Origin of the sequence: Modestobacter roseus (assembly GCF_007994135.1) — a bacterium.
GTDB lineage: Bacteria > Actinomycetota > Actinomycetes > Mycobacteriales > Geodermatophilaceae > Modestobacter > Modestobacter roseus.
The window spans coordinates 3,544,054-3,659,396 of the sequence record NZ_VLKF01000001.1; the positions used below are offsets into that span (position 1 = coordinate 3,544,054).

Consider the following 115,343-nt stretch of genomic DNA (forward strand, 5'->3'; position numbering starts at 1 on the left):
CGCCGGGTCGCGGTGGGCGCGGCCGACGTCCCGCCGGACGCCGTCCTCGACGACGCTCACCAGACACCAGTCGGCCAACGGCGGGACGATCAGCTCCGCGAGCCGCTGCACCGCCTCGCCGGTGTCCAGCGTCGCGGTCATCGCCTGGCTGACGTCGCCGAGCAGCATGAGGTGCCGGCCGGCCAGCTCGGCGGCGTGCGCGGCCTCGGCGGCGCGCTCGGCCTCCTCCTCGCGGGCGGCGACGGCGTCGGCCCGGGCCTGCTCGGTCGCCCTCCGCTGGGTGACGTCGTCGTAGGTGACGACCAGCCCGGCCGCGGTGGCGAAGGCGTCGACGTGGAACCACGTCCGCAGCGGCGGGTACCAGGACTCGAACGCGACCGGCTCGCCGGTGCGCGCGACGTGCTCGTAGTGCCCCGCGAACTCGCTGCCGACCGCCTCCGGGAACTCCGCCCAGATCACCCGGCCCACCAGGTCCTCGACCCGCCGCTGCAGCAACTGCGCGCCGGCCGGGTTGACGTAGCTGAACCGCCAGTCCTCGTCCAGCACGAAGAGCGGCCGGGGCATGGCCCCGACCGCCTGGACCAACAGGTCCGCCGACGGCGCGGCGCCGTCCGGGGTCATGCCGGCCACTCTGCCCCATCCCGGCGCCCGCGCAGCCACGCCGTCCCGGGAAGACCGGAACCCCGTCCCCCCAGCGGGTGACACGACGACGGGACCGGGGGAGCGGGGCCGCCCGCGAGAGGACGGTCACGCTCCCCCGGTCCCGGGGTCGTGCAGGTGGTGCGCGGTCGTGCGGTGGGTCAGTGCGCCATCACGATGGACAGGTGGCCCGACCCGAAGCCGGCGACGTCGACCTTCAGGTCGATGCGGTTGAACGCCGCCGCCAGCCCGGCGATGTCGCCGGGGATCGACTCCCCGGGAGCGTGCAGGGTCTGCAGCTTCGAGTGGTTGACGCCCTCGCCGTTGAACATCGACGCGGCGATGTTCACCACCTCGTACAGCGCCTCGAGGTGCATCGGGTAGAGCTCGCCCTCGTCGATCGCGTCCTCGAGGCCGCCCTTGGGGAGCAGCGCCAGGGCGCCGGCGAGCCAGGCCCCGAGCCGCAGGTCGACCAGGCACAGCGCCGTGGTGGCCATGGTCGGGTCGACGTACACCGCGACGGCGGGCTTGTCGTTCAGCGAGACCGGGTCACCGGGGGAGACCACGACCGCCTTGCCGAAGAGGCCCTCGAGCATGTCGCGGACGTCCTTGGCGGTGGGCAGCGTGGCCGGCTGCAGGGCGGCGGTCACGCGATCACCCCGTCCAGCGCGTCCTTGAAGGTGTCCTCGTTGAACGGCTTGGCGATGAGGAAGAGGGCGCCGGCGTTCGCCGCCTTCTCCCGCATCTCCGGGGAGCCCTCGGAGGTCACGAAGCCGAAGGGCACCTGCGACCCGGAGGCGCGCAGCGCCTCGAGGCACTCGATGCCGGTCATGTTCGGCATGTTCCAGTCCGACAGCACCAGGTCGGGCTTGTCGGAGCCGACCTTGGCCAGGCACTGCTGCCCGTCCTCGGCCTCGATGATGTCGTGGTCGTCGTACCCCGCCTGGCGCAGGGTGCGGATCACGATCTGCCGCATGACACGGCTGTCGTCGGTCACCAGGATCTTCACTGCTGCGGCACCTCGTTCCGCTCGGTGTCCGGCGCCGTGGCGGCGCCCTGGACGGTGATGGTCAGGGACTGGCCGCGCCACTGGCCGTTGATGCGGCAGACGTCGTCGAGTCGCCCGGTGGGCGGTGCGGCGCCGGTCTGGGGGAGCCCGAGGGTGGAGACCCCGGGCAGGACGGACTTGATGTTGCCGCCGAGCACGTTGGCCAGTTCGCCCAGCGCGTCCTCGACGTCCTCCTCCTCCACGAGGGTGGGCGGCCGGAGCATCAGGACGCTCTCGGTCAGCGCCTCGGCCGTGTGGCTGTCGCAGGTGATCACGACGGCGCCGTTCCACGGGCCGGAGATGGTCACCCAGGCGCTGACCGGCTCGAGCGGCGGCGGGGCCGGGACCGGGACGAAGACCTCGCCGTCGCCGACCAGGGACGGCCAGACGTCGTCGGCGATGCTCTGCACGGTCTGCGCGTCGAGCAACGCGGAGATCGGTTGAGCCAGCTCGGGGGCGGTCATGCGGGGGCACCTTCCGGGAGGAGGCCGAGGAGCGCCAGCTTGTCGCGCATGGCGTCGGCGGTGAACGGCTTGATCAGGTACTCGTGGGCGCCCGCGGCCAGGGCCTTGACGATCTGCCCGTGCTCGCTCTCGGTGGTGACCATCATCAGCGTCACCTGGCGGTGGACCGGCTCGGCCCGCACGGCGAGGACGAACTGCAGCCCGTCCATCACCGGCATGTTCCAGTCGATGCAGCAGATGTCGGGGACGAAGCCGGACGCCAGGACGTCGAGGGCCTGCTGGCCGTCGCCGGCCTCCCGCACCTCCTCGTACCCGAGATCGGTCAGGATGCTGCCGACGATGCGCCGCATGGCGCGGGAGTCGTCGATCACGAGGGCACGCACGGTCAGGACACCTTCCTCGGGCGGTAGGCGGAGCCGCGGCCGACGACGACCCGCTCCCAGTTGTCATCGACGCCGAGGGTGGTCTCGGCAGCGCCCAGGAACAGCCACCCGTCGGGTCGCATGAGCTGGCGGACGCGGGTCAGGATCCCCTGCTTGGTGGGGAGGTCGAAGTAGATGAGCACGTTGCGCAGGTAGACGACGTCGAACGGGCCCAGCCGGGGGAGCGGGGCGGCGAGGTTGCACTCGCTCGCGGTCACCATCCGGCGCAGCTCCGGGGCGATCTCCCACTCGTTGCCGGCCCGGGTGAAGTGCCGGACCAGCATCGGCGCGGGGAGCCCGCGGTTGACCTCGAGCTGGCTGAAGCGGCCGGCCCGGGTGCGCTCGACCATCTCCCGGGAGAGGTCGGTCGCGGTGATCGACACCCGGCTGGTCGCATTCGGCAGCGCGTCGGACAGCAGCATCGCGATCGTGTAGGCCTCCTGCCCGCTGGAGCAGGCGGCCGACCAGATCTGCAGACGCTCGTTGGGTCCCCGGGCCGCGAGCAGCTGCGGCAGCACCGTGCCGGTGAGCGCGGTGAACGGGTCGCCGTCCCGGAACCAGGAGGTCTCGTTGGTGGTGAGCGCCTCGACGATCCGGCGGGTGGTCGCCGGGTCGGGCCGGTTGCGGACGGACTCGACGAGCTCGCTGACCCCGGAGAGGCCGCGCTGCTGCGCCATCGGCAGCAACCGGGCCTCGACCAGGTACTCCTTGCCCGGCTGCAGCACGATCGCGCTCTCCCGGTGCACCAGCTGGCGCACCCAGTCGAAGCTGGTGGCGGTGAGCGTCATCGCGCGCCTCCCATGGTCGTGAGGGGGCGGACGGTGCCGCCCGTCGGGCGGGGGTGGGGAGCAGCCGGGTGATCGCCTCGGCGACCCGACCCAGCGGCAGCACCTCGTCGGCGTAGCCGGCCTGGGTCACCGCGCCCGGCATGCCCCAGACCACCGAGGTGGCCTGGTCCTGGGCGACGACGGTGCCGCCGGCCTCGCGGATCTGGCCTGCGCCGATGCGGCCGTCGGAGCCCATCCCGGTGAGGACGACCCCGAGGACGGCGCCGTCGTAGGCGGCGACCGCGGAGCGGAAGAGCACGTCGACCGCGGGGCGGCAGAAGTTCTCCGGCGGCGCCTGGTTCAGCGCGGTGCGCTTGTTGCCGCCGCTGGAGCTGACGGTGAGGTGGAAGTCGCCGGGGGCGATGTGCACGGTGCCCGGGGCCAGCGGGGTGCCGTCGACGGCCTCGACGACCTGCAGCGGGCACAGCCGGTCCAGCCGCTGGGCGAACTGCCGGGTGAAGACCGGGGGCATGTGCTGCACCAGCAGGACCGGCACGGGCAGGGACGCCGGGAGCAGCGGCAGCACCTTGCTCAGCGCCTCGGGGCCACCGGTCGATGAGCCGATCACCAGGACGGCGGGCTGCTTGGCGGCGCGGGTCCGCGGGGCGGGCGGCCGGGGGCCACCGCCGCCGGGGCCGGCGCGGCGGCCGGGCCGGAGGTGATCGGGCGCCCGGTGAGCGCCTTGATCTTGGGGATGAGCTGCTGCCGGACGCTCTCCATCGACTGCGCGACGCTGCCGACGTTGGCCGGCTTGGTCACGTACTCGTTGGCGCCGGCGGAGAGCGCGTCCAGGGTGGCGGAGGCGCCGCGCTCGGTGAGCGTGCTGAACATGATGATCGGCACGCGGCTGTAGGCCTGGCCCCCGGCGCGGCTGCGGATGGCCCGCACCGCCTCGATGCCGTTCATGTCCGGCATCTCGATGTCCATCGTGACCAGGTCGGGCTTGAGCTGCTCGAGCTTGGCCACCGCGATCCGGCCGTTCGCTGCGGTGCCGACGACCTGGATCATGGGGTCCTCTGAGAGGACGTCTGTCACGATCTTGCGGACGACGACCGAGTCGTCGACCACCATGACCTTGATCTTTTCCACGCGCTCCCCCGCTGCCGATGTACCGGCCAGGTGGGCCGCACACAACCTTCATCGGCATCCGCCGGCATCTCTTGAGGCCAGCGGCAGGACGAGCTGAGGACTACCCCGCGAGGGGGAGCGACCTCCCGGTCACCATCGCCCAGGGCGCCCCGAGGACGGTCATCGACTCCTCGTCGAGCAGGTCGGACATCGCCAGGCCCTGCACGCAGCCGGCCAGCGCGTTCCAGACGCCCTCGGCCCCGTCGCGGGAGGTGAAGCCGCTCTCGGTGAAGGCGGTGACCGCCATCAGCTGCGCCGCGGCGAGGGTGCGGGTCCGGCCGGAGACGTGGGCGGCCCAGGATGCGCCGTGCATGGCAGCGGCCCACGGCCGCCGCTGGGCGCGGCCGACCTCGACCGCGAGCCGCCAGCGGCGGCGACCGTTCTCACCCAGCCCGCGGATCTCCGCGAGCAGCTCCGCCAGCCCGTCGGTCGCCGGACCGAGGTCCGGGCGCGGGGTGGGCTCCAGCGCGGTGACCGACGCGTAGGGGGCGGTGAGCTCCTGCCGCACCGGGCGGGCGAGGGCCTCGGCGGCCCACCAGCCGGTGGCGGCGTCGGCCAGCACGTCGGCGGCGACCGCGGCGACGGCCGGGTCGAGGTCGGCGACCGCGGGGTGCTCGGCGCCGAGGACGTCGTCGCGGACGAGCCGCTCCAGCGCGGGGGTGTTGCCGATCGTGCCCCGCTCCAGCAGCGCGACGAGCCGGGCGTTGCGCTCGCCGCCCGCAGCGCTCTCACCGGGGTCACCGGTGGGGACGTCGCGCAGCTGCGGCACGCCGCCGGCGGCCAGCTCGTGCGCCCGCCGGGCACGGACGGCGAGCTCGGCCCGCTCCTTGGCGGGCCGGCCGGCGCCGGGGTGGGCGGCGGCGATCCGGTGCAGGGTCGCGGCGTCGGCGCCCAGACCGGTCAGCAGCACGTCGGCGACCTGGCCGCCGGCGGGCAGGCGGACGAGGTCGAAGCCGAGCGTGGCCGCGCTGACCAGGGAGTAGGGCACGTCGCCTCCTGTGGAAGTGGTGCACCCATCGTGGGGGCGGCGGCGGGAGTGCGCCACGCGGCCGTCACCCGGTCGCGCGACGGCGGCCGGGCAGGGAGCGGGTGTCCGTGCCGGACGGTCAACGACCAGCGACAGAGCGTGAACCCCTCGTCACCCGGACGATGACGCCCCCGGACACGGCGGCGGCCGCCGCCCTCCGGGTGGAGGGCGGCGGCCGCCGTCGGGAGCGCCTGCCTCAGTAGGTGAAGCGGGCCGCCGTGGTGCGCAGGTCGCTGGCCATCCTCGACAGCTCGTCCACGGCCTGCCGGGTCTGCCCCAGCGCCTCGGTGGTGGCCGACGCCGCGGCCGACACCCCGGTGATGTTGGTGGCGATCTCCGTCGACCCACCCGCGGCCTCCTGCACCGACCGCGACATCTCGTTCGTCGTCGCCGTCTGCTCCTCCACCGCACTGGCGATGGTCAGCTGGAAGTCGTTGATCGACCCGATCACCTCGCTGATCCGCCCGATCGCCGCCACCGCACCCGAGGTGTCGCCCTGGATCGCCTCCACCCGACGCGCGATGTCCTCCGTCGCCCGCGCGGTCTCCTGCGCCAGCTCCTTCACCTCGTTCGCCACCACCGCGAACCCCTTGCCCGCCTCACCGGCCCGCGCCGCCTCGATCGTCGCGTTCAGCGCCAGCAGGTTCGTCTGCTCCGCGATCGAGGTGATCGTCTTCACCACCGCACCGATCTCCTGCGAGCTCACACCCAGCTTCTCGATGGTCCCGGTGGTCGTCTGCGCCTCGGCGACCGCCTGCGCCGCCACCCGGGTCGCCTCGTTCACGCTCTGGCTGATCTCCCGGATCGCCGAGCTCATCTCGTCGGCACCCGCCGCGACCGTCGCCACGTTGCGGGAGACCTCCTCCGCCGCCGCCGACACCACACCCGACTGCGCCGAGGTCTCCTCCGCCGACACCGAGATCTGCGCCGACGACGCCGACAGCTCCTCCGAGGCCGCCGCGACCGCGTCGGAGGAGGCCACCACCAACCCCATGACCCCACGCAGGCTCGCCATCGCGCCGTCCAGCGCCTGCCCCATCTGCCCCAGCTCGTCGTTGCCGGTCAGCCCGCTGCTGCGGGTGAGGTCGCCCTCGGCGAGCCCCTGGACGACCTCCCGCACCCTGCCGGCCGACCGGGCGATCCCCGAGGCGACGAACCAGCCCAGCCCCAGGGCGACCGCGATGCCCGCGATCATCAGCACGATCGCGGTGGTCCGCTGCGACTCGTACTCGCTGCGGATGGCGGCTACGGCCCGCTGGGCCTCGTCGGCCTCCAGGTCGCGCAGCTGGGCGACGTCGTCCATCACCGCCGTGGACAGCGGCGCCGCCTGTGCGGCGTTGGTGGCGATCCAGTTCGGGTAGTCCCTGGCCGTGGCCAGGGGCACCAGCACCGTCTGCTGGAGGTCGACCCACTCGCCCATCCTCATCCGCACGTCGTCCACCAGCTCCTGCTTGGCCGGCACCAGCCCGCCAGCGGCGTAGTCGTCCGTGGCCTCGCTGAACCGGTCGGCCAGGGTGTCGATGTTGCTGATGCTGCCCGGGACGTCCGTGCCGACGAGGGTGTCGCGCAGGTTGACCCGCATGTCGCGCACCGTGTCGCCCATGACGGCGACCGCGACCAGGCCGGAGACGTTCTCGCGGTAGAGCGCATCCCCGGAATCGGCCGAGCGGCTGAGCGCGCCCAGGCCGAGCACCCCGATGCTGGCGGCGACGACGCCGGCCACGCCCACGGTGGCGAGCACCTTCGTGCGGACGCTGCGATCACCCCACCACGAACCGGTGCCGGCCAACGAGTTGCGGGACATGCGTCGCTCCTGGGGTCGTGCGCGATGGGTGGGAGAACCGTGCAGGTCCGGTGAGCGCGCAGACTCGTCGGACGACCACCGGACGACCCGGCGCCTGGACCGATCGTGGAGGGTGCACCGACGCGGGACCCCCGTCCTGCCCGGCGTGTCCGGTTGTGCACGACCAAGAATGTGGACGACCGACTCGCCGGGTCTCCCTGTCGACCCATCCGGCACAGCAGGCCCGCCACGGCACGACGACGGCCGCCGCCCCCGGATGCGGGGACGACGGCCGTGGCCGTGCACTGCGTCAGAAGGTGAAGCGGGCGACGCTGCCGCGCAGGTCGCTGGCCATCCGGGACAGCTCGTCCACGGCCTGCCGGGTCTGCCCCAGCGCCTGCGTGGTCGAGGACGCCGCGCTGGAGACGCCGGTGATGTTCGCGGCGATCTCCGTCGAGCCGCCCGCGGCCTCCTGCACCGACCGGGACATCTCGTTCGTCGTCGCCGTCTGCTCCTCCACCGCGCTGGCGATGGTCAGCTGGAAGTCGTTGATGCTGCCGATGACCTCGCTGATCCGGCCGATCGCGGCCACCGCACCCGAGGTGTCGCCCTGGATGGCCTCCACCCGGCGCGCGATGTCCTCGGTCGCCTTCGCCGTCTCCTGGGCCAGCTCCTTCACCTCGTTCGCCACGACGGCGAAGCCCTTGCCCGCCTCACCGGCCCGCGCCGCCTCGATGGTCGCGTTCAGCGCCAGCAGGTTCGTCTGCTCGGCGATGCTGGTGATCACCTTCACCACGTTGCCGATCTCGGTCGAGGACACCCCGAGCTTCGTGATCGTCTCCGTCGTCGCCTGCGCCTCCCCGACCGCCTGCGCCGCCACCCGCGCCGCCTCGTTGGCGTTCTGGCTGATCTCCCGGATCGACGCACCCATCTGCTCCGCGCCCGCGGCCACGGTGGCCACGTTGCGCGACACCTCGTCGGCGGCGGCCGAGACCACCCCGGACTGGGCCGAGGTCTCCTCCGCCGACGCCGAGATCTGCCCGGCCGACGCCGACAGCTCCTCCGACGAGGCCGCCACCGCATCGGCCGACGCGACCACCGCGGCCATCACCGACCGCAGCTGGGTCATCGCGCCGTCCAGCGCCACCGCCGTCCGGCCCACCTCGTCCCGGGAGGCGACGTCGGCCGTGCGGGTCAGGTCGCCGGCGGCGAGCCCCTCGGCCGCGTGCTGCACCCGGCGCAGCCCGGCAGTGATCCGGCGGGCCACCAGCACCCCGATCGCCAGCGCCGCAGCGGCTCCGATCACGATCACGCCGACCAGCACCCAGCGCGTCTCCTGGAAGGACGCCCGCGCCTCGGCCGCCTCGGCTGCTGCGTTGTCCTGGCGCAGGGTCGCGAGCTCGTCCAGGTCGGTCAGGATGGACTCGGCGATCGGATCGGCCTCGGCGGCACGGGCCGCCGACCACGCGGCCAGGTCACCGGCGTCGGCCAGGTCGTCGAGGCCCGGCATCACGGCCTTGAACTCGTTCACCTCCGCCAGCGCGTGGTCGATGAGCTCGCGACTGCGCGCCGTCGGCCGGGTCGCCAGGTAGTGCGACGCCGCGCGCGCCAGCCCCTGGTAGGCGGCCTGCCGGTCGCCCATGTAGCCCTGCTTCTCCATGGGGTCATTCGCGACGGCGTAGTTCACGGCCGACAGCCGCAGCGCGTAGAGCTCACCCCGGACGGCCTCGACGTCGACGGTGCCGACGAGCTCGTCCTGGTACATGGCCTCCGTCGTGCCGGCCGACTCACCCAGGCTGCGCAGCCCCACCAGCCCCACGCCGACGGCCACGACGACGGCCAGCCCCACGGCGGCGACGATCTTGGCCAGGATCCCGCGCAACCGGAACCGGGCGAGGACGGATGGTGCACTCACGGGTGGCCTCCTGGGCTCGAGCTGGGTCGACCGGTCCGTCGGTCGGCGGTGCCGCGGCCGGTCATGGCTGGGTCCCCTGGGACGCATGTGACTCGGTCTCGTCCGGCAGATCGTCGGGCAGCGGAACGGCCCGATCGTTGATCATCTCGGCGTGTCGCGCCGCTGACCTGCGGAAAGACCGGTGACCGTCGACCGGGGACGACGAGTCGACACCCCGCTCGGGCGACGGGAGCCGGGAACGCAGCAGGGCCGCACGGACCCGAGGTCCGAGCGGCCCTGCTGTGCGGTGGAGCGGGGGATCAGAAGGTGAAGCGGGCGACACTGCCGCGCAGGTCGCTGGCCATCCGGGACAGCTCGTCCACGGCCTGCCGGGTCTGGGTGAGCGCCTGCGTGGTCGAGGACGCCGCGCTGGAGACGCCGGTGATGTTGGCGGCGATCTCCGTCGAGCCGCCCGCGGCTTCCTGCACCGACCGGGACATCTCGTTCGTCGTCGCCGTCTGCTCCTCCACCGCGCTGGCGATCGTGAGCTGGAAGTCGTTGATGCTGCCGATGACCTCGCTGATCCGACCGATCGCGGCCACCGCCCCGCTGGTGTCGCCCTGGATGGCCTCCACCCGGCGGGCGATGTCCTCGGTCGCCTTCGCCGTCTCCTGGGCCAGCTCCTTCACCTCGTTCGCCACCACCGCGAAGCCCTTGCCCGCCTCACCGGCCCGCGCCGCCTCGATGGTCGCGTTCAGCGCCAGCAGGTTCGTCTGCTCCGCGATGCTGGTGATCACCTTCACCACGTTGCCGATCTCGGTCGAGGAGATGCCCAGCTTCTCGATCGTCTCCGTCGTCGTCTGCGCCTCGCTGACCGCCTGTGCCGCCACCCGCGCCGCCTCGTTGGCGTTCTGGCTGATCTCCCGGATCGACGCACCCATCTGCTCCGCGCCCGCGGCCACCGTCCCGACGTTGCGGGAGACCTCCTCCGCCGCCGCCGACACGACGTTCGACTGCGCCGAGGTCTCCTCCGCCGACGCCGAGATCTGCGCCGAGGACGCGCTCAGCTCCTCCGACGACGCCGCCACCGCGTCCGCCGACCCGGCCACCGAGGCCAGCACCGACCGCAGGCTCTCCTGCGCCGCCGCCAGCGAGGCCGCCATCCGGCCGATCTCGTCCAGGTCACGGACCTGCGGGGTCCGGGTCAGGTCGCCCGACGCCATCGCCTCCACCGACTGCTGCACCGAGCGGACGGTCACGAGCACCCGGCGGACGACGAGGACCGCCAGGACGCCGGCCACCAGGATCGCCACCACCGCCGTGACGAGCAGCGAGGTGATGGACGCGCGCGCCGCAGCCGCGGCCTCCTGGTTCCGCTGGTCGGCCACCGCGGACTGCGCGAGCCCCTCTTCCTCCAGCCCGTCAGCGATGTCGTCGAAGAACGGCTGCATGGCCTCCCGGACCAGCTGGCCGTAGCCGGCCAGGTCACCGGAGGCGCCCAGCGGGAAAGCGGTCGTCGTCAGCAGGTCCAGCAGGCCCGCGCGGGCGTCCAGGTACTTGTCCATCGCCGCCTGGTCCACGATGTGCGGCTCGTACTCGGCCAGCGCAGCGTCGACGTCGGCCTGCTTCTCCTCCATCTGACCGATCAGCTCCTGCTGACGCGCCGGGTCGGAGAAGGCGTACTCGAGCACCCGGGCCCGGTGCGCCGCCGTCGCGCGCTGCACGGCGGACAGGTCGTTGAGCGGGCGCAGGTTCTCCTCGTAGAGGAGCTCCTGGCTCGCCGCACGCTCCTCGATGCGCCACGCGGCGAAGGCGCTGGTGGCGAGCACCACCACTGCGAGCAGGGCCACGACGGCCCCGATCTTGACACCGATCGACCGGTCGGTGAACCACGCGAGCCTCCGGGGAGGCGTGGCGACAGCGTTCATGGTGGCTCCAGAGGGGGGTTCGAGAGGAGAAGCGGCAGCCGGCGTCGTCGCCCTGCCGCGGTCGATCCCCCGCGGCGGGCGGATCGGCGTACGGACTGATGGTGGCGGCTCGCAACGGTCGCGACCGCGCCAGCCGAGCCGTGTCGGGGCGGCTCACCCCAGAAAGACGGGCCACCGGTCCCGACCGGCGCCTTGTCGACACGCCCCTCGACGATCCCGCCGGGAACGGCGACGGCCGCCCCGCCCGGAGCGGGCGGAGCGGCCGTCGGGGCGCGCCGGATCGGGGTCAGTAGGTGAAGCGGGCGACGCTCCCGCGCAGGTCGCTGGCCATCCGGGACAGCTCGTCGACGGCCTGCCGGGTCTGCCCCAGTGCCTGGTTGGTGGAACCGGCGGCGGTGGAGACCCCGGTGATGTTCCGGGCGATCTCGGTGCTCCCGCCGGCGGCCTCCTGGATCGACCGGGACATCTCGTTGGTGGTGGCCGTCTGCTCCTCCACCGCGCTGGCGATCGTCAGCTGGAAGTCGTTGATGCTGCCGATGACCTCGCTGATCCGACCGATCGCCGCCACCGCACCCGAGGTGTCGCCCTGGATCGCCTCCACCCGACGCGCGATGTCCTCCGTCGCCCGGGCCGTCTCCTGGGCCAGCTCCTTGACCTCGTTGGCGACGACGGCGAAGCCCTTGCCGGCGTCCCCGGCGCGCGCCGCCTCGATCGTGGCGTTGAGCGCCAGCAGGTTGGTCTGCTCCGCGATGCTCGTGATGGCCTTCACCACCGCACCGATCTCCTGCGAGCTCGCGCCCAGCTTCTCGATCGTCTCCGTCGTCGACCGCGCCTCGCTCACCGCCTGCGCCGCCACCCGGGTGGCGTCGTTGACGTTCTGGCTGATCTCCCGGATCGCCGAACCCATCTCATCCGCACCCGCAGCCACGGTCGCCACGTTCCGCGACACCTCCTCGGCGGCGGCGGAGACCACCCCGGACTGGGCCGAGGTCTCCTCCGCCGACGCCGAGATCTGCGCCGACGACGCGCTCAGCTCCTCCGACGACGCCGCCACCGCATCGGCCGAGGCCGCGACGCCGCTGAGCACGCCCCGCAGCTCGTCCAGGGCGCCGTCCAGCGTCCGCCCCATCGAGCTGAGCTCATCGGTGCCCTGCATCCCGCAGCGTTCGGTCAGATCGCCGCCACCGAGCTGCAGCAGGACGTAGGACACCCGGCGCAGGGCTCGGTTGATGCCCACGACCACCAGGACCATCACCGTGAAGACCGCCGCGGTGATCAGCATGCCCAGTGCGGCCAGCACGATCAGCTGCTGGGTGGCCTCGGCCTGCCGCTCGGCAGCGAGCTCGCCCAGGACACCGGTCAGCTCGGACTCCAGCCCGCCCAGCACCGCGATCCGGTCGGTCGCCTGGGCGAACCAGCTGGTCGGGTCGACACCGAAACCCCCGGCGCCCGCACCGGACAGGGCGAGCTCCTCGGTCGCGGCGACGGCCTGGAACTCGGGGCCCTGCCGGGCTTCCCGGAGACGGTCGACGACACGCTGCGGTGCCAGCTGCTCGACCCGGTCCAGTTCATCAGCGACGACAGCCCGCAGGCCACCGACCGTCGCCAGCTGCCCCGGGGCGAAGGCGTCGAGGGTGAAGACGTTGCTCAGCTGGGCCCGCTCCAGCCCGGCCTTCTCCTTCGCCGTGAGCAAGGCCAGGTGAGCGACCAGGTAACGGCTCTGCGCGGCGTCCGACGACCCTGACGCGATCGTGCCCAGCGAACCGAGCAGCGCGTCGTTCGCCGTCGTGTACCAGCCGATCCGCTCCGGGATCGGCGGGGTGAGGGCGTCGACCGCACTGCGTGCACCGGCCAGGTCATCGAGCTCCGCGACCGCACCCCGGACGGACTCCCGGAGCTCGTCGGAGAGGGCACTGTCGGACCCGAGAACGCCGTCCAACGCCCCCAGCCGGCTGTCCAGCTGCTCCCGGGCGGCCCCCATCTCCTCGGCGAACCGGGCGCCGCTGGAGGAGAGGTACACGCTGCTGGTCCCGCGTTCCACCTGGACCGCGTCGACGACGCCACCCACGGCAGCCACCAGGGACACCGCCGATTCCAGCTCGGCCGCCTCGCTACGAGCCTGCCAGTCGGTCGCCACCTGGGGGCCGAGCAGTCCCAGGAAGGCGAGCAGGGGAAGGCCGCCGATGAGGAGCAGGCGAGTCCGGACGCGCAGCGAGGACAGCCACCGCGCGGGGGACCAGGGACGACGATCTGACGTGGGAAGGGACATGACCGGCTCCAGGGCACTCGTGGCGAGGACGAGGACAGGGTGGAGCGCCCGAAACCGCAGGGTGCCGTAAACCAGGCTGTGTCGCTCGATCCAGGTATGGAAACCCGGACGACCATCTCGCCAGGTCTCCGGGTCGACACATCTCCCCCGCCCCGGAGACCACCGCCCTGGACCTCGCGGGCCCTGCGGACGATGCCGCCGGAACGGCGACGGCCGCCCCGCCCGGGATGGGCGGAGCGGCCGTCGGGGCGTGCCTGGTCGGGGGTCAGTAGGTGAAGCGGGCGACGCTGCCGCGCAGGTCGCTGGCCATCCGGGACAGCTCGTCCACGGCCTGCCGGGTCTGCCCCAGCGCCTGCGTGGTCGAGGACGCCGCGCTGGAGACGCCGGTGATGTTCGCGGCGATCTCCGTCGAGCCGCCCGCGGCCTCCTGCACCGACCGGGACATCTCGTTCGTCGTCGCCGTCTGCTCCTCCACCGCGCTGGCGATGGTCAGCTGGAAGTCGTTGATGCTGCCGATGACCTCGCTGATCCGCCCGATCGCGGCCACCGCACCCGAGGTGTCGCCCTGGATCGCCTCCACCCGGCGCGCGATGTCCTCCGTCGCCCGCGCCGTCTCCTGGGCCAGCTCCTTCACCTCGTTCGCCACGACCGCGAACCCCTTGCCGGCGTCCCCGGCCCGGGCCGCCTCGATCGTCGCGTTCAGCGCCAGCAGGTTCGTCTGCTCCGCGATCGAGGTGATGGCCTTGACCACCTCACCGATCTCCCGGGAGCTGTCGCCCAGCTTGGTCACCGTGACCGTGGTGGCCTCGGCCTCGGCCACCGCCTGCGCCGCCACCCGCGCCGCTTCGTTCGCGTTCTGGCTGATCTCCCGGATCGACGCACCCATCTCCTCCGCACCCGCGGCCACCGTGCCCACGTTGCGCGACACCTCCTCCGCCGCCGCCGACACCACGTTCGACTGCGCCGAGGTCTCCTCCGCCGACGCCGAGATCTGCGCCGAGGACGCGCTCAGCTCCTCCGACGCCGCCGCCACGGCATCCGAGGACGCCACCACCGACGCCATCACCGACCGCAGCTCGGCGAGCGCACCGTCCACGGCCGCGCCGACCTGCCCGAGCTCGTCCCTGGTCGTCAGCCCGACGGTCGTGGTCAGGTCGCCCGCCGCGAGCGCCCGGGCGGCGTCCTGCACCCGGCGCAGCCCGCGCGCGATGCCGCGGGCCACCATCAACCCGACGGTCACGGCCGCGACGACCCCGGCGATCAGCGTGGCCAGCACGACGAGACGCGCTGCCTCGGCCTCCTCCCGGGCAGCAGCAGCCGCGGTCGAGGCGCTGGCCCGCTCCTCCTCCGCCAGCTCACCGAGACCGGTCGTCGCCTCGGTGAGGAGGAGGTTCTGGCTGTTGGCCGCGATCCAGCCGGCGTAGTCGTTGGCCACGGCCCGCGGCGCGAGCACGTCGGTCGAGAAGACCGACCACTGGTCCACGAGGGCATCAGCCTCGTCCAGCACCGCACGCTTCGCGCTGTTGCTGGTGGCCGCCGCGTAGGCCGACCGGTGCTCCTCGTACCGGGTGAGCACTTCGGGGATGGCGGCGAGCGCCTGCTGGGTGGCGGCGCCATCGACGGCCAGCGCGGCATTGCGCGACTGGACCCGGAGTTCTTGCACGTCGTCCTGCATCGCCGCGATCGCGCTGAGGCTGGTGAGGTTGTTGCTGTAGATCTGCTCGGTGCGATCGGCGGCTGAGTTCAGTGCCTGGATCCCGACGACGCCGATCACTGTGCCAGCCAGGGCCGCAGTGCCGATGCCCGTGAGGATCTTGGTGCTGACGTGGCGGTCGCCCCACCAGGAGCGCTTCGGGGACGGGGGGATCGATGCGGACATGGCGTGCTCCAGAACGGCAGGGGAAGGGCGTCGGGACAGAGCGTGGTGGAAACGGAAACGTGCGGTGTCGACCGCGCCCGCGTGTCGGACCGATCGGTACAGGAATTGCCGCTGACCATTTCCCCCGGTGTCCATGTCGACAACCCCGCGACGGTCCCGGAAACGCCACCGCGGCCACCACCTCGCCCGGGGAAGGGGGCAGGGCAGTGGCCGCGGAGGTGGTGCGTGTCCCGGTCGAGTGACCGTCGACCGGGGGGGTGTTCGGCTCTACCGGAGTGTGCATTCGGGCCCGACCGGCACGAGACCATTCTCTCGGTTCACGCGGCCTTTGTCGCGCACTTCGGGAAAATGGTCGGACGACCATTCCCGGAAGGCGACGTGTCGACCGGGCGGGCCGGTCGCGGGAACGGCGACGGCCGCCGGCCTCCCGGAGGAGGCACGACGGCCGTCGTGGTCGTGCGGTGCTGGGCCCTTCCTCAGGTGCCGACCGCGCGGTTGACGTCGAGGGCGAGCAGCAGCTGCCCGTCGAGCTTGTAGGCGCCCCGGATCAGGTCGCGGCCGACGCCGTCGAGGGTGTCCGGCGGGGCCTCGAAGTCCCGGACGTTGACGTCGACGACGTCGGCGATGCTGTCGACCAGCACGCTGACCGCCTCGCCGTGCAGCCGGATCACGATCACCACCGGCTCCTGGCCCTCGGGCCGGGGCTTGCGGCCCAGCCGCTCGCGCAGCTCGATGGCGGTGACCACCTGGCCGCGCAGGTTGATCAGCCCGGCGACGGCCGGCGGCGCGAGCGGGACCCGGGTGATGCCCTGGCTGCGGAGCACCTCCTGCACGTGCTCCACCTCCACGCCGAACAGGTCGCCGTCGAGCCAGAAGGTGGCCAGCTGCGCACTGGCCGGCATCGTGGCGGTCGCACTGCTCATGTCAGACCTCCGTCAGGTGGTTCGGGGAGACGCCGTCGAAGCCGAAGGCGGGGGAGTCGAAGCCGGTCGTCGGCAGTTCGGCGAGCGGCGCGCTGCTGGTGTAGAAGGCCGGGTCGGCGGCGAGGATCGCGGCCCGGACGTCGAGCAGCTCGGTGACCCGGTCGCCGATCACCGCGGAGCCCAGCAGGCCGAGGTCGTCGATGTCGCTCTGCACGGCGGCCTCGCCGTCGACGATGTCGAGGATCTCCTCCACGACGATCGCGACGCTGCGGCCGTGGTCGGCGTAGACGATGACCTCGAGCACCTCACGGTCGGTCTCGCCGTAGGCACCCAGGTGCCGGTCGAGCCGGACGATCGGCAGGATCGCGCCGCGGTACTGCACGACCTCGCGGGAGCCGACCCGCTCCACGGTCTCGCTGCGCACCTGCTCGAGACGGGTGACGGTGTCCAGCGGGATGGCCACCCGGCGGCCCCCGCCGATCGCGGCCAGCAGCATCCGGGTCCGCTCGGTGGCCGAGACGGCCGCGGCGGCCAGGGCGTTGCGGTGCTCCTGCCGGTCGGTGGTCTCGGTGCGCAGGGCACGGCGGGCCAGCGCCTGCACGTCCAGGATCAGCGCGACGGCGCCGTCACCCAGGACGGTGGCCCCGGAGTACAGCCCGATCTGCTTGAGCTGGCCGCTGACGGCCTTGACCACGATCTCCTCGGTGTTGATGACCCGGTCGACCACCAGGCCGAACCGACGCCCTTCGGAGCTGAGCACGGCGATCACGACGTGCCCGTCGTGCCGGTCCGAGGGCAGGCCGAGCACGTCGGCCAGGTGGACCAGGGGGAGCAGCTCGCCGCGGAGGCGGTAGACCGAGGCACCACCGACGTCCTCGACGGCGGCGGCAGCCTTCTCGGCGTCCAGCGCCACCAGCTCCTGCAGGCTGATCTGCGGGATGGCGTAGCGGTCGCCGGCGCACTCGATGGTCAGCGCGGGGACGATCGCCAGGGTCAGCGGGATGCGCAGGCGCATGACGGTGCCACGGCCCGGCGCCGACTCGACCTCGATGGTGCCGCCGATGCCCTCGATGTTGGTCTTCACCACGTCCATGCCGACGCCGCGGCCGGAGACGTTGGTGACCGCCGCGGCGGTGGAGAAGCCGGGCAGGAAGATGAGCTGCAGCAGGTCCGGCGGACCCATCCGGGTCAGCGCGTCGGCGGTGATCAGCCCCCGCTCCACGGCCTTGGCGCCGATCTTGGCCGGGTCGATGCCCGCGCCGTCGTCGGCGACCTCGACCACGACCTGGCCGCTCTCGTGCCGCGAGCGCAGGGTCAGCACGCCCTCGGCGGGCTTCCCGGCGGCGGCCCGGCCGGCCTTGTCCTCGATGCCGTGGTCGACGGAGTTGCGCACCAGGTGGGTCAGCGGGTCCTTGACCGCCTCGAGCAGGGTCTTGTCCAGCTCGGTGTCGCGCCCCTCCATCTCCAGGCGGACCGACTTGCCGCACTGCAGGCCCAGGTCGCGGACGACCCGGGGGAGCTTGCTCCAGATGTGGTCGATCGGCTGCATGCGCGTCTTCATCGCGCTCTCCTGCAGCTCGCTGGCGATCAGGTTGAGCCGCTGCGAGGCGCGCACCAGGTCCTGGTCGTTCTGCCGGCCGACGTACTGGACGATCTGGTTGCGGGTGAGCACCAGCTCACCGACCAGCAGCATCAGGTTGTCCAGCAGGTCGACGTCGACCCGGATGGTGCTGTCGGCGACGGCGCGCCGGCCGGACTGGGCCTCGGGCGTGCCCGGCTCCGGAGCCAGGTCACCGGCGGCCTCCGCCGGGACAGCCGGCGCCACCGGGGTGGGGGGAACGTCCACGGGGACCTCCTGGTGGACCTCGGCCACGGCCGGGAGGTCGATGACCCCCGGTGCCGGGGCGTGGATGGACTCGACCTCCGGCGCCGCCGCGGGCGCCGGGACGACGGGGGGTGCAGCGGCCTTTGCCGGGGCCTTGCGCACGGGCGCCTTCTTCGCCGGGGCCTTGGCGGCCGCCTTGGCCGGGGCCTTGCGCACGGGCGCCTTCTTCGCCGGGGCGGCCGCGACGGGAGCCGGCTCGACCGGCGCAGGAGCGGGCTCCACCGGGGCGGGCTCCTCGGCGGGAGCTGCCGCGGCGGCCGGGGACTCCTCCAGCGCGGCGCTGAGCAGGGCCACGGTGTCGGCGACGTCGACCGTGCCCTCACCGCCGGAGGCCTCGATGGCGGCCAGCAGCGCACGGATGGTGTCGGTCATCGACAGCAGGGCGCTGGTCCGCGAGGGGGTCAGGTCCAGGGCGCCGTCGCGCAGCCGGGACAGCAGGTTCTCCCCGACGTGCGCGACCTCCTCCAGCCGGTTGAAGGCGAGGAAGCCGCTGGTGCCCTTGATGGTGTGGATCGTGCGGAAGATGCTCGACAGGCGCTCACGGGAGCGGGGGTCCTGCTCCAGGGCCACGAGGTCCTGGTCCAGTTGGTCGAGGTTCTCGTGGCTCTCCACGAGGAACTCCTCGACGATGTCGTCCAGACCGTCCACGCGCGCCTCTTCCCTCTGGGTGCCGCGGCGGGCCTTCCCCGCGCAGCGTCGGTTTCATCGGCACACCGCCGATCTCCTTGAGGGGAACCCAGGCGTTGTGCACGATTTTCTGCTCCGGACGTCACCGATCGGGTGAGGCCGCACGCCGGCGTTGCCCGGCGTGCTCTCAGCCATCGGCAGGGACGGCGCGCACCCTGACCACCGGCGGGGGGGTGGCAGGGAGGGGAGGGAGGGTTCAGCCGCCGAGCGCGTCGGCGAGCCGGGCGAGCACGGCACGCGCCCCGGCCAGGTCGGGCACCCGGTGGGCGGCCGCGGTCTCGCCGTCGCCGACCTTGACGGTCACCCCGTCGGCGCCGAGAGCGCGGAAGCCGTCCTCGTCGGTGACGTCGTCCCCGAGGTAGAGCGCACCCGCCGCTCCGAGCTCGTCGCGCAGCCGCAGCAGCGCCGAGCCCTTGTCGGCGTCGGTGACGGCGATCTCCAGCACGTCCTTGCCCGGCTTGGGCGTGTGGTGCGGACCCGCCGCCGCGGCGGCGCGCTCCAGCAGCGCCGGGCGGGCGGCCGGCTCGGGCACGGTGCGCACGTGCACCGCCACGGCGGCCGGCTTGACCTCCAGCCGGGCGCCGGGGACGGCGTCCACCAGCGGCGACAGCGTCGCGACCAGCTCGTCCCGGGCGGCGCGCAGCTCGCCGGCGAGGGGGCCGTCGAACTCCGCGCCGTGGCTGCCGATCCAGCGGAACGGCCCGGTGAGCCCGCTGGTGCGCTGCAGGTCCTCGACCCCGCGCCCGCTGACCAGCGCAACGGTCACGCCGTCGACGGCGCCCAGCCGGGTCAGCAGCTCGGCCACCCCCGGCTCGGGGACGGCGGCGGCGGGGTCGTCACGCAGCCCGGCCAGCACGCCGTCGTAGTCGCTGGCCAGCAGCAGCGGACGCCGCGCGGCCAGCCCGTCGAGCGCGTCGGTCAGCGCCGGGTCGAGCCCGGTCACGCCTGGGCCTCCAGCGAGTCGAAGAACGAGTTCGCCCAGTGGTCGAGGTCGTGCTTGGTCACGTGCCGGCGCATCGCCCGCATCCGCTTGGTGGCCTCGGCCGGCTCCATCCGGAGCGCCCGCACCAGCTGGTTCTTCACCCCGGCGATGTCGTGCGGGTTCACCAGCAGCGCCTGCTTGAGCTCTGCGGCAGCGCCGGCGAACTCGCTGAGCACGAGCACCCCGCCCAGGTCGCCCCGGGCGGCCACGTACTCCTTGGCCACCAGGTTCATCCCGTCGCGGTAGGGGGTGACCAGCATGACGTCGGCCGCGCGGTACATCGCGGCGAGCTCCTCGCGGGGCATCGACTGGTTGAAGTACTGCACCGCCGGCCCGGCGATCGATCCGTACAGGCCGTTGATGTGGCCGACCTGCTGCTCGATCGTCTCCCGCATCGTCACGTAGTGCTCGACCCGCTCGCGGCTGGGCGTGGCCACCTGCACGAACACCGTGGAGGGCGCCTCGATGACGCCGTCCTCCAGCAGCTCCTCGAACGCCTCCAGGCGCACGCCGATGCCCTTGGTGTAGTCGAGCCGGTCGACCCCGAGCACGATCTTCTCCGGCTGGCCCAGCTCCTCGCGGATCTCCGCGGCCCGGGCGAGCACCTCCGGGCTGCGGGCGAGCTCGTCGAAGACGGAGACGTCGATGGAGATCGGGAACGACTTGGCCACCACGGTGCGGCCCTCGTAGCTGACCGTGTTGCCCTTCGTCGGCAGGTCGTGCAGCCGCTTGGCCAGGTTGACGAAGTTGGTCGCCGCGGCCGGCTGCTGGAAGCCGATGAGGTCGGCGCCGAGCAGGCCCTCGATGATCGCCGACCGCCAGGGGAGCTGGGTGAACAGCTCGTACGGCGGGAAGGGGATGTGCAGGAAGAAGCCGATGGTCAGGTCAGGACGTCGCTGGCGGAGCATCGCCGGCACCAGCTGCAGCTGGTAGTCGTGCACCCAGACGATCGCGCCCTCGCCGGCCACCTCGGCGGCGCGGTCGGCGAAGCGCTTGTTGACCTGGACGTAGGTGTCCCACCAGTGCCGGTGGTACTCCGGCTTCTCCACCACGTCGTGGTAGAGCGGCCAGAGGGAGGCGTTGGAGAAGCCCTCGTAGTACCGGTCGACCTCCTCCTCCGACAGCGACACCGGCACCAGGTGCATGCCGCCGGACTCGAAGGGCTCGGGGGCGTCGCCGGCCGCGCCGGACCAGCCGACCCAGGCGCCGCCGCGGCCGGCGACGAAGGGCTCCAGGGCGGTGACCAGACCGCCCGGACTGCGCTGGTAGCGGGTCGAGCCGTCGGGGTCGGTGACCTGGTCGACCGGGAGCCGGTTGGCGACCACCACCACCGGGCTGTCGGCGCTCACTGACGTCCTCCGCGCTGCGTTGTTCCACTCATCCTGTGCCGACCCTAGGCGACGGACACCCCCGGGCGCGCGCCCGGCGACCTAGCGGACCAGCAGGAACCCGGCCGCGGCGGCGCCCAGCCCGAGCACCAGCGAGCCGGTGAGGTACGCCAGCGCGCGGGCCACCGCCCCCTCCTCGACCAGCCGGACGACGTCGTTGGCGTAGGTCGAGAAGGTGGTGAGCGTGCCGCAGAAGCCGGTGCCGACCAGCGCCAGGACGGCGGGGGAGACCCCGCGCAGGCCGAGCAGCACGCCGAGCAGCGCGCTGCCGACGACGTTCACCGTCAGCGTGCCCGCGACGCTGCCCCGGCCGCGGCGGGCGACGGCGACCCGCTCGACCAGCAGCCGCAGCGGCGCCCCGGCCAGCGCGCCGAGCACCACCCACAGCGCCGTCACGGGCGCGCGCCCCGGGCGAGCCGGACCCCGGCGACCGCCGCCAGCAGGCCACCGAGCACCGAGGCGGCGACGTACCCGGCCGCCGTCGCGGCGGCACCGGCGTCGACCAGCCGCACCGTCTCGACGGCGAAGGTCGAGAAGGTGGTGAACCCGCCGAGCACCCCGGTGCCCAGGAACGGGCGCAACCAGCGCGAGTCGGGGTGCCGGGGGAACAGCACCGCCAGCAGCAGACCGAGCAGCAGGCAGCCGGCCAGGTTGACCAGCAGCGTCGCCCACGGCCAGCCGGCGGCGGGGGTGGGGAGCGCCTCGGCCAGGGCCCAGCGGGCGAGCGCCCCCAGGGCGCCCCGAGCGCGGCGGAGACGTACCCGACCACCCCGCACCCCTCCCGACCGGCGACCCCGCCGGGAGCTTGCCACCCGGCGGGGCGCCGATCGGTCAGGGCGCGGTGTCACGCCGTGGGCTCGGGCTCCCGGCGCCTGCGCCAGACCGGCTCCAGGCTCGCGATCTCCTCGGGCGTGGCGACCCGGAACGGGGGAGTGGCCGGTGCCGGCGCGGCCCGGCGCCCCTGGCCGCGGGTGGCCCGCAGGCTCAGCCCGACGGAGACGGCGAGGATCGTGGCGATCACCGCCAGCGAGAGCGTGGTCGGCACGTAGAGCAGGTCGACCTTCAGCGTCATCTTGACCCCGACCCAGATCAGCACCAGCGCCAGGCCGGTCTTGAGGTACACGAAGCGGTGGATCAGGTCGGCCAGCAGGAAGTACATGGCGCGCAGCCCGAGCAGGGCGAAGGCGTTGGCGGTGAAGACCAGGAACGGCTCGTCGGTGACCGCGAAGATCGCCGGGATCGAGTCGACCGCGAACACGACGTCACTGGCCTCGACCAGCACGAGCACCGCGAGCAGCGGGGTGGCCAGCAGCACCCCGTTGCGGCGGACCAGCAGCCGCTGACCGTGGAAGGCGTCGGTCATCGGCACGTGCCGCCGGAAGGCCCGCAGCAGGCGGGACCGGGACGGGTCGACGTGCGCGTCCCGCTGGCGCAGCATCCGCCAGCCGGTCCACAGCAGCAGCGCCGCGAACAGGTAGAGCACCCAGCCGAAGGTGGCGATCAGGAACGCCCCGGCCGCGATGAACGCGCCGCGGAGCACGAGGGCCCCGACCACGCCGAGGAACAGCACCCGGTGCTGCAGCTCCCGGGGCACCGCGAAGAAGCTGAAGACCACCGCCCAGACGAAGACGTTGTCCACGGCGAGGGACTTCTCGATCAGGTAGCCGGCGAAGTACTGCTGGCCCAGGTCGGCGCCGTACGCCGACCAGATCCAGGCACCGAAGGCGACGCCGATCGCGACCCAGGCCGCCGACCAGCCCAGCGCCTCCCGGACGCCGATCACGTGCGCTCGCCGGTGCGCGACCAGGTCGAGTGCGAGCATCGCGCCGATCCCGGCCAGCACGGCGAACCACAGCCACAGGGGTACGTCCACGGGTCCTCCAGTCGGTTCTCCCAACTGGAGGTCTCGCCCGGCCCCGCGCTCGGGGCCGCCCCGCCGGGCCGCCGCAGCGGCGAGCCGCGGGGCCGGGATGACGACGGGGCGTCGGGGGGCTACTCCCCTCCACCTACGCCGACCAGTGAAGCAGACTTCGCCTTTCGTCGCCAGCTCCGTCCATCCCGCCGGCCCGCCGGGTCAGCGCCGCCGGGTCTCCGGGAACAGCAGGTCGACGAAGCGGGCGGCGGTGGGCTGCGGCTCGTGGTTGGCCAGCCCGGGACGCTCGTTGGCCTCGATGAACACCGCGTCCGGACCGGCGACGTCGGGCACCAGGAAGTCGATGCCGGTCACCGGGATGCCGATCGCCCGGCTGGCCCGCACGGCCGCGGCGCCGATCTCCGGGTGCAGCCGGTCGGTGACGTCCTCGATCGTGCCGCCGGTGTGCAGGTTCGCCGTGCGCCGCACCCGCAGCCGCTGCCCGGCGGGCAGCACGTCGCCCATCCGGTGCCCGGCGTCGGCGACCACCTCCGCGGTGGCGTCGTCCAGCGGGATGCTCGACTCCCCACCGGTGGCCCGCTCCCGTCGCCGGCTGGTCTCCTGCACCAGCGCGGCGACGTCCTGCCGGCCGTCGCCGACCACCTCCGCGGGGCGGCGCAGCGCCGCGGCCACCACCTCGTGGTCGATGACCACCACCCGCAGGTCGTCGCCGGCCACCAGCTCCTCGATCAGCACGTCGGGGCAGAACTGACCGGCCAGCTCGACGGCGCGCGCCAGCCCGTCGTCGTCCCGCACGCCGACGGTGATGCCCTTGCCCTGCTCGCCGCGGGCGGGCTTGACCACCAGCTGGCCGCAGGCGGCGAGCAGGTCGCGGGCGGCGGCCAGGTCACCGCCGTCGACCACGACGGCGCGCGGCACCCGGACCCCCGCCCGCTCGACGATCCGCCGGGTCACCCGCTTGTCGTCGCACCGGCTCATCGCGACCGCGCTGGTGAACTCCGACAGCGACTCCCGGGTGAGCACCGACCGGCCGCCGAGGGACAGCCGGATCTCGCCCCACTCCGGGTCGGTGACCTGCACGCGGATGCCGCGGCGCAGCGCCTCGTCGGCGATGATCCGGGCGTAGGGGTTGAGCTCGGCCAGCCCCGCCGGGGGAGGGGAGAACAGCGGCGTGTTGATCGGGTTCTTCCGCTTCACGCAGACCGCGGAGACCCGGGAGAAGCCGAGCTTGCGGTACAGCGCGATCGCCCCGGCGTTGTCGTGCATGACCGACAGGTCCAGGTAGGCGCGGCCCCGCCCGATGTAGCGCTCGGCCAGCACCCGCACCAGGGCCTCCCCGGTGCCGGGCGGTGCGTCCTGCGGGTCGACGGCCAGGCACCACAGGCTGGTGCCGCCGTCGGGGTCGTCGAAGCCGAGCCCGTGGTCGACACCGGTGACGGTGCCGATCACGGCGCCGGTGCGGCGGTCCTCGGCGACCAGGTAGGTGAACGTGCGGGTGCGGTGGTTGCGCCACATGGTGGCGGCGTCGCCGACCACCATGCCGGCCTTGGCGTACAGGTCGTTGATCCGGCCCATCTCCGCGGCGGAGGTCACCGTGCGCACGAAGACGCCCCGGATCACCTCCTCGCGCGGCCGGTACCGGTGCAGCGGGAGCCGGTAGACGTAGGACGGGTCGATGAACAGCTCGTCCGGGGCCAGCCCCACCAGCACCTGCGGGTCACGGGGGTAGATGCAGATGTCCCGGCGACCGGTCTCCTCCGCGCGCAGGGCGGCCAGGACGCCGGAGAGGTCGGCGAACGTCTGGCCGAAGACCAGCCGCCCCCAGCCCATGTCCAGGACGACGTCGGTCTCCATCCCGGCGAGGTCGTGGGCGTCGGGTTGCTGCCAGGAGCGGCTGGTGAGCGGCGCGCGGTAGCCGCGTCGCGTGCGGTGGCCGGCCAGTCGTCGCGGGGCACTGGTCACCGGTCCACCGTAGGGGACCCGCGTGTCGGGGGCGTTCCACGTGGAACCGGACGGGACGGAGTCAGGCGAGAGCAACCGGCCGACGAGCGGCGCCGACCAGCGGCCAGGGCGTTGCGCGCACCCAGGACCGGATTGGGCGCGGAACCGGGTGGGCACCCCCGGCGCATGCAGATCCGACAGCTCCGTGACCTGACCGTCTCCGCCCAGGGCCTGGGCTGCATGGGGATGAGCGAGTTCTACGGCACCGGTGACCAGGCCGAGGCCGAGCGGACGATCCAGCGGGCGCTCGACCTGGGCGTCACCTTCCTGGACACCGCGGACATGTACGGGCCGTTCACCAACGAGCAGCTGGTGGGCCGGGCCATCGCCGGCCGGCGGGCCGAGGTGGTGCTGGCCACCAAGTTCGGCAACGAGCGGCTGCCCGACGGCACCCGGCTGGGCATCAACGGCCGGCCCGAGTACGTGCACGCCGCCTGCGACGCCTCCCTCCAGCGGCTCGGGGTCGAGGAGATCGACCTCTACTACCAGCACCGGGTCGACCCCACGGTGCCGATCGAGGACACCTGGGGCGCGCTGAAGGAGCTGGTGGACGCCGGGAAGGTCCGGCACGCCGGCATCTCCGAGGCGGCCCCGGAGACGATCCGCCGGGCCAACGCCGTGCAGCCGGTCACCGCGCTGCAGACCGAGTACTCGCTGTGGACCCGCGACCCCGAGGACAACGACGTGCTGGCCACCTGCGCCGAGCTCGGCATCGGGTTCGTCGCCTACTCGCCGATCGGCCGCGGGTTCCTCTCCGGGCAGATCCGCAGCATCGAGGACCTGGCCGCCGACGACTTCCGCCGGCACCACCCGCGGTTCCAGGGCGAGGCGTTCGAGCAGAACCTGCGGCTGGTCGACCGGGTCCGCGAGGTCGCGGAGGAGAAGGGCGTGACGGCCTCCCAGCTGGCGCTCGCGTGGGTGATGGCGCAGTCCGGCCGCGACGGCAACCCCGCGATCGTGCCGATCCCCGGCACCAAGCGGGTGTCCTACCTGAAGGAGAACGCCGCGGCCGCGGAGCTCACCCTCGGCGAGGAGGACCTGCGCCGCCTCGACGAGGCGGCGCCCGCCGGCGCCACCGCGGGTGACCGATACCCGGACATGTCCAGCATCCACCGCTGACGGGGCAGGGCAGGATGGGCGGGTGCGTCCCCGCCCGTCCGGCCCCTCCCGGTGAACACCCCGCTGCTCGTCGCGGTGACCGCCGTCGCCGTCGCGCTGGCCCTGCTGGGCGTGCTGAGCACCGCGCTGCGCCGCCGGATCGGCACCGCCCACCTGGTCGGGGCCGGGCTGCTGCAGCTGCTGGTGCTCGCACTGGCCGCCGTCGCGGTCGCCGGGCTGGTGGGCGGGCACCGGCCCACCGAGCTGGCCACCTTCCTGGGCTACCTGGCCAGCGTGGTGCTGCTGCCGCTGGCCGGGGTGCTGTGGGCGCGCACCGACCCCACCCGCTGGGCGGGCACGATCATCGCGGTCGCGGCCGCCGCCGTCGCCGTCATGGTCTGGCGGCTCGAGCAGGTCTGGCAGGTCACCGGTGGCTGAGCCCTCCGACGCACCACCCGAACCGACGTCGGCCACCGCGGACACCACCCGCGGACCCGGCCGGGTGCTGGTCGCGCTCTACGGCGTCTTCGCGCTCGCCGCCGGCGCCCGCGCCACGGTGCAGCTGGCGACCCGCTTCGACGAGGCGCCGCTGGCCTACCTGCTCTCGGCGCTCGCCGCGGTCGTCTACCTGGTCGCCACCGTCGGGCTGGCCCGCGGCGGACGCGGTGGTCGGCGCACGGCGCTGGCCGCCGTCAGCGTGGAGCTGGCCGGCGTGCTCGTCGTCGGCACGCTCTCGCTGCTGGACCCGGTCGCCTTCCCCGACGCCACCGTCTGGTCGAACTACGGTCAGGGCTACGGGTTCATCCCGCTGGCGCTGCCGGTGCTCGGACTGCTCTGGCTGCGCCACCAGTCCCAGGTCGCCGCCGACCGGGGCGATCCGCGCTGACCCCCTGACCGGGTGGTCCTCACCCCTGTCGGTGGTGCCCAACCGAGTGCCTCGTTAAAGTCGCTCCCGTGGTGGACCAGGCCGGGGGACGGGTGAGCTCCGGTACCGAGGTCCCACCGGAGGCCGCGGCCGCCCTCGCCGGCACCGGCGCCCCGGTCGTCGACAGCGAGCGCAGCCACCAGGCGTCCGTGGTCGGCGCCGCCGAGGCCGCGGTCTCGGGCACGAGCAGCGACACCGGTGCGCGGGCCGCGCTGCCCGGGGTGCTGGCCGACGTGCCGGTCGCGGTGCTCGTCATCGACCAGAGCGACGGCGCCGTGGTCTACGCCAACAGCGCCGCGATCGAGCTGGCCGGCAACGTCCGCCTCCCGCTGCCCGTCGACACCTGGGGCGCCTCGGTCGGGCTGACCGACCTCGGCGGCGCCCCGCTCGCCAGCACCGGCAACCCGCTGTCCCTGCTGGCGCAGGGGCGCCCGGTGACCGGCGAGGCGGTGCGGCTGACCCCGCAGCGCAGCTCCGACGAGATGCGTGCCGCCAGCGCGACCGCCACCGACACCCCCGCGCAGCTGCTGTGGGTCACCGGCTTCCCGCTCTCCCGCGACGGCAGTGAGCAGCGCCTGTCCCTCGTGGTGTTCCTGCAGCTCGACGAGGGGCACCACCTCGCCGACCCCGACACCCACCTGCAGGCGCTGCGCGACCGGGCCGTCGTCGCCACGGACATCGCCTTCACCATCACCGACCCCCGCCAGCCCGACGACCCGCTGGTCTGGGTCAACCCGTCGTTCAGCCGCATCACCGGTTACAGCTACGAGGAGAGCGTCGGCCGCAACTGCCGGTTCCTGCAGGGTTCGGCCACCGACCTCGCGCGGGTCGCCGACCTGCGCACGGCGCTCCGGGCGCACGAGCCGGTGACGACGACGCTGCTCAACTACCGCAAGGACGGCACGGCCTTCTGGAACCAGCTGTCCATCACGCCGGTCTTCGACGGCGAGGGCGAGCTGGTCAGCTTCGTCGGGGTGCAGACCGACGTCACCGAACGCGTGCGGGTCGAGGACGACCGGACCGCCGCCTTCGCCGCCGAGCAGGCCGCCCGGCACGAGGCCGAGGTCGCCCGTGAGGCGGCCGAGCGGGCGCAGAGCCGGCTGGCGCTGATGGCCGAGGCGACGAGCACGCTGAGCGCCACCCTCGACCTCGACGACCTGCTCGACCGGCTCTCCTCGCTGTGCGTCCCCCTGCTGGCCGACTGGGTGTTCATCACCCTGGTCGACGAGCACGGCGCCGTCACCGGCACCTCGGCCGCCCACCGGCGGGGCCTCACCGATGCGCTGCGCCGCTTCGCGGCGCTGCGCATCGCCGACCTGCCCGAGGCCGCGCCGATCCGGCGGGTCCTCACCTCCGCCGAGCCGGTCCTGGTCCCGGAGGTCACCGCGGAGATCCTGGACCGGGCCGCCCCCGACCCGGCGCTGCGCGCGGTGATGGCCGAGCTGGGCACCTCCTCGCAGCTGACCGTGCCGCTGGTGGCCCGCCGCCGCACCCTGGGCGCGCTCACCCTGGTCGCGGAGACCCAGGAGCGCCGCTTCGGCCCGGACGACGTCGACCTGGCCCGTGACCTGTCGCGCCGGGCCGCGATGGCGATGGACAACGTGCGGCTGTACCAGCAGGAGCACTCGGTCGCCGAGACGCTGCAGCGCTCGCTGCTGCCCGAGCTGCCCGAGATCCCCCGGATCAGCGCCGCGGGGGAGTACGTCAGCGCCTCCACCGCCGCCGAGGTGGGCGGGGACTTCTACGACCTGCTGCAGCTGCCCGACGGCTCGGTGGGCATCGCCATCGGCGACGTCGTCGGGCACGACGTCGCCGCCGCCGCCGCGATGGGCCACCTGCGCGGGCTGCTGCGCGCCTGCGCCTGGGACGCGGGGGAGACCGACGCCGGGCAGGTGCTCGACCGGGTCGACACCCTGGTCCAGGGGCTGCACGTGGCCCGGATGGCGACGATGGTCTACGCCCGCGCGGTGCCCCCGGCCGAGCCGGGCCGTCCCTGGCACCTGACCCTGGCCAACGCCGGTCACCCGCCGCTCGCGCTGCGCCGGCCCGACGGGTCGGTGGAGCTGCTCGACGGGGTCACCGGCCTGCTCATCGGCGTCGACGACAGCGTGCGGCGCCGGTCGCAGACGTTCGAGGTGCCCGCCGGCTCGACCCTGGTGGCCTACACCGACGGGCTCATCGAGCGCCCAGGCGCGGACATGGACACCGGCATCGCCCTGCTGGTCGAGCGGCTCGCGGTGGCGCCGGTGGACGCGCCCCCGGCGGAGCTGTGCGTCGCCGCCGTCGGGCCGAGCCCCGACCGCCGCGACGACATCGCCGTCATCGCCGTCCGCTTCGACTGAGGCGCCGGCCTCCTCAGCCCTCCTCGACCAGCGCCTGCTGCAGGCCGTAGGCGCCGCGGTGGAACAGCAGCGGCGTGCGGCTGGCGTCGGCCCCCAGGTCGAGCACCCGGGCGACGACGATCGTGTGGTCGCCGCCGTCGTACTCGGCCCACAGCTCGCTGTCGATCCAGGCGACCACGCCCTCGAGCATCGGGGAGCCGTGCGGGCTGGGCGCCCAGCGCACCCCGGCGAACTTGTCGGTGCCGGAGCGGGCGAACTGCCGGGAGAGGTCGCTCTGCTGCTCGCCCAGCACGTTCACGCAGAACCGGCCCGCGTCGCGCAGCTGCGGCCAGGTGCGCGAGGTGCGGGCCGGGGCGAAGGCGACCAGCGGCGGGTCCAGCGACAGCGAGCTGAACGACTGGCAGGTGAACCCGACCGGGCCGTCCGGGCCCGCCGCGGTCACCACGGTCACGCCGGAGACGAAGTGGCCCAGCACGTCGCGCATCAGCTGGGGGTCGACCACGGGGGCGGGGACGTCGGCGCTCACGCGTCCCATCCCACCACGCTCCGGAGGTGCCGGCTCAGGACGGCCGGACCGGCCCCCGCGGCACCGGCGCACCACCGGCCCGGTACAGCGAGCTGGGCAGCGGGTGACCGACCGCCCGCTCGGTGACGGCGGCGGCGGCGAGCACCGCGGCCAGCTCGATGCCCGTGTCGACCTCGGCGTCGGCGAGCCACCAGACGAGCTCCTCGGTGGCGATGTTGCCGCTGGCGCCCGGCGCGAACGGGCACCCGCCCAGGCCACCGACCGAGGCGTCGAGCTGGGTGACCCCGGCCTGCACGGCGGCCAGCGCGTTGGCCTGGCCGGTGCCGCGGGTGTCGTGGAAGTGCACGCCCACCGGCGTGCCCGGGCAGGCCCGGCGGACGGCGTCCAGCAGCCGCACCACCCGGCCCGGCGTGGTGGTGCCGATCGTGTCGCCCAGGCACAGCGCGTCGGCGCCACCGGTGACCGCGGCGCGGGCGACGTCGACGGTGCGGGTGAGGGGGGTGCGCCCGTCGAACGGGCAGTCCCAGGCGGTGGCCACCACGACCTCCAGCGACCCGCCGGCCCCGTGCGCCAGGGCGGCGATCTCGCCGACCGCGGCCAGCGCCTCGGCGGTGCCGCGCCCGGCGTTGGCCCGGCTGTGCGAGTCGGCGGCGGAGACGACGTACTCCAGGTGCGGGACGCCGGCGTCGACCGCGCGGACGGCGCCGCGGGGGTTGGCGACCAGCGCGGAGAAGTGCACGCCGGGGAAGCGGTGCAGCTCGGCGGCCACCTGGTCGGCGTCGGCGAGCGCCGGCACGGCCTTCGGCGAGACGAAGGAGGTCACCTCCACCCGGCGGACGCCGGTGGCGACGATGGCCTCGAGCATGGCCAGCTTGTCGGCCAGCGGCAGCGGGTCCTCCAGTTGCAGGCCGTCGCGCATGCCGACCTCCCGGACGTCGACCGCCGCGGGCAGCACCAGGTCGAAGTCGTTCATGCGGCCATCCTGCACCCGGCGTTCCACCCCGCGTCCGTTCCACGTGGAACCGGGGGCGGAACCGTCAGGGGCCGTACTGGCAGGCCCGGCACAACCCGGCGTCGTCCGGCACGTCCTCGACCGGCACCACCCGGACCCAGGTGCCGCAGAGCGCCTGCACCTGTTCGTGGGACTCGCGGGCCGCGGCCCCGGGCTCCGCGGCGACGGCGTGCAGCGGCCCGGTCATCGTCTCGCCGCCGGGCCGGCCGGGGGCGGGTGGGGCAGGCGGGCGGACTTCCCGTCCGACGAGGTTCGGCATGCGCCCAGCTTGCCCCACCGCCCCGCCTGCCCCGCGGCTCAGCCGGCGACCGGCTCCGGCACCCGGTCGTCGTCCCGGGCGGAGAGCTTGGCGCCCTCGATGTCCAGGTCGGGCAGCGCCCGGTCCAGCCAGCGCGGCAGCCACCAGGCCGAGCGGCCCAGCAGCGCGAGCACCGCGGGCACCAGCGTCATCCGGACGACGAAGGCGTCCACCAGCACGCCCACCGCCAGCCCGAACGCGATCGCCTTCACGGTGACGTCCTCGATGGTCACGAAGCTCCCGAACACCGAGAACATGATCAGCGCCGCGGCGACGACCACCCGCGAGGCGTGCCGCATGCCGGCGACCACCGCCTCGCGCGGCTCCGCCCCGTGCACGTACTCCTCGCGCATCCGGGAGACCAGGAAGACCTCGTAGTCCATGGCCAGGCCGAACAGCACGGCCATCAGCAGGATCGGCATGAAGCTGATCACCGGGCCGGTGGCCGGGACGCCGAAGAGGTCCATCAGCCAGCCCCACTGGAAGACCGCGACCACGGCGCCGAAGGAGACGCCCACCGAGAGCAGGAAGCCCAGGGCGGCCTTGACCGGCACCAGGATCGACCGGAACACCAGCAGCAGCAGGACCAGCGCCAGGCCGACGACGACCACGGTGAACGGCAGCAGCGCGTCGGCCAGCCGGTCGGAGACGTCGATGGCGACGGCGGTCTGCCCGGTGACCGAGACCTCCGCACCGGTCTCGGTCTCCAGGTCGTCGCCCAGGTCGCGCAGGTCGCCCACCAGGGCGCTGGTCTCCTCGCTCTGCGGGCCGCTCTCCGGCACCACCGAGACGATCGCGGCGGTGCCGTCGCCGACCACCTGCGGCGCGGCGTAGGCGACGTCGTCCAGCCCGCCCTCGAACTCACCGGGCGTGCCCGTGGGGGTGCCACCGATGCTGACGGCGGCCTGGCCGGCGGTCTGCTCGGCGGTCGCCGGGTCCAGGCCGTCGAGGAAGACCAGCAGCGGGCCGTTCACGCCGGGGCCGAAGTACTCGGCGATCGCGTCGTAGGCCTGCCGCTGCGGGGTCTCCTCACCGGCGCTGCTGGCGTCCGGGAGGGCCAGCTGCAGCTGGGCGGCGGGGATGGCGCAGACCAGCAGCGCGGCGAGGACGCCGAGCACGGTCAGCGCGGGGCGGCGGGTGACCAGGCGGGCCCAGCGGGCGCCACCGGTGCGGGCGGGGGAGTCGGCGTGCGCGGCCAGCGCGAGCTCGCGGCGGTGCGCGCGGGAACCCGGCTTCGGCGCCATCCGTGCCCCGGCGAAGCCGAGCAGGGCCGGCACCAGGGTCAGCGCGACCAGCACGGCGACCAGCACGGTGCCGGCCGCACCCAGGCCCATCACGGTCAGGAACGGGATGTTGACCACGGCCAGCCCGGACAGCGCGATCACCACGGTCAGGCCGGCGAAGACGACCGCGGAGCCCGCCGTCCCGGTGGCCCGGCCGGCCGACTCCTCCGGCGCCATGCCCTGCGCGAGCTGCGAGCGGTGCCGGCTGACGATGAACAGCGTGTAGTCGATGCCGACCGCCAGGCCGATCATCAGCGCCAGGGTCGGCGCGGTGGAGGAGAGCGTGATGACGCCGGAGAGCGCGAGCAGACCGGTCAGCCCGATCCCCACCCCGACCAGGGCCACCAGCAGGTTCATCCCCGCTGCGAGCAGCGAGCCGAAGGTGATCACCAGCACCAGGACGGCGACGACGACGCCGATCAGCTCCAGCGGCCCGACGGTCACCGCCCCGGAGTTGAACGCACCCCCGCCGACCGCGACCTCCAGGCCGGCGTCCTCGGCCGGGGCGGTGGCCGACTGCAGCCGCTCGAGTGCGTCCTCCTCCAGCTCGAGCGGGCCGACGGAGTAGGTCACCGTGGCCAGCGCGGCCCGGCCGTCGGGGCTGATCTGCTGGGTGGTGAAGGGGTCCTGCACCGCGGCGACGTCGTCGACCTGCCCAGCTGCCGCCACTGCCGCGCCGATCGCCTGGGCGTACTGCGGGTCGGTCACGGTGCTGCCGTCCGGGGCGACGAACACCAGGTCCGCGCTCACCCCCGCGGCGGCCGGCGCGACCTCGTCCAGCCGGTCGAGCGCGGTCTGCGACTCCGAGCCGGGGATGGTGAACTCGTCGTCGAACTCCCCGCCGATCGTGAGGAAGAGCGCGATGACCGCGCCCAGCACCGCGACCCAGGCCGCGGTGAACAACGCACGTCGGCGGTAGGCGGCACGGCCCAGCCGGTAGAGCAGGGTGGACATCGGTTCTCCTGGTCGGCGGATCGGGTCGGCGGATCGGGGTCGGGTCAGGGGGACGGCGGCGCGGGGGCGACCGCCCCGCGGACGAGCGCGAGCAGGGCGGCGCGGCGCAGCGGTTCGAGATCGCCCTCGGCGGTGAGGGACATGGCCGTGAGGCCGCTGAGCAGCGCGGTCGCCGCCCCGATGAGCTCGGCGGCGGGGAGGGTGAAGGTCAGCCCGGCCTCGGCGGCCGTCCGGTCGACCAGCGCCGCCAGCCGGCCGCCGACCTGCTCGTCGTGCCGGCGGAGCACCGCGGCGGCCTCGGGGTGCCGGGCGGCGTGCAGGGTGTACTCGGTGACCACCAGCGCCCAGGTGCGGTCACAGCGGAAGGCGCTCAGCACCCGGTCGACCGCGGCGGCCAGCGGGTCGGGCTCGTCGGCGAGGCCGGTGAGGAGCTCGGCGACCCGGGCGAGGTCACGCTCGACCTCGCGGGTCATCAGCGCCTCGAACAGCTCGTCCTTGGTCTTGAAGCTGGAGTAGAAGGCGCCGCGGGTGAACCCACCGCGGCTGCAGACGTCCTCCACGCTGGCCGCGGCGAACCCCTGCTCGGCGAAGGTGTCGAGGGCGGCGTCCAGCAGCCGCTCGACGGTGGCCTCACGGCGGCGCTTGGGCCGCTCCAGATCGGTCGCCGTCACGATGCAGGACTGTATTGGATACATCGCTGTATCGAGAACTCGTGGCGGGTGTGACGTGCGTTGCCTCGAGGGGCGGTCACCGCCCCCCTGCGGAGACGACCGTCCCCCCGCACCGGTGCCGGTACGGGGGGACGGTCGTTGCTCGGGTCGGGCGGGTCAGCTGGGCGTGCGGCCGACCAGGACGGCGCGGGTGTCCGGCGCCGCGATCCGGGCGGCGTCGGCCTCCTGGTCGTCCGGGGCGGCCTGCGAGAGCCGCTCGGCCTCCACCCGGGCGGCGTAGCCCTGCACCTCCGCGGTGACCCGGTCGGCGTCCCAGCCCAGCGAGGGGGCGACCGCGCGGGCCACCGGCTCGGCGGACTCGACCCCGCGGTGCGCGGTCTCGATGGAGATCCGGGTGCGGCGGGCCAGCAGGTCGTCCAGGTGGAGCGCGCCCTCGTGCTCCACGCCCCACACCATCTCGACCATCAGGTACTCCTCGGCGCCGGGCACCGGCTCCAGCAGCTCGGGCCGGTCGGCGGCGAGCGCAAGCACCTCGGGGGTGAGCGAGCCGAACCGGTTCAGCAGGTGCTCGGCGCGGAAGCGCGGGATGCCCCACCGGTCGGAGAGCCCGTCGAGGGAGTTGACCATCGCCGCGTAGCCCTCGGCGCCGACCAGGGGGATGTTCTCGGTGACGCTCGGCGGCACCCGTCGGGTGACGTCGTCGGCCACGGCGTCCACGGCGTCGGCGGCCATCGGCCGGTAGGTCGTGTACTTGCCACCGGCGACGGCGATGACGCCGGGCATCGGCCGGGCGACGGCGTGCTCCCGGGACAGCTGGCTGGTCGACTCGCTCTCCCCGGACAGCAGCGGGCGCAGCCCGGCGTAGACCCCGGTGATGTCGTCGTGGGTCAGCGGCACCGACAGCACCTCGTTGACGTGCTCGAGGATGTAGTCGATGTCGGCCCGGCTGGCGGCGGGGTGGGCCTTGTCCAGCTCCCAGTCGGTGTCGGTGGTGCCGACGATCCAGTGGCTGCCCCACGGGATGACGAACAGCACCGACTTCTCGGTGCGCAGGATCAGGCCGGCCTCGCCGTTGATCCGGTCGCGCGGGACGACGATGTGCACGCCCTTGCTGGCCCGCACGTGGAACCGGCCCCGGCCGCCGATCAGGGTCTGGATGTCGTCGGTCCACACCCCGGTGGCGTTGACGACCACCTCGCTGCGGACGTCGACCTCGGCGCCGGTCTCGACGTCGCGCACGCGCACGCCGACCACGCGGCCGCCGGCGTGGAGGAAGGAGACGACCTCGGCGGAGTTGAGCACCGTGGCCCCGTACGCCGCGGCGGTGCGGGCCACGGTGAGGGTGTGCCGCGCGTCGTCGGCCTGGGCGTCGTAGTACCGGACGGCGCCGACGAACGCGTCGGGCTTGAGCGCGGGGAACATCCGCCGGGCGCCGGTGCGGGTCAGGTGCTTCTGCGCGGGCATCGGCTCGGACAGGGCGCCCAGGCGGGCCAGCCCGTCGTAGAGCGCCAGGCCGGCGGTGACGTAGGGCCGCTCCCAGCCGCGGCGGGTCAGCGGGTAGAGGAAGGGCACCGGCTTGACCAGGTGCGGGGCGATCCGGTTGACCGACAGGTCGCGCTCGTGCAGCGCCTCCCGGACCAGCCCGAAGTCGAACTGCTCCAGGTAGCGCAGGCCGCCGTGGAACAGCTTCGACGAGCGCGAGGAGGTGCCGCTGGCGAAGTCGCGGGCCTCGACCAGCGCCGTGCGCAACCCGCGGGTGGCGGCGTCCAGCGCGACACCGGCGCCGGTCACCCCGCCACCGACGACGAGAACCTCGAAGGACTGCTCGGCGAGCTCTGCCCAGGCTCGGGCACGCTGCTCGGGGCCGAGCGGGGGGACTGCGGTCATTCCGACACCTCCGGCGGATGGGCTCCCCGTCCACGGTAGGTGTGGGGTGGACCACCCGTCGACGCAGCGTGTTCGACATGGTCGGACGAGAAGGCGGTACGGTCCGCCCGTGCCGGGCAACGTGCAGGCGGTGGAGCGGGCGGCGGCGATCCTGCAGGCCATCGCGGGGTCGGGTGGACGGATGGGCGTGACCGAGCTGGCCGGCGCCGTCGGGCTGCCGAAGACCACGACGCACGGCCTGCTGCGCACCCTGCTGGGCGTGGGCTTCGTCGCCCAGGACCTCGATTCCGGCCGCTACACGCTGGGCCCCGGCCTGCTCGGGCTCGGTTCGCACCGCCCGGACGCCAACGAACTGCGCTCCCGGGCGTCCAACTGGACCGACGCGCTCGCCTCCCGCAGCGGCTGCGCGGTGCGGCTGGGCACCCTCACCGACGGGCCGGCGCAGGGGGCGACCCCGGGGGACGTGCTGGTGGTGCACCACGTGTTCCGGCCCGACGACTCCGCCCAGGAGCTGGAGGTGGGCCGGCGGCTGCCGGCGCACGCCACCGCCCTGGGCAAGGTGCTGCTGGCCTGCCTGCCCGGGGCGCCGCCGATCCCCGCACAGGCCGTGCTGGCCCGGCTGACCCGCGCCACCTGCACCGACCCCGCCGCGCTGACCACCGAGCTGCGCGCCGTCCGGCACCGCGGCTGGGCCGGGCAACGGGAGGAGCACACCGCGGGGGTGGCCGGGCTGGCCGCGCCGGTGCACGGCCCCGGCGGCCTGGTGGTCTGCTCCCTCGGGCTCACCGGCCCGGTCGAGTCGTTGTTCACCACCGCGGGGGAGCCCCGGCCCGCCCTGCTCGGCATGCTGACCGACTCGGCCGCCGCGGTCACCCGGGAGCTGAGCCACCGGTGAGCGAGCGCTACGTCCTGGCGATCGACCAGGGGACGACGTCGACCCGGTCCATCGTGTTCGACCGCAGCGGCCGGCTGGTCGCGGTACGGCAGAAGGAGCACCGCCAGCACTTCCCCCGCCCCGGCTGGGTGGAGCACGACCCCGAGGAGATCTGGGCGAACACCCAGCTGACGGCCGCACAGGCGCTGCGCGACGTGGCGTCCGCCCCCGGGGAGGTCGTCGCACTGGGGATCGCCAACCAGCGGGAGACCACCGTCGTCTGGGACCGGGCCACCGGGCGACCGGTGCTCCGCGCGCTGGTCTGGCAGGACACCCGGACCGGGCAGCTGGTCGAGCAGCTCTGCGCCCGGCCGGACGCGGGGATCGTGCGCGAGCGCACCGGCGTGGAGATCGCCGGCTACTTCGCCGGGCCCCGGCTGCGCTGGATCCTCGACGCCGTCCCCCGGGCGCGCGAGCGCGCCGAACGAGGCGAGCTGCTGTTCGGGACGATGGAGAGCTGGCTGGTCTGGAACCTCACCGGCGGACCGGACGGCGGCGTGCACGTCACCGACGTGACCAACGCCAGCCGCACGCTGCTGATGGACGTGCACACCTGCCGGTGGGACCCCGACCTGCTCGCCTTCTTCGACGTCCCGGCCGCGATGCTGCCGGAGATCCGCCCCTCGGTGGGGGTGCTGGGCCGGGCCACCGCGCTCCCGGTCGCCGTCCCGATCGGCGGCCTGCTGGGCGACCAGCAGGCGGCGCTGTTCGGGCAGACGTGCTTCGCCCCCGGTGAGGCCAAGTGCACCTACGGCACCGGCAGCTTCCTGCTGCAGAACACCGGCGGCGAGCTGGTCCGGTCCCGGCACGGGCTGATCAGCACGGTCGCCTACCAGCTGACCGGGGAGCCGGTGCACTACGCGCTGGAGGGGTCGATCGCGGTGACCGGCGCGCTGGTGCAGTGGCTGCGCGACGGGCTGGGGCTGATCGGCTCCGCCGCGGAGGTGGAGACGCTGGCCCGCACCGTGACCGACAACGGCGGCTGCTACGTCGTCCCCGCCTTCTCCGGGCTGCTCGCCCCGCACTGGCGCGGGGAGGCCAGGGGGCTGGTCGCCGGCCTCACCTCCTACGTCACCAAGGGGCACCTGGCGCGGGCGGCGCTGGAGGCCACCGGGTGGCAGACCCGCGACGTCGTCCGGGCGATGGACGCCGACTCCGGGCTGACCCGCACGGCACTGCGGGTCGACGGCGGGATGACCACCAACAACCTGCTCATGCAGTTCATCGCCGATGCGCTGGACGGGCCGGTGGTGCGCCCGATGGTGGGCGAGACCGTGTCGCTGGGCGCCGCCTACGCCGCCGGCCTCGCCGTCGGGGTGTGGTCGGACACCGAGGCGCTGCGGCGGAACTGGCACCGGGCGGCGCAGTGGGAACCCCGCCCGGAGCGGGTGACCGAGCTGGACGCCGAGTACCCGCGGTGGGAGCGGGCCGTGGCGCTGAGCATCGCCTGGGGCGCACCCGCCCGCTGAACCCCCGCGAGAGCTGTTCGACATCGTCGGACGACGATCGTTGTACCGCCTCCGCCGGTGTGAATACGGTCACGTGACCTGAGGCACCCGACGTTCCCGCGGTGCCTCCTACCCACATCACCGTCGATGAGGAGCACCCCGCGTGGAAGAGCTCAGCTTGTGGACCGTCTTCGGCAGCGAGGTGCTGGGCACCGGCATCCTGCTGCTCCTCGGCGTCGGCGTCGTCGCCAACGTCGTGCTGCCCAAGACCAACGGCAACGGCAGCGGCTGGATCGTCATCATCTTCGGCTGGGGGCTGGCGGTCTTCGCCGGCGTCTTCGCCGCCGCCTCGTCCGGAGCGCACATCAACCCGGCGATCACCGTCGGCCTGTGGGTGAGCGGCGCGGACGAGTACGCCCCCGGCGTGCCCATCACCATCGCCAGCACGCTGGTGTACTTCGCCGGCCAGCTGCTCGGCGCCTTCCTCGGCGCGGTCGTGGCCTACCTGGCCTACTACGGGCACTACAACGACCCGGAGGCCGCCGGCACCCAGCTGGGCACCTTCGCCACCGGGCCGGCCCTGGGCACGATCAAGGACAACGTGGTCACCGAGGTGGTCGGCACCTTCGTGCTGGTCTACATCGTGCTGCGGTTCGGTGACACCCCGACCGAGATCGGGCCGCTGGCCGTCGCCCTGCTCGTCGTCGGCATCGGCGCCTCCCTCGGTGGCCCGACCGGCTACGCCATCAACCCGGCCCGTGACCTCGGGCCCCGCCTGGCCCACGCCGTCCTGCCCATCCGCGGCAAGACCGGCAGCAACTGGGGCTACGCCTGGGTGCCGATCGTCGGCCCGCTCATCGGCGCCGTGCTCGCCGGCGCGCTCGCCCACGTGAACCTCTGACCCACCCGCCCGGGGCCGAGGTCGCGATCTCGGCCCCTCCCGCTGAAGGAGGAACCCCCATGGCCCAGTACGTGGCCGCCATCGACCAGGGCACGACCAGCACCCGGTGCATGCTCTTCGACCACGACGGCAAGGTCGTCTCGGTCGGGCAGAAGGAGCACCAGCAGATCTTCCCGCGCGCCGGGTGGGTCGAGCACGACGCGACCGAGATCTGGGGCAACACCCGCGAGGTGGTCGGGCAGGCCCTGGCCCGCGGCAACGCCAGCAACTCCGACATCGTCGCCGTCGGCATCACCAACCAGCGGGAGACCGCGGTGGTGTGGGACAAGAACACCGGCCAGCCGGTCTACAACGCCATCGTCTGGCAGGACACCCGCACCCAGAAGATCTGCGACGAGCTGGGCGCGCTCGGCGGCGGGGCCGACCGCTACAAGGACAAGGTCGGCCTCCCGCTGGCCACCTACTTCGCCGGGCCGAAGGTCCGCTGGATCCTGGACAACGTCGACGGCGCCCGGGAGAAGGCCGAGCGTGGCGACCTGCTCATGGGCACCATCGACTCCTGGCTGATCTGGAACATGACCGGCGGCACCGACGGCGGGCTCCACCTCACCGACGTCTCCAACGCCTCCCGCACGATGCTCATGGACTACCGCAAGCTCGCCTGGGACGCCGACATCGCCGAGGAGATGGGCATCCCGATGTCCATGCTCCCGGAGATCCGGTCCAACTCGGAGGAGTACGGCAAGGGCCGCAAAGCGGGCTTCCTGGCCGGGGTGCCGATCGCCGGGTCGCTGGGCGACCAGCAGGCGGCCACCTTCGGCCAGGTCTGCTTCACCAAGGGCATGGCCAAGAACACCTACGGCACCGGCAACTTCATGCTGCTCAACACCGGTGAGGAGGCGGTGCCGTCGGAGAACGGCCTGCTCACCACGCTGTGCTACCAGCTGGGCGACGCCAAGCCGGTGTACGCGCTGGAGGGGTCGATCGCGGTCACCGGCTCGCTGGTGCAGTGGGTCCGGGACAACCTGGGCATGATCAAGAGCGCGCCGGAGATCGAGGACCTGGCCCGCTCGGTCGACGACAACGGCGGCGCCTACTTCGTCCCGGCGTTCTCCGGCCTGTTCGCCCCGCACTGGCGCTCCGACGCCCGCGGCGCCGTGGTCGGGCTGACCCGGTTCGTCAACAAGGGCCACCTGGCCCGCTCGGTCGACGACAACGGCGGCGCCTACCAGACCCGCGAGGTGCTCGACGCGATGAACGCCGACTCCGGCGTCGACCTCACCGAGCTGCGGGTGGACGGCGGCATGGTCGGCAACGAGCTGCTCATGCAGTTCCAGGCCGACCTGCTCGGCGTGCCGGTGATCCGGCCGCAGATCCCCGAGACGACCGCACTGGGCGCGGCCTACGCGGCCGGGCTGGCGGTCGGGTTCTGGTCCGACCTGGACGAGCTGACCGCCAAGTGGGCCGAGGACAAGCGGTGGGACCCGGAGATGTCCGAGGACCAGCGGGAGAAGTACTACCGGCAGTGGCAGAAGGCGGTCACCAAGAGCCTGGACTGGGTCGACGAGGACGACGACTGAGGCAGGCCCGGCACGTGGAGGGCGGCACCCCGGACGGGGTGCCGCCCTCCGGCGTCCCCAGGACACGGTCGGCAAGTAGCTTGCGCGCCTGAGTAGTCAGTCGTACTGTCCACCGCGTGCACGAGGAGCGGTGGCCCGGCGAGTGGATGCGCGGCGTGCTGTCACTGTGCGTGCTGCGTGTCGTCGCCGACGGCCCCACCCACGGCTACGCCATCGCCGGCCGACTGGCCGAGGCCGGCCTGGGCGCGGTCAAGGGCGGCACCCTCTACCCGATCCTCACCCGGCTGGAGGCCGAGGGGCTGGCGACCGCCGCCTGGGAGGCCGGCGACGGCGGCCCCGGCCGCAAGGTCTTCACCGTCACCGAGGCCGGCGTCACCGCCCTGCGGCAACGCGCCGAGCAGTGGCACGTCTTCAGCGAGCGGGCCGCCGGCCTGCTGTCGTCCCCCGCCGTCCCCGCCTGAGGAGCCCGCCATGGCAAGGGTCTCGAACCGCACCGAGCAGGGCTGGCGCGACGACCTGCTGATGCGCCTGCGGATGCGCGACGTCCCGGGTGCCCGCATCGGCGAGGTGCTCGCCGAGGTGCAGAGCCACGTCGCCGAGACCGGCGAGCACCCGCAGGAGGCCTTCGGCCCGCCGAAGGAGTACGCCGACCGGGTCGCCGACGCCATCGGTGCCCCGCCGAGCCAGGGCTGGCGGGACGCGGTGCGCGGGGTGTCGTGGCGCGACTGGGCGACGACTGTGGTCATCGGGGTCAGCTCCTTCCTGCTCGCCGACTCGCTGTGGGCCCTCGGCGCCGGCGGGACCTCGGTGCTCGGGCTCCCCGCGTGGCTGGTGTTCCTGCTCGCCGCGACAGCACTGGGGGCGAGCGTCACCCGGATCGTGCGCAGCTTCCGCGCGGACGTCTCCGGGGCCCGGGTCACCGATCCCCGGACCGGTGCCGACATGGTGCCGCTGCCGCGGTGGGCCGTGGCCGTCCTGGTCGGCATCCCGCTGGTCCTCCTGCTGGGCACCCTGGCCGCCGGTCTGCTCACCCGCTGAGCCGCTGTGCGATCTTGTTGACCTGAACGTCACGCCCGCCGGCTGCACCCCCGGCTGCAGCGCGCCGATGACCGGACCGTGCCGGAGAGAGTCGTCGCGCTGGCCGAGCGCGTCCAGCAGCAGTCCTCGGCGCGACTGCGCGACCTGGACTCGATCGCCCGCACCACGCGCATGCTCGCGCTCAACGCGCTGGTCGAGGCCGCCCGGGCCGGGGACGCCGGCCGTGGCTTCGCCGTCGTGGCCGAGGAGGTCAAGCAGATCGCCGAGCAGGCCGCCGGCGTGAGCACCGGGCTGTCCGCCGAGCTCGGCCCCACCGTCGCCGAGCTGCAGGAGCTGGGCGCCCGGCTGGTCACCCAGGTGCGCGGCCAGCGGCTGGCCGACCTGGCGCTGACCGCGATCGAGCTGGTCGACCGCAACCTCTACGAGCGCACCTGCGACGTCCGCTGGTGGGCCACCGACGCCGCCGTCGTCGACGCCGCGGCCGCGGGTGATCCCCACGGGCCGGCCGCCGCGACCGCCACCCGGCGGCTGGGCGTCATCCTGCGCAACTACACCGTCTACCTCGACCTGTGGGTCGCCGACACCTCGGGGCGGGTGCTGGCCAACGCGGCGCCGCAGCGCTGGCCGGGCGTGGTCGGCAGCGACGTCAGCGGCCAGCGCTGGTTCCGCGACGCGCTCGCCACCGCCGACGGCGACGCCTACGCCGTCGAGGACGTCCGGGAGTCGGCCGAGCTGGGCTCGTCCGTGGCGACCTACGCCACCGCGGTGCGCCGGGACGGCGAGACCGACGGCGAGGTGATCGGCGCGCTCGGCGTCTTCTTCGACTGGGCACCGCAGACCCAGGCGATCCTCGACGGCCTCCGGCTCGCCGACGACGAGCGCGCCCGCACCCGCTGCCTGCTGCTGGACGGCGGCGGCCGGGTGCTCGCCGCCTCCGACGGGCGAGGAGTGCTCACCGAGCGGGTGGGGCTGCGCACCGAGGGCGCAACCAGCGGCTCGTACGCCGACAGCACCCGCACGGTCGGGTTCGCCCGCACCCCCGGCTACGAGACCTACCAGGGCCTCGGCTGGTACGGCTGCCTCGTCCAGGAGTGCTGACCGCGAGGGCGAGGAGCGCCATGTCCGCCCAGCGGCCAGCCGGGTCCTTCCTTCAGTCGGTGGGGGTCGGCCCGTCGTGCGACCGGCGGGCCTGTGCGGCGTCGACCGCCACGCCGATCGCCACCCCGAGCCCGAGACCGAGGGCGAGGTTGTCCAGCAGCGTCAGACCGAAGGTCACGCCCAGCGACAGCCCCAGCGCCATGCCGGTGCCCTGCTGCCAGCCGGACTTCTCCGACGGGGACGGCGGCGGGGCGGACGGCTCGGTCATCCCCGCACGCTAGATGAGCCGACTTCGTTTCGGAAGAACCACGATCCGCCGAGTGGCATGGGCCGCAGGGCGGCCGTCAGCCGGCCAGGGCGGCCGAGACGACGGCCTTGGCCTCCTCCTGGACCTGGGCGAGGTGGTCGGCGCCCTGGAAGGACTCGGCGTAGACCTTGTAGACGTCCTCGGTGCCGGACGGGCGGGCGGCGAACCAGGCGTTCTCGGTGGTGACCTTCAGCCCGCCGATCGCGGCACCGTTGCCGGGCGCCGTCGTCAGCTTCGCGGTGATCGGCTCCCCGGCGAGCTCGGTGGCGGTGACCGCATCGGGCGACAGCTTGCCGAGCTTCGCCTTCTCCTCGCGGGTGGCCGCGGCATCGACCCGGGCGTAGGCGGAGGAGCCGAACCGTTCCGTCAGTGACGCATGCAGCTGCGAGGGCGAGTTGCCGGTGACCGCCTGGATCTCCGACGCCAGCAGGGCGAGCAGGATGCCGTCCTTGTCCGTGGTCCACACGCCGCCGTCGCGACGGAGGAACGACGCACCGGCCGACTCCTCGCCACCGAACCCGACCGACCCGTCGAGCAGCCCGGGCACGAACCACTTGAAGCCGACCGGCACCTCGACCAGCTGCCGGCCGAGGTCGGCGACCACCCGGTCGATGAGGGAGGAGGACACCAGCGTCTTGCCGACGGCGGTGCCCGCGGCCCACTCCGGCCGGTGGCTGAACAGGTAGGAGATGGCGACCGCGAGGAAGTGGTTGGGGTTCATCAGCCCGCCGTCGGGGGTGACGATGCCGTGCCGGTCGGCGTCGGCGTCGTTCCCGGTGGCGATCTGGAACTGGTCCTTCGCACCGATGAGCGAGGCCATCGCGGAGGGGGAGGAGCAGTCCATCCGGATCTTGCCGTCCCAGTCCAGCGTCATGAACCGCCAGGTGGCGTCGACCAGCGGGTTGACGACGGTCAGGTCCAGGCCGTGCCGCTCGGCGATCTCGCCCCAGTAGTGCACGCTCGCCCCGCCGAGCGGGTCGGCGCCGATCCGGACCCCGGCGTCCTTCACCGCGGCCAGGTCGAGCACGTTCGGCAGGTCGTCGACGTAGGTGCCGAGGAAGTCGTAGGACTGCGCGGCCGCGCGGGCCCGGGCGAAAGGGATGCGACGCACGCCGTCCAGCCCGGCGGCCAGCAGCGCGTTGGCCCGCTTCGCGATCCAGCCGGTCGCATCGGTGTCGGCCGGGCCACCCGAGGGCGGGTTGTACTTGAAGCCGCCGTCCCGCGGCGGGTTGTGCGACGGGGTGACGACGATGCCGTCGGCCAGCCCGCTCGTCCTGCCCCGGTTGGCGGCGAGGATGGCGTGGCTGACCGCCGGGGTGGGGGTGTAGCCGTCGCGCGAGTCGACCAGCACGGTGACGTCGTTGGCGGCCAGCACCTCCAGGGCGGTCACCCAGGCCGGCTCGGACAGGCCGTGGGTGTCCCGGCCGATGAACAGCGGGCCGTCGAAGCCCTGCTGGGCGCGGTACTCGCAGATCGCCTGGGTGGTGGCCAGGATGTGCGGCTCGTTGAACGCGCCGTCCAGCGAGGAGCCCCGGTGGCCCGAGGTCCCGAAGGTGACCTGCTGTGCCACGTCGGAGGGGTCCGGCTGCACCGTGTAGTAGGCGGTGACCAGGTGCGGGACGTCGACCAGGTCGGAGGGCTGGGCGGGCTGGCCGGCGCGGTCGGAGCTCATGGCCTGATCTTCGCGCCGCGCCCCCAGTGCCCGCGACCCGGGCCGCTCTGTCGGGGGTCGGCCGTAGCCTGGTCGGGTGCTCGGGGACTGGCGGGAGATGGTCACCGACGCGGCGTTGGCCGAGGCCGTCGGGGAGCACGTGCTCGACCGGGCACGGTCCTACGCCGGCCGCAGCGTGCTCGACGTCCGGGTGGGTGACGGCGCGCGCCGGCTGACCGGTCTGGTGCAGGGCGGTGCACCCGAGCCCTACCGGACGACGGTGGTGCGCACCGAGGGCGGCCGGGTCGGCTGGGCCGCCGCCTGCACCTGCCCGGTCGGCGACGACTGCAAGCACGCGGTGGCGGTGCTGCTGCACCTGCGGCCGGAGATCGAACGCGCGCCGGGCGGGTCGCGGCCCGGGCGCCCCGCCGCCCGCACCTGGGAGCAGGAGCTCGCCGAGCTGGTGACCTCCGCGGGCCGGCCGGCGCCCGCGACCGTCCCGATCGCGCTGCAGTTCGAGCTGGTCGAGCCCGAGCCGGGCCGGGGGCGCTCGTCGGTCGCCGCACCAGGCACCCGGCAGCGGCTGATCCGGCTGCGGCCGGTGGTGCCCGGCAAGCGCGGGCAGTGGGTGCGCAGCGGCGTCTCGTGGCGGCAGCTGCAGTACGAGAACACCCAGGCCGGCTGGGACCCGGCGCACCTCGCCGCGATGCGCGCGCTGCACGCCACCCACCAGGCGGCCCGCAACCAGTACTGGTCCTACGCGCCGGCCGACGTGTACCTGCACGAGTTCGGCGCCGGGCTCTGGCGGCTGCTCGCCGAGGCGGTGGCCGACGGCGTCCCCCTGGTCACCGCCGACCGGTCGGCCCGGCCGGTGGTGCTCGCGCAGGTACCGGCGGACGTCGCCGTCGACCTGCGCCGGGACGGCGAGCACACCGAGCTGTCCGCCGTGCTGCAGCTCGACGGCCGCGCCGTCGACCCCGGGCGGCTGTCCTTCCTGGGCATGCCCCCGCACGGGGTGTCCGTGGAGGGGCCCGCCGGTGGAGACGGCGACGTCCCCGGGCTGGTGCTGGCCCGCCTGGACCGGCCGGTGCCCCCTGTGCTGGCCGGGCTGGTGGGCCGCGGTGGCCGGATCGAGATCCCGCCCGGCGACGTCGACCGCTTCCTGCGCGACTGGTACCCGGGCCTGCGGCAGGCGGTCCCGGTGATCTCCGGCGACGGCTCGGTCGCCCTGCCGGAGGTGCACCGGCCCCGGCTGGCCGTCGAGGTGCGCTACCCCGGCGACGCCACGCTCGGCCTCGCCTGGGCGGTGCGCTACGGCGACCGGTCCTTCGCCCCGGGTGCGCCGTCGACGCCGGGTGACGGCCGCGACCCGGCCGCCGAGCGGCTGCTGGTCGAGGGGTTGCCCGGCCCGGCCACCGCGCTGCCCGAGCTGTGGACGCCGGAGGGCTCCCTCGCCGAGCGCACCGAGCTCGCCGGGATGGAGGCGCTGGAGTTCACCACCGAGGTGCTTCCCGCGCTCCGCGCCGACCCGGCCCTCGACGTCACCGTGGTGGGCACCCCCACCGACTACCGGCACACCACCGCCGCGCCGCAGTTCAGCTTCACCGCCCGCGACACCGGGGAGTCCGACTGGTTCGACCTGGGCGTCAGCGTCACCGTCGACGGCCAGAGCGTGCCGTTCGAGACGCTCTACAAGGCCCTGGCCGCCGGGCGCACCCGGCTGCTGCTGATCAGCGGCACCTACTTCTCCCTGCAGCGCCCGGAGTTCGAGCAGCTGCGGCTGCTGATCGAGGAGGCCCGCGCCCTGCAGGACGTGCCGGGCGAGGGCACCCGGGTGAGCCGCTACCAGGCGTCGCTGTGGGAGCAGCTGCTCGGCCTGGGCGTGGTCGAGGAGCAGAGCGAGCGGTGGACCCGCGAGGTGCGCGGGCTGATCGAGGCCGAGCACGCCGAACCCCCACCGGCGCCGGCCGGGCTGGCCGCGGAGCTGCGGCCCTACCAGCTGGACGGGTACGGCTGGCTGTCCTTCCTCTGGGACCACCGGCTGGGCGGGGTGCTCGCCGACGACATGGGGCTGGGCAAGACGCTGCAGGCCTTGGCACTGCTGGTCCGCGCGCACCAGGCCGGCGACCTCGACGACGCACCCGTGCTCGTGGTGGCGCCCACCAGCGTGGTGCCCACCTGGGCCCGGGAGGCGGCGCGGTTCGCCCCGGGCCTGCGGGTGGCGGTGGTGGGGGAGACCGAGCGGAAGTCGGGCACGGCGCTGCGCGACCGGGTGGCCGGCGCGCACGTCGTCGTCACGTCGTACGCGCTGTTCCGGATCGACGAGGAGGCGTGGGCCGAGCTGCCGTGGCGCGGTCTGGTGCTCGACGAGGCGCAGTTCGTGAAGAACCACCAGGCCCGCACCTACCAGTGCGCGCGGCGACTGCAGGCCCCGGTGAAGCTGGCGCTGACCGGCACGCCGCTGGAGAACAGCGTGATGGACCTGTGGGCGCTGATGTCGATCGTCGCCCCCGGGCTGTTCCCCGACCCGGCGCGGTTCACCGAGGCCTACCGCATCCCGATCGAGCGGGACGGCGACGCGGAGAAGCTGGCGACGCTGCGCCGCCGGATCCGCCCGCTGGTGCTGCGCCGGACCAAGGAGATGGTCGCCGCCGAGCTGCCGCCCAAGCAGGAGCAGGTGCTCGAGGTGGTGCTCAACCCGCGGCACGAGAAGCTCTACCAGACCCACCTGCAGCGGGAGCGGAGCAAGGTCCTCGGCCTGGTCGAGGACATGTCCAAGAACCGGATGACGATCTTCCGGTCGCTGACGCTGTTGCGGCAGCTGAGCCTGGACCCGGCGCTGATCGACCCGGCCTACGCCGACGTCCCCTCCAGCAAGGCCGACGCCTTCCTCGAGCACCTGCGCGCGGTGGTCGCCGAGGGCCACCGGGTGCTGGTGTTCAGCCAGTTCACCCGCTTCCTGCGGAACATCCGCGACCGGCTGACCGCCGAGGGCATCGACTGGGAGTACCTGGACGGGCGCACCCGTGACCGCGACGGCGTCGTCCAGGGCTTCCGGGAGGGCACCGCGCCGGTGTTCCTGATCAGCCTCAAGGCCGGCGGGTTCGGGCTGACCCTCACCGAGGCCGACTACGTCTTCGTGCTCGACCCGTGGTGGAACCCGGCCAGCGAGGCCCAGGCCGTCGACCGGGCGCACCGGATCGGCCAGGACAAGACGGTGATCGTCTACCGGCTGGTGTCGGTCGGCACCATCGAGGAGAAGGTCATGGAGCTCAAGGCCCGGAAGTCGGCGCTGTTCTCCCGGGTCGTCGACGACGGTGCGCTGGCCTCCGGGGCGCTCACCGCCGACGACGTCCGCGGGCTCTTCGGGTAGGGCCTGTTCAGCTGAGCCGGGGCTCACCCCGGTAGGTGCCCACGCTCCAGAGGTTGCCCTCCGGGTCGCGGACGGCGAACTCGCGACCGCCGTAGTCGGTGTCGTGCAGCTGCTGCACGACGTCCGCGCCGGCGCCGACCGCGCGGGCGTGCACGGCGTCGGCGTCGTCGGTGACCAGGTAGGCGGCGGCCGAGCCTGGCTGCGCGGGCCACGGGTCGTCGGGGACGTCGCGCACCGAGCCGAGCATCACCCCGCCGCCGGGCGGCCAGGAGAGCTGGGCGTGCTGGACGACGGGGCCCTCGCCGTACACGGCGGTCTCCTCGAAGCCGAGGGCGTCGACCAGGAAGCGGATGAGTGCGCGGGCGTCGCGGGCCCGGAAGGCGGGCCAGACGGTGGGCGGGGGAGCGGCGGGATCGGTCATGGCCTCAGATTGTCGACACGGGGGAGCGGCCGTCTTGGACGTATCCGAACTCCTCGGCCAGCCATCGCGATGGCGGCAGCCCGGTCAGCGCCCGCCACTCGCGGGTCAGGTGCGCCTGGTCGGCGAAACCACCAGCCGCGGCGAGGCCGGCGAGGTCCAGCGCCTGCCCGGCCCCGGCCCGGGCCTGCAACGCCCTGCGGGCGCGCGAGAAGCGCGCGACCCGGGCCGCCTCCTTCGGGGCCAGCCCGGTCTCGGCACGGAAGCGGCTGAGCAGGTGGCGCTCGGACCAGCCGACCCGCCCCGCGATCTCAGCGACCCGCAGCCGCCCACCGGAGGCGACGGTCAACCGCCACGCCTCGGTGACCTCCGGTGCCGGTGCACTGTCCGGGCGCACCCGGCGGAGCAGGACCTCCTCCAGGACCGCGAACCGGGCCGGCCAGCCGGCCGCGGCCCGGAACCGCTCGATCAGCTCCACGCCGTCCGCGCCGAGGACGTCGCCGACCGGGCAGTCCAGGGAGGCCAGCGCACCGGCGGGCAGGCCGAGCAGCCGGCGGGCACCCAGCGGGGTGAGGGCGAGCTGGACGCCGGCTTGCCGGCCGGGATGACGGATCAGCGCTGGTGCGGTGTGCAGCCCACCGACCAGGCCCGCGTAGCTGCCGGGCGCCTGCCCCGGGTCGGGATGGGCGGCCATCTCCAGCGGGTCGTCGAGGGTGACGACGAACGTCAGCGTGGGGGAGGGGAGCCCGCGGTGCAGCCCGGGAGCCAACCCTTCCTGCCGGTAGCCGGTGGCCGCGGCGACCAGCCCGTGCAGCGCCGGGTGCGGTCGGTGCCCCACCCACTCGCTGCCCATGCCGCCAGCCTGGCCCGCCGGGCAGCACGGGTCCAGAGCGACCGTTCCCGGCCGGCGTCAGTCCCACCAGAAGTGCCACGCCGTGGCGCCCCGCAACCGGGCGGCGTCGTCGGCCCGGCTGATCGGTTGGTCGTCGAACCCGGTCTGGGGGGAGGAGTTGTCCGGGCAGAAGGCGAAGTCCTCCGCCGCCATCACATCGCACTGGCGCGCAGTGACCGGAGGACGCAGGACCACCAGGTCCAGCGCTCCGGCTGCTGCCAGGCTGCCCGGACGCTCGGTCCGCACTGGCACACGGAAAGGGTGTTCGCCAACCGACCAGGTCATCGTCCGCTCCTCTCGGGAGCAGCGATCCGAGCGCGATCCCCGACCGTCGGGCCGGCCGCTGTCCACAGTGGACGCGGTTGTCCACAGGTCCCGGTCAGCGGTCGACGCGGGCGGCCTCCCGGCGGAGGGTCAGCCCGTGACGCAGCAGCCCCGCGGCGAGCACCGCCCCGACGCCTTCACCGGCCCGCAGCCGGAGGTCCAGCAGCGGCTCGACGCCCAGCGCCTGCAGCACCAGCTCGTGCCCGCGCTCCCGGCTGCGCTGCCCGGCCACCAGCGACGACTGCGCGGCCGGCTCCAGCCCCACGGCGACCAGTGCGGCCACCGCGGTGGCGAACCCGTCGACGACCACCACCGCGCCGGCCTCCGCCGCCCCCAGCACCGCGCCGGCCAGGACGGCCAGCTCCGGTCCGCCGAGCTCGGCCAGCGCGCGCAGCGGGTCCAGGCCCCGCCCGGCGCGGGCGACGGCCGCGTCGACCACCGACCGCTTCCGGTCCACCATCGCCGTGTCCGCGCCGGCACCCAGCCCGACCACGTCGGCCGGTTCCACGTGCAACAGCCCGCAGGCCAGCGCCGCCGCCACGGTCGTGTTGCCCACCCCCACCTCGCCGAGCGCGACCAGGCCGGTCGCCGCCCCCGCTCGGCGCCCAGCCGGCGGCCGGCGGCGAGCAGCGTCGCGACGTCGTCGGGGGTCATCGCCGGCGCGGTCAGCAGGTCCCCGCGCACGCCGACCGGGCGGACGGCGAGCGCGCCGGGCACCGCGGTGCCGTGCACCCCGGCGTCCACGACGACGACGTCCAGCCCCGCGGTCCGCGCGGCGGTCGCGCCCAGCGCCTGACCGGCGACGGCGGCCGCGGCGATGTCCCGGGTCGTCGACACCGGGAACGCGGAGACGCCGTGGCCGGTGACCGGGTGGTCGGCGGCGGCGAGCAGCAGGGTGCCGCCGGTGAGCTCGGTGCGGCCCAGCGCGACCGCCCGGTCGACCGCCCGGTCGAGCACGCCCAGCGACCCGGGTGGGGTGAGCAGCCGGTCGGCCGCGTCGCGGGCGCCGACCACCGCGGCCGGCTCCGGGCTGCGGAGCCGGTTCGGCGGGGGAGCAGGGTCGGTGGCCGGCCACCGGTCGGTGAGGACGACGTCCTCCAGTGGCTGCCGCCGCGACCAGCCGGCCCGCTCCAGCCCTGGCGCGGGCGGTCGCTCGTCGGGCCAGCCCAGGCACAGCCAGCCCAGGGTGACCACACCGTCGGGCAGGGCCAGCAGCTCGCCGAGCTCCGCGGGACGGAACAGCGTCACCCAGCCCAGGCCGAGCCCCTCGGCACGGGCGGCCAGCCACAGGTTCTGGATCGCCGCGGCGCAGCTCCACAGGTCGGCGTCGGGGAAGGTGGCCCGGCCGAGCACGCCGGCGGCCGGCGTCCGCCGGTCGCAGCAGACGACGACGCCCAGCGGCGCCTCTCGCACGCCCTCCAGCTGCAGGTCCAGCAGCCGGGCGCCCGCCTCGGGCTCCAGCTGCGCAGCCTGGCGCAACCGCTCCCGGTCGGTGAGCACCGCGGCCCGGTCGCGGACGGCCGGGTCGCGGACGACGACGAACCGCCACGGCTGGCTGTGCCCGACGCTCGGGGCGGCGTGCGCGGCACCCAGCACCCGGGTGAGCACCTCGTCGGGCACCGGGTCCGGGCGGTAGCGGCGGACGTCGCGCCGCGCGCCGATCGTGCGGTACAGGCCCGCACGGTCCGGCTCGGGGAGCGCCCAGCCGGTGGGGTCGGCGGCCCGCTCCGAGGCGGCGGTGTCGTCGCCGATGAGCGGCACCGGGCGGGGCCAGGTGGTCACTCCTCCACCTGCCGCAGGCCATCCCGTCGCTCGACTCCGTCGAGAAAGTGCCGCACGGTCTCCAGGAAGACCTCGGGCTGCTCCGAGTGCACCCAGTGACCGGCGTTCTTCACCCGCACCAGCCGGGTCGAGGGGAACAGCGCGTCCATCCGCGGCCGGTCGTCGTCCAGCACGTAGTGCGAGTTCGCCCCGGCGATCCACAGCACCGGGCCGTCGTAGTGCGCGCCGGGCTCGGGCTCGGGGAACCGGCGCAGCTCGCCCACGTCGCGGGCGAGGGTCTCCAGGTTCAGCCGCCAGCGCCAGCCCTCCTGGCCGTCACGGACCAGGCTCTGCAGCAGGAAGCCGCGGACCATGGGGCTGCGCACCGCGTCGCGCAGCGCCCGATCGGCGTCCTCCCGGGTCTGCAGCGCCCCGACGTCGACCGCCTGCATCGCGGCGATGAACGCGGCGAACGGCGACTCCTCCTCGTCCGGGTCATCCGTCCGGCCGCCGGTCTCCGGGTAGTCGACCGGGGCGATGTCGACGACGACGAGGCCGCGCAGCAGCTCCGGCCAGCGCAGCGCCAGCAGCATCCCGACCTTGCCGCCCATGGAGTGCCCGACCAGGGTCACCGGCTCGCCGAGCAGGGCGAGTTCGGCGGCGACGAACTCGGCCATGTCGCCGTAGTCGACCCGGTCGGTCCACGGCGAGTGCCCGTGGTTGGGCAGGTCGAGCAGGGTGACCCGGTGCCCGTCCTCGGCCAGCGCCTTGGCGGCGGTCGTCCAGTTGCGCCCCTGGCCGAAGAGTCCGTGCACGAAGACCACCCGCGGCCCGGAGTCGCCGAGCGTGCGGGCCGCCAGCCGGTTCGGGTCCGTCATGCCCTCATCCCACCAGACCCGATGTCGCTGCCGGCGACCGTCGGTGCCCACGCCTACCGTCGACCCGCTCACCGCCGCCTCCCCGAGGAGATCCCCGTGCCCGGACGCCGCCGGCGTGCCACCCGCTCGTCCACGGCCAGCACCTCACGGACGGCCGCGTCCGGGCAGGCCGCCCCGAGGAAGGCCGCGCCCGCCCGGAAGGCGGCGCCGAAGAAGGCGGCACCGAAGAAGGCCGCAGCGAAGAAGGCCCCCGCGAAGAAGGCCCCCGCGAAGAAGGCCGCGCCGGCGCTGCCGGTCGCCGGGCCGGGGGAGCGGGTCTGGGTGCTCGCCGTCCCGTTCCGGGCGCCCGCGCCCGGCGCGAGCTGGCACGCCGGGCTGTCCGCGCACGTGTACGTCGGCGCACGGCTGCCCGCGGCGCTGCAGCCGTACGACCCGCCGCCGCACAGCCTGGAGCGCTGGCTGGAGGACGAGCTCAACGCCGAGCCCCGCCCGCTGCGGGCGGCCCGGCCGATGACCCCGCGGGAGCAGCAGGTCATCGGGGCGGCCGTGATCGCGGCGCACGCGGCCGCCGGCGGGCGGATGTTCCTGCTCGGCGACGACCCCGGCGTCGGCAAGACCGGCACCGCGGTCCTCGCCGTCCAGCAGATCGCCCGGCAGCGGCCGGTGCAGCGGGTGCTCGTGGTGGCCGACCGCCCGGCGGCGATCACCGTGCCGCACTGGACCCGGTCGATCGGGGCCTTCGGCGACGCCGGGCTCCGCTGGTGCGTGACCACCTGGGACCGGCTGGGCAAGATCGCCGCCGCGACCAGGGCGCTCGGGCACGGCTTCGACGTCGTCATCGCCGACGAGGCGCACATGGTGCGGCACACGACCACCCAGCGTTGGAAGCACTGGAAGGCGGTCTCCGGCAGCGGCCGGGTCAAGGACGCCCCGTTCGTGCTGCTGGCGACGGCGACGCCCGCGCACACCCCGCTGGAGCTGCCCTACCTGGCGCCGCACTTCGCCGCGCTGCACGGGGAGCCGCTGCGGGAGTGGGCCGACCTGCCCACCCGGCTCGCGGCGCACGGGTTCCACGTGGAACGTGGCCGGTACGGCTGGACGTGGACCGAGGACGCCGACGAGCGCCGGGCCGACCTCGCCCGGCTGCGCAGCTGGCTCGCCGACACCGAGCCGCCGGCCACGCTGCACCGGCCGGCGCCGTGGGGCCCGGTGAGCGTCACCGGCACCCCGGTGGAGCTCACCCCGGCCGAGCGCGCGCAGTACGAGGCCGAGTGGTCGGAGTTCCGGGCGGAGATGCAGCTGGCCCGCCGCAAGCGGGAGACCGCCCGCGGGCGCGCGGCGCTGCTGCGGTTCCGGCAGAAGGCCGGGCTGATCCGGGCCGCCGCCACCGTCGACTGGGTGACGGCCCAGGTGGAGGCCGACCGGCAGGTCGCCGTCTCGGTCGAGTTCGTCGAGACCGCCGCCGACCCGATCCGGGAGGCGCTGCTGGACGGCGGGATCGCCGTCGCCGGGATCTACGGGCGCGACCGGTTCGACGTCGAGGCCGAGCGGCTGCGGTTCCAGACCGGCGAGGCACCGGTGTGCGTGTTCACCGTGACCGCCTCGATCAGCCTGCACGCCGGCGAGCAGCTGCCCGGCGGCCTCGTCGCCTCGACCACGCCGCGGGTCGGGCTGTTCCACCAGCCACGGTTCTCCGGCATCGCCGCCCGCCAGGTCACCGGCCGCACGCACCGCGACCACCAGGTCTCGCCCTGGCGGGTGGCGTTCGCTGCGGACACCGTGGAGGAGGACGTCGCCCGGGTCATGGTCGAACGGCTCGCGGTCACCGGGTCGACGGCGGGCGGCGACACCGCCGGGCTGCAGCAGATCGCCGAACTGCTGGACGCCGACTGGCTGCCGGCGACGTCGCTGACGGGCGCTGACTGACCGTCAGCGGGTGATGTCCCAGGCGTCCCGCACCTGGCTCGCGCTCAGCACCGAGTTGTAGATGCTGACGTGCGCCAGCGACCCGGCGAAGTACCGGCTGGTGGGCGCCGACGGCCAGGTGTTGAGGTTGTCGTAGCCGATCCGCCAGAACCCGGTGATCGACTCCGCGGCCGGTGCCGAGCCGCTCGCGACCAGGCTGCCGTCGACGTAGAGCCGCAGGCCGGTGCCGGCGGAGAACGACGCGGTCACCAGGTGCCACCCGCCGTCGTTGTAGGTGCGCGGACTGGTCACCGTGTAGATCGACCCGTTGTAGACGCCGAACACCAACTGCCCGGCGTTGGTCAGGTAGACGTGCCGGTCGTAGCTGCTGGACAGGTCGCCGTTCGTGCCGTTCCCGAAGCCGATCAGCTTCCCGCCGCGGTTGGTCGTGGTCCGGAACCACAGCTGCACCGTGAAGGTCTGCGGGTTGGTGACCGCCTGCGTCGTCCAGATCGCTCCGCTCGAGCCGTCGAACTGCACCGCCCGCTCCTCGTTGGGGCCGCAGGCCGGACCGTCCGGGACGCTGGTCAGGCCGCGCGGGCTGTAGGTGCCGTTGGCCGCGCTGCCGGCGGTGCCCGTGGTCGCGGCCGTGGTCCCCGAGCGTTCCTGCATCCGGTAGTAGTGCGTCGCCCGGTTCGCACTGCCGACGTCCGAGCAGTTCCACACGGCCGCGACGGGCAGGGTCAGCCGGGGGGTGGCCGTGGTGTCGGAGAAGCGCGCCGCCGCACCGGGCAGCGCGAGGGTGAGCAGGGCGGCGGTGGTGAGCACGGCACCGCGACGGAGCCCGCGCCCGGTGGACGGCGGGCCGGCCGGGAGGTCGTCGTCCGGACGGCGGTGCAGCAGTGCCAGGGCAAGCAGCACGGCCAGCCCGGCGGCGGTGCCGACCAGCGGCCAGACCCGTCGCTCGGCGAGCCAGACGACCGGCTCCCCGACCAGCGGCAGCCGGAAGGAGACGGCGCCGTGGACCGCCGCGGGGGCGACGAGGCTGCTGTCGGCCGCGGGGTTGGCGTCGCCCTTGAGCTGCAGGCCGGCGGCGTCGACGGCGACCAGCCGGTGCAGGCGCAGGCGGCCGGGCAGGTCCGGGTCGTCGACGAGCAGCACCGCCCCGGGTTCGAGCGCCGCGCTGTCGACCGGCCGGACCACGGCGACGTCACCGGGGGCGAGGGCCGGCGCCATGGAGCCGGACATCACCACGGTGGACTGCCAGCCGACGAGGGCGGGGACCAGCGAGGCGGCGAGCAGGAGCGCGAGCGCGCCGAGCGCGATGCGGCTCAGCGTGCTGACGGCGAGGGCGGCCCAGCCGTGCCGCCACGAGGGGGTGGTCATCGCTGCTGCGCCTCCCACGCGAAGGTGACCGTCGCCGAGGCGCCCTTGACGCTGGCCGGCGCGTTGGCCGACAGCGAGAAGCTCACCCGGTACGTGCGCCGCTCCGCGGTGGCCCCTCCGGTCGTGTCCCAGGGCAGGACCCCCTGGGCGTAGGTGGTGCCGAACGACGCGAGGGTCGACGTCACCGTCGACGTGGTGGGCGTGAACGCGGCACAGTCGTCGTTCACCCCGCCGCCGGTACCGGCGGTCCAGGTGAAGGTGAGGCTGCTCGGCAACGCCGTGGCGGTGGCCGACCGGTCCTTGACGTAGAGCCGCACCTGGGCGGGCACCGAACCGGTGGAGGTGACGGCGACGCACTCGGTGTAGGTCTCGCCGGGGCGCAGTGCCGGCAGGGCGACCGTGCCGAGACCCTCGATCTCGTTGCCGACCGCGACCGTGCCGGTGGTGACGCCGGCGGCGATCGGGGTGGTCGAGGCGGCGAAGCCGGCGTAGGCGGCCTGCCAGACGAGCGCAGCCGCGAGGACGAGCGCCCCGGCCGTGGACACGACGACCGCGCGGCGCGTCGTGCGACGGCTGGGACGGCGGAGGGTCACCCTCGTCATGCCTGGCTCTCCGGGGCTCCGGGGGAGTCGACCGGAGCGGCCACCTCCTGCCCCCGCGACGCTAGGGCCGGGCGATCCAGGGTGGAAGACTCCGGGTGACTGTGCCACTCCGCAGGGTGACTACCTGGGAGGGGGTGCGCCCCTCAGCCGGGTGGCCCGGTGACGCAGCGTCGACCGACCTCAGGCCGCGGGGACCGCCAGGCGCATCGGCAGGTGCGGGATGCCGTCCTCGAGGTAGTCCGGGCCCGACCGGCGGAAGCCGAACCGCTCGTACCAGCCCTCCAGGTACGCCTGCGCGCCGATGTCGACGGTGCGGCCGGCGCACAGTTCGAGACCACGGCGGACGAGCTCCGCGGAGAGCCCCCGCCCCCGCGCGCCCACCGCGGTGGCCACCCGGCCGATGGCGCGGTCCTCGCCGTTGTGCAGCACGCGGATCGTGGCCAGCACCGCCCCGTCGCCGTCGTCGTCGGCGAACCAGAGGTGCTCGGTGGTCGGCTCGGTGTCCCGACCGTCGAGCTCCGGGTAGGGGCAGGCCTGCTCGACGACGAAGACGTCGACCCGCAGCCGGAGGATGCCGTACAGCTCGGCGGGGGTCAGCTCGGCGAACGGCGCCTGGCGCAGGCGGGGTGCATCGGTCACCGCCGCATGGTCGCAAGCCCTCGGGCCGCCGCCCGCCGCAGGTGGTCGCGGTGGGTCAGTCGCGGGCCGGCGCGGCCCCGTTGCCGTCCAGCGGCACGCGGGTCACCGGGGTGGCGTCGCCCACGCTGTCCGCGGCCCCGCTGCCGAGCCGCTTCAGCAGCGCGCCGACGTCCAGCCCGGTGAGGTCGCCGGACAGCTGCAGCCCCTGGGCCACGTTCGCCGCCACCGACCGGCCCAGCGAGCCGGCGCCGTCGGCGGAGATGACCGTCATCTTGTCCACCGCCGAGAGCGGTGCCGACGCCGCGGCCACCACGTCGGGCAGCACCTTGACCAGCAGGTCCAGGATCGCCGCCTCGCCGTAGCTGGCGAACGCCTCGGACCGCGCGTCCATCGCCTCGGCCTCCGCCTTGCCCCGGGCCAGGATCGCGGCGGCCTCGGCGGTGCCCTCCCGCTCGACGGCGTCGGCGATCGCCTGGCGGCGCTGCTTCTCCGCCTCACCGCGCTTGGCGCCCTCGATCGCCTCGGCCTCGGCCAGCGCCGACCGGCGGGCCCGCTCGCCCTCACCGGACAGCCGCGCCTGCTCGGCGGCGGCCTGGGCGGCGGCGATGGTGGCCTGCCGCTGCGCCTCGGCGGAGAGGATCGCGGAGTTCTTCCGGCCCTCGGCCTCCTGCTCCACCCGGTAGCGCTCGGCGTCGGCCGGACGGCGGACCTTGGTGTCCAGCTGGGCCTGGGTCAGCGCGGCGGTCCGCTCGGCGACCTTCTCCTGGGCGGTGAGGACCTCCTGGTCCTGCGCGGCCTGGGCGAGCGGGCCGGCCGCGGCCGCGCGGGCCTTGGCGGCGTCGATCTCCGCGTCGATCTCGGCCTGCTTGAGCTGCAGCTGGCGCTGGGAGACCGCGATCGCCTCGTCGGCGAGCAGCTGCTCCTGCTGGGCGGCCTGCCGAGCCCGGGCCTCGGCGATGCTCGCCTCCTTGAGCACCCGGGCGGCCTCCGGCCGGCCCAGGTCGGCGAGGTAGGTGCCCTCGGCCTGGATGTCCTGCAGCTGGAAGGTGTCCAGCACCAGCCCCTGACCGGTGAGGGAGGACTCGGCCTCCTCGGCGACGGCGGAGGCGAACGCGGCCCGGTCGCGGATGATCTCCTCGATCGTCAGCCGGCCGACGATCGACCGCAGCGCACCGGCCAGCACCTCCGAGGTGAAGGTGTCGATGCCCTCCTGCTGGGCCAGGAAGCGCTGGGCGGCGGCGCGGATGGCGCCCTCGTTGCCGCCCACCTTGACGATGGCGACGCCCTCGAGGTCGCACTTGACCCCCTGCAGGCTCACCGCGCCCCGGATGCCGACCGGGATGCGCCGGCTGGACAGGTCGATGGAGTGCAGCTTCTGCACCACCGGCAGCACGAAGACGCTCGCCCCCATGACCACCTTCTGCCCGGACATGTCCCGGCTGACCGCGCCGTCCGTACCGGTGACCGAGCGGCCCTGCCGGCCGGTGACCAGGAACGCCTGGTTCGGGCCGGCCACCTTGATCCGGGACAGCACGAGGAGCACCAGCAGGACGACCAGGACGGCGATGCCGCCGATCGCGTAGAGCAGGGTCATGACGCGGTGCCTCCGGGGCTGGCAGGGGGACCGTCGGGGGCGGTGGAGACCACCTCGACGGAGGTGTCGGACGGGGTGTCGACGACGTACACGGGGGTGCCCGCGGGCAGCGGGACGGCGCTGCGGGCGTGGTACTTGAGCTGCTGGCCGGCGACGCTGAGCCGCACCTCGCCGAACCCGCCGGCCGGCACGCCGGAGACGACGACGCCCTGGGCGCCGAGCAGCCGGTCGCTGGTCAGGGTGGGCTCGGTCGGCATGTCCCGCAGCGAGGCCGACAGCCGGATCGCCCCGGCCGCCAGCGGCAGCGCGACCACCAGGCCGCCGACGACGGCGAGCAGGACGGTCAGGGCACCGGCCAGTGGCGGCAGCAGGGCGGTCACCGCCGCGCCACCGAAGCCGACGCCGCCGACGAAGGCCGCGATCGCCGGGAGCGAGAAGGGGCCGTCGGCGTCCCCGCCGAACTCGCCGATCTCGCCGACCACGAGGGCGAGCACCAGCACGAGCAGGCCGAACCCGCCGACGGCGAGGAAGGCGACCGCGATCGGGTCCACGTGCCCTCCTCCTGGGTCCGGCGGACAGGTTCGCAGGTCAGCGCGTCGTGATCAAGCAGAGCCCGCGAACGGGTGAACGCCGGCCAGGGGGCGGTGTTAGCGTCGCGGACCGACACGGGGTGTCCCGCCCGGGACTGAGAGCACACCCGTCGAACCTGCTCCAGTTCGCACTGGCGAAGGGATGTCACGCGTGGACGTCAGCTCCCTGCGCACCGCCCGCGAGGCGCTGCGCGACACCGCACCCCTGGTGCACTGCCTCACCAACACCGTGGTGCAGACCATCACCGCCAACGCGCTGCTCGCCGTCGGCGCGGCCCCGGCGATGGTCGACGACCCGGCCGAGGCCGGCGAGTTCGCCGCCGTCGCCTCCGCCGTGCTGGTCAACGTCGGCACCGTCTCCTCCCGGACCGCCGACGCGATGCGCCTGGCCGCCCGCGCCGCCGGCGAAGCGGGCACCCCGTGGGTGCTCGACCCGGTCGCCGTCGGCGGGCTCGCGTTCCGCACCGCGCTGGCCGCCGAGCTGGTGGAGCTGCGGCCCACGGTGGTGCGCGGCAACGCCTCGGAGGTGCTCGCCCTGGCCGGCGCCGGGTCCGGCGGGCGCGGCGTGGACAGCACCGCCGACCCCGACGACGCGGTGGAGGTCGCCGCGTCGCTGGCCCGGCGCACCGGCGGTGTCGTCGCGGTCAGCGGGCCGGTCGACGTCGTCACCGACGGCGAGCGGACCGTGCGCGTCGGCGGCGGCTCGGTGCTGCTGACCCGCACCACCGGAGCCGGGTGCGCGCTGGGCGCACTGACCGCCGCCTACGTCGCCGCCACCGGCGACCCGCTGCTGGGCACCGTCGCCGCGCACGCCCACGTGGCGCTGGCCGCCGAGGTCGCCGCCGACCTCGCCGACGGGCCGGGCACCTTCGCCCCGCAGTGGCTGGACGCCCTCGACGCCCTGGACGGCGAGGCGCTCACCCGCGCCGACCTCCGCACCGCCTGATGCGCCGGGCGTTCGACCCGACCCTCTACCTGGTCACCGACACCCTGCTGTGCGCACCGCGATCGGTGCCGGAGGTGGTGGCGGCCGCGGTCGCCGGCGGGGTGACCGCGGTCCAGGTGCGGGACAAGACCGCCTCGCGCCGGGAGCTGCTGGCGCTCACCCGCGCGGTGCAGCGGGTGCTGCCGGACGGCGTCGCGCTGGTGGTCAACGACGCCGTCGACGTCGCGCTGATCGCCGGCGCCGACGGGGTGCACGTCGGGCAGGACGACCTGCCGGCCGCCGAGGTGCGGGCGCTGCTCGGCCCGGACGCCGTCCTGGGCGTCTCGGTGGGTGACGACGCCGACCTGGCGGAGGTGCTCGCGCTGCCGCCGGGCACCGTCGACCTGGTCGGGCTGAGCCCGGTCTGGGCCACCCCGACCAAGCCCGACGCCGGCTCCGGACTGGGCCTGGACGGGGTACGCGCCCTGGCCGCCCGCGCGCACGCCGGCGGGGTGGCCGCCGTCGCGATCGGCGGCGTCTCGGCCGCGAACGCCGGGCAGGTCGCCGCCACCGGGGTCGACGGCGTCTGCGTCGTCTCCGACATCTGCACCGCCCCCGACCCCGCCGCCGCGGCCCGCGCCCTGCGGGCCGTCCTGACCCAGGAGCTGATCGCTCGATGACCGCTGCCGTTGCGCTCACCGTTGCCGGCAGCGACCCCAGCGGGGGCGCGGGCATCCAGGCCGACCTGAAGACGTTCAGCGCGCTGGGCGCCTACGGCACCGCGGTGCTCACCGCGCTCACCGCGCAGAACACCCGCGGCGTCACCGGGGTGCACGGCGTCCCCGCGGACTTCGTCGGTGAGCAGCTGCGCGCCCTGTTCGCCGACGTGACGGTGCACGCCACCAAGCTCGGCATGCTGGGCACCGCCGAGGTGGTCCGCGAGGTCGCCGCCGCGCTGGCCGACCGGCCGGGTGGCCCGGTGGTCTGCGACCCGGTGATGGTGGCCACCAGCGGCGACCGGCTGATCTCGGCGGAGGCGGTCGATGCCGTGCGCAGCGACCTGCTGCCGGTCAGCGACCTGATCACCCCCAACGTGCCGGAGGCGGCCGCGTTGCTGGGCATCGACCCGGCCACCACGGTGGCCGAGCTGCCCGACCAGGCGCGGGCGCTGCTGGCCCTGGGCCCGGCGGCGGTGCTGCTCAAGGGCGGGCACCTCGGTGGGGCGGAGAGCGTCGACGTGCTCGTCACCGCCGACGCGGTCGTCGAGACCCGCCGGCCCCGGGTCGAGACGACGTCGACGCACGGCACCGGCTGCACGCTCTCCTCCGCGCTGGCCGCGCTCGCCGCCCGGGAACGGCAGGCGGGGCGGGCGGTGGAGTGGGCGCCGCTGGTCGAGCGGGCACGCGACTACCTGCAGCAGGCGCTGACCGCGGGGGAGACGCTGGGGATCGGCTCCGGGCACGGCCCGGTGCACCACTTCGCCGGCTGGTGGTGACGGGCCGGTTGGTGGTGACGGGTCAGCTCTCGGCGTCGAGGACCTGGCGCAGCACCCGGGCCGCCAGCTGGTCGCCGCCCTCCGCGCCGCGCAGCAGCTGCTCGATGGCGCCGTCGACGTCGCCCTGGTCCAGCAGCAGCACGCCCAGGTCGTGGTGGCAGTGCAGGTCGCCGGCGTCGATCCCGGCCCGGTAGGCCGCCGCGGCCGCGACAGGGTGGTCGAACTCCTCGGCGAGCAGGCTGCCCAGCGGCCGCCAGCTCTCCTCCTCGTTGCGCAGCGCCCCGGCCTCCAGCACGCCGCGGGCCTCCTCCAGCCGGCCGGCAGTGCGCAGCAGGTCGGCCAGGTCGACCCGGGTGGAGGGATGCCGGTCGGCGCCGGCCCGCAGCTCACCCTCCAGCACCGGGTCGCGCGTCTCGTCCCACCGCCAGCAGGCCAGCACGGCCCGCGCGTGCGCGTCACCGGCGTCGACCGCGCGCTGCAGCCAGGACTGGGCGTCGGAGAGGTCGCCGTCCTCACGCAGCGACCAGGCGAGCTGCACGGCGGCGTCCGGGTCACCGAGCTCGGCGCCCCGGCGGAACGCGGCCCGGGCCTCCTCCCGCTGCCCCTGCTCCAGCTGGGCGGTGCCGAGCGTGGCCCAGGCGGCCCGGTCGCCGGCGGCCAGCGCCTCCCGTGCGGCCTCCTCGGCGTCGGCCCACCGTTCCACGTGCAACAACGCGATGGCCAGGTTGAGCCAGGCGTCGTCCTCGCCGTCGGCGGCGGCCCGCTGGTAGGCCTGGACGGCCTCGTCCCAGCGACGCAGCTCGGCCAGGCTGTTGCCGAGGTTGAACCAGGCCAGCGCCGAGCCGCGGGCGGCCGCCCGACCGAACGCCACCACCGCAGCTGCGTGGTCCCCGGCCTCGGCCAGGTCGCAGCCACGGTTGATGAGGTCGTCGATCTCGGCCTCCGCCGCGCCGTCCCGGGTCATGCGGGAAGTCTGGGGTGGCTGCCGGGCCGCCGTCGACGCCTGCACACCCGGACTGACCAGTCCGGGGGAGGCCGGCTCAACCGGTCCAGTCCGGGGGGTCGCCGGGGGCGAGGTCCGGGTCGTCGGCGGCCAGGGTGCGCACCGGCCCGGGCGCCGTCCGCGGCCCCTCGAAACGGACCGTCACCCGGTTCAGCCCGCTGCCCCACACCCACCCGGCGCCGAGCTCCGCGTGGACGACGTCCTGCCCGGGGTACCAGGCCACCACCGCGGGCGGGGGCTCCACGGTTTCGGGCTCGGGTGCCTCGTCGACCACGAGCGCCACCGGCTCCGGGTCGCGCTCGGCGAAGAGGTCGCCCTGGGCGTACGGCGACAGCCCCGAGACGCCGACGCCGAGCAGCCGCACCCCGCCGCTGCGGTCCACCCCGGCGAGCAGCCGCTGCGCGACCTCGGCGATCTGCCGGGGCTCGTCGAGGGCGTGCGCCAGCGTCTGCGAACGGGTGAGGGTCGAGTAGTCGAACCGGCGCACCTTGAGGGTGACGGTGCGCCCGGACGTGCCCGACCGCTGCAGCCGGCTGCCCACCCGCACCGCGAGCGCCTCGATCTCCGCGGCCAGCCGCGCGGGGTCGGTCAGGTCGCGGGCGAACGTCTCCTCCGCGCTCACCGACTTCGCCTCCCGGTCGGCGACCACCGGCCGGTCGTCGTCGGCGCGGGCCAGCCGGTACAGCCCGGCGCCGTGCGCCTGGCCCACGAGGCTGGTCAGGTCGACCAGGGAGAGCCGGTGCAGGTCGCCGATCGTCTTCACCGAGATCTGCGCCAGCCGCTCCGCGGTCACCGGGCCGATCCCGCCGAGGCTGCGCACCGGCAGCGGGTGCAGCACGTCCAGCTCCGCTCCGGGCGGGACGACGGTCAGCCCGTCCGGCTTGTCCAGCTCGGAGCCGATCTTCGCCAGCGACTTGGAGGTGGCCACCCCGACCGAGCCGGTGACCCCGCCGGTGGCCTCGGCGATGCGGTCCTTGAGGTCGCGGGCGAGCGCGGTGACCGCGGCGAGGGACAGGTCGTGCCCGCCGGCGGCCAGGTCGACGTAGGCCTCGTCGATGGAGAGCGGCTCGACCAGCGGCGAGAGCTCGCGCAGCAGGCCCATCACCACCTCCGACGTCCGGCGGTAGGCGGCGAACCGGCCGCCGAGGAAGGCGGTGCCCGGCGGGCAGAGCCGGCGCGCCTCGGCCGTGGACATCGCGCTGCGGGCGCCGAACGCCCGCGCCTCGTAGGAGGCGGTGGCGACCACGCCGCGCCCGCCCGTGCCCCCGACCACCACCGGCCGCCCGCGCAGCGAGGGCTTGTCCCGCTGCTCGACGGCGGCGAAGAAGGCGTCGAGGTCCAGGTGCAGGATGCTCGGCTCGCGCCGCACGCCGCGGGTCCCCCTCTCGCCTCCCGGGAACACGCCGGGCCGCCGCGGGGCTGGTCACCCCGGGGACCCATCATCCCCGGGACGCGAGCGGACACGAGGAGCGAGCAGGTCATGACCGAGCAGAGCCAGTGGGTGGCGATCACGCAGGCCGACCCGGAGCACTCGGCACGCTACGCCGAGCGGTTCCGGGCGATGGCCGCCGCCGGGGCCGACCTCGCCGGTGAGGCGCGGCTGGTCGACGCCCTCCTGCCGCGCGCCGCCCGGGTGCTCGACGCCGGCTGCGGGCCCGGCCGGGTGGGCGCGTTCCTCGCCGAGGCGGGGCACGACGTGGTCGGGGTGGACGTCGACCGGGTGCTGATCGCCGCGGCCGAGGCCGACCACCCCGGTCCCCGGTGGCTGGTCGGTGACCTGGCCGAACTGGACCTGCGCGACCGCTTCGACGGCATCGTCTGCGCCGGCAACGTGATGGCCTTCCTCGCCCCCAGCACCCGCCGTGCCGTGCTGGGGAGGTTCGCCGCCCACCTGGCCGACGGCGGCCGGGTCGCGATCGGCTTCGGCGCCGGCCGCGGCTACGCCTTCGACGACTTCCTGGCCGATGCCCGGGCCGCCGGGCTGGTGCCCGACCTGCTGCTGTCGACCTGGGACCTGCGGCCGTTCACGCCGGAGGCGGACTTCCTGGTCGCGGTGCTGCGGGCGGAGTAGGACTCCCGGCATGAGCCACCTGCCCGACCCCGCGACGTTCTCCCACCGGGGCGACCAGCCCAGCGCGGGGCGCACCCGCTTCGTCGCCACGGGTGCGCAGACGCGTGGCGACTTCGGGCTGTTCGAGGTGGCGATGCCGCCCGGCGGCGACGGGCCGGTGCCGCACCTGCACCGGAGCTTCAGCGAGGCGTTCCACGTGCTCGAGGGGTCGCTGGCGGTGCTGGCCAACGGGGAGTGGACGACCGCGCACGCCGGTGACCTGCTCTACGTGCCGCGGTCGGGGGTGCACGCCTTCCGGTCGGCCGGTCCGGACGTCGGCGCCCGGTTCCTCATCCTGTTCACCCCCGGCATCCCGCGGGAGGACTACTTCACCGGGCTGCTGGAGTTGCACGCCGACGGCCGCACCCCGACGACGGAGGAGATCGACGAGTTCGCCCTCCGCCACGACCAGCTCAACCTGCGCGACTGACCGGCGTGCCCCTGCTTACCGTGGGCCACGGGCCCGACGACCGCACCCGGCTGGGCGAGCGGCTGCGGACTTCCAGGATCACCGAGCTGGTCGACGTCCGCCGCTTCCCCGGCAGCCGGGTGAACCCCGAGGTGCGGCGGGAGGCGCTGGAGGCCTGGCTGCCGGAGCGGGGCGTCGCCTACCGCTGGGAGGAGCAGCTGGGCGGCCGGCGGCGCGGTGCCCGGGGACGACGGCGCGGTGCACTGCCCGGCCCGGTCCTGCCCGGCCGGTCCTGACCGGACCGGCCAGCGGGAGGCTCAGCCCTGGCGACCGCGCCCGTCGCCGTTGTCGTTGCCGTTGCCGTTGCCGGCCTGCTCGACGACGGCCTGCTGCGGAGCGACCTCCGCGGTGTCCTCGGTCGGGGCCGGCGCAGGCGCCGGAGCCGGGGCCGGGGCCTTCGCCCCGCCGTTCTGCCGGGCTGCCTCGGACACCGCCCGGCCGTGCTCGCGGCCGGACTCGAAGCTCTGGTGGGCCACGTCGGAGACCGCCTGGCCGTGGTTCTGCGGAGCCGGGGCGGGCTCGGTGCTCGGCACCTCCGGCGCGTCCGGGTCCGTGGGCTCCTCGGACGGGTCGGTCACCGGCTCGGTGGTCGGGTCGGTCGGTTCTGGTGCGTCGGCGGGCTCCCCGGTGTCCGTCGGCTCCTGGGTGCCCGTCGGCTCCGTGACCTCGATCGTCTCGTCGGCGTCGACCTCGGCCACCGTCGGCTCAGCGGCTGCGGTGACCACCTGCGTGGTCACCGCAGCCCCGCCACCGGCCACGACGACGGCCGTGGCGCCAGCCGCCACCTTCGTCGCCAGCGACGCGGACAGGGACTTGGCCACCAGGCCGGACAGGAGCGAGAGCACAGGAGACCTCCGGGTCGTGGAACTGACGTCACCGGAGCATCGGCAGTGCACTCAGGGCAGTTGAGTCATACCGGTCTCGTATCCCCGATCGAGTGAACGACGGTCAGTCGGCCAACGTGATCCAGTACCGCCGGGCGCGGCCCAGCTCCGTCTCCCGAACGTCCTCCAACACCCCACCGGCGCGTTCGATCACCCGCGCGGACGCGACGTTGTCGTCGGCGCAGGTGACCAGCACCCGGTCCAGCCCCATCCGCCGGGCCACCGGCAGCACCTCGCCGAGTGCCCAGGTCACCAGGCCGCGCCGGCGGGCGGAGGGCCGGATCCCGTAGCCGATGTGCCCCCCCGGCCCGGAGCAGGAAGTCGTTGAGCTCGTGGCGCAGGGCGATGGCGCCGAGCACCTCCCCGCCCTCGACGACCCACCAGTACGAGCACCGCACCCCGCCCTCGGCCGGAGTGACCGCGGGATCGGACTCCGCGCGCAGCCGGTGCACCCAGGCCGCGAAGCCCGCCGGCGTCTCGACGTCGTCCTCCGGCCGCAGCCCCGCGCCGTCCTCGTGCACCTCGGCGCCCCACTCGCGGTGCGCGGCCAGCCACGCGGCGTGCAGCCGGGTGGCCGGCTGGACGAGTTCGGGCACGCGGATCAGTTGGCCATGTCGACGAAGCGGGAGTAGTGGCCCTGGAAGGCGACGGTGACGTTGGCGGTGGGGCCGTTGCGGTGCTTGACCAGCATGATGTCGGCCTCGCCGGCTCGCGGGGACTCCTTCTCGTACATGTCCTCGCGGTGGATCATCATCACCATGTCGGCGTCCTGCTCGATCGAGCCGGACTCACGCAGGTCGGACAGCATCGGCTTCTTGTCCTGACGCTGCTCCGACCCACGGTTCAGCTGCGACATGGCGATGACGGGCAGCTCGAGCTCCTTGGCCAGCAGCTTCAGCGCACGGGAGAACTCCGAGACCTCCTGCTGGCGGCTCTCGACCTTCTTGCCCGAGGTCATCAGCTGGAGGTAGTCGATGACGATGAGCTTGAGGTCGTTGCGCTGCTTGAGCCGCCGTGCCTTGGCCCGGATCTCCATCATCGTCATGTTCGGGGAGTCGTCGATGTAGAGCGGGGCGTCGGCGATCTCGCCCATCCGCCGGGCCAGCTTCGACCAGTCCTCGTCCGACAGCGTGCCGGCGCGCATGTGGTGCAGCGGCACCTTCGCCTCGGCCGACAGCAGACGCATGGTGATCTCGTGCTTGCTCATCTCGAGCGAGAAGATCGCCGCGGGCAGGTGGTGCTTCACCGTCGCCGACCGGGCGATGTCGAGCCCCAGGGTGGAGTTGTGCGTCGGGATGAAGCTGCGGCCGGCCAGGAACAGGTGGTCCTCGGCGTCGACCTGGATGCAGCGCACCGGGACGCTGGCGATCGGGCGGACGTCGGTGATGAACCGGACCCCGCGGGCAGTGAACGTGCGGGCCCCTCGCTCCTTGTGCAGCAGCTTCTTGCGCTCCAGGCGGAAGACCTCGTCGTCGGTGCTGAAGGTGAGCGTGAAGCACGTCGAGGAGTTCTCGCTGCGACCAGGCACCCGCTTACGACTCATCCGGACCCGGTGGCCGAGGCCGGCGATGAGCTCACGGACGTCCTCAGCGAGCCGCTGACTGGTGACGGCGAACTGGACGACACCGCTGACAGCCACCGTTCCGTCGGTGTCGAGCAGACCGGCCAGGAGCGCCTGACGCTGCGCCACCGAAGCCCGCAGGTAGGCCGCCGGGATGTGCTTGTTCCCCAGCACGCCGAGAGATCGCAGCAGGCCCGTGACCGTGCCGTGGTCGGCCAGGCATGCTGCGCACTGCACGAGGCCGGCGGATGGTCCCCCGCAGTCCGGGCAGGTGGCCGTGCGACCGGTACCACCGCTGGCGCGCAGCGCCCCACCGCAGGTCTTGCCGCAGGTCTGCACCTGCGACGTCTTCGGGACGAAGAGCTCACCGCACATCGGGCAGGCCCGGGCGGCCGGCCCCGACTGGGCGGGCAGCTGGAGCGCGTACCGGCGGTCGACGTTGGTCGGCACCACGACGAGACCGTCGGCCTCGATGTAGGCGGCGATCTCGGGGTCCGCGCTGGTGTAGTGGGCACTCGCCGAGGTGCCGTCGCCCAGCCACACCCCGAGCGCGTAAGGGGGCAGCGACAGCTCCGCGGCCGGCAGCTCCAGCGGCGCGGCGTTGCGCACCGAGTGGTTGAGCCGGGAGTCGGCCGTACTGCAGCGAACAGTGCGGGCGATCTCCTCCGTCGTCCGGACGGCGGCGAGTTCCCGGGGCACCCCAGCACGAGCGCGTGCCTCCTGGGCCGAACGGCGGCTGGCGCGGGTGTCGGTGAGCCACTGGTGCTGGGCGTCGGCCACGATCACCGAGCCGTCGGAGAAGTGGACCTCGTAGCAGGGCCGGTCGGTCATCGTCTCGGTGGCGGCGACGACCGTGGTAGGACGGCCATCCGAACCGATCACCTGGTCGCCGACGGCGACCTCGCCCATCGTCGTCCAGCCGCTGGGCGTGGCGACGGGGGTGTCGAGCGCCAACGCCTTGCCCACCCCAGGGCGGGCGGCGATGACGACCATCTGACCGGCCTGCAGGCCGTTGGTCAGCTCGTCGAGGTCGCGGATGCCGGTGGGCACGCCGCGGGCCGTTCCACCCCGTGACGCAATGGCGTCCAGCTCGTCCATCGTCGGCTGCAGGACGTCCTCGAGGCGGGAGTAGTCCTCGCTCATCCGCTTCTCGGTGACGTCGTAGATCTCCTGCTGGGCCCGGTCGACGATGTCGTCGACGTCGCCCTTGCCACCAGCCGCGCCGTAGCCCAGCTGCACCACGCGGGTGCCGGCCTCCACCAGCCGCCGCAGCACCGCCTGCTCGGCGACGATCGCGGCGTAGTAGCCGGCGTTGGCGGCGGTCGGGGTCGAGGCGATGAGCGTGTGCAGGTAGACCGCACCGCCCATCTTGGACAGCTGGTCGGTGCGGTTGAGCTCCGCGGCGACGGTGATCGCGTCAGCCGGCTCACCACGTCCGTAGAGGTCGAGGATGACGTCGAAGACGATCTGGTGCGCCGGGCGGTAGAAGTCCGGGCCGGCCAGGACCTCCACGACGTCGGCGATCGCGTCCTTGCTCATCAGCATGCCGCCGAGCACCGACTGCTCGGCCGCGACGTCCTGAGGGGGCTGGCGGTCGTACTCCGGAGCCGTCGGCCTCGGCCGGCTGATGTCGTCGACGACCGCCACGCTGGATCTCCCTGTCCGCCGGCCCACGTCGGGACCGGCTGTTGCTGTGCTGCTGGTGCGGACCGCATGACGGCCTGCCTCCGGGCGTGCGCCGACCGTCGGGTCGTTGCTACCGCCGGGCACCGACAGTTCGGCGCCCGGCGGCAGCTGGGGAGGACGTTAGGAAGCTGCGGCCCCCACGTCCAACACCGCTGTGCACGTCGATCTGCACAACTTGTGGACAAGTCGGTGGACGACGGTGGTCGCCGTGTGGACGGCCCCGGGGACGACGGCCGGTTGCGTCCCGGCAACCCCCTCGTCACCTGCGGCGCAGCCGCTCCAGGGTTGTGGACGGGAGAAAGTCCGACACTTCCCCGGCGCGGCGTGCCGTCGGCGTGTCGTCGGCGTTCCCGCTGGTCACATGCGCACCGCTGCGCATCACCGGACCGGTCGCGGACGGTCGTGACGGGGGCCACGGTCGGACGGCGGGCGACCGGCAGGTGAACGGCGACCCGAGGTCGGGTCCGGTGACGGCGGGCGCGGTCGGCGCCGGGCGGGAGCAGCAGCTCTGGCGTGAGAGGGCTCCCACGCCGCCGCGTCGTCCACCGTCGTCCCCACCGTCGGGCACCGTTGTGCACCGTGATGTCCACAGACTGTGGAGAAGTCGACACGTGGCTGCGGTCGCTGGCCCCGACCCGGCGGCCCGGGGCAGCGGACCTGTGGACGGAACGCCACGAGGGGCGCCGGACCGGAGTCCGACGCCCCTCGTGGGCGGTGCTGTGGTGCCGGCGGGAGGATCAGCCGGCGACGACGTCCTTACCCAGCGACGACGTCGAGGTTCACCGATGCGGTGACCTCGGGGTGCACCCGCACCGTGACGGTGTGGGCGCCGGTCGTCTTGATGCTGCTGGGGATCTCGATCCGGCGACGGTCGAGCTCCGGGCCACCGGCGGCGGTGACCGCGGCGGCGACGTCGGCGCTGGTGATCCGGCCGAAGAGCCGGCCACCCTCACCGGCGCGGGCCGGCAGCGTGACGGTCAGGCCGCCCAGCCGCGCGGCGATCGACTGCGCCTCTTCCAGCGAGGCGACGTCGCGGGCGGCACGCGCCCGGCGCAGGCTCTCGACCTGCTTCTCGGCACCCCGGGTGGCGACCATGGCCAGCCCGCGGGGCAGGAGGTAGTTGCGGCCGTAGCCGCCCTTGACCTCGACGGTGTCGCCGGAGGACCCGAGACCGGTGACCTCCTGCGTGAGGATCAGCTTCATGGTGCTCATGATCAGCGCGCCGTGGAGGTGTAGGGCAGCAGGGCCATCTCGCGGCTGTTCTTCACGGCCACGGCGACGTCACGCTGGTGCTGGCTGCAGTTGCCGCTGACGCGGCGGGCACGGATCTTGCCGCGGTCGGAGATGAACTTCCGCAGCAGGGTCGTGTCCTTGTAGTCGATGTAGGTCGCCTTGTCCTTGCAGAACTGGCAGACCTTCTTCTTGGGCTTGCGCACAGGGGGCTTGGGCACTTGGGGTTCTCCTGGGAGATCAGTACAGAGAGAGGATCAGAAGGGCGGTTCGTCGGAGGACGCCGGCGGGGTGGACCAGGGGTCGCTCGCCCCGCCGCCGGAGAAGCCACCGCCACCGCCGCCGCCTCCGCCGAACCCACCGCCGCCGCCACCCTCGCTGCGCGCAGCGCGGGTGACCTTGGCCGTGGCGTACCGGAGGCTGGGGCCGATCTCGTCGACCTCGAGCTCGACGACGGTGCGCTTCTCGCCTTCCTTCGTCTCGAACGAGCGCTGCTTCAGGCGCCCCGAGACGATGACCCGCGAACCGCGGGTGAGTGACTCAGCGACGTTCTCCGCCGCCTGACGCCAGACGTTGCACCGCAGGAACAGCGCCTCGCCGTCCTTCCACTCCTGCGACTGACGGTCGAAGGTGCGGGGGGTCGAGGCGACGGTGAAGTTGGCGACGGCGGCGCCGGACGGCGTGAACCGCAGCTCCGGGTCGGCCGTCAGGTTCCCGATGACGGTGATGACGGTCTCGCCGGCCATGCTCAGTGGACCTCGGGCCGCATCAGCTTGGTGCGCAGGATGGACTCGTTGAGGTTCAGCTGACGGTCCAGCTCGGCGACGGCGGCCGGCTCGGCCTGGATGTCGACGATCGCGTAGATGCCCTCGACGTTCTTGTTGATCTCGTAGGCCAGCCGGCGGCGGCCCCAGATCTCGGTCTTGACGGTGCCACCGGAGTTGGTGACGACGGTCAGGAACCGGTCCAGGCTGGGAGCGATGGTCCGCTCCTCGAGCTCGGGGTCGAGGATGATCATCAGTTCGTAGTTACGCACGGAGAACCCCACCTCCTCTGGTCTCAGCGGCCGCAGGGTGTCTGCAGCAGGAGGGTCGTACATGCGTCGCGCGCCGGACCTGCAGGCAGCAGGACAGACGCGCACCGATCACAGTACCAGCGACGTCGGTGGCCCAGGGCTGTCGGACCGGGGACCTAGGCTCTGCCCGTGGCTGGACAGCGGATCGGCGTGCACGTGGGCAGGGGCCTGACCGAGGCCGGCGAGCTGGAGGACGGCGGCCCGCTGGCCCGCGCCGCGGAGCTGGACGCCGACGCCGTCCAGGTGTTCCTCGCCGACCCGCAGGACTGGAAGGCGCCGAAGCCCCGGCCGGACGCCGACGCGCTGATCGCCGGTGACGTCGCGGTGTTCGTGCACGCCCCCTACGTGCTCAACGTCGCCTCCACGAACAACCGGATCCGCATCCCCAGCCGCAAGCTGCTCGGTCAGCACGCCGCGGCGTCGGCGGCGATCGGCGCAGCCGGCATGGTCGTGCACGGCGGGCACGTGCTCGCGAAGGACGACCCGGCCGCCGGCGTCGACAACTGGCGCAAGACCTTCGCCCGGCAGGCCGACGACGGCGGATTCGGGGTGCCGGTGCTGATCGAGAACACCGCGGGCGGCGAGCACGCGATGGCCCGCGAGCTCGACGCCCTGGCCCGGCTGTGGGAGGCGGTGGGCGGCTTCGGCGCCGGCTTCGTGCTCGACACCTGCCACGCCTGGGCGGCCGGCTGGGACCTGTCGAGCGTCGTCGACGACGTCCGGGCGGTGACCGGGCGCATCGACCTGGTGCACCTGAACAACAGCCGCGACCCGGCCGGGTCCGGGCGCGACCGGCACGCGGCCCTGGAGTCCGGGGAGATACCGGCCGAGCTGCTGCTGCAGGTCGCGCGGGAGGCGGGCTGCCCGGTGGTGCTGGAGACCCCCGGCGACCCCGCGTCCCACGCGGCGGAGATCAGCCTGCTGCGCGCGGCCCTCGCCGGCTGAACCGACGCGGTGCGACGCGGGAGGGTCGCAGTGTGACCACGTCCACCGCGCCGTCCAGCACGCCGCCGGCGGGGTCGTCGACCCCGGGCCAGCTGCGCCGCACCAGGTCCCGGTCGGGCTGCCAGACCTCGCGGACGACGAGCACCATCAGCGCGACGATCGCGACGTCCCGCAGCACGACGGCCGTGTAGAACCACTCGACGCCCACGCCGCGGGAGTCGGCACCCAGGTAGTAGAGCATCGTCATCGCCCACACCAGGGCCTCGGTGGCCTGCCAGGCCAGCAGTGAGCGCCACCGCGGCCGGGCCAGCACGGCCAGCGGCAGCAGCCAGAGCGCGTACTGCGGGCTGTACACCTTGTTCAGCAGCAGGAAGGCCGCCACCAGCAGGAACGCCAGCTGCGGCAGGCGGGGACGCAGCGGGGCCGCCAGCGCCAGCCAGCACACCCCGGCCGCGCAGCTCACCAGCACCACGGCCACCACGGTGTTCAGCTGCTCCGGCGCCTGCCCCTCGGCCAGCGGGCCGTCGAGGAACCGGTCGCCGGACCAGTCGATGAGCAGCGCCCAGATCGACTCGGGGTTGGCCGGGCGGGTGTCGCTGAGGGTGAAGAAGCGGGCCCAGTTCTCCGGCGCGGCCAGCGCCACCGGCACGTTCACCACCAGCCAGGCGACCCCGGCGGCGACCACGGTGGCGAGCCAGGTGCGCAGCCGGCCGGCCCGCAGGCAGAGCGCGAACAGCACCCCGGGCACGATCAGCGGGTAGAACTTCGCCGCGATCGCGAGGCCCAGCAGCACCCCGGCGAGCACCGGGCGGTGCCGCGCCCACGCCCACATGCCCAGGGTGGTCAGTGCGACGGCGAGCAGGTCCCAGTTGGTGAAGGCGTAGACCAGCAGCACGGGGGAGAGCGCCACCATCGCCGCGTCCCAGGGCCGGCGACCGCTGAGCGCCAGCGTGCCGCGGGTGACGAGCAGCGCCAGCACCGCCAGCAGCAGGGCGGTGACCACGGTGAAGGTGTAGATCGGGAGCGGGTCCGGCAGCAGCCCGGAGCCGCCGGCCAGCGCGTCCCAGCCCCGGCCGATGACGGCGGCCAGCTGCATCATCGCACCGGTGAGCACGGGGTACTCGACGGCGGAGTCCAGGTAGGGCACCTGCCCCTCGGCCAGCCCGCGGCTGCCGAACAGGGCGACCGCGTCGCTGTAGCAGAGGTGGGTGTACTGCTTGGAGCCGCTCCAGTCGCCCGTCGCGCACGGCGCCTGCTTGGCCCAGGCGAGCGCGAGGACGCCGACGGTGAAGAGCAGGCAGACCCGCAGCGGGGTCCAGAACCGGGCCCGGCCGGTGACCGCGTGCCTGCCCCAGGGGCCGCCGACCGCCTCGCTCGCCTGGGCGACCACCGGATCGCTCCACGACGGCACGACGCGGTCCGGCTGTGGGGACGCCACCGCCTGAGACCCCACCGCCTGAGACCCCACCGCCTGAGACCCCACCGCGGGAGACACCGCGGGCCCGCCCCCCGGCTGGTGTGCCGGGACGGACGGGCCCGTGGTGGAGGTGCTCACGCGGTCAGTCTGCCGGGGTGCTCACTGGTCGGTGCCCGGGACACCCGGCCGGCCCGCCTGACCCGGCGCGACCGGCTGGGTCGGCTGCGAGGGCTGCGACGGCTGACCGGTGGGCGCCGGTGAGCCGCAGGGCGGGAGCCCGGCCGCCCCGCACGTCGGCGTCACCTGCACCGGGGTGCTGGTGGGAGCCGGGGCGGTGGACGACGGTGCCGAGCTGGTGGTCGGCGCCGGCGCCTGGCTGGTCGGCACCGGGGCCTGGGAGGTCTCCACCGGGGTCGGGCGCGGCTCGGGGACGCTCTTGTCCGGGTCGCCCTTGATGACGGCCTTGGACGGGAGCGGCTCCTCCGGCGTGCCGTCGAGCACGGTGTCCATGAACTGCTGCCAGATCTCCCCGGGCAGCCCCGAGCCGTAGATGATCCGGCCCGAGGCGTTCGTGATCGCCTCGGTGCCCTTCGACCCGACCCAGACCGCGGTGGAGATCGACGGGGTGTAGCCGACCATCCAGGCGTCGGAGTTGTCGGTGCGGTCCTTCCCCTGGGTACCGGTCTTGGCCGCCACCGGCCGGTTGCCGTCCAGAGGCAGCTTCGACGACGAGGCGACGTCCTCCAGCGCGAAGGTCACGTCCCGGGCCACGTCGGCCGGGACGGCCGGTTCCGAGGTGGTGGACCCGATGCCCCGCAGCTCCCCCGCGCTGTCGGTGACCGTGCCGATGAAGTGCGTCTCGTGCCGCACCCCGTCGGCGGCCAGGGTGGCGAACCCGGCGGCCTGCTGGATCGGCCGCACCTCGTACTCGCCGATGCCGATCGAGCCACCGGTCACCCCGGTCTGCGGGCTGGACAGCGTCGGCTTCCCGGTCAGTTCCGCCGACACGGTGGAGTCGTTGTTCTCCGCGTCCCAGACGTCCGGGAGGCCGATGATCGTCCGGGCCGTCTCGGCGACCAGGTCCGGACCCACCTCGTAGGCGAGGCCGTAGAAGGTGGTGTTCAGCGACTTGGTCATCGCCTCCTTGATCGTGCAGTTGGCGCACTGGGCGTTGCCCGAGTTGACCACCGGCAGCCCGGGGCGGTCGTCGAACTCCTGGGGCGAGCTGCCGTCGCGGCGGGTGTCCACGCTGTAGCCGTTCATCAGCGCGGTGGCCAGCGTGTACGGCTTGAACGACGAGCCCGGCGGCTTGGGCGCCTGGGCGTAGTCGGTGGTGTCGACGTTCGGGTCGTCGCTGCTGGCCTGCGCGTTGCCGTAGTAGGCCAGCACCCCGCCGGTCTTCGGGTCGATGGCGACCAGCGCCTGCCGGAGGTTCCCCGGCTCGCCCGCCATCACGTCGTTCACAGCGGCGACCGCGGCGTCCTGCTTGGCCTTGTCCACCGTCGTGGTGATCCGCAGGCCACCGGTGTAGATCTGCTGGTCGTCGTAGCTGAACGGCGACCTCCGCAACTCGCCGAGGACCTGCCGGACGATGTGCCCCTCCGGCCCGGCCGGGATGCCGGCGGTGCTACCGGTGTTCGGCAGCACCGGCGGGTAGACCGCCGCGTCCCGGGCGGCGGGGTCCAGCCAGCCCTGCTCGACCATCGCGTCGAGCACGAGCCCCCAGCGCGACTGCGCCCCCTCCGGGTTGGTCTCCGGGTCGTTGGCGCCCGGGTTGCGCACCAGGACGGCGAGCACCGCGCCCTGCTCGGCGGTCAACTGCGCGGCCGGGACGCCGAAGTAGGTGTTCGCCGCCGCCTCGATGCCGTAGGCGCTGCGGCCGAAGTAGATGGTGTTGAGGTAGTTCTCCAGGATCTCTTCCTTGGAGTACTCGTTGTCGAGCTTGACGGCGAGGAAGAGCTCCTTGAACTTCCGGCTGAAGGTCTGCTCGGAGCTCAGGAAGGCGTTCTTCACGTACTGCTGGGTGATCGTCGAGCCGCCCTGGGTCGAACCGCCGGTCAGGTTGTTCCAGGCAGCGCGCGCGATGCCGGTGAAGGAGATGCCCGGATCGGTGTAGAAGTCCCGGTTCTCCGCGGCGAGGATCGCGTTCTGGGCCGGCTCGGAGACCTGGTCCAGGGGGACCTCGGTGCGGTTCTCACCGTCGTTGAGCCGGGCCATCTCCGTGACGCCGTCGGAGTAGTAGACGACCGTCGTCTGCGCGTTCTGCACCGACTCGGGCGAGGGCACCTCGGTGGTGGCGTAGACGACGCCGACGAAGACCCCGAGCAGCACGAGCATGCTGACGGCGAGGCCGGCGACGATCTTCAGCCAGCGACGGCGCCGCTGCTTGCCGGTGCGCTTCTTCTTCCCGCCACCGCCACCGGCGCCGCCCCGGGCCGTGGGAGGCCGGTTGCCCGGGGGACGGCCTCCGGCGCCACCGGCGGACGGTCGCCCGGACGCCGGTCGGCCGGACGCGCCGGACCGCGAGGCGCTGGTCCCGCCGCGGGCGGAGGTGCTGCGGCCGCGGCTGCTGCCGCTGCCACTGGTGGCACGGGCGGCCGGCGGACGGCGGACCGGACCCGATGAGACGCGGGCGGTCTCGTCGTGGGGAGGCACGCGCGGGCCCCTTCCTCGAGTGTGGTGGACGGCGGCAGGTGTGCCGGCCCGCCCCAGGATGACGCGTCCAGCTGTGCACGGGTGGTGGCTCGCACCACAGGTGGGGCCGGACGGGCAGGGCGGACGGGTGTGACTACTCGGTCGCGGCCCGGCGCCGGGTGCGCCGGGGCGCCCGGCCGGGGACCGGCTCGGCACCGAGCACGAACGAGGTGACCAGGTGGTTCCAGCCGCAGCCGCGGCAGACCTCGACGGTGTAGACGGAGAACTCCTCCTGGGCGGCGTCCATCCGGGCCAGCTCCCGCCCGGTCTTGGCCTGGCCGGAGACCGGGCCGAGCGCCTCGCCGTAGACCCAGCTCACCTGGCTCAGGTGCGCCCGGCGGCAGATCGGGCAGGGCGCCTCGGTCGCCTCCCCGTGGTACTTCGCCGCCCGGGACAGGTAGGGGCTCGCGTCACAGACCTCGAACAGCCCGGTGCGGCCGGCGGCGACCGCGGCGAGCACGGCACGGCGCTGGAGTGCGTAGTCCACCACCGACCGTCGTCCGGGCACGGGGCCAATGTACCGACCGCCGAGCCGCGGAGGTGGTGCTCGAGTTGCGTGCGCCACCACCCGCCGATGTATCGTGCCGATACATCGATCCGGTGAACGGTCGATGACCACAGGACGTGACCGGATCCCGGACGGCGAGGAGGCGACGTGCTCGAACTCGCCATCCTCGGCCTGCTCCACCAGTCCCCGGTGCACGGCTACGAGCTGCGCAAGGAGCTCGCCGCGGTGCTCGGCGGGCGGCGGAGCATCTCCTACGGCTCGCTGTACCCGGCGCTCAAGCGGATGGCCGCCGCCGGGCTCATCGCCAGCGACGAGCCGACCCCGCGATCCCTGCTGCCCGCCGACGCCCCGGCCCTCACCGGCCGCCGCGGCAAGGTCGTCTACTCGATCACCGCCGAGGGCAAGGAGCGGTTCGCCGAGCTGCTCAGCTCCGCGGGCCCGGAGTCCTACGACGACGAGGGCAGGTTCGGCGTCCACCTCGCCTTCTTCCGGCACACCGCGGCCGACGTGCGGCTGCGGATCCTCGAGGGCCGCCGCCGCACCGTCGAGCGGCAGCGCGACCGGCTCATGGAGTCGCTGCGCCGCACCCAGCAGCGGCTGGACCGCTACACCCTCGAGCTCCAGCGCCACGGACTGGACTCCGTCGACCGCGAGGTCCGCTGGCTCACCGAGCTGATCGACAGCGAGCGGGACGACAACGCCCGCGACGCCGCCGCCCGGGCGGAGCGCGCAGCCGTGCCACCGCCCGACGGCACCACCTGAGCTGCACCACCCGCACACACCGTCCGCACACAAAACGTCCGGGCCCGCACGGGTCCGCCGGAGGGAGTCACTCCATGGCATCGGTCAAGGTCGCCATCGTCGGCGTCGGCAACTGCGCCGCCTCGCTCGTCCAGGGCGTCGAGTACTACCGGGACGCCGACGAGACCGCCTCGGTCCCCGGCCTCATGCACGTCCGCTTCGGCGAGTACCACGTCTCCGACGTGCAGTTCGTCGCCGCGTTCGACGTCGACGCCAAGAAGGTCGGCCGCGACCTCTCCGAGGCCGTCTTCGCCAGCGAGAACAACACCATCAAGATCTGCGACGTCCCGCCGCTGGGCGTGACCGTGCAGCGCGGCACCACCCTCGACGGCCTCGGCAAGTACTACCGCGAGACCATCGAGGAGTCCGACGACGCCCCGGTCGACGTCGTCGCCGCCCTGCGTGAGTCCGGCGCCGACGTGCTGGTCTGCTACCTGCCGGTCGGCTCGCAGGAGGCCGCGGAGTTCTACGCCCAGGCCGCCCTCGACGCCGGCGTCGCCTTCGTCAACGCCCTGCCGGTCTTCATCGCCGGCACCAAGGAGTGGGCGGACAAGTTCACCGCCGCCGGGGTGCCGATCGTCGGCGACGACATCAAGAGCCAGGTCGGGGCCACCATCACCCACCGGGTGCTGGCCAAGCTGTTCGAGGACCGCGGCGTGCAGCTGGACCGCACCATGCAGCTCAACGTCGGCGGCAACATGGACTTCAAGAACATGCTCGAGCGCGAGCGCCTGGAGTCCAAGAAGATCTCCAAGACCCAGGCCGTCACCAGCCAGGTCGACCGGGACATGGGCAAGGACAACGTGCACATCGGCCCCTCGGACCACGTGCCGTGGCTGTCGGACCGCAAGTGGGCCTACGTCCGCCTCGAGGGCCGCGCCTTCGGCGACGTCCCGCTGAACCTGGAGTACAAGCTCGAGGTCTGGGACTCCCCGAACTCGGCCGGGATCATCATCGACGCCGTCCGCGCGGCGAAGATCGCCAAGGACCGCGGGATCGGCGGCCCGATCCTGTCCGCGTCGTCCTACTTCATGAAGAGCCCGCCGGAGCAGTACAGCGACAGCGAGGCCCGCGACGCCGTCGAGGCCTTCATCCGCGGCGACATCGAGCGGTAAGCAGCCACCCGCACCGCGACTGAGGGGCCCGGACCGTTGGTCCGGGCCCCTCAGTCGTCCCTCCTACCCTGTGGCCATGAGCTCCCCGCGCCGTCCGGTGTCCCTGCTCCGCGCGCTGGTCGTCGGCCTGGTGCTGGTCCTGCTCGCGGGGTGCTCGTCGGACTCCGACACCCCCCGGCCCCCCGGCGACCCGGTGAGCGACGCGGAGTCCCAGGTGCTGGCGCAGGTGCTGGCCCGCAACGTCGAGGAGGGCGGTGCGGACTTCGTCGTCACCGCGCCCTACGCCGACGGCGCGGTGCTCACCCTCACCGGCGAGGTCGACTTCACCCAGCCCGCCGGGCGGGCGCAGGCGGTCACCACCTTCGACGACGGCCGCCCGGACGACACCCGCACGCTCTTCTTCACCGACGAGTCGATCTGGTTCGGCGACGTGCCCGGCCTGGCCGAGGCGGTGGCCCAGGCGAACCTGCCCGAGGTGTCCTACGTGCGCCGGCCCCTGGGCGGGGAGGCCACCGCCGGCAACGCCTCGCTGGTCGACGTCCTGCTGACCATGGTGCTGCGGCTGGCCAGTGACCAGGAGCAGGACCCGCGGTCGTTCTCCGGCTACACCTGGCAGAGCAGCGAGCTCATCGACGGGGAGCTCGCCTCCCGCTTCAGCAACGGCCAGGGGACGACGGTCGCGGTGGCCGCCGACAGCGAGCTGCTGGTCCAGTACATCGGGCGGATCACCGACCAGGAGTTCGACGTCACGATCACGCTGTCCGACCACGGTCCGGTGGAGATCACGCTGCCCTCGGACGAGGAGACCCTCAGCGCGACCGAGTACCCGGAGATCGCCGCAGCGCTGGGCGTCTAGCGGGCGCGCTGGGCCGCCGGCGACAGACAGAACGGGAGGGGGCGGCCTCTTCCCCAGGCCGCCCCCTCCCGCAGGTCCCTTCGTACCAGAACCGGGCCCCCACCGGGAGGCCGACACGCCGGTGGACCGGTCAGTTGGCCGAGGGGTCGGCCGCGGCCGTGGAGAGCACGGCCAGCCGGCCGGCCTGCCGCCGGAGCACCGCCCGCCACAGCTCCGGCCCCGCGGCCCCGGTCAGCACGTCGGCCGGGCTCCCCGCCACGCACGCCCAGGCGCCCTCGGCCAGCTCGGTGGCCAGCTGCCCGGACGACCAGCCGGCGTAGCCGGCGAAGACCCGCACCCCGTCCAGCTGCCCGGCCAGCGGCTCGGGGTCGGCGTCCAGGTCGACCAGGTGCACGGCGCCGGCCACGGGCCGCAGCCCGCTGCCCGCCGCGGGTGGCACGTCGCCGGTCCAGCTGGCCAGGCACAGCGCGGTGTCGGTCTCGCAGGGGCCGCCGACGTGGAAGACCCCCGGCTCGACCGCCAGCTCCGACCAGCCGGGCAGCACGTCGTTGATCCGCACCTCGCTGGGCCGCCCGAGGACGACGCCGAGCGTGCCGGTGTCGGAGTGGTCGAGCACGTAGACGACCGCACCGGCGAACGTGGGGTCGGTCAGCGCCGGCATGGCCACCAGCAGCGCCCCGGGGCGGACGTCGTCGAGACACCCGACCGAGAGCGCCGGCACAGCGGCTCCTCGGCGGCGTCCGGCGGCCGGGGAGGCAGCGGGACGGCGCTCGGGATCGGGGGAGGCGGGCACCGGGTTCATCGCCTCCCAGTGTGCATCAGCCAGGGACCTGAGGGGTGGGCTCCCGCTGCGCCGGGCGACGTACCGTGGACTGATGGCAGACCGAGCGGGGACCGTGCGTGCCCTGCTCTCCCGCCCCGACTTCCGCCGGCTCCTGACCACCCGGCTGTCCGGCCAGTTCGGTGACGGGGTGTTCCAGGCCGCGCTGGCCGGCACGGTGCTGTTCAACCCCTCCCGCGCGGCCGACCCGGTCGACGTCGCGGCCGGGTTCGCCGTCCTGCTGCTGCCGTACTCGCTGATCGGCCCGTTCACCGGCGTCTGGCTGGACCGCTGGAGCCGGCGGCAGGTGCTGCTGCTGGCGAACGTCGTGCGGGCCGGGCTGGTGGCCGTGGTGGCCGCGCTGATCCTCGCCGACGTGGCCGGGCCGGCGTTCTACGCCGCGGGCCTGCTCGTCGTCTCGGTCAACCGGTTCGTGCTCTCGGCGCTCTCCGCCGGGCTGCCGCACACCGCCGACGAGCCCTCCCTGGTGTCGGCGAACGCACTGTCGACCACCTCCGGCGCGGTCGCGGCGGTGCTCGGCGGCGGGTCCGCGATCCTGGCGAGCGCCCTGGCCGGCTCCGGGAACGGCGGCTACGCGCTGCTCGCGGCCGGCTCCGCCGTGCCGTACCTGATCGCCTCGGCGGTGGTCGCCGGCTTCGCCCGCGGCCACCTGGGCCCTGACCACGACGTCCCGCCGGACCGCGCCGGCGTGCGCGACGTGCTGCACGGGATGGTCGCCGGCGCCCGGCACGTGCTCGCGCACCCGCCGGCCACCGCGGTGCTGACCGTGATGGCCGTGCACCGGCTGTTCTACGGCCTGCTCACGCTCGTCGTCCTGCTCCTGTACCGCAACACCTTCACCGACGGGGGCGGGCTGTTCCCCGGCGGACTGGCCGGGCTGGGGCAGGTGCTCGCACTCGGCGCGGTGGGCACGCTGCTCGCCGCGGCGGTCACGCCGGCGGCGGTGCGGCGGCTGGGCAAGGCGCGCTGGATCACCCTGATGCTCGCCGTCGGCGGCGTCGGGCAGCTGGCCCTCGGCGGGCTGTTCCGGCCGACGACGACGGTGGCCGCGGTGTTCACCCTCGGGTTCGTCGCCCAGGCGGTGAAGATCTGCGTCGACACCACCCTGCAGGAGTCGGTGGACGACGACTTCCGCGGCCGGGTGTTCTCGGTCTACGACACCCTGTTCAACGTCACCTTCGTCGTGTCGCTGATCGCCGGGGCGTTCCTGCTGCCCGCCTCCGGGGAGAGCGTGGCCGCGCTGGTCGGGGTCGGCGCGGGTTACCTGCTCACCGCGGCGGCGTTCGCCCGGTGGTGCGCCCGGCGCCAGCGTCGGATCTCCGACACCCTGCACCCCGGGGAACCGGTCGCCGACGCGCGTCGGCGACCGGAGCTCGGGCGGGACCGCCGGCCGGCTACGAGCGGGAACGCCACCAGCTGAGCAGCTCGGCCTCGGCGTCCGCGGGGTCGAGCGGACCCCGCTCCAGGCGCAGCTCCTTGAGGAACCGCCACGCCTGGCCCACGTCCGGGCCCGGCTGGATGCCCAGCAACTCCATGATCCGGTTGCCGTCGAGGTCCGGCCGCACGCGGGCCAGGTCCTCCTGCTCGGCCAGCTCGGCGATCCGCGCCTCGAGCGAGTCGTAGGTCGCCGACAGCGCCGCCGCGCGCCGCCGGTTGCGGGTGGTGCAGTCGGAGCGGACCAGCTTGTGCAGCCGGGGGAGCAGGTCGCCGGCGTCGGTGACGTAGCGCCGGACGGCGGAGTCGGTCCACTCCCCGCGGCCGTAGCCGTGGAAGCGCAGGTGCAGGAAGGTCAGCCGGGAGACCGCCTCGACGACGTCCTTGGGGTACTTCAGCGCGAGCAGCCGCTTGCGCACCAGCTTCGCGCCGACCACCTCGTGGTGGTGGAAGGAGACCCGGCCGCCGGCCTCGTGCCGCCGGGTCGCCGGCTTCCCGATGTCGTGCAGCAGCGCCGCCAGCCGCAGCACCAGGTCCGGGCCCTCGACCGCCGGGTCGGCCTTCTCCAGCGCGATCGCCTGGTCCAGCACGGTGAGGGAGTGGGCGTAGACGTCCTTGTGCTGGTGGTGCTCGTCGATCTCCATGCGCAGCGCGGAGAGCTCGGGCAGCACCACGTCGGCCAGGCCGGTCGAGACCAGCAGGTCCAGGGCGGCCGCGGGGGCATCGCCCCGCAGGGTGCGCGACAGCTCGTGCTGCACCCGCTCGGCGGTGATCCGGCCCAGCTCCTGGTGCATGTCGGTCATCGCTCGGACGACCTCGTCGTCGGGGGTCAGCCCGAGCTGGGCGACGAAGCGCACCGCGCGCAGCATCCGCAGCGGGTCGTCGGCGAAGGAGTCCGCCGCCGCACCCGGGGTGCGCAGCCGGCCGGCCAGCAGGTCACCCAGCCCGCCGAAGGGGTCGGTGACCGTGCGGTCGGGCCCGAGGGAGACGGCCATCGCGTTCACGGTGAAGTCGCGCCGGGCGAGGTCGTCGACGAGCGACGTCCCCCAGGCGACCTCCGGGTTCCGGGACTCCCGGTCGTACCGGTCGGCCCGGAAGGTGGTGATCTCCACCCGCTGGCCGCGGATCTCCGCGCCCACCGTGCCGAAGGCGATCCCGGCGTTCCACGTGGAACCGGCCCAGCCGCGCAGCAGCTGGAGCGTCTGCTCGGGGTGCGCGCTGGTGGTCAGGTCCAGGTCGCCGGGCGGCGCCGCCGACGACGACCCGGCGGCCAGGAGCGCGTCGCGGACCGATCCGCCGACCAGGTGCACCTCGAACCCGGCGGCGACGAACCGCCGGCCCAGTTCGACCAGCACCGGCTCGACGTCGACCAGCGCGCGGACGGTCTCCTGGACCGCCGGGGGCACGGGCTCGCTCGGACGGCGGGGCGGGGGCTGTGCGGACACGACGGCCGAGGGTAGTGCCGACCGGGCGGGGACCTCCGCGCGCGCTACCCTCCTGACATGGCTGGGACGGGCGGGCGACAGCGCCCCGGCCGCCGGCTGCGCCGCGTCGACGAGACCTCGGCGGGGGGTCTGGTGGTCGCTGACGACGACGTCACCGGCCCGCGCGCGGCCCTGATCGGCCGCACCGACCGCCGCGGCCGCCTGCTCTGGTCCCTGCCCAAGGGGCACATCGAGGAGGGCGAGACGCCGGCCGACACCGCCGTCCGCGAGGTCGCCGAGGAGACCGGCATCATCGGCGAGGTGGTCGCCCCGCTGGGCATCATCGACTTCTGGTTCGTCGCCGACGGGCGGCGCGTGCACAAGACCGTGCACCACTTCCTGCTGCGCGCGGTCGGTGGCGCGCTGTCCGACGCCGACGTCGAGGTCACCGAGGTGGCCTGGGTGCCCCTGACCGAACTGCGGAGCCGGTTGGCCTACGCCGACGAGCGGGCCCTCGTCGAGCGGGCCCCGGGCCTGCTGGCCGACAGCGCGTGAACCGGCGGGCCGCCGGCCGCGCCGACGGCCGCCGCTCCTCCTCCGCCCTGCGGCGCGCCGGCGTCCTCACCGGGCTGCTGGGGGTGGTCGGCGGGTTCCTCGCGACCCCCGCGGCCGCCGCCCCGGCCGACGACGCGGGCACCGACCGGCCGGTCGTGGTCGACGTCGACCGGATCGAGCCGCGCACCGTCGTGCCGGGCGCCGCCGTCGAGGTGAGCGGGGTGCTGGAGAACACCACCGACGAGACGTGGTCGGACCTGACGGTGCGGCTGCAGCGCGGTGAGGTGCTCACCAGCCGGGCCGAGCTGGCCGACGCCGCCGACGACCCGGACGACGTCACCAACGTGGTGACCTCCTTCCAGCCGGTGCCCGGCGAGCTGGCGCCGGGCGGCCGGCTGCCCTTCTCCTACCTGGCCCCGGCCGAGGAGCTGCAGCTGGACGCCGACGGCGTCTACCGGGTGCTGGTGAACGTCAACGGCACCGACGAGGAGGGGTTCACCGAGCGGGTCGGGGACCTCTCCACCTGGTTGGTCGCCCAGCCGGCGGAGCCGGCCACCCGCACGACCGTCGCCTGGCTCTGGCCGCTGACCGACCGGCCGCACCGCGGCCCCAGCGGTGCCTTCACCGACGACGACCTGGCCGAGCAGGTGGCCTCCGGCGGTCGCCTGGACCGGGCGGTCACCACCCTCGAACAGCTCGCCGGCGTGCCGGCCGGGGCTCCGGGTGGCAGCGCACCGGAGGTGCCGGTCACCCTCGCCGTCGACCCGGCGCTGCTGGAGGAGCTCGCGACGATGGCCGCCGGTGACTACACCGTCGACCCGCCGGACGGCGACCCCCGTGCCGGCACCGGCAGCGAGGCCGCCGCGGCCCTGCTCGCGCGGCTGCGCGGGCTGGCCGACGACCACCCCGTGGTCGCGCTGCCCTACGCCGACGTCGACGCCTCGGCGCTGGTGGCCGCCGGCCGGCCGGCCGCGGTGCTGCGGGCGCTGCCGGGCACCTCGGCGGGCACCGCCCGGCAGCCGCTGGACGACGGCGCCGGCCTCACCGACGGCGCCACCGAGGCCCCGACCGGCGACACCGGGGCCGGGGCCGGGGCCGCGATCGTCCGCGAGGTGCTCGAGGTGACACCGCGCACCGACCTCGCCTGGCCGGTCGGCGGCGCCGCCGACCCGGCGACCCTCGAGGTGCTCCAGGAGGGCGGGGCGAGCACGGTCCTGCTCACCGAGGGGGCGGTCACCGAGGGCGACCGGGCCACCGGGGCCGTCGGCCGGGCGGCCACCGCCGCCGCCTCCGTGACCACGGACGGCGACCCGCTGCCCGCGCTCGTCGCCGACGGCCGGCTCGCCGACCTGGTGGCCGGGGTCACCACCGATCCGGACCCGGCCGACGGCCGGCTGGCCGAGCAGCGCTACCTGGCCGAGCTCGGCGCGCTGACCACCCAGCTGCGCGGCGCCGGTGGGCAGAGCGTCCTCGTCGTCCCGCCCCGCCGGGTCGACCCCGACCCGGCGACGGTCGCGGCGATGATGACCGACACCGCCCGGCTGCCCTGGCTGGCCCCGGGTTCCGTGGCGTCCCTGGCGACCGGCCCGTCCGTCGAGGTCGGCGGACCCGTCGCCGAGCCGGCCGGCGAGCGGCTGTCCCCGGCCGGGGTGGCCGAGCTCGCCCGCGCCGTCGCCGTCCGGGACGACGTCGCCGCCGCCGTCTCGGGTGAGCCGGCGACCGCGCTGGCCGGGTACGACGCCGCCATCGCCCGCGCCGGCTCCGCGGCCTGGCGCGGCGACCCCGCGGCCTTCGCCCGCGCCGTGTCCCGGGTCCGGGAGACCCTGCTCCGGCTGCAGGACGAGGTCACCCTGGTCTCGCCGGCGGAGGGCACGTACAGCCTCGCGTCGAGCAGCGCGCCCCTGGTGCTCACCGTGCAGAACGACCTCCCGTTCGCCGTCGCCGTGCGAGTGGAACTGCAGGCCCGGGGCAACGTCGGCCTGACCACCGAGGACATCGGCGTGCAGGTGCTCCAGCCGCTGTCCCGGACCAACCTGGAGGTGCCCGCGGAGGTGCAGCAGTCCGGCGGGTTCCAGGTGACCGCCCAGCTGACCACCCCCAGCGGGGCACCCCTGGGCGAGGCCGTCCGGCTGCAGGTCAAGAGCACGGCCTACGGGCCGGTGACCCTGGCGATCACCGTGGGCGCCGCCGCTCTGCTGGGGCTGCTCTTCCTGCGCCGCCTGGTGCGCTACCTGCTCGCCCGTCGCCGCGGCACCGCCGACGAGGCCCCCGGTGCGGGCGACCCGGCCGCCCCGGCGCCGGCCCGGAGCCCGGTGTGACCGGCCCCAGACCCGCCGACACCCCGCAGCAGCGCCAGGAGCCGGACGCCCCGGCGCCCCGGCCCCCGCTGCCGCCCCCGCCCTATCGCTCCGTGCCCGCCGCCCCACCGCCCGCCGCCCCACCGCCCGCGGTCACGCCCCGTCGACCGCCGGTCTCGCCGACGGCGTGGCCGACGGCGCCGGCCCGCCGCTCCCGTCCGCGCCCCAGCAGCGACAGCTGCCGCCGACCCCGGGGCCCGCCCCACGCCGGCCGGGCACCTGCCGCCGGTGCCACCACCGGCACCGCGGCGGCGGACCGCACCTGCTCCGGAGCCGGCCCAGGAGCAGGTGACGGAGGTCGTGCCGCTCCGGCGGACCGGGCTGCCCCCCGTCCCGCCACCCCGGGTCCGCCGCTTCGTCCCCGGCCCCGACGACACCCAGCTCATCCCCGCCTTCCCGGCGATGCGCCCCCTCGACGAGACCGACGAGGAGAGCGAGCAGCGGGAGGGCGCCCCCGGTGGCAGCAGCAGCATCCTGCGCGCCGCCGGGACCATGGCGGTGGCCAGCCTGGTCTCCCGCCTCACCGGCTTCCTGCGGACCGTCGTGCTCACCGCCGCCCTGGGTCTGGCCGCCGTCGGCAACGCCTACACGGTCGCCAACACGCTGCCCAACATCGTCTACGAGCTGCTGCTCGGCGGTGTGCTGACCTCGGTCGTCGTCCCGCTGCTGGTCAGCGCGCAGGAGAAGCACGCCGACGGCGGGGTGGGGTACACCCAGCGACTCCTCACCCTGGCCACCGCCGCGCTGGCCGCGCTCACCGTGGTCGCGGTGCTCGCCGCCCCGGCGCTGACCTGGCTGATGGGCATCCGGGACGACCCCGCGACCCCGGGACAGGTGGAGCTGGCCAACTGGCTGGCCCGCATCCTCCTGGTCGAGATCGTCTTCTACGGGATCGGGGCGCTGGCCACCGCGGTGCTGAACGCACGGCAGGTCTTCGGGCCACCGGCGTGGGCGCCGGTGCTGAACAACCTCGTCGTCATCGCCACCGGCGCGGTGTTCCTCCTCGCCGCCGGGCCCGGTGAGCTCACCCCCCTCACCATCACCCCCTTCCAGGTCTGGCTGCTGGGCATCGGCACGACCCTGGGCATCGCCGTCCAGGCGCTGGTGCTGCTGCCCCTGCTCAGCCGCAACGGCGTGCCCCTCCGCCCCCGGTGGGGCCTGCGGGGTACCGGCCTGGGCGAAGCCGGCACGCTCGGGCTCTGGGTGATCGGCTACGTCCTGGTCAGCCAGGTGGGCGTGGTGGTGGCCAGCATCGTCGCCAACCAGGCGGCCGCCGCCGGTGGGCTGGGCCCGTTCGCGTTCAGCAACGCCAGCCTGCTGTTCCAGATGCCGTACGGGATCATCGGCGTCGCGCTGCTCACCGCACTGCTGCCCCGGATGAGCCGTGCGGCCGCCCGGCGCGACATGGACGGCGTCGTCGCCGACCTCACCCTGGGCACCCGGCTGTCGGCGACCGGCCTGCTGCCCGTGACCGCCCTGCTGATGGTCCTGGGGCCCACCATCGGCGTCCTCGCCTTCGCTCGGGGCAACGCCGACGTCACCGATGCGCGCGGGGTGGGCGTCGCCCTCGCCTTCGGCGCCTTCGGCCTGCTGCCCATGGCGCTCACCCTGCTCCAGCTGCGGGTCTTCTACGCGATGAAGGACGCCCGCACCCCCACGCTCATCCAGGTGGCCATGGTCGCCGTGCGCGTGCCGCTGCTGCTGGTCGTCCCGGTGCTGGTCGAGCCCGAGCACGTGGTCGCCGGCCTGATGGTGGCCACCAGCGTCACCTACCTCGCCGGCTGGCTGGCCGGCAGCGTGGCGCTGCAGCGCAAGCTCGGGGTCCGGGCCGGCGGCGAGGCAGGGGTCACGGTGGCCCGGATGACCCTGGTCTCGGTCGTCGGCGGGGCCCTGGGGTGGGTCGTCGTGTCCCTCGCCGGACGCGCGCTCGGCACGTCGGTACCGGGCTCGCTCGGTACGGTCGCGCTCGGTACCGTGGTCATCGGCATCGCGGTCGTCGCGGGTGCCGTGGTGGTCGGCGTCCCCGAGCTCAGGGAGGCGTGGGCCGGTGTCCGGGCCCGCCTCGGCACGCCACGGCGGTCCGGCCGGCGCGGTGCCTGACCGGGGACGCCGTCCCCGGCGGGGTAGTGGTCCAGGGGGTCGGCACCGTCCGTGACGTCGACGATCACCGGTCTGCCCGACCGCTACCGCCCACTGGACCAGGTCGCCCCCGACGAGCAGACGCCCACCGGCGTCATCCGCTCCTGGCGCGCCCGTGACCGGGTGCTCAACCGCGACGTCGCGCTGCGCGTGCACAGCCCCGGCGGACCGGCCGCCCGGGAGTGGATCACCCGGGCGCTGACCGCCGGCGGGCTCGCGACCCCGGCGCTGGCGATGGTCTACGACGCCGCCGAGGGCACCGGGGGCACCGAGCCCGGCGGCGCCGCCTACGTGGTCAACGAGTGGATCGACGGCGTCCGGCTGGCCGACCGGCTGGCCGCCGACGGCCCGCTGCCCGAGCGGGAGGCCCGCGCCGTCGTCCGCCGTCTGGCCGAGGGCGTGGCCGAGGCACACCGGGCCGGGCTGGCCGTCGGCGGGCTGACCGCCGACCACGTCGTGCTGCGCTCCGGCGGCCTGGTGGGCCTGCTCTCCGTGCCTGCCGCAACCGGATCGGTGCCCGAGGACATCGCCGCCCTCGGCGCGCTGCTCGAGCTGTGCCTGACCGGGTACCGCGCCGCCCAGCCCGATGCCCGGCCCGCGCCGATCACCGACCCCGACCTGGCCGCGCTGGTGCGCCGCGCCCGCTCCACCGACCCCGCCACCGGCCTGTCCAGCGCCGCCGCGATGGCGGCGCTGCTGGCCGACCGGGGCCGGCCGAGCACCGGCCCGCAGGAGGCCGCGCGTCCCGACCCGGTCAGCGACAGCGGCTGGATGCGGCGGCTCCGTGACCGCCGCGACCTGGCCGAGGCCGAGGGCCCGGACGACGCCGGCGAGCAGGCCCCGGTCCGGATGCGCCGCACCGGTCTGCCGCCGGTCCCCGGCGTCTCGCCGGGCGCCTCCGCCACGCCGGCGCCGGCCGACGCCGAGGAGGAGCTGGACTGGCCCGACTCCCTCCCCGAGGACGACGCGGCTGACGAGCCGCCGGCCGCGCGCCGCCGACTGGCCCTGGTCGGGCTGCCCCTGCTGGCCCTGGCGCTGGTCGCGGCGATCGGCTGGTGGTTCGGCTCGAACGTGCTCTCCGTGGCCAGCAGCGTCGACTCCGGCGGGACGACGGTCCCTGCGCCGAGCGCCCCGGCCGGTGCGGACGATCCGGCTGCGGGAGAGGAGCCGGCTCCCGACCCCGGCGGCCCCCTGGCGGTCGCCGGCGCCGACGTCTTCGACCCGTTCGGCGACGGCGAGCCGGAGAACGACGACGACGTCCCCCTGACCACCGACGGCGACCCGGCGACCGCGTGGTCCACGCTGACCTACCGGGGCACCGCGGAGTTCGGCAACCTCAAGCCCGGCGTCGGGATCGTCTACGACCTGGGCAGCGAGCAGTCCGTCGCCGGCGTCCAGCTGCGCACCGGCACCCCGGGCGCCACGGTGGAGGTCCGCACCGGCGGCACCCCGGACGGTGACCTGGCAGCCTTCGACGTGGCCGCGACCACCGAGCTGACCGGCGAGGACGAGGTCACCTTCGACGCACCGGCCACGACGCGCTACGTGCTGGTCTGGTTCACCTCGCTGGTGCCGGTCGACGACGGCTTCGCCGCCGACCTGGCCGAGGTCACCGTCTCCGCCGCCTCCTGACCGACACGACGCCCGTACGGCGCCACCCCTTCCACCACGTGGGTGGAGGGCCTGGCACCGGGGAATGGCGGCTCTACCCTGTCCGTTGTGCGCCCTGTGACGAGTGACCAGCCCACCCCCGGCCCGGCCGTCTCCACGGACCCGGACAACCCCGCCATCCCCCCGGCGGAGCACGACGGCGTCCGCGACCTGATCATCATCGGGTCCGGCCCGGCCGGGTACACCGCCGCCACCTACGCCGCCCGGGCGAACCTGCACCCGCTGGTGTTCGAGGGCTCCCAGTTCGGCGGCGCACTGATGACCACCACCGAGGTGGAGAACTATCCCGGCTTCCCCGAGGGGATCCAGGGCCCGCAGCTGATGGACGACATGCGCACCCAGGCCGAGCGCTTCGGCGCCGAGCTGGTGCCGGCCGACGTCACCGAGGTCGACCTCACCGTCGACCCCAAGATCGTCAAGGTCGGCTCCGAGGTGCACCGGGCGCACGCCGTCATCGTGGCCACCGGGTCCAAGTACCGGTACCTCGGCCTGGACAACGAGCAGCGCCTGCTCGGCCACGGCGTCTCGGCCTGCGCCACCTGCGACGGCTTCTTCTTCCGCGACCAGGACATCGTCGTGGTCGGCGGCGGCGACTCCGCGATGGAGGAGGCCACGTTCCTCACCCGCTTCGCCAAGTCGGTCACCGTGGTGCACCGGCGCACCGAGCTGCGGGCGTCGAAGATCATGCAGAAGCGCGCCCAGGACAACGAGAAGATCCGCTGGGCGCTGGGCAAGCAGGTCACCGACGTGCACGGTGACACCGCCGTCTCCGCCGTCGAGCTCACCGACGTCGAGACCGGGGCCACCGAGCAGCTGCCGGTCTCCGGCCTGTTCGTGGCGATCGGCCACGACCCGCGCACCGAGCTCTTCGCCGGCCAGCTCAAGCTGGACGACGAGGGCTACATCGTCGCGGAGCACCCGACCACCCGCACCAACATCGACGGCGTCTTCGCCTGCGGCGACGTGGTCGACAACATCTACCGGCAGGCCATCACCTCCGCCGGCACCGGCGCCAAGGCGGCCATCGACGCCGAGCGCTGGCTCGCCGACGCCTTCGACGAGCGCTGAGCGCTGAGCGCGGGCATACATCGCCCCGTCCGCTGGTTCCACCAGCGGACACCCGAGCAACCACAGGGAGCAGCACCATGGCAGGCAACACCGTGACCGTCACCGACGCCAGCTTCGCCAGCGACGTGCTGGGCAGCGACAAGCCCGTGCTGGTCGACTTCTGGGCCGAGTGGTGCGGACCGTGCAAGATGGTCGCCCCCGTGCTCGAGGAGATCGCCGCCGAGCACGCGGACAAGCTGACCATCGCCAAGCTCAACATCGACGAGAACCCGCAGATCGCGCGGGACTACCAGGTGATGTCGATCCCGACGATGACCGTCTTCCAGGGCGGCAAGCCGGTGAAGAGCATCATCGGCGCCAAGCCCAAGGGCGCCATCCTGTCGGACCTGTCCGACTACATCTGATCCACGACCCGCCCACAGGCGGGCCGGAGCCCGCCCGTCCGAACCCGGACGGGCGGGCTCCGTCGTTCCCCGGCAGGTCACTCCTCCGGTGGTCGGCGGTCACCGGACCACGGACCTCCCGTCACCCGGTGCACGCGCCACGGAGCCGCACCAGCCACAATCGACGGTGCCCGCCCACCCGGTGATCGCCCGGCACCCGCGTAGAGGAGAGACGACCCCCGTATGGACGTCCTGCGACCCGGAAGCTCTGGTCCCGCCGTGGCCGAGGTGCAGGCGGTGCTCAGCACGCTCGACCTGCTGGCCTCCCAGCCGGCATCCGGGGAGTACGACGGCGTCACCGAGCTGGCGGTCCGGCACTTCCAGCAGGTCCGCGGCCTGTCCGTCGACGGCCGGGTCGGCGAGGAGACCTACCGCGCGCTGACCGAGGCGCGCTGGTCGCTGGGTGACCGGCTGCTCCGGCACGACCCCGAGCACCCGGCCCGCGGCGACGACGTGCGCCGGTTGCAGGAGCTGCTGCTCGAGCTCGGCTACGACGCCGGCCGCGCCGACGGCATCCTGGGCCCGGAGACCGAGGCGGGGCTGCGGTCCTTCCAGCGCGACTACGGGCTGACCTCCGACGGCACCTGCGGCCCGGCCACCCTGCGCGCGCTCAAGCAGCTGGGTCGGCGGGTCACCGGCGGCCGGCCGCAGCTGCTGCGGCAGAGCGCCTCCCTGGTGGAGTCCGGGCCGCACCTGATCGGCCGCGTCATCGTCATCGACCCCGGCCACGGTGGCGCGGACACCGGCTTCACCGCCGGGGAGACCACCGAGGCCGACCTGGTGTTCGACCTCGCGTCCCGGATCGAGGGCCGGCTGGCCGCGGCCGGCGCGACGGTCTACCTGACGCACGGCCGCACTGGCGACCCCACCGCCGCCGAGCGGACCGCGTTCGCCAACGACGCCCGAGCCGACCTGTTCCTCTCCCTGCACATGGAGGCGCACGGCTCCGCGCACGCCCGCGGCGTGGCCAGCTACTACTACGGCACCGGTTCGGGGGCCAGCTCCACCGTCGGCGAGCAGTTCGCCAACCTGGTGCGCCGGGAGGTCATCGCCCGCACCGGGATGCTCGACTGCGGCTCGCACCCCAAGACCTGGGACATCCTGCGGATGACCCGCATGCCCGCCGTCCGGGTCGACTGCGGCTACCTCTCCCACCCGGTCGACCGGCTGCTGCTGCTCGACGCCCGGCTGCGGAGCACGGTCGCGCAGGCCGTCGTCGCCGCCGTCCAGCGGCTCTTCCTGCCGGCCGAGGCCGACCCGCCGACCGGCACCTTCCTGCTGCCCGCCCGGGGCTGACCCCCGAGGAGCCGACCCGGGACGCCGTACGGCTTACACTGCGAAAGGTGACCCCACCCGTGCCCGGAACCGGTCAGGCCGGGGCGCACTCCACCGGTGCGTCCCCGCACGTCCACCCCCGCCACCCGCGGCTGGACCCACTGGCAGACCGGTACGCAGCACGCACCCACGGGATGAAGAGCTCGGAGATCCGGGCGCTGTTCTCCGTGGTGAGCCGACCCGAGGTGGTCTCCCTGGCCGGCGGCATGCCGGCGGTGAGCGCCCTCCCGCTGGACGCCGTCGGGTCGATGATCGGCGAGCTGGTCTCCGGGATGGGCGCGCAGACGCTGCAGTACGGCTCCGGCCAGGGCGACCCGCGGCTGCGCGAGCGGATCTGCGACGTCATGGCGCTGGAGGGGATCACCGACGCCTCGCCCAGCGAGGTCGTGGTCACCGTCGGCTCCCAGCAGGGGCTGGACCTGGTCACCCGGGTGTTCATCGACCCGGGCGACGTCATCCTCGCCGAGGCGCCGTCCTACGTCGGCGCGCTGGGCGTCTTCCAGGCCGCCCAGGCCCAGGTGCGGCACGTCGCCATGGACGACGACGGGCTGATCCCGGAGGCGCTGGAGCAGGCGGTGCTGGAGTGCCGGGCCCGCGGTGACCGGGTGAAGTTCCTCTACACGGTGCCCAACTTCCACAACCCGGCCGGCGTCACGCTCTCCGAGGCCCGGCGGGAGGCGGTCATGGCGATCGCCGAGCAGTACGACCTGCTGATCATCGAGGACAACCCCTACGGCCTGCTGGGCTTCGAGCGGGAGCCGATGCGCGCGCTGCGCGCCCGCGACGACGAGCGGGTCATCTACCTCGGGTCCTTCTCCAAGACCTTCTCACCCGGCCTCCGCGTGGGATGGGTCCTCGCGCCGCTGGCGGTGCGCGAGAAGCTGGTGCTGGCCACCGAGGCACAGGTGCTCTGCCCGCCCTCGCTCACCCAGTACGCCGTCGCCCGCTACCTGGACACCCAGCCCTGGCGCGAGCAGATCAAGGTGTTCACCGAGCTGTACCGCGAACGCCGCGACGCCACCCTGGAGTCGCTGAGCGCCCTCATGCCGGCCGGCACCACCTGGACCCGCCCGGAGGGCGGCTTCTACGTCTGGCTGAAACTGCCGCACGGCCTGGACGCCAAGCTCATGCAGCCGCGCGCGGTCGCCGCGCACGTGGCGTACGTGCCCGGGATCGGCTTCTACGCCGACGGCGGGGGCACCGAGCACATGCGGCTGTCCTACTGCTATCCCGAGCCGGACCAGATCCGGGAGGGGGTGCGCCGCCTCGCCCGGGTGATCGAGGCCGAGCTGGACCTGCACTCGACGTTCGACGGTGTCGACACCGGGACCTTCCGCGCGGTGCGGGCCGGCGCACCCCCTGTCATCGGTCCGTCCAACAGCGACCAGAGTGGAGACCGCCAGCCATGACCGAGCCGGCTCCCGCACCGGTGGAGGCCACCGGCACCGACCTCCAGCACCTGCGCGCCCTGGTGCTCGCCGGTGGGCTGACCTTCGAGCGCGAGGTCAGCATCAACTCCGGCGGCCAGGTCGTCGAGGCGCTGACCCGCGCCGGCGTGGACGCGGAGCTGCACGACGCCGACGCCGAGCTGCTGCCCGGTCTGGCCGCCGCCCCGGTCGACGCGGTGTTCATCGCCCTGCACGGAGCCACCGGCGAGGACGGCGCGCTGCGGGCCGTGCTGGACCTGGCCGGGGTGCCCTACGTCGGCTCACCGGCGGCCGCCTGCCGACTCGCCTGGGACAAGCCCGCCGCCAAGTCCGTGCTGCGATCGGCCGGCGTCGCGACCCCGGACTGGGTGGCTCTGCCGCACAGCACGTTCCGCGAGCTGGGCGCCGGCGCGGTGCTCGACCTCATCGTCGCCCGGCTCGGCCTGCCGTTGATGGTCAAGCCCGCCACCGGCGGCTCGGCCCTGGGCGTGCAGAAGGTCACCCGGGTGGAGGACCTGCCCGCCGCGATGGTCAGCTGCTTCGCCTACGGCGACACGGTGATGGTCGAGCGGTTCGTGGACGGGATCGAGCTGGCGCTGTCCGTCGTCGACTTCGGGGACGGCCCGCAGGCGCTGCCCGCGGTGGAGATCGCGCCGGAGTCCGGCGTCTTCGACTACACCTCCCGCTACACCCCCGGCCTCACCGAGTACCACGCGCCCGCGCGGGTCGACGACGCGGTCGCCGCCCGGGCAGCCGAGGTGGCGTTGACGGTGCACCGGGTGCTCGGGCTGGCCGACCTCTCGCGCACCGACGCGATCGTCACCCCCGACGGCGAGGTGCACTTCCTCGAGGTGAACGTCTCCCCGGGCATGACCGAGACGTCGATGTTCCCGATGGCCGTCGAGGCCGCCGGTCACCGGCTGGGCGACGTGCTCGGCCGGCTGCTCGCCCGTCGCGCCCGACCCTGACCCGCACGCGGGGGGTTTCCGTCAGTGACGGAAACCCCCCGCTTCCCCGGACTGCTGCGTCAGGACCCGTTGCCGCGTCCGGTGATGTCCGGCGCCATCATGCCGACGATCCGCTGCAGGTCGTCGACCGAGCCGAACTCGACGACGATGCGGCCCTTGGCCCGGCCGATCTGCACCTTGACCTTCGTCTCGAAGACGTCGGAGAGCCGACCCGCGAGGTCCTCGACGCCGGGCGCGCTGATCTTCCGCTGGGACCGCCGCGCGGCCGTCGGGCTCTCGGCGACCGCCAGCGCGACCGCCTCCTCGGTGGCCCGCACCGACATGCCCTCGGCCACGATCTTGGTGGCGAGCGCATCCTGCGCCTCGGCGCCCGGGAGGCCCAGGAGGGCACGGGCGTGGCCTGCGGAGATGACGCCGGCGGCGACGCGCGTCTGCACCTTCACCGGCAGCTTCATCAGCCGGATCGTGTTGGTGACCTGCGAACGGCTGCGGCCGATCCGGGCGGCCAGCTCCTCGTGGGTGGCGCCGAACTCCTCCAGCAGCTGCTGGTAGGCCGCGGCCTCCTCCAGCGGGTTGAGCTGCACCCGGTGGATGTTCTCCAGCAGGGCGTCGCGGAGCATCGCGTCGTCGGTGGTGTCCCGGACGATCGCCGGCACCGCATCGAGCCCAGCCGCGCGCGCTGCACGCAGGCGCCGCTCACCCATGATCAGCTCGTAGCGCCCCGCACCGGACTCACGGACGACGATCGGCTGGAGCAGGCCGAACTCGCGGACGGAGTGGGCGAGCTCCTCCAGCGCTTCGTCGTCGAAGACCTGCCGGGGCTGCTTGGGGTTGGGGACGATGTCGTCGACCGGCACCTCGCGCAGGTGGGCGCCGGGCACCCCGGCCACCGGCTCGACGGCGGACTGCCCGCCGGTCGCCGCGTCGCGGGCAGCCGCGCGCTCGGTCAGCGAGGTGGGCGGGGGAGGAGTCGCCTGGTCCGGGGCGCCGGCACCTGCCGCCTCCGCCTCGGCTGCCTCCGCGGCGCGGGCCGCGGGCGTCGCCGTCGGTGCCGGCGCACTGGTGGGGATCAGGGCCGCCAGGCCCCGGCCGAGTCCGCCACGCTTGGTCACTGGTTCTCCTCGCTGCTGCCCGGCCGCCGATGCGGCACGGGGGTGGAACAACCGATCCCGGAGGGTCGCCGCCGCGGCGGTCCGGTGGGGCTGAGGGGACGGACGGGGCTCATGGGGCATGCCGTCCCCCCGCAGCAGGGCCGGCGACCGACTCGCCGAGCACCAGGGCGGCCACCGCAGGCGGCGGCGGGGGAGGAGGTGGCACCGGGCGCACCGCCGGGCGGACGGCCGGCTGGGCCGCCGTCCGCGGCTGCGCCGGTGGGGGAGGAGGCGGCGACGCCGGGGCGAGCTGGGCGCCGCGGGCGGCGAGCTCGCGGGCGGCCTCCACGTAGCTCGTCGACCCACGCGAGCCCGGGTCGTAGGTGAGCACCGACTGGCCGTACCCCGGCGCCTCGCTCACCCGGACGTTGCGCGGGATGACAGCGGTGAGCACCAGCTCACCGAAGTGGTTGCGCACCTCGTCGGCCACCTGGTCGGCGAGCTTGGTCCGGCCGTCGTACATGGTGAGCAGGATGGTGCTCACCGAGATGCCCGGGTTGAGGTGCGCGCGAACCAGGTCGATGTTGGAGAGCAGCTGCCCGAGACCTTCCAGCGCGTAGTACTCGCACTGGATCGGGATGAGCACCTCGTCGCCGGCCACCAGGGCGTTGAGGGTCAACAGCCCCAGCGACGGCGGGCAGTCGATGAGGACGTAGTGCGGCCGCTCCTCCGGCGGGAGTTCGTCGAGGTACCCCTCGATCGAACGACGCAGGCGGTGCTCGCGCGCGACGACGGAGACCAGTTCGATCTCTGCTCCGGCCAGGTCGATCGTGGCGGGGACGCAGTGCAGGTTCGGGCTGGCCGTCGTCGGGTGCGTCACCTCGGCGAGCGTGGCGTCGCTGACGAGGGCGTCGTAGATCGACGGCGTCCCGACGGTGTGCTCGACCCCGAGGGCGGTGCTCGTGTTCCCCTGCGGGTCGAGGTCGATCACCAGGGTGCGCAGCCCGTACATGGCCAGCGCGACACCGAGGTTGACCGTCGAGGTGGTCTTGCCGACGCCACCCTTCTGGTTGGCGACGGTGATCACCCGGATCCGCCCGGGCCGGGGGAAGGGGTCCTGATCGGCCGCGTGCAACACGCGGGTGGCCCGCATCGCCTCGGCCGCGATCGGGCTGTCGAACTCGGCACCGACTGCCTGGTCGGCGGCGAGGCTGGTGCGCAGCCGCTCGCCCGGGTCCGTCATCGGTGCGTCCTCCTCACGGACTGCGTTCCACGTGGAACGACCGGGTGGTCGTGTTCCACGTGGAACGCGGTTGAGCTGCTCAGCGCGGTGGGCGGGGAACGCCGGCCCGCGTCATCAGCACCACGGTAGTGGCTGCGGCACCGAGGCCGACACCGACGGCCCGCGTGGAGATGTCCCGCATCCCCGCGGCCTCCAGTTCCGGGACGAGTGCCGGCACCTCCTCGGCCGCCCGGGCGCCCACCAGGGCGATCAGCTGGGCGCCCGGCCGCAGCAACCCGCGACACCAGCCGACGAGCCGGGGCAGCGGAGCGACGGCGCGGGCGGTCACCACGTCGACCGGCCCCACGGCCCGGACCACCGCACGCTCCTCGGCGCGGCCGCGGACGACCTGCCAGGACCGGTCGAGCTCCGCAACCACCTCGGCGAGGAACTCCACCCGCCGGGCCATCGGCTCGACCAGCGCCAACTCGAGGTCCGGCCGGGCCAGCCCGAGAGGCACGCCGGGCAGCCCGGCGCCACTGCCGACGTCGACCACCCGCGCGCCCTCCGGGACGACCTCGGCCAGCGCCGCACTGTTGAGCAGGTGCCGGTCCCACAGGCGCTCGACCTCGCGGGGCCCGACCAGGCCGCGGGTGACCCCGTCACCGGCCAGCTTGGCCACGTAGGCAGTCGCCGCGCCGAGTGCGGGCCCGAACACCTGCTCCGCGATCGGCGGGGCTAACGGAACCGAAGAGTCTCGGTTCTCAGCAGCTCCGCCGTCCTGGCCGGGCGCGCTCACGCGTCCGGCAGGACCACGACGCGACGGTTCGGCTCCTCGCCCTCCGACTCGCTGCGCACCCCGGCGGCCGCGGCCACGACGTCGTGCACCACCTTGCGCTCGAAGGGGTTCATCGGGGCGAGCCGCTCGGGCTGCCGGCTCTCCGCGACCCGCTCGGCAGCGGCCCCGGCGAGGCTGGTCAGGTCGGCCCGCCGCTTCGCGCGGAACCCACCGATGTCCAGCATCAGCCGGCTGCGGACGCCGGTCGACTGGGCGACGGCCAGCCGGGTCAGCTCCTGCAGCGCCTCCAGGGTGGCGCCGTCCGGGCCGATGAGGGTCTTGAGCTGGCCTCCGACCACGGCCACGGAGGCACGGTCGCCCTCGACGTCGAGGTCGATGTCGCCGTCCACGTCGAGGATGTCGAGCAGTCGCTCCAGGTAGTCCCCGGCCACGTCGCCCTCCCGGACCAGGAGGCCGTCGGAGCCCTGCTCGTCGTCGGTGTCGTCGTCATCGGCGTCGTCATCGATCGTGTCGACCGGCTCGACGACGGCGTCCGCGGACGCGGGGTCGGCGTCGGGCAGCGCGGGTTCCCCGCTGCCCCCGACCTGGGGGAGCACTGCGTCCGAGGTGGCCTCGGCCGTCGCGGCGGTGTCGCTGTCGGGTGCAGTCACGTTCGGTCCTCCGGTGTCGTGCAGGCGGCCGGGCGTACCCGGTGGTCGAGGGGGACGGGCACCGCGCGGGCCGCAGCCCGGGTGCGCCGTCGGCGTCAGCGTCGCTTGCGCTTGCCGCGGTTGGCGGGGCCGCTGGCGCGGTTGCCGCCGGAGCCCTGGCCGGGCCGGTTGCCGCCGGCGGGGCGCCCGTTCGCGCTGCCCCCGGCGGCCGTGCTGCCGGTGCTGCCCTCGGCGCCCGTCCCGCTCGGGCCGGTCCCGTTGCCACTGGGGCCGGTGCCGTGGGGCGGCGGGGTCTGCGACGCGTCCGTGCCGACCGTGGACTCCGGGGCGGCGGCGGCCGGGCGGCCGGGCTTGGGGCGGACCGGCTTGGCGCCCGGCTTGGGGGCCAGGGCCTTCGGGTCGATCTGCGGCTTGTCGGCGGCGGCCTTGGCCAGCGCGGCCGGCGAGCCGGGCGGGGGGAGCTTCTTGAGGATGTAGAACTGCTGCCCCATGGTCCACAGGTTGTTGGTGAACCAGTAGAGGAGCACGCCGACCGGGAAGAAGAAGCCGGTCACGAAGAGGCTGATCGGCATGCCGTAGAGCAGCAGCTTCTGGATCATCGCGGCCTGGCCCTCGACCGGGCCCGAGCGCTTCATGATCTGCTTCTGGGTGAAGAAGGTCGTGGTGCACATGACCACGATCAGCACGAACGCGACGATCCGGATGCTGCCGTAGGTGACGCCGTCCAGGCCGAGGATGGCCTGCTCCTTGGCCCCGGTCATGTTGAACGAGGAGGAGATCGGGGCACCGAAGAGGTCCGCCCGCGCAGCCTGGTCGGTGAGTTCGTTGTCCCAGCTGTACAGACCCGGCTTGTCCGGGGCGAGCCGGCGCAGCACGTGGAACAGCGAGATGAAGACCGGGATCTGCGGCAGGATCGGCAGGCAGCTGGCCAGCGGGTTGACCCCGCGCTCCTTCTGCAGCGCCATCATCGCCTGGCTGAAGCCCTGCTTGTCAGCGCCGTACTGCTTGCGCAGCTTCTGGATCTCCGGCTGGATCTCCTGCATCGCGCGCTGCGACTTCACCTGCTTGACGAACAGGCGGAACAGCAGCACCCGGATGGTGATGACCAGGAAGACGATCGACAGCGCCCAGGTGATGCCACCGGCCGGGTCCAGGAACGTGGAGAACAGTGAGTGCCACTGCTTCATCACCCACGCGATCGCGGTGTACAGCCAGTCAAGCAACGCCAGCCTCCTGCTGCGCAGACCGGCGCGGTGCCGGCGGGGGTGCACTGTCGGGTCGGCGCGCGCCGGCGACCCCTGGAGCCGCCGGCTCCGGGGACTGCGCGGACGGCTGCGCCGCAGTGCACGACGAGTGGGTGGTCTCTGCGGTTCCGCGCGACCCGCGGTCGGTGCGCTGCGGGACGGTCCGCTCGGGGACGAAGTCGGCGCCGCCCGGGTGCCAGGAGGCACACCGGGCCAGTCGCCGGAACGCGAGCCAGGTGCCGCGCCCGGCGCCGTGCACCTCGAGGGCCTCGACCGCGTAGGCGCTGCAGCTGGGGTGGAAGCGGCAGCGCGGCGGGAAGACCGGGCTGATCGCCCGCTGGTAGAAGCGCACCGCGGCCAGCAGTGCCCGGGCGGGGGAGCCGCTCATGAGGAGCGCGCCCCGAGCAGCCGGTCCAGGCCCCTGTCCAGGTCGCGGCCGAGGGCGGTCGAGTCGGCCCCGGCGGCCTCCGGCCGGGCGCGGACCACCAGGTCGGCGGTCGCCGGCAGGCGGTCCAGCCGCGCGGCGACCAGGTGCCGCAGCTGACGGGTCACCCGGTGCCGGCAGACGGAGTTGCCCACGGTCTTGCCGACCACGAAACCGGCCCGTGGCCCGGAGTCCGGGGCAACGGGGCCCCCGACCCGGGCGACGGGCCGTTCGGAGAGGTAGTGCAGCACCAGGGTCGGGCGGCCGGCACGCCGGCCGGACCGCACGACCGCGGTGAACTCCGGCCGCCGGCGCAGGCGTGCCTGCGCGGGCAGCACCTCAGGCGGAGAGCTTGTCGCGACCCTTGCGGCGACGGCCGGCGAGGATCGCGCGACCGGCCCGGGTGCGCATCCGCAGCCGGAAGCCGTGGGTCTTGGACCGGCGGCGGTTGTTCGGCTGGAACGTGCGCTTGCTCACGAGGTACTCCCACTGCTGACGACATCGATGCGCCGCGGACCCGGGACGGGTGCCGCTGCCACGCTGGTGCTGGCTCGTGCTGCGGGGCGCGCCCACGTCGGGCGGACGCCGTCCACAGCTGTCGGTCCAGCATAGCCGAGACCCCGGGGGGTCTGCGGCGCTGGCCCGACCCGTCATGGTGCACCCCTGACGACTGCCCCGGGAGAGGACACGCCGACGACGGTCCCGGGTCCCGGGTCGCCGTCGTTGCCCGGCTGTGGACGGGGCTGTTAGCGTCGCCGTCGCTCCGCGTTGGACGACTGGGTCCCGGGTCGACCACCCCCGCCCCGCCGGCCAGCCGCTCGCCAGCTCTCCCCGGGACCCCTCGGCCGGGCGCCGACCAGCGAGGACGCCACGTCCGACCGCCGGCCCCCGCTGGCTGCCGGGCCAGGCGTCGCCGGGCGTGCACAGACTGTGGACACTCATGTGGAACGTCCCCGTCCCACGTCCACACCCCGGGGCCGGTGCGGGGGACCGACCGGCCCTCCGGACACGGACCCACCTGTGGACGGCGGGTGCGGAGCGACGAACCAGAGGAACGGGAAGGGACACAGACGATGGCCGACTCCCCGGTCGACCTGGCCACGGTCTGGGACCAGATCCGCGAGCGGCTCTCCAGCAGCCTGTCCCCCCAGCAGAAGGCCATGCTCGAACTGACCCGCCCGCTGGGGCTGGTCGAGGACACCGCCGTGCTGGCGGCCCCCAACGAGTTCACCCAGACCGTGCTCGAGTCCCGCATGCGGATGCAGCTGGCCGACGCGCTCTCCGCGGAGTTCGGCCGGGCCATCCGGGTCGCGGTGCAGCTGGAGGACACCCCGGCCCCGCCGGCTCCGGACACCTCCCGGCGCGAGGCCGACCACGACGACCGCCGCTGGTCACCGGCCGACCGGGAGCGCCCGCCGGCCGACGGACCGGTCGCGGACTGGCCGCCGGCCGAGCGCACCGCCGCCGAGCGCGCCCGCGCCGCGCAGGACCGGGCCGCCGAGGACCGGGCCGACCGGGACCGGGTCGACGACGGCCGCAGCGCGTTCGGGGTCCGCTCGGACGCCGTCCGGGGCGGGGACCGTCCCGACACCGGCCGGGGAGGGCCCGGTCAGGGCAGCGCGTGGTTGCCGGAGTCCGGCGACGGCCGCGACTGGTCGCGGGGGGCACCCCGGGAGGACGCCGTCCCCGAGTGGTCACCCGCCGGCGCGGAGTCCGGCATCGGCGTCGGCGTGCAGGGCCGGCTGGCCCCCTGGGACCGGGACGCCGGCGACGAGGCCGAGCAGCTGACCGGGCGCGGACCGGCGGAGGACCGGAACGGTGACCGACGTCGCGGCGGGGGCGCCGTCCCGCTGTTCGCCGACCGCCGTCCGGCCGGGCTGGACCCGGGCCTGAACCCCAAGTACGTCTTCGACAGCTTCGTCATCGGCAACAGCAACCGGTTCGCCCACGCGGCCGCCGTCGCCGTCGCCGAGGCGCCGGCGCGGGCCTACAACCCGCTGTTCATCTACGGCGACTCCGGGCTGGGCAAGACCCACCTGCTGCACGCGATCGGGCACTACGCGGCGCGGATGTTCCCCAACGTCCGGGTGCGCTACGTGAGCACCGAGGAGTTCACCAACGAGTTCATCAACCTGGTGCACTCCGGCCGGGCCGAGGACTTCCGCCGCCGCTACCGGGACATCGACTTCCTGCTCATCGACGACATCCAGTTCCTGGAGCGCGCCGAGCGGACGCAGGAGGAGTTCTTCCACACCTTCAACACGCTGCACAACGCCAGCAAGCAGATCGTGATCACCTCCGACCGCGCGCCGAAGAAGCTGACGACGCTGGAGGACCGGCTGCGGACGCGGTTCGAGTGGGGCCTCATCACCGACGTCCAGGCGCCGGACCTGGAGACCCGCATCGCGATCCTGCGGAAGAAGGCCTGGGGCGAGCGGCTGCAGGCACCCGACGCGGTGCTCGAGTTCATCGCCAGCAAGGTGCAGACCAACATCCGCGAGCTCGAGGGCGCGCTGATCCGGGTCACCGCCTTCGCCAGCCTGAACAAGCAGCCGGTCGACCTGGCGCTGGCCGAGCTCGTGCTCAAGGACCTGATCAGCGACGAGCAGGGCCCGCAGATCACCGCGGCGATCATCATGGCGGCCACCGCCGAGTACTTCTCCGTGACGATGGAGGAGCTGCAGGGCGCCAACCGCAGCCGCACGCTGGTCAACGCCCGGCAGATCGCGATGTACCTGTGCCGGGAGCTCACCGAGCTCTCCCTGCCGCGGATCGGCGCCTCGTTCGGCGGCAAGGACCACACCACGGTCATGCACGCGGTCAAGAAGATCACCGGCCTGATGAGCGAGCGCCGGGCCACCTACACGCAGGTCACCGAGCTCACCGCCCGGATCAAGAGCCGCGCCCGCCAGTAGGGCCCGGCGCCGGCTCCGGACAGGTCACCCGACCCGTCCGGGGCCTCGTGCTGCCCGCTCCCGGCCCGTGGGCGACAGAGCGCCGCGGTGGACGATCGTCGCCCTTTGTCGCCTTGTCCCCAGATCTGTGCACAGGTTGGGGAGATCCCGTCCCCACCGCTCCACCGCAGGTGGACCGGCCGGTGGAGCCCGCCCGGCCGGGGCCGGCGACGGCACCGGCACGACAGCGGCGGCCGATGTCCCCTCCCTGTCCACAAGTCGTCAACCGGTGACGGTGGACGACCGGGTCGGACGGGGCCGGTTGCCCACGGGCTGGGGACGGACCTGCGGGCGGAGCGGGGATGCGGGGTGGACCGGGCACGGCGACACGTGCACAACGGTCGAGTTGTCCACGTGTCGACACAGGACGACGGTCGTCGGCCCACAGCGCACCAACAGGGGCACTTCCGGGCTGACGTGCACGAACAGGTCGAGTCCCCAGCATCCACACCCGTGATGACGAGGATGAGCTATCTATCCCGAGGAGTTCTCGAACCACACTCTGGGTGGGGACGGACCGGACCGGGGCCGGTCGGCCCGCGATCCGGGGCCTCCGGCCGCACCGACGAGAGCAGCTGGGGAGTCCATCGCACGGGGGACTGGTCAGACAGGGGGCCGGACAGGAGAGGATGGCGCCGCACACCCCGCCGCACGAGCGGGCGGACGAGAAGCAGGGATGGGTCTCCACATGAAGTTCCGGGTGGCACGTGAGGTGCTCGCCGAGGCAGTCGCCTGGACCGCGCGCAGCCTGCCGCCGCGGCCGTCGGTGCCGGTCCTCGCCGGGATCCTGCTCGAGGTCGAGGGCAACCAGCTGTCGGTCTCCGGCTTCGACTACGAGGTCTCCGCGCGCTCGGAGGTCGACGTCCAGTCGACCGAGGGTGGGCGCACCCTGGTCCCGGGCCGGCTGCTGGCCGAGATCACCCGGGCCCTGCCCCCGCACCCGGTCGACGTGGTCGCCGAGGGCGCCCGCCTGTCGATCTCCTGCGGCAACGCCCGGTTCAGCCTGCCGACGCTGCCGGTGGAGGACTACCCGTCGCTGCCCTCCCTGCCGTCGACGGCCGGCGTCGTCGACAGCGACGCGTTCGCCGAGGCCGTCGGCCAGGTCGCCGTCGCCGCCGGGCGGGACGACACCCTGCCGATGCTCACCGGTGTGCGGCTGGAGATCGAGGACGACCTGGTCACCCTGGCCGCCACCGACCGCTACCGCCTCGCGGTGCGGGAGTTCGCCTGGCGCCCCGAGACCCCCGGTCTCTCCGCGGCCGTGCTGGTGCCCGCGCGGACCCTCGCCGACGCCGCCAAGACGCTGACCAGTGGACCCGAGGTCGTGCTGTCGCTGAGCTCGAGCGGCTCCGGTGAGGGCATCCTGGGCCTGTCCGGCAAGGACCGGCAGACCACCACCCGGCTGCTGGACGCCGAGTTCGTGAAGTACCGCGCGATCATGCCGACCGAGTCGGCGTCGTACGCCACCCTCCCGGTCGGGCTGTTCACCGACGCGGCCAAGCGGGTGGCGCTGGTCGCCGACCGGGGCACCCCGCTGCGTTGCGAGTTCACCCCGGGCCAGGTCACCCTCCGGGCCGGCGGCACCGACGACGAGGGCCAGGCGGAGGAGCGCTGCGACGTCGAGTTCGACGGCGACCCGCTGACCATCGGCTTCAACCCGACGTTCCTGCTCGACGGGCTGGCCGCGGTGCACACCGAGCGGGCGCGGATGGACTTCACGACCGCGCTCAAGCCCGCGGTCCTCTCCGGTGTGCCGGAGCCCGCCGCGCAGGACGACGGTGCTCCCGCGCCGGCCGAGCGCCCGGGCAGCTACCGGTACCTGATCATGCCGGTGCGGCTGCCCGGCTGAGGGCCCGCCGTCGCGCGTGCCGCCGCAGGCGAGCACGATGGGGCGAGGAAGATCCCGGTCCGGAACCGGGAGCAGGGCCCGCAACGTCGCGTGCGCCCACCGAGACCACCCGCGGGGATTCCGCGGGTCACGAGCGTGGAGGAGGACCGGACGTGCAGCTGGGGCTGGTCGGGCTGGGCAAGATGGGCGCCAACATGGCGGAGCGGGTGCGCCGTGCCGGCATCGAGGTCGTCGGGTACGACCGTTCGCCGGGCAAGCGGGACGTGGACAGCCTCGAGGCGCTGATCGCGGCCCTGGAGGGCCCCCGCATCGTCTGGGTGATGGTCCCCTCGGGGGAGCCGACCCGGGCGACCGTCCGGGAGCTGGGCGACCTGCTCAGCCCCGGCGACGTGATCATCGACGGCGGGAACTCGAAGTTCACCGACGACAAGATGCACGCCGAGCTGCTGGGTCCGAAGGGCATCGGCTACATCGACGCCGGCGTCTCCGGTGGCGTGTGGGGCCTGGAGAACGGCTACGCGCTCATGGTCGGCGGCAGCGCCGAGGACGTCGCGAAGGCCCAGCCGGTGTTCGACGCCCTCAAGCCGCCGACGCCGCACGACGAGTCCGGCGACGCGATCCCCGGCGCGGGCTTCGTGCACGCCGGTCCGTGCGGTGCCGGGCACTTCGCCAAGATGGTCCACAACGGCATCGAGTACGCGATGATGCAGGCCTACGGCGAGGGCTACGAGCTGCTGGCCGCCGTCGACCTGATCGAGGACGTCCCGGGCGTCGTCGCCTCCTGGACCCAGGGCACGGTCATCCGCTCCTGGCTGCTGGACCTGCTGGTCCGCGCCCTGCAGGAGGACCCGGCGCTGGAGAAGATCACCGGCTACGCCGAGGACTCCGGCGAGGGCCGGTGGACGGTCGAGCAGGCGATCGAGCACGCCGTCCCGATGCCGGCGATCTCCGCCTCGCTGTTCGCCCGCTTCGCCTCCCGCCAGGAGGACTCGCCGACCATGAAGGCGGTCGCCGCGCTGCGCAACCAGTTCGGTGGGCACGCCGTGCAGGCCGTGCAGCAGCAGGAGGCCGAGAAGCCCGCGTGATGAAGGACCCCCTTGCCCCCCACCGCTCGCAGGCTGGCGGCGGGGCCCTGCAAGGGGGCCGTTCCAGCACGTCACCTGCCCGGCGTGGGGGGCACGGGGGCCGTGCCCCCCACGCCAGGAGGACCTGACCGTGTACGTCCGGCACCTGCAGGTGGCCCAGTTCCGCAGCTGGGAGGCCGCCGACCTGCCGTTGACCCCCGGGCCCACCGTGCTGGTCGGGCGCAACGGGCAGGGCAAGACCAACCTGGTCGAGGCGGTCGGGTACCTGGCCACCCTGGGCAGCCACCGGGTCTCCGCCGACGCACCGCTGGTCCGGCACGGCGCCGAGCAGGCGATCGTCCGGGCCGCGCTGCGGCGACAGGACCGCGAGCTGCTGGTCGAGGTGGAGATCAACCCCGGGCGGGCGAACCGGGTCCGGGTCAACCGGGCGCAGCTGCCCCGCCCGCGGGAGCTGGTCGGGCTGGTCCGCACGGTGCTGTTCGCGCCGGAGGACCTGTCCCTGGTCCGCGGTGACCCGGCCGAGCGCCGCCGCTTCCTCGACGACCTGCTGGTCAGCCGGACGCCCCGGCTGGGCGGCGTGCGCAGCGACTACGACCGGGTGCTCAAGCAGCGCAACGCCCTGCTGAAGACGGCGAAGCTGGCTCGCGGCAACGCGCTGGCGACGCTCGACGTGTGGGACGGCCACCTCACCGACCTCGGCGGTCAGCTGCTGGCCGCCCGGCTCCGCCTGGTCGCCGCCCTCGCGCCGCACGTGGCCGCTTCCTACGCCGGCGTCGCCGGACCCGCCGCCGATCGGGCCGCGCTCGGCTACAGCAGCACCGTCCCGCTGGCCGGCGACGGGTCGCCCGTGGACCCGGGCCGCCCGCTGCCGGACGCCGCGGAGCTCGCCGCCGGGCTGCGGGACCGGATCGCCGAGCGGCGCCAGGAGGAGGTCGACCGCGGGGTCACCCTGGTCGGGCCGCACCGCGACGACCTGGTGCTGCACCTGGGCCCGGCGCCGGCCAAGGGCTACGCCAGCCACGGGGAGTCCTGGTCGTTCGCCCTGGCGGTCAAACTGGCCTGCTTCGCGCTGCTGCGCGAGGACGGCGACGACCCCGTGCTGGTGCTCGACGACGTCTTCGCCGAGCTGGACGCCGACCGGCGGTCCGCGCTGGCCGAGGTGGCCGTCACCGCCGAGCAGACCCTGATCACCGCCGCGGTCGCCGAGGACGTCCCCGCGGCGCTGCGCGGCACCCGGGTGGAGATCGCCGACGGGCAGACCCGCGTCGTCCGCCCCGAACCAGGGCTGCCGCTCGAGGAGGTCACCGGTGTCTGACCAGCCGCCCGCCGACCGCCCGGCGCGCCCCTCCGACATCGCCCGGGCTGCTCTGGACGCGGCCCGGGCGGCGTCGGCGTCCCGACCCCGGCCCACCCGCCGCCGCGTCGCCGGGCCACGCCGCTCCTGGAGCGGGCCCGGCCCCGGCGCCGACGACCCGCAGCCGCTGGGCTCCCTGGTCGACTCGCTGGTCAGCCAGCAGGACTGGACCGCCCGCACGAAGGTCGGCGCGGTGTTCGGCCGCTGGGACTCCCTGGTCGGCCCGGACATCGCCGCCCACTGCCGGCCGGAGTCGCTCAACGAGGGCGAGCTGCTGGTCGTCGCCGAGTCCACCGCCTGGGCCACCCAGCTGCGCCTGCTCGCCCCGTCCATCCTGGGCCGGCTGCGGGCCGGCGTCGGCGGGGACGTCGTGACGAAGTTGCGCGTTGTGGGTCCGACGGCACCGAACTGGAAGAAGGGCCCGCGCACCGTCCGGGGCCGCGGTCCGCGGGACACCTACGGCTGACGCCGCCCCCAGCACCAGCCCCAGCACGCGCCCGAGCCCTTCGAGGAGGACACCCAGATGAGCAGCCCGCGCGACCGCGACGGCTTCGACGACGGCGGACCGGAGGGCTGGCGGGAGCCGGCACACCTGGGCGGCGACCCCGACGCCGGCCGGCCGGCGGACACCCCCAGCCGCCCGCCGAGCCGCCGCGCCCGGACGACGGCTCGGACCACCGCACCGACGACGGCCCGGCCGGCTGGCAGCCACCGGGCTGGGACCTGCCGGCGGTCGATCCCCAGCGCCCCGACCCCCAGCGCCCTGACGCCCCGTCGCCGTCGGCTCAGTACCCGTCGGCCCAGTACCCCGCGGCCCCGCGGCCAGATGCCCAGCAGCCGGACGCCCAGCAGTGGCCGCCCGGTCAGCCGCCGGTGGCCGATCCGCGGGAGTCCGGTGCGAGCGCCCCGCCCCGCGGTGGCGGTCTGTTCGGGGGCGGGGGACTGTTCGGCGGCGGTCGCCGGGAACGCCGTCCCGGCGCCTTCGAGCAGGCCTTCGCGCCGCAGGGCGACCCCTGGGGGACCCAGGCGTGGGCTGCGACGGTCGGGTGGACCCCCTCCGACGGCACCGGGCCGGAGGACGCCGCCCTGGCCCAGCTGGTCGCGACCGCACCCGTGCGCCCGGGCAAGGAGGACCGGCCGGGGAACGTGGTGCGCGGGCGGGGCAACGGCCTGGACCTGGTCGCCTGCGACGTCCTGTCCCCGCTGGGCCGGGACCGCTGGCAGAGCACGCACGCCGTCACTGCGGCCCCCGTGCTGGGCGACGTCCCGGCGTTCCGGCTGACCCCGGCCCGGTTCTGGCGGCACGGCACCGGTGGTCTGCTGCACATCCCCAGCCCGGACCCGGAGTTCGACCGTCGGTGGGTGCTGCTCGGCGCCGAGGACGGACCCCAGCTGCGGCGGCTGGTCGACGACCCGCTGGTCCGCCAGCTGCTGCTGGGCAGTGACGACGGCGACGAGCTGTGGGCCGCGGCCGGCTACGTGGCGGCCATCCGCCCCGACGGCCAGCGCCCGCAGCTGATCGAGCACCACGCCCGGCTGCTGGCCGCCGTCGTCGGCGCCCTCGCCGCGGCCGCCTGAGCGGCACCCCGCTGAGCGAGGCCACCGGCGGGCGGACCCAGCAGCCCACCGCCGGGTTCCGCGACCTGCTGCCCCTCCTGCAGCCGCACCGCCGCGCACTCGCCGCCGCGGCAGGGCTGTCGCTGGTCGCGGGGGCCGGGGCGTTGGCCCAGCCGGCGCTGGTCGGCCGGGTGATCGCCGCGGTGGGCGCAGGCGACCCGGTGCTGCCGGTGGTGGTCGTCCTGGTCGTGGTGCTGGTGGCCGCCGCCCTGCTCGGCGCCGGCCAGCAGTACCTGCTCCAGCGCACCGCCGAGGGGGTGGTGCTCACCACCCGGCGCCGGCTGGTCGACCGGCTGCTGCGGCTGCCGGTCGCCGAGTACGACCGGCGGCGCACCGGCGACCTGATGTCCCGGGTCGGCTCGGACACCACCCTGCTGCGGGCCGCGGTCACCAGCGGGGTGGTCGAGCTCGCCGGGTCGGTGGTCGTCGGGGTCGGCGCGCTGATCGCGATGGCGCTGGTCGACGTCTGGCTGTTGCTGGTCACGGTCGTCGCCGTCTCGGTGGGCGTGACCACCGCGGTGCTGGCCGCCCGCCGGGTGCGGGCGCTGTCCCGCCAGGCGCAGGAGGAGGTCGGGGCGATGAGCGCGGCCGTGGAGCGGGTGCTCTCCGCCGTGCGCACCATCCGCGCCAGCGGCGCCACCACCCGGGAGGTCGCCGGGGTCTCCACCAGCGCGGAGCGGGCCTACCGCGCCGGCGTCGCGGTGGCCCGGCTGGAGGCGCTGGTCTCCCCGGCCGGGTCGATCGCCGTCCAGGGGGCCTTCCTCGCCGTGCTGGGCCTGGGTGGCTGGCGGGTGGCCACCGGCTCGATCGCCGTCGCCGACCTGGTGGCCTTCATCCTCTACCTCTTCCTGCTGGTCATGCCGCTGGGTCAGCTCATCGGCTCCTGGACCCAGCTGCAGGCCGGCCTCGGCGCGCTCGCCCGGGTGCAGGAGGTGCTGGCGCTGGACCCCGAGCACGACGAGGTGCCCGAGCGCCGGCCCGCCGGTGGCGCCGCGGCGGTGCTGCGGGTGCCGACGGCCGGTGACCCGGTGCCGCTGCTCGAGCTCGACGGCGTCGACTTCGCCTACCCCGGCGGCGGGGAGCCGGTGCTGCGCGGGGTCTCCCTCACCGTCCCCGCCGGCAGCCGCACGGCGCTGGTCGGCCCGTCCGGGGCGGGCAAGTCGACCGTGCTGGCGCTGGTCGAGGGCTTCTACCCGCTGACCGGCGGCGCGGTCCGCTGGGCCGGCACCGACGTCCGGGAGCTGCCCCGGGCAGCGCTGCGGTCGCGGATCGGCTACGTCGAGCAGGAGGCGCCGGTGCTGGCCGGCACCGTGCGGGAGAACCTGCTGCTCGCCGCGCCGGACACCGCCGAGGCCGAGCTGTGGCGGGCGCTGGCCGACGTCGGCCTCACCGGGGTGGTTGCGCGCTCGCCGCTGGGCCTGGACGTGCCGGTCGGGGACGACGGCGTGCTGCTCTCCGGTGGTGAGCGGCAGCGGCTGGCGATCGCCCGGTCGCTGCTGTCCCGCCCGGCGCTGCTGCTGCTCGACGAGCCGACCGCCAGCCTGGACGCCCGCAACGAAGGTCTGCTGCGGGACACCCTCGCCGCCGCGGGCGCGGACCGGGCCCTCCTGGTGGTGGCCCACCGGCTGTCCACCGTGCTGGACAGCGACCGGATCGTGGTCCTGGAGGGCGGCCGGGTGGTCGCCGCTGGTACGCACGACGAGCTGCTCGACGTCAGCCCGCTCTACCGCGAGCTGGCCACCGCCCAGCTGCTGGTGTGAACGGCACCGTTCCACGTGGAACGGCGAGGGTGGTCCCGCACGCCGCCAGTCGCCGCGAGGCGGCGTGTCGACACGAGGGTCAAGACGGGTGGTGGTGCGGGTCGCGGGAGACGCTCTGACGCGACGTGGGGGCGTGCATCGCACGCCTGGGCTGTACCGACCCGGTACTCTGGAGGAGACACACCGCCAGCAGCCCGCTGAGCGCCACCCTGCGCCCCTCGACACCGTCGTCGCATGCGCGCGGACGGTTGCGGAGCTGCGCGAGAGAAGGGCCCCCCGTGGTCGCTGCGCCCCAGAACGAGACCGCCTACTCCGGCAGCTCCATCACCGTCCTCGAGGGACTCGAGGCGGTCCGCAAGCGCCCCGGCATGTACATCGGCTCGACCGGCGAGCGCGGCCTGCACCACATGGTGTGGGAGGTCGTGGACAACGCCGTCGACGAGGCGCTGGCCGGTTACTGCGACACCGTCCGGGTCACGCTGCTGGCCGACGGCGGCGTCCGGGTCGAGGACAACGGCCGTGGCATCCCGGTCGACATGCACCCGGTGGAGAAGCGCCCCACCGTCGAGGTCGTCATGACCATCCTGCACGCGGGCGGCAAGTTCGACGGCAAGAGCTACGGCGTCTCCGGTGGTCTGCACGGCGTCGGCGTCACCGTGGTCAACGCGCTGTCCACCCAGCTGGACGTGACGGTCTGGACCAAGGGCAAGGAGTGGCGCCAGCACTACACCGACGCCAAGCCCGGTCCGCTGGAGGAGGTCGGCACGACCGACAAGCGCGGCACCTCCATCACCTTCTGGGCCGACGGGTCGATCTTCGAGACGACGACCTACTCCTACGACACGATCAACCGCCGCCTGCAGGAGATGGCCTTCCTCAACAAGGGCCTGACCATCGTGCTGCGCGACGAGCGCCCCGGGCACGGCAAGGCCGAGACGGGCATCGGCGACGACTCGCTGGCCGAGGCGGCCGTCCCGGTCGAGGCGGCCGACGAGGCGTTCGAGCCGACCGAGGTCACCTACCGCTACGACGGCGGCCTGGTCGACTACGTCGCGCACCTCAACCGGCGCAAGTCGCCGATCCACCGCTCGGTGATCGGCTTCTCCGCCGACGGGGTCGGCAAGAACGACACCGCGATGTCGGTCGAGATCGCGATGCAGTGGTCCGACGCGTACTCCGAGTCGGTGCACACCTTCGCCAACATCATCAACACCCACGAGGGCGGCACCCACGAGGAGGGCTTCCGCGCGGCGCTGACCTCGATCGTCAACCGCTACGCGGAGGAGAAGAAGCTCCTCAAGGGCAAGGACGACAAGCTCACCGGCGACGACATCCGCGAGGGCCTCGCCGCGATCGTCTCGGTCAAGCTCGGCGACCCGCAGTTCGAGGGCCAGACGAAGACCAAGCTCGGCAACACCGAGGTCAAGGGCTTCGTGCAGCGGGTGTGCAACGACCAGATCGGCCACTGGTTCGAGGCCAACCCGGCCGAGGCGAAGACCATCATCACCAAGGCCGCCTCGGCCGCGCGGGCCCGCCGGGCCGCGCAGGACGCCCGCAAGCTGGCCCGCAAGAACCTGCTCAGCGTCAGCGGGCTGCCGGGCAAGCTGTCGGACTGCCGCTCCACCGACCCGCGGAACTCCGAGATCTACATCGTCGAGGGCGACTCCGCCGGCGGCTCGGCCAAGTCCGGCCGCGACTCGATGTTCCAGGCGATCCTGCCCATCCGCGGCAAGATCATCAACGTCGAGAAGGCGCGCATCGACCGGGTGCTGAAGAACACCGAGGTCCAGTCGATGATCACCGCCTTCGGCACCGGCATCCACGACGAGTTCGACCTGGGGAAGCTCCGCTACCACAAGGTCGTGCTGATGGCCGACGCCGACGTCGACGGCCAGCACATCTGCACCCTGCTGCTGACCCTGCTCTTCCGCTTCATGCGGCCGCTGGTCGAGGCGGGGCACGTCTACCTGGCCCGCCCGCCGCTGTACAAGATCAAGTGGGGCGGCAAGACCGGCGACGAGTACGCCTACTCCGATCGTGAGCGCGACGCGCTGCTCAAGGCCGGCGCCGACGCCGGCCGCAAGGTGCCCAAGGACGACGGCATCCAGCGCTACAAGGGCCTCGGCGAGATGAACGCCAGCGAGCTGTGGGAGACCACGATGAACCCCGAGACCCGGCTGCTGGGCCAGGTCACCCTGGAGGACGCCGCGGCCGCCGACGAGCTGTTCAGCATCCTCATGGGCGAGGACGTCGTCGCCCGCCGCAGCTTCATCACCCGCAACGCGAGGGACGTCCGCTTCCTCGACGTCTGAGGGAGGACCCCCGCCCCCGCGCCCCGCTCCGCTCGGCGCGGGCCCTGCGAGGGGGCCGGTGGCCCTGCCGGGCCGATGAGCTGCATCTCCCATCCACCGCTGTGTATCGACTTGTGGAGAACCAGAAGTGACAGAGACACCCAGCCGCGACCGCGTCGAAGCGGTCGATCTCCAAGAGGAGATGCAGCGCAGCTACATCGACTACGCGATGAGCGTGATCGTGGGCCGTGCGCTGCCCGAGGTCCGCGACGGTCTCAAGCCCGTGCACCGCCGCGTGCTGTTCGCCATGTACGACCAGGGCTTCCGTCCCGACCGCGGGTACGTCAAGTGCGCCCGCCCGGTCGCGGAGGTCATGGGCAACTACCACCCGCACGGCGACTTGGCGATCTACGACGCCCTGGTGCGGCTGGCCCAGCCCTGGTCGATGCGGTACCCGCTGATCGACGGTCAGGGGAACTTCGGCTCGCCGGGCAACGACCCGCCGGCCGCCATGCGCTACACCGAGTGCCGGCTGACCCCGCTGGCCATGGAGATGCTGTCCGGGATCGACGAGGAGACCGTCGACTTCCAGGCCAACTACGACGGCCGCACCCAGGAGCCGGTGGTCCTCCCCTCGCGGATCCCCAACCTGCTCATCAACGGGTCCGCGGGCATCGCGGTCGGCATGGCGACCAACATGCCGCCGCACAACCTGCGCGAGGTCGCCGAGGCGGCGTACTGGGTGCTCGACCACCCGGACGCCGAGGCCGAGGAGATGCTCACCGCCTGCATGGAGCGGATCAAGGGCCCGGACTTCCCGACCCACGGTCTGATCGTCGGGCGCGAGGGCATCGAGGACGCCTACCGGACCGGCCGGGGGTCGGTGCGCATGCGCGCCGTCGTCACCGTCGAGGAGGACAGCCGGGGCCGGGTGCAGCTCGTCGTCACCGAGCTGCCCTACCAGGTCAACCCGGACAACCTGGCCGAGTCGATCGCCGAGGCCGTCAAGGAGGGTCGCCTCCAGGGCATCAGCGAGATCGCCGACGAGTCCAGCGACCGGGTCGGCCGTCGGCTGGTCATCACCCTGCGCCGCGACGCCGTCGCCAAGGTCGTGCTGAACAACCTCTACAAGCACACCCAGCTGCAGACGACCTTCGGCTGCAACATGCTCTCCATCGTCGACGGCGTGCCCCGCACGCTGCGGC

Annotated in this window: 103 protein-coding genes, 2 pseudogenes and 1 riboswitch (2 of these 106 only partly in view); of the genes and pseudogenes, 42 read left to right on the top strand and 63 right to left on the bottom strand. The window is 74.2% G+C overall.

Translation table 11 applies throughout. The features are described 5' to 3' along the window. The 22 genes and pseudogenes from JD78_RS16990 to ngg all read right to left on the bottom strand — a co-directional run. Positions 1-621, bottom strand: partial view of a SpoIIE family protein phosphatase gene (locus JD78_RS16990; RefSeq protein WP_153362204.1) — the start only. The gene continues 1,104 nt to the left of window position 1, outside the view; only the first 621 of its 1,725 coding nucleotides appear in the window; it begins with the start codon at positions 619-621; its stop codon lies beyond the left edge, outside the window. Between the two features lie 179 nt (positions 622-800). Further along, complete coding sequence (locus JD78_RS16995; RefSeq protein WP_153362205.1) at positions 801-1,289, bottom strand: hypothetical protein; 489 nt, start codon at positions 1,287-1,289, stop codon at positions 801-803. Beyond that, positions 1,286-1,648, bottom strand: coding sequence for a response regulator (locus tag JD78_RS17000; RefSeq protein WP_153362206.1), 363 nt, complete (start codon positions 1,646-1,648; stop codon positions 1,286-1,288). Before JD78_RS17000 ends, JD78_RS16995 begins: the two co-directional genes overlap by 4 nt. Continuing rightward, positions 1,645-2,151: a chemotaxis protein CheX gene (locus JD78_RS17005; RefSeq protein WP_153362207.1), complete on the bottom strand. Its 507-nt coding sequence runs from the start codon at positions 2,149-2,151 to the stop codon at positions 1,645-1,647. The genes JD78_RS17000 and JD78_RS17005 overlap by 4 nt, the downstream gene beginning before the upstream one ends. Further along, positions 2,148-2,534 carry a response regulator gene (locus JD78_RS17010; protein ID WP_153362208.1) on the bottom strand — a complete coding sequence of 129 codons (387 nt, stop codon included), beginning with the start codon at positions 2,532-2,534 and terminating at the stop codon, positions 2,148-2,150. The genes JD78_RS17005 and JD78_RS17010 overlap by 4 nt, the downstream gene beginning before the upstream one ends. Positions 2,535-2,536: 2 nt before the next feature. Further along, positions 2,537-3,361: a CheR family methyltransferase gene (locus tag JD78_RS17015; RefSeq protein ID WP_153362209.1), complete on the bottom strand. Its 825-nt coding sequence runs from the start codon at positions 3,359-3,361 to the stop codon at positions 2,537-2,539. Between the two features lie 130 nt (positions 3,362-3,491). Next, positions 3,492-3,968: pseudogene (locus tag JD78_RS22375) on the bottom strand (CheB methylesterase domain-containing protein); the annotation flags it as partial. Next, on the bottom strand, positions 3,965-4,489 hold the full coding sequence (locus tag JD78_RS22380) for a response regulator (protein ID WP_243731064.1): 525 nt from the start codon (positions 4,487-4,489) through the stop codon (positions 3,965-3,967). The pseudogene JD78_RS22375 and the gene JD78_RS22380, both read right to left, overlap by 4 nt. A gap of 100 nt (positions 4,490-4,589) precedes the next feature. Continuing rightward, positions 4,590-5,516, bottom strand: a complete 927-nt coding sequence (locus JD78_RS17025; RefSeq protein ID WP_153362211.1) for a hypothetical protein — start codon at positions 5,514-5,516, stop codon at positions 4,590-4,592. Positions 5,517-5,751: 235 nt separating this feature from the next. Next, on the bottom strand, positions 5,752-7,359 hold the full coding sequence (locus JD78_RS17030; protein WP_166521243.1) for a methyl-accepting chemotaxis protein: 1,608 nt from the start codon (positions 7,357-7,359) through the stop codon (positions 5,752-5,754). 289 nt (positions 7,360-7,648) lie between these two features. Continuing rightward, on the bottom strand, positions 7,649-9,253 hold the full coding sequence (locus JD78_RS17035; RefSeq protein WP_243731065.1) for a methyl-accepting chemotaxis protein: 1,605 nt from the start codon (positions 9,251-9,253) through the stop codon (positions 7,649-7,651). 299 nt (positions 9,254-9,552) lie between these two features. Next, on the bottom strand, positions 9,553-11,160 hold the full coding sequence (locus JD78_RS17040) for a methyl-accepting chemotaxis protein (protein WP_153362541.1): 1,608 nt from the start codon (positions 11,158-11,160) through the stop codon (positions 9,553-9,555). Positions 11,161-11,446: 286 nt separating this feature from the next. Further along, on the bottom strand, positions 11,447-13,429 hold the full coding sequence (locus tag JD78_RS17045; protein ID WP_166521245.1) for a methyl-accepting chemotaxis protein: 1,983 nt from the start codon (positions 13,427-13,429) through the stop codon (positions 11,447-11,449). Positions 13,430-13,694: 265 nt separating this feature from the next. Further along, entirely contained in the window at positions 13,695-15,308 is a 1,614-nt protein-coding gene (locus JD78_RS17050) for a methyl-accepting chemotaxis protein (protein ID WP_166521246.1), read from the bottom strand. 476 nt (positions 15,309-15,784) lie between these two features. Further along, the gene (locus JD78_RS17055; protein WP_208104133.1) at positions 15,785-16,231 is read right to left on the bottom strand and encodes a chemotaxis protein CheW; all 447 of its coding nucleotides are present in this window, start codon (positions 16,229-16,231) and stop codon (positions 15,785-15,787) included. 1 nt (position 16,232) lies between these two features. Further along, positions 16,233-18,764 (bottom strand): chemotaxis protein CheA, encoded by a 2,532-nt coding sequence (locus tag JD78_RS17060; RefSeq protein ID WP_153359496.1) that lies wholly within the window; start codon positions 18,762-18,764, stop codon positions 16,233-16,235. A gap of 235 nt (positions 18,765-18,999) precedes the next feature. Beyond that, a complete protein-coding gene (gene otsB, locus JD78_RS17065) occupies positions 19,000-19,746 on the bottom strand; it encodes a trehalose-phosphatase (protein WP_153359494.1) in 747 nt (248 codons plus the stop codon). Continuing rightward, complete coding sequence (locus JD78_RS17070; RefSeq protein WP_153359492.1) at positions 19,743-21,134, bottom strand: alpha,alpha-trehalose-phosphate synthase (UDP-forming); 1,392 nt, start codon at positions 21,132-21,134, stop codon at positions 19,743-19,745. Before JD78_RS17070 ends, otsB begins: the two co-directional genes overlap by 4 nt. An 81-nt stretch (positions 21,135-21,215) precedes the next feature. After that, complete coding sequence (locus JD78_RS17075) at positions 21,216-21,569, bottom strand: fluoride efflux transporter FluC (protein ID WP_153359490.1); 354 nt, start codon at positions 21,567-21,569, stop codon at positions 21,216-21,218. Continuing rightward, positions 21,566-21,949, bottom strand: coding sequence for a fluoride efflux transporter CrcB (crcB, locus tag JD78_RS17080; protein ID WP_166521247.1), 384 nt, complete (start codon positions 21,947-21,949; stop codon positions 21,566-21,568). Before crcB ends, JD78_RS17075 begins: the two co-directional genes overlap by 4 nt. A gap of 68 nt (positions 21,950-22,017) precedes the next feature. Beyond that, positions 22,018-23,046, bottom strand: coding sequence for a TerC family protein (locus tag JD78_RS17085; RefSeq protein ID WP_153359486.1), 1,029 nt, complete (start codon positions 23,044-23,046; stop codon positions 22,018-22,020). Positions 23,047-23,247: 201 nt separating this feature from the next. Continuing rightward, positions 23,248-25,008, bottom strand: a complete 1,761-nt coding sequence (gene ngg / locus JD78_RS17090; RefSeq protein WP_228395102.1) for an N-acetylglutaminylglutamine synthetase — start codon at positions 25,006-25,008, stop codon at positions 23,248-23,250. A gap of 165 nt (positions 25,009-25,173) precedes the next feature. On the opposite strand from ngg, the gene JD78_RS17095 reads away from it, so the two are divergent. From JD78_RS17095 to JD78_RS17110, 4 genes are all read left to right on the top strand, one after another. After that, positions 25,174-26,166 carry an aldo/keto reductase gene (locus JD78_RS17095; RefSeq protein WP_153359484.1) on the top strand — a complete coding sequence of 331 codons (993 nt, stop codon included), beginning with the start codon at positions 25,174-25,176 and terminating at the stop codon, positions 26,164-26,166. A gap of 51 nt (positions 26,167-26,217) precedes the next feature. Next, the gene (locus tag JD78_RS17100; protein ID WP_153359482.1) at positions 26,218-26,583 is read left to right on the top strand and encodes a hypothetical protein; all 366 of its coding nucleotides are present in this window, start codon (positions 26,218-26,220) and stop codon (positions 26,581-26,583) included. Further along, positions 26,576-27,031, top strand: coding sequence for a hypothetical protein (locus JD78_RS17105; protein WP_153359480.1), 456 nt, complete (start codon positions 26,576-26,578; stop codon positions 27,029-27,031). The genes JD78_RS17100 and JD78_RS17105 overlap by 8 nt, the downstream gene beginning before the upstream one ends. A gap of 68 nt (positions 27,032-27,099) precedes the next feature. Continuing rightward, positions 27,100-29,412: a GAF domain-containing SpoIIE family protein phosphatase gene (locus JD78_RS17110; protein WP_228395101.1), complete on the top strand. Its 2,313-nt coding sequence runs from the start codon at positions 27,100-27,102 to the stop codon at positions 29,410-29,412. Positions 29,413-29,425: 13 nt separating this feature from the next. On the opposite strand, the gene JD78_RS17115 is transcribed toward JD78_RS17110, so the two are convergent. The 6 genes from JD78_RS17115 to JD78_RS17140 all read right to left on the bottom strand — a co-directional run bounded on the left by JD78_RS17115 (position 29,426) and on the right by JD78_RS17140 (position 36,043). Next, on the bottom strand, positions 29,426-29,947 hold the full coding sequence (locus JD78_RS17115; protein WP_153359477.1) for a flavin reductase family protein: 522 nt from the start codon (positions 29,945-29,947) through the stop codon (positions 29,426-29,428). A gap of 25 nt (positions 29,948-29,972) precedes the next feature. After that, positions 29,973-30,911 (bottom strand): hydroxymethylglutaryl-CoA lyase, encoded by a 939-nt coding sequence (locus tag JD78_RS17120; RefSeq protein WP_153359475.1) that lies wholly within the window; start codon positions 30,909-30,911, stop codon positions 29,973-29,975. A 64-nt stretch (positions 30,912-30,975) separates the two neighbouring features. Next, positions 30,976-31,209, bottom strand: a complete 234-nt coding sequence (locus JD78_RS17125) for a hypothetical protein (protein ID WP_153359473.1) — start codon at positions 31,207-31,209, stop codon at positions 30,976-30,978. 38 nt (positions 31,210-31,247) lie between these two features. Next, positions 31,248-33,485 carry an MMPL family transporter gene (locus JD78_RS17130; protein ID WP_153359472.1) on the bottom strand — a complete coding sequence of 746 codons (2,238 nt, stop codon included), beginning with the start codon at positions 33,483-33,485 and terminating at the stop codon, positions 31,248-31,250. 44 nt (positions 33,486-33,529) lie between these two features. Further along, positions 33,530-34,156, bottom strand: a complete 627-nt coding sequence (locus JD78_RS17135) for a TetR/AcrR family transcriptional regulator (protein ID WP_194290443.1) — start codon at positions 34,154-34,156, stop codon at positions 33,530-33,532. A gap of 156 nt (positions 34,157-34,312) precedes the next feature. Then, complete coding sequence (locus tag JD78_RS17140; RefSeq protein WP_153359467.1) at positions 34,313-36,043, bottom strand: glycerol-3-phosphate dehydrogenase/oxidase; 1,731 nt, start codon at positions 36,041-36,043, stop codon at positions 34,313-34,315. A 109-nt stretch (positions 36,044-36,152) separates the two neighbouring features. Here JD78_RS17140 and JD78_RS17145 point away from each other — a divergent pair, with 109 nt between their 5' ends. The 7 genes from JD78_RS17145 (at position 36,153) to JD78_RS22770 (ending at position 43,042) form a co-directional block, all read left to right on the top strand. Continuing rightward, entirely contained in the window at positions 36,153-36,938 is a 786-nt protein-coding gene (locus JD78_RS17145; RefSeq protein WP_153359465.1) for an IclR family transcriptional regulator, read from the top strand. Then, positions 36,935-38,446, top strand: coding sequence for a glycerol kinase GlpK (gene glpK / locus JD78_RS17150; RefSeq protein WP_166521248.1), 1,512 nt, complete (start codon positions 36,935-36,937; stop codon positions 38,444-38,446). The genes JD78_RS17145 and glpK (JD78_RS17150) overlap by 4 nt, the downstream gene beginning before the upstream one ends. 142 nt (positions 38,447-38,588) lie before the next feature. After that, complete coding sequence (locus JD78_RS17155) at positions 38,589-39,326, top strand: MIP/aquaporin family protein (RefSeq protein ID WP_228395099.1); 738 nt, start codon at positions 38,589-38,591, stop codon at positions 39,324-39,326. 59 nt (positions 39,327-39,385) lie between these two features. After that, positions 39,386-40,906: a glycerol kinase GlpK gene (glpK, locus tag JD78_RS17160; protein WP_153359463.1), complete on the top strand. Its 1,521-nt coding sequence runs from the start codon at positions 39,386-39,388 to the stop codon at positions 40,904-40,906. Between the two features lie 116 nt (positions 40,907-41,022). Further along, positions 41,023-41,367, top strand: a complete 345-nt coding sequence (locus tag JD78_RS17165) for a PadR family transcriptional regulator (RefSeq protein ID WP_208104134.1) — start codon at positions 41,023-41,025, stop codon at positions 41,365-41,367. A 10-nt stretch (positions 41,368-41,377) separates the two neighbouring features. Beyond that, positions 41,378-41,944 carry a hypothetical protein gene (locus JD78_RS17170; RefSeq protein ID WP_153359461.1) on the top strand — a complete coding sequence of 189 codons (567 nt, stop codon included), beginning with the start codon at positions 41,378-41,380 and terminating at the stop codon, positions 41,942-41,944. Between the two features lie 78 nt (positions 41,945-42,022). Next, on the top strand, positions 42,023-43,042 hold the full coding sequence (locus JD78_RS22770; protein WP_153359459.1) for a methyl-accepting chemotaxis protein: 1,020 nt from the start codon (positions 42,023-42,025) through the stop codon (positions 43,040-43,042). Between the two features lie 52 nt (positions 43,043-43,094). Here the strand turns inward: JD78_RS22770 and JD78_RS17180 are convergent, their stop codons facing one another. Further along, a complete protein-coding gene (locus JD78_RS17180; RefSeq protein WP_153359451.1) occupies positions 43,095-43,310 on the bottom strand; it encodes a glycine zipper domain-containing protein in 216 nt (71 codons plus the stop codon). A 76-nt stretch (positions 43,311-43,386) separates the two neighbouring features. Beyond that, positions 43,387-45,021 (bottom strand): phosphoglucomutase (alpha-D-glucose-1,6-bisphosphate-dependent), encoded by a 1,635-nt coding sequence (gene pgm / locus JD78_RS17185; protein WP_166521249.1) that lies wholly within the window; start codon positions 45,019-45,021, stop codon positions 43,387-43,389. 76 nt (positions 45,022-45,097) lie between these two features. Between pgm and JD78_RS17190 the strand changes: the two genes are divergently transcribed. Further along, positions 45,098-48,373 (top strand): DEAD/DEAH box helicase, encoded by a 3,276-nt coding sequence (locus JD78_RS17190; RefSeq protein ID WP_153359449.1) that lies wholly within the window; start codon positions 45,098-45,100, stop codon positions 48,371-48,373. 7 nt (positions 48,374-48,380) lie between these two features. Here the strand turns inward: JD78_RS17190 and JD78_RS17195 are convergent, their stop codons facing one another. The 6 genes and pseudogenes from JD78_RS17195 to JD78_RS17215 all read right to left on the bottom strand — a co-directional run bounded on the left by JD78_RS17195 (position 48,381) and on the right by JD78_RS17215 (position 52,646). After that, a complete protein-coding gene (locus JD78_RS17195; protein ID WP_153359447.1) occupies positions 48,381-48,794 on the bottom strand; it encodes a VOC family protein in 414 nt (137 codons plus the stop codon). 4 nt (positions 48,795-48,798) lie between these two features. Continuing rightward, on the bottom strand, positions 48,799-49,644 hold the full coding sequence (locus JD78_RS17200; protein ID WP_153359445.1) for a helix-turn-helix domain-containing protein: 846 nt from the start codon (positions 49,642-49,644) through the stop codon (positions 48,799-48,801). Positions 49,645-49,701: 57 nt separating this feature from the next. Then, on the bottom strand, positions 49,702-49,935 hold the full coding sequence (locus JD78_RS17205) for a DUF4253 domain-containing protein (RefSeq protein WP_166521250.1): 234 nt from the start codon (positions 49,933-49,935) through the stop codon (positions 49,702-49,704). A gap of 127 nt (positions 49,936-50,062) precedes the next feature. Further along, the gene (locus tag JD78_RS22675) at positions 50,063-50,569 is read right to left on the bottom strand and encodes a nicotinate-nucleotide--dimethylbenzimidazole phosphoribosyltransferase (protein WP_279526876.1); all 507 of its coding nucleotides are present in this window, start codon (positions 50,567-50,569) and stop codon (positions 50,063-50,065) included. A 95-nt stretch (positions 50,570-50,664) separates the two neighbouring features. Next, positions 50,665-51,789 (bottom strand): annotated as a pseudogene (bluB, locus tag JD78_RS22680) (5,6-dimethylbenzimidazole synthase); the annotation flags it as partial. Further along, on the bottom strand, positions 51,786-52,646 hold the full coding sequence (locus tag JD78_RS17215) for an alpha/beta fold hydrolase (protein WP_153359439.1): 861 nt from the start codon (positions 52,644-52,646) through the stop codon (positions 51,786-51,788). The gene JD78_RS17215 and the pseudogene bluB, both read right to left, overlap by 4 nt. A gap of 96 nt (positions 52,647-52,742) precedes the next feature. Between JD78_RS17215 and JD78_RS17220 the strand changes: the two genes are divergently transcribed. Then, entirely contained in the window at positions 52,743-54,572 is a 1,830-nt protein-coding gene (locus tag JD78_RS17220; RefSeq protein WP_153359437.1) for a helicase, read from the top strand. Positions 54,573-54,575: 3 nt separating this feature from the next. Here the strand turns inward: JD78_RS17220 and JD78_RS17225 are convergent, their stop codons facing one another. The 5 genes from JD78_RS17225 to JD78_RS17245 all read right to left on the bottom strand — a co-directional run bounded on the left by JD78_RS17225 (position 54,576) and on the right by JD78_RS17245 (position 59,323). After that, positions 54,576-55,937: a LamG-like jellyroll fold domain-containing protein gene (locus JD78_RS17225; protein WP_153359435.1), complete on the bottom strand. Its 1,362-nt coding sequence runs from the start codon at positions 55,935-55,937 to the stop codon at positions 54,576-54,578. Then, positions 55,934-56,539, bottom strand: a complete 606-nt coding sequence (locus JD78_RS17230) for a hypothetical protein (RefSeq protein ID WP_153359433.1) — start codon at positions 56,537-56,539, stop codon at positions 55,934-55,936. The genes JD78_RS17225 and JD78_RS17230 overlap by 4 nt, the downstream gene beginning before the upstream one ends. A gap of 180 nt (positions 56,540-56,719) precedes the next feature. Beyond that, positions 56,720-57,178 carry a GNAT family N-acetyltransferase gene (locus JD78_RS17235; protein ID WP_153359431.1) on the bottom strand — a complete coding sequence of 153 codons (459 nt, stop codon included), beginning with the start codon at positions 57,176-57,178 and terminating at the stop codon, positions 56,720-56,722. 55 nt (positions 57,179-57,233) lie between these two features. Next, positions 57,234-58,772 (bottom strand): flotillin family protein, encoded by a 1,539-nt coding sequence (locus tag JD78_RS17240; RefSeq protein WP_153359429.1) that lies wholly within the window; start codon positions 58,770-58,772, stop codon positions 57,234-57,236. Beyond that, entirely contained in the window at positions 58,769-59,323 is a 555-nt protein-coding gene (locus tag JD78_RS17245) for a hypothetical protein (RefSeq protein WP_153359427.1), read from the bottom strand. The genes JD78_RS17240 and JD78_RS17245 overlap by 4 nt, the downstream gene beginning before the upstream one ends. A gap of 105 nt (positions 59,324-59,428) precedes the next feature. Next, positions 59,429-59,522: riboswitch (TPP riboswitch) on the top strand. On the opposite strand from JD78_RS17245, the gene thiM reads away from it, so the two are divergent. The 3 genes from thiM to thiD all read left to right on the top strand — a co-directional run bounded on the left by thiM (position 59,514) and on the right by thiD (position 61,782). Further along, positions 59,514-60,308, top strand: coding sequence for a hydroxyethylthiazole kinase (gene thiM, locus JD78_RS17250; protein WP_208104135.1), 795 nt, complete (start codon positions 59,514-59,516; stop codon positions 60,306-60,308). It overlaps the preceding riboswitch by 9 nt. Beyond that, positions 60,308-60,967, top strand: coding sequence for a thiamine phosphate synthase (gene thiE / locus JD78_RS17255; protein ID WP_153359425.1), 660 nt, complete (start codon positions 60,308-60,310; stop codon positions 60,965-60,967). Before thiM ends, thiE begins: the two co-directional genes overlap by 1 nt. After that, the gene (gene thiD, locus JD78_RS17260) at positions 60,964-61,782 is read left to right on the top strand and encodes a bifunctional hydroxymethylpyrimidine kinase/phosphomethylpyrimidine kinase (RefSeq protein ID WP_153359423.1); all 819 of its coding nucleotides are present in this window, start codon (positions 60,964-60,966) and stop codon (positions 61,780-61,782) included. Before thiE ends, thiD begins: the two co-directional genes overlap by 4 nt. Before the next feature lie 22 nt (positions 61,783-61,804). On the opposite strand, the gene JD78_RS17265 is transcribed toward thiD, so the two are convergent. Next, positions 61,805-62,746 (bottom strand): tetratricopeptide repeat protein, encoded by a 942-nt coding sequence (locus JD78_RS17265; RefSeq protein ID WP_153359421.1) that lies wholly within the window; start codon positions 62,744-62,746, stop codon positions 61,805-61,807. Between the two features lie 76 nt (positions 62,747-62,822). Continuing rightward, entirely contained in the window at positions 62,823-64,154 is a 1,332-nt protein-coding gene (locus JD78_RS17270; protein ID WP_153359419.1) for a DNA polymerase IV, read from the bottom strand. Between the two features lie 111 nt (positions 64,155-64,265). On the opposite strand from JD78_RS17270, the gene JD78_RS17275 reads away from it, so the two are divergent. The 3 genes from JD78_RS17275 to JD78_RS17285 are packed head-to-tail and all read left to right on the top strand — an operon-like array spanning position 64,266 to position 65,600. Then, complete coding sequence (locus tag JD78_RS17275) at positions 64,266-64,856, top strand: class I SAM-dependent methyltransferase (RefSeq protein WP_153359417.1); 591 nt, start codon at positions 64,266-64,268, stop codon at positions 64,854-64,856. Between the two features lie 10 nt (positions 64,857-64,866). After that, positions 64,867-65,325 (top strand): cupin domain-containing protein, encoded by a 459-nt coding sequence (locus tag JD78_RS17280; protein WP_166521251.1) that lies wholly within the window; start codon positions 64,867-64,869, stop codon positions 65,323-65,325. A 5-nt stretch (positions 65,326-65,330) separates the two neighbouring features. Beyond that, positions 65,331-65,600 carry a DUF488 domain-containing protein gene (locus JD78_RS17285; RefSeq protein WP_153359413.1) on the top strand — a complete coding sequence of 90 codons (270 nt, stop codon included), beginning with the start codon at positions 65,331-65,333 and terminating at the stop codon, positions 65,598-65,600. A gap of 21 nt (positions 65,601-65,621) precedes the next feature. Here the strand turns inward: JD78_RS17285 and JD78_RS17290 are convergent, their stop codons facing one another. From JD78_RS17290 to rpsF, 7 genes are all read right to left on the bottom strand, one after another. Next, positions 65,622-66,209 carry a hypothetical protein gene (locus tag JD78_RS17290; RefSeq protein WP_153359411.1) on the bottom strand — a complete coding sequence of 196 codons (588 nt, stop codon included), beginning with the start codon at positions 66,207-66,209 and terminating at the stop codon, positions 65,622-65,624. A 103-nt stretch (positions 66,210-66,312) separates the two neighbouring features. Next, positions 66,313-66,675, bottom strand: a complete 363-nt coding sequence (locus JD78_RS22775) for a GNAT family N-acetyltransferase (protein WP_208104258.1) — start codon at positions 66,673-66,675, stop codon at positions 66,313-66,315. A 174-nt stretch (positions 66,676-66,849) separates the two neighbouring features. Beyond that, the gene (gene dnaB, locus JD78_RS17300; RefSeq protein ID WP_153359409.1) at positions 66,850-69,456 is read right to left on the bottom strand and encodes a replicative DNA helicase; all 2,607 of its coding nucleotides are present in this window, start codon (positions 69,454-69,456) and stop codon (positions 66,850-66,852) included. 795 nt (positions 69,457-70,251) lie between these two features. After that, on the bottom strand, positions 70,252-70,698 hold the full coding sequence (gene rplI, locus JD78_RS17305; protein WP_153359407.1) for a 50S ribosomal protein L9: 447 nt from the start codon (positions 70,696-70,698) through the stop codon (positions 70,252-70,254). Positions 70,699-70,709: 11 nt separating this feature from the next. Next, on the bottom strand, positions 70,710-70,946 hold the full coding sequence (rpsR, locus tag JD78_RS17310; RefSeq protein WP_089305905.1) for a 30S ribosomal protein S18: 237 nt from the start codon (positions 70,944-70,946) through the stop codon (positions 70,710-70,712). Between the two features lie 36 nt (positions 70,947-70,982). After that, positions 70,983-71,471, bottom strand: a complete 489-nt coding sequence (locus tag JD78_RS17315) for a single-stranded DNA-binding protein (protein ID WP_153359405.1) — start codon at positions 71,469-71,471, stop codon at positions 70,983-70,985. A 2-nt stretch (positions 71,472-71,473) separates the two neighbouring features. After that, on the bottom strand, positions 71,474-71,761 hold the full coding sequence (gene rpsF, locus JD78_RS17320; RefSeq protein ID WP_153359403.1) for a 30S ribosomal protein S6: 288 nt from the start codon (positions 71,759-71,761) through the stop codon (positions 71,474-71,476). 168 nt (positions 71,762-71,929) lie between these two features. Between rpsF and JD78_RS17325 the strand changes: the two genes are divergently transcribed. After that, positions 71,930-72,745, top strand: a complete 816-nt coding sequence (locus tag JD78_RS17325) for a deoxyribonuclease IV (RefSeq protein ID WP_153359401.1) — start codon at positions 71,930-71,932, stop codon at positions 72,743-72,745. Here JD78_RS17325 and JD78_RS17330 read toward each other — a convergent pair. The 3 genes from JD78_RS17330 to JD78_RS17340 all read right to left on the bottom strand — a co-directional run bounded on the left by JD78_RS17330 (position 72,714) and on the right by JD78_RS17340 (position 77,364). Further along, positions 72,714-74,135, bottom strand: coding sequence for a glycosyltransferase family 87 protein (locus tag JD78_RS17330; RefSeq protein ID WP_228395098.1), 1,422 nt, complete (start codon positions 74,133-74,135; stop codon positions 72,714-72,716). The two genes, JD78_RS17325 and JD78_RS17330, sit on opposite strands and share 32 nt — an antisense overlap. 186 nt (positions 74,136-74,321) lie before the next feature. Further along, positions 74,322-76,817, bottom strand: coding sequence for a transglycosylase domain-containing protein (locus JD78_RS17335; RefSeq protein WP_153359398.1), 2,496 nt, complete (start codon positions 76,815-76,817; stop codon positions 74,322-74,324). A 133-nt stretch (positions 76,818-76,950) separates the two neighbouring features. After that, positions 76,951-77,364 carry a DUF5318 family protein gene (locus JD78_RS17340; protein ID WP_228395097.1) on the bottom strand — a complete coding sequence of 138 codons (414 nt, stop codon included), beginning with the start codon at positions 77,362-77,364 and terminating at the stop codon, positions 76,951-76,953. A gap of 147 nt (positions 77,365-77,511) precedes the next feature. Between JD78_RS17340 and JD78_RS17345 the strand changes: the two genes are divergently transcribed. The 3 genes from JD78_RS17345 (at position 77,512) to JD78_RS17355 (ending at position 80,136) form a co-directional block, all read left to right on the top strand. Further along, the gene (locus JD78_RS17345; RefSeq protein ID WP_228395096.1) at positions 77,512-78,126 is read left to right on the top strand and encodes a PadR family transcriptional regulator; all 615 of its coding nucleotides are present in this window, start codon (positions 77,512-77,514) and stop codon (positions 78,124-78,126) included. 74 nt (positions 78,127-78,200) lie between these two features. Then, positions 78,201-79,280 (top strand): inositol-3-phosphate synthase, encoded by a 1,080-nt coding sequence (locus tag JD78_RS17350; protein ID WP_153359396.1) that lies wholly within the window; start codon positions 78,201-78,203, stop codon positions 79,278-79,280. Between the two features lie 76 nt (positions 79,281-79,356). After that, positions 79,357-80,136 (top strand): hypothetical protein, encoded by a 780-nt coding sequence (locus JD78_RS17355; protein WP_153359394.1) that lies wholly within the window; start codon positions 79,357-79,359, stop codon positions 80,134-80,136. Positions 80,137-80,266: 130 nt separating this feature from the next. Here JD78_RS17355 and JD78_RS17360 read toward each other — a convergent pair whose 3' ends face one another. Further along, on the bottom strand, positions 80,267-80,857 hold the full coding sequence (locus JD78_RS17360; protein ID WP_228395095.1) for a YqgE/AlgH family protein: 591 nt from the start codon (positions 80,855-80,857) through the stop codon (positions 80,267-80,269). Between the two features lie 154 nt (positions 80,858-81,011). On the opposite strand from JD78_RS17360, the gene JD78_RS17365 reads away from it, so the two are divergent. Beyond that, the gene (locus tag JD78_RS17365) at positions 81,012-82,397 is read left to right on the top strand and encodes an MFS transporter (protein ID WP_153359391.1); all 1,386 of its coding nucleotides are present in this window, start codon (positions 81,012-81,014) and stop codon (positions 82,395-82,397) included. Here the strand turns inward: JD78_RS17365 and JD78_RS17370 are convergent. Further along, the gene (locus tag JD78_RS17370) at positions 82,372-83,856 is read right to left on the bottom strand and encodes a CCA tRNA nucleotidyltransferase (RefSeq protein ID WP_228395094.1); all 1,485 of its coding nucleotides are present in this window, start codon (positions 83,854-83,856) and stop codon (positions 82,372-82,374) included. The genes JD78_RS17365 and JD78_RS17370 overlap by 26 nt on opposite strands. A 57-nt stretch (positions 83,857-83,913) precedes the next feature. Here JD78_RS17370 and JD78_RS17375 point away from each other — a divergent pair, with 57 nt between their 5' ends. The 9 genes from JD78_RS17375 to JD78_RS17415 all read left to right on the top strand — a co-directional run bounded on the left by JD78_RS17375 (position 83,914) and on the right by JD78_RS17415 (position 95,798). Continuing rightward, positions 83,914-84,390, top strand: a complete 477-nt coding sequence (locus tag JD78_RS17375) for an NUDIX hydrolase (RefSeq protein WP_153359389.1) — start codon at positions 83,914-83,916, stop codon at positions 84,388-84,390. Continuing rightward, positions 84,387-86,708: a DUF6049 family protein gene (locus JD78_RS17380; protein WP_153359387.1), complete on the top strand. Its 2,322-nt coding sequence runs from the start codon at positions 84,387-84,389 to the stop codon at positions 86,706-86,708. The genes JD78_RS17375 and JD78_RS17380 overlap by 4 nt, the downstream gene beginning before the upstream one ends. A 327-nt stretch (positions 86,709-87,035) precedes the next feature. Continuing rightward, positions 87,036-88,847, top strand: coding sequence for a murein biosynthesis integral membrane protein MurJ (murJ, locus tag JD78_RS17385; protein ID WP_243731067.1), 1,812 nt, complete (start codon positions 87,036-87,038; stop codon positions 88,845-88,847). Between the two features lie 51 nt (positions 88,848-88,898). Next, positions 88,899-90,518 carry a hypothetical protein gene (locus tag JD78_RS17390; RefSeq protein WP_166521252.1) on the top strand — a complete coding sequence of 540 codons (1,620 nt, stop codon included), beginning with the start codon at positions 88,899-88,901 and terminating at the stop codon, positions 90,516-90,518. A gap of 87 nt (positions 90,519-90,605) precedes the next feature. Next, positions 90,606-91,625, top strand: a complete 1,020-nt coding sequence (gene trxB, locus JD78_RS17395) for a thioredoxin-disulfide reductase (RefSeq protein WP_153359511.1) — start codon at positions 90,606-90,608, stop codon at positions 91,623-91,625. A 77-nt stretch (positions 91,626-91,702) separates the two neighbouring features. After that, a complete protein-coding gene (gene trxA, locus JD78_RS17400) occupies positions 91,703-92,029 on the top strand; it encodes a thioredoxin (protein WP_153359386.1) in 327 nt (108 codons plus the stop codon). 258 nt (positions 92,030-92,287) lie between these two features. Next, positions 92,288-93,364 (top strand): N-acetylmuramoyl-L-alanine amidase, encoded by a 1,077-nt coding sequence (locus JD78_RS17405; protein WP_243731068.1) that lies wholly within the window; start codon positions 92,288-92,290, stop codon positions 93,362-93,364. A gap of 47 nt (positions 93,365-93,411) precedes the next feature. Next, positions 93,412-94,812, top strand: coding sequence for an aminotransferase-like domain-containing protein (locus tag JD78_RS17410; protein WP_153359382.1), 1,401 nt, complete (start codon positions 93,412-93,414; stop codon positions 94,810-94,812). Next, a complete protein-coding gene (locus tag JD78_RS17415) occupies positions 94,809-95,798 on the top strand; it encodes a D-alanine--D-alanine ligase family protein (RefSeq protein WP_153359380.1) in 990 nt (329 codons plus the stop codon). Before JD78_RS17410 ends, JD78_RS17415 begins: the two co-directional genes overlap by 4 nt. Before the next feature lie 59 nt (positions 95,799-95,857). On the opposite strand, the gene JD78_RS17420 is transcribed toward JD78_RS17415, so the two are convergent. From JD78_RS17420 to rpmH, 8 genes are all read right to left on the bottom strand, one after another. Continuing rightward, positions 95,858-96,910, bottom strand: a complete 1,053-nt coding sequence (locus JD78_RS17420) for a ParB/RepB/Spo0J family partition protein (RefSeq protein WP_208104136.1) — start codon at positions 96,908-96,910, stop codon at positions 95,858-95,860. A gap of 109 nt (positions 96,911-97,019) precedes the next feature. Then, positions 97,020-98,132, bottom strand: a complete 1,113-nt coding sequence (locus JD78_RS17425) for a ParA family protein (protein WP_153359376.1) — start codon at positions 98,130-98,132, stop codon at positions 97,020-97,022. A gap of 79 nt (positions 98,133-98,211) precedes the next feature. Beyond that, entirely contained in the window at positions 98,212-98,829 is a 618-nt protein-coding gene (rsmG, locus tag JD78_RS17430; RefSeq protein WP_243731069.1) for a 16S rRNA (guanine(527)-N(7))-methyltransferase RsmG, read from the bottom strand. Positions 98,830-98,906: 77 nt separating this feature from the next. Further along, positions 98,907-99,560, bottom strand: a complete 654-nt coding sequence (locus JD78_RS17435; protein ID WP_166521253.1) for a Jag family protein — start codon at positions 99,558-99,560, stop codon at positions 98,907-98,909. Between the two features lie 95 nt (positions 99,561-99,655). Further along, entirely contained in the window at positions 99,656-100,783 is a 1,128-nt protein-coding gene (yidC, locus tag JD78_RS17440) for a membrane protein insertase YidC (protein WP_166521254.1), read from the bottom strand. Continuing rightward, a complete protein-coding gene (gene yidD, locus JD78_RS17445; protein ID WP_153359375.1) occupies positions 100,776-101,192 on the bottom strand; it encodes a membrane protein insertion efficiency factor YidD in 417 nt (138 codons plus the stop codon). Before yidD ends, yidC begins: the two co-directional genes overlap by 8 nt. Then, the gene (gene rnpA, locus JD78_RS17450; protein ID WP_153359373.1) at positions 101,189-101,566 is read right to left on the bottom strand and encodes a ribonuclease P protein component; all 378 of its coding nucleotides are present in this window, start codon (positions 101,564-101,566) and stop codon (positions 101,189-101,191) included. Before rnpA ends, yidD begins: the two co-directional genes overlap by 4 nt. Position 101,567: 1 nt before the next feature. Further along, positions 101,568-101,705, bottom strand: coding sequence for a 50S ribosomal protein L34 (rpmH, locus tag JD78_RS17455; protein WP_056296149.1), 138 nt, complete (start codon positions 101,703-101,705; stop codon positions 101,568-101,570). 596 nt (positions 101,706-102,301) lie between these two features. Between rpmH and dnaA the strand changes: the two genes are divergently transcribed. The 9 genes from dnaA to gyrA all read left to right on the top strand — a co-directional run. After that, complete coding sequence (dnaA, locus tag JD78_RS17460; protein WP_153359371.1) at positions 102,302-104,143, top strand: chromosomal replication initiator protein DnaA; 1,842 nt, start codon at positions 102,302-102,304, stop codon at positions 104,141-104,143. A gap of 727 nt (positions 104,144-104,870) precedes the next feature. Continuing rightward, positions 104,871-106,031: a DNA polymerase III subunit beta gene (dnaN, locus tag JD78_RS17465; RefSeq protein ID WP_153359507.1), complete on the top strand. Its 1,161-nt coding sequence runs from the start codon at positions 104,871-104,873 to the stop codon at positions 106,029-106,031. A gap of 152 nt (positions 106,032-106,183) precedes the next feature. Then, positions 106,184-107,116, top strand: coding sequence for a phosphogluconate dehydrogenase (NAD(+)-dependent, decarboxylating) (gene gnd, locus JD78_RS17470; protein ID WP_153359369.1), 933 nt, complete (start codon positions 106,184-106,186; stop codon positions 107,114-107,116). 130 nt (positions 107,117-107,246) lie between these two features. Continuing rightward, positions 107,247-108,431, top strand: coding sequence for a DNA replication/repair protein RecF (recF, locus tag JD78_RS17475; protein ID WP_153359367.1), 1,185 nt, complete (start codon positions 107,247-107,249; stop codon positions 108,429-108,431). Continuing rightward, a complete protein-coding gene (locus JD78_RS17480; RefSeq protein WP_153359364.1) occupies positions 108,424-108,936 on the top strand; it encodes a DciA family protein in 513 nt (170 codons plus the stop codon). Before recF ends, JD78_RS17480 begins: the two co-directional genes overlap by 8 nt. Positions 108,937-109,343: 407 nt before the next feature. Further along, complete coding sequence (locus JD78_RS17485) at positions 109,344-110,048, top strand: hypothetical protein (protein ID WP_166521255.1); 705 nt, start codon at positions 109,344-109,346, stop codon at positions 110,046-110,048. Between the two features lie 122 nt (positions 110,049-110,170). Continuing rightward, positions 110,171-111,847 carry an ABC transporter ATP-binding protein gene (locus JD78_RS17490; RefSeq protein WP_279526877.1) on the top strand — a complete coding sequence of 559 codons (1,677 nt, stop codon included), beginning with the start codon at positions 110,171-110,173 and terminating at the stop codon, positions 111,845-111,847. A gap of 278 nt (positions 111,848-112,125) precedes the next feature. Beyond that, positions 112,126-114,159, top strand: coding sequence for a DNA topoisomerase (ATP-hydrolyzing) subunit B (gene gyrB, locus JD78_RS17495; RefSeq protein ID WP_153359359.1), 2,034 nt, complete (start codon positions 112,126-112,128; stop codon positions 114,157-114,159). Positions 114,160-114,286: 127 nt separating this feature from the next. Then, positions 114,287-115,343: the beginning of a DNA gyrase subunit A gene (gene gyrA, locus JD78_RS17500; protein WP_153359357.1), read on the top strand. The gene runs 1,412 nt beyond the window's last position; only the first 1,057 of its 2,469 coding nucleotides appear in the window; the start codon lies at positions 114,287-114,289; its stop codon lies off the right edge, out of view.

Coding starts and splice junctions, on each gene's coding strand:
- JD78_RS17005 (WP_153362207.1), bottom strand. CDS start 2,151: ATGACCGCCCCCGAGCTGGCTCAACCGATCTCCGCGTTGCTCGACGCG.
- JD78_RS17015 (WP_153362209.1), bottom strand. CDS start 3,361: ATGACGCTCACCGCCACCAGCTTCGACTGGGTGCGCCAGCTGGTGCAC.
- JD78_RS17030 (WP_166521243.1), bottom strand. CDS start 7,359: ATGTCCCGCAACTCGTTGGCCGGCACCGGTTCGTGGTGGGGTGATCGC.
- JD78_RS17040 (WP_153362541.1), bottom strand. CDS start 11,160: ATGAACGCTGTCGCCACGCCTCCCCGGAGGCTCGCGTGGTTCACCGAC.
- JD78_RS17045 (WP_166521245.1), bottom strand. CDS start 13,429: ATGTCCCTTCCCACGTCAGATCGTCGTCCCTGGTCCCCCGCGCGGTGG.
- JD78_RS17050 (WP_166521246.1), bottom strand. CDS start 15,308: ATGTCCGCATCGATCCCCCCGTCCCCGAAGCGCTCCTGGTGGGGCGAC.
- JD78_RS17055 (WP_208104133.1), bottom strand. CDS start 16,231: ATGAGCAGTGCGACCGCCACGATGCCGGCCAGTGCGCAGCTGGCCACC.
- JD78_RS17095 (WP_153359484.1), top strand. CDS start 25,174: ATGCAGATCCGACAGCTCCGTGACCTGACCGTCTCCGCCCAGGGCCTG.
- JD78_RS17115 (WP_153359477.1), bottom strand. CDS start 29,947: ATGGGACGCGTGAGCGCCGACGTCCCCGCCCCCGTGGTCGACCCCCAG.
- JD78_RS17120 (WP_153359475.1), bottom strand. CDS start 30,911: ATGAACGACTTCGACCTGGTGCTGCCCGCGGCGGTCGACGTCCGGGAG.
- JD78_RS17125 (WP_153359473.1), bottom strand. CDS start 31,209: ATGCCGAACCTCGTCGGACGGGAAGTCCGCCCGCCTGCCCCACCCGCC.
- JD78_RS17130 (WP_153359472.1), bottom strand. CDS start 33,485: ATGTCCACCCTGCTCTACCGGCTGGGCCGTGCCGCCTACCGCCGACGT.
- JD78_RS17140 (WP_153359467.1), bottom strand. CDS start 36,043: ATGACCGCAGTCCCCCCGCTCGGCCCCGAGCAGCGTGCCCGAGCCTGG.
- glpK (WP_153359463.1), top strand. CDS start 39,386: ATGGCCCAGTACGTGGCCGCCATCGACCAGGGCACGACCAGCACCCGG.
- JD78_RS17170 (WP_153359461.1), top strand. CDS start 41,378: ATGGCAAGGGTCTCGAACCGCACCGAGCAGGGCTGGCGCGACGACCTG.
- JD78_RS17180 (WP_153359451.1), bottom strand. CDS start 43,310: ATGACCGAGCCGTCCGCCCCGCCGCCGTCCCCGTCGGAGAAGTCCGGC.
- pgm (WP_166521249.1), bottom strand. CDS start 45,021: ATGAGCTCCGACCGCGCCGGCCAGCCCGCCCAGCCCTCCGACCTGGTC.
- JD78_RS17195 (WP_153359447.1), bottom strand. CDS start 48,794: ATGACCGATCCCGCCGCTCCCCCGCCCACCGTCTGGCCCGCCTTCCGG.
- JD78_RS17200 (WP_153359445.1), bottom strand. CDS start 49,644: ATGGGCAGCGAGTGGGTGGGGCACCGACCGCACCCGGCGCTGCACGGG.
- JD78_RS17215 (WP_153359439.1), bottom strand. CDS start 52,646: ATGACGGACCCGAACCGGCTGGCGGCCCGCACGCTCGGCGACTCCGGG.
- JD78_RS17225 (WP_153359435.1), bottom strand. CDS start 55,937: ATGACCACCCCCTCGTGGCGGCACGGCTGGGCCGCCCTCGCCGTCAGC.
- JD78_RS17230 (WP_153359433.1), bottom strand. CDS start 56,539: ATGACGAGGGTGACCCTCCGCCGTCCCAGCCGTCGCACGACGCGCCGC.
- JD78_RS17240 (WP_153359429.1), bottom strand. CDS start 58,772: ATGACCCTGCTCTACGCGATCGGCGGCATCGCCGTCCTGGTCGTCCTG.
- thiE (WP_153359425.1), top strand. CDS start 60,308: ATGCGCCGGGCGTTCGACCCGACCCTCTACCTGGTCACCGACACCCTG.
- thiD (WP_153359423.1), top strand. CDS start 60,964: ATGACCGCTGCCGTTGCGCTCACCGTTGCCGGCAGCGACCCCAGCGGG.
- JD78_RS17265 (WP_153359421.1), bottom strand. CDS start 62,746: ATGACCCGGGACGGCGCGGCGGAGGCCGAGATCGACGACCTCATCAAC.
- JD78_RS17275 (WP_153359417.1), top strand. CDS start 64,266: ATGACCGAGCAGAGCCAGTGGGTGGCGATCACGCAGGCCGACCCGGAG.
- JD78_RS17280 (WP_166521251.1), top strand. CDS start 64,867: ATGAGCCACCTGCCCGACCCCGCGACGTTCTCCCACCGGGGCGACCAG.
- rplI (WP_153359407.1), bottom strand. CDS start 70,698: ATGAAGCTGATCCTCACGCAGGAGGTCACCGGTCTCGGGTCCTCCGGC.
- JD78_RS17315 (WP_153359405.1), bottom strand. CDS start 71,471: ATGGCCGGCGAGACCGTCATCACCGTCATCGGGAACCTGACGGCCGAC.
- JD78_RS17350 (WP_153359396.1), top strand. CDS start 78,201: ATGGCATCGGTCAAGGTCGCCATCGTCGGCGTCGGCAACTGCGCCGCC.
- JD78_RS17355 (WP_153359394.1), top strand. CDS start 79,357: ATGAGCTCCCCGCGCCGTCCGGTGTCCCTGCTCCGCGCGCTGGTCGTC.
- JD78_RS17365 (WP_153359391.1), top strand. CDS start 81,012: ATGGCAGACCGAGCGGGGACCGTGCGTGCCCTGCTCTCCCGCCCCGAC.
- JD78_RS17375 (WP_153359389.1), top strand. CDS start 83,914: ATGGCTGGGACGGGCGGGCGACAGCGCCCCGGCCGCCGGCTGCGCCGC.
- trxA (WP_153359386.1), top strand. CDS start 91,703: ATGGCAGGCAACACCGTGACCGTCACCGACGCCAGCTTCGCCAGCGAC.
- JD78_RS17415 (WP_153359380.1), top strand. CDS start 94,809: ATGACCGAGCCGGCTCCCGCACCGGTGGAGGCCACCGGCACCGACCTC.
- JD78_RS17425 (WP_153359376.1), bottom strand. CDS start 98,132: ATGACGGACCCGGGCGAGCGGCTGCGCACCAGCCTCGCCGCCGACCAG.
- yidD (WP_153359375.1), bottom strand. CDS start 101,192: ATGAGCGGCTCCCCCGCCCGGGCACTGCTGGCCGCGGTGCGCTTCTAC.
- dnaA (WP_153359371.1), top strand. CDS start 102,302: ATGGCCGACTCCCCGGTCGACCTGGCCACGGTCTGGGACCAGATCCGC.
- dnaN (WP_153359507.1), top strand. CDS start 104,871: ATGAAGTTCCGGGTGGCACGTGAGGTGCTCGCCGAGGCAGTCGCCTGG.